92 protein-coding genes, 3 pseudogenes and 1 riboswitch are annotated in these 115343 nt (G+C 37.0%); of the genes and pseudogenes, 17 read left to right on the forward strand and 78 right to left on the reverse strand.

What is annotated here, in order from left to right:
* Window positions 1-179 precede the first annotated feature (179 nt).
* Window positions 180-1124, forward strand: coding sequence for a bile acid:sodium symporter family protein (locus MHB53_RS14930; RefSeq protein WP_340919738.1), 945 nt, complete (start codon window positions 180-182; stop codon window positions 1122-1124).
* Window positions 1125-1416: 292 nt separating this feature from the next.
* Window positions 1417-2700: a uracil permease gene (gene uraA / locus MHB53_RS14935; RefSeq protein ID WP_340919740.1), complete on the forward strand. Its 1284-nt coding sequence runs from the start codon at window positions 1417-1419 to the stop codon at window positions 2698-2700.
* A gap of 61 nt (window positions 2701-2761) precedes the next feature.
* On the opposite strand, the gene MHB53_RS14940 is transcribed toward uraA, so the two are convergent.
* Window positions 2762-3385 carry a TetR/AcrR family transcriptional regulator gene (locus tag MHB53_RS14940; RefSeq protein WP_340919742.1) on the reverse strand — a complete coding sequence of 208 codons (624 nt, stop codon included), beginning with the start codon at window positions 3383-3385 and terminating at the stop codon, window positions 2762-2764.
* Between the two features lie 119 nt (window positions 3386-3504).
* Between MHB53_RS14940 and MHB53_RS14945 the strand changes: the two genes are divergently transcribed.
* Window positions 3505-5721 carry an MMPL family transporter gene (locus tag MHB53_RS14945; RefSeq protein WP_340919745.1) on the forward strand — a complete coding sequence of 739 codons (2217 nt, stop codon included), beginning with the start codon at window positions 3505-3507 and terminating at the stop codon, window positions 5719-5721.
* 103 nt (window positions 5722-5824) lie between these two features.
* Here the strand turns inward: MHB53_RS14945 and MHB53_RS14950 are convergent, their stop codons facing one another.
* Genes MHB53_RS14950 through MHB53_RS14960 form a run of 3 tightly spaced genes read right to left on the reverse strand, consistent with a single transcriptional unit; the run spans window position 5825 to window position 9407 of the window.
* Entirely contained in the window at window positions 5825-7297 is a 1473-nt protein-coding gene (locus MHB53_RS14950; protein ID WP_340919747.1) for a gluconokinase, read from the reverse strand.
* 46 nt (window positions 7298-7343) lie between these two features.
* Window positions 7344-8114: an SDR family oxidoreductase gene (locus tag MHB53_RS14955; RefSeq protein ID WP_340919749.1), complete on the reverse strand. Its 771-nt coding sequence runs from the start codon at window positions 8112-8114 to the stop codon at window positions 7344-7346.
* Between the two features lie 24 nt (window positions 8115-8138).
* On the reverse strand, window positions 8139-9407 hold the full coding sequence (locus MHB53_RS14960; protein ID WP_340919752.1) for a lactate racemase domain-containing protein: 1269 nt from the start codon (window positions 9405-9407) through the stop codon (window positions 8139-8141).
* A gap of 256 nt (window positions 9408-9663) precedes the next feature.
* On the opposite strand from MHB53_RS14960, the gene MHB53_RS14965 reads away from it, so the two are divergent.
* Window positions 9664-10863: an ROK family protein gene (locus MHB53_RS14965; protein ID WP_340919754.1), complete on the forward strand. Its 1200-nt coding sequence runs from the start codon at window positions 9664-9666 to the stop codon at window positions 10861-10863.
* A gap of 113 nt (window positions 10864-10976) precedes the next feature.
* Here the strand turns inward: MHB53_RS14965 and MHB53_RS14970 are convergent, their stop codons facing one another.
* The 15 genes from MHB53_RS14970 to MHB53_RS15040 all read right to left on the reverse strand — a co-directional run bounded on the left by MHB53_RS14970 (window position 10977) and on the right by MHB53_RS15040 (window position 25957).
* Window positions 10977-12557, reverse strand: a complete 1581-nt coding sequence (locus MHB53_RS14970; protein WP_340919756.1) for an IS1182 family transposase — start codon at window positions 12555-12557, stop codon at window positions 10977-10979.
* 254 nt (window positions 12558-12811) lie between these two features.
* Window positions 12812-14224, reverse strand: coding sequence for an NADP-dependent phosphogluconate dehydrogenase (gene gndA, locus MHB53_RS14975; protein ID WP_340919758.1), 1413 nt, complete (start codon window positions 14222-14224; stop codon window positions 12812-12814).
* Between the two features lie 255 nt (window positions 14225-14479).
* Window positions 14480-15703, reverse strand: a complete 1224-nt coding sequence (locus tag MHB53_RS14980; protein ID WP_340919760.1) for a dicarboxylate/amino acid:cation symporter — start codon at window positions 15701-15703, stop codon at window positions 14480-14482.
* Window positions 15704-15777: 74 nt separating this feature from the next.
* A complete protein-coding gene (locus MHB53_RS14985) occupies window positions 15778-17010 on the reverse strand; it encodes a threonine synthase (RefSeq protein WP_340919762.1) in 1233 nt (410 codons plus the stop codon).
* 331 nt (window positions 17011-17341) lie between these two features.
* A complete protein-coding gene (gene katA / locus MHB53_RS14990; RefSeq protein ID WP_340919765.1) occupies window positions 17342-18808 on the reverse strand; it encodes a catalase KatA in 1467 nt (488 codons plus the stop codon).
* 152 nt (window positions 18809-18960) lie between these two features.
* Window positions 18961-19941, reverse strand: a complete 981-nt coding sequence (locus MHB53_RS14995) for a GNAT family N-acetyltransferase (RefSeq protein ID WP_340919767.1) — start codon at window positions 19939-19941, stop codon at window positions 18961-18963.
* 109 nt (window positions 19942-20050) lie between these two features.
* Window positions 20051-20830: a sulfite exporter TauE/SafE family protein gene (locus MHB53_RS15000; protein ID WP_340919769.1), complete on the reverse strand. Its 780-nt coding sequence runs from the start codon at window positions 20828-20830 to the stop codon at window positions 20051-20053.
* A 272-nt stretch (window positions 20831-21102) separates the two neighbouring features.
* Window positions 21103-22233, reverse strand: a complete 1131-nt coding sequence (locus MHB53_RS15005; RefSeq protein ID WP_340919771.1) for an MBL fold metallo-hydrolase — start codon at window positions 22231-22233, stop codon at window positions 21103-21105.
* Window positions 22234-22797 carry a sulfurtransferase TusA family protein gene (locus MHB53_RS15010; RefSeq protein WP_340919773.1) on the reverse strand — a complete coding sequence of 188 codons (564 nt, stop codon included), beginning with the start codon at window positions 22795-22797 and terminating at the stop codon, window positions 22234-22236. It abuts the gene before it with no gap.
* 49 nt (window positions 22798-22846) lie between these two features.
* A complete protein-coding gene (locus MHB53_RS15015) occupies window positions 22847-23143 on the reverse strand; it encodes a rhodanese-like domain-containing protein (RefSeq protein WP_340924741.1) in 297 nt (98 codons plus the stop codon).
* Window positions 23144-23151: 8 nt separating this feature from the next.
* Window positions 23152-23511 carry a rhodanese-like domain-containing protein gene (locus tag MHB53_RS15020; RefSeq protein WP_340919775.1) on the reverse strand — a complete coding sequence of 120 codons (360 nt, stop codon included), beginning with the start codon at window positions 23509-23511 and terminating at the stop codon, window positions 23152-23154.
* A gap of 41 nt (window positions 23512-23552) precedes the next feature.
* Entirely contained in the window at window positions 23553-24032 is a 480-nt protein-coding gene (locus tag MHB53_RS15025; RefSeq protein ID WP_340919777.1) for a DsrE/DsrF/DrsH-like family protein, read from the reverse strand.
* Window positions 24033-24090: 58 nt separating this feature from the next.
* On the reverse strand, window positions 24091-24321 hold the full coding sequence (locus MHB53_RS15030) for a sulfurtransferase TusA family protein (protein ID WP_340919779.1): 231 nt from the start codon (window positions 24319-24321) through the stop codon (window positions 24091-24093).
* 86 nt (window positions 24322-24407) lie between these two features.
* The gene (locus MHB53_RS15035; RefSeq protein ID WP_340919781.1) at window positions 24408-24671 is read right to left on the reverse strand and encodes a metal-sensitive transcriptional regulator; all 264 of its coding nucleotides are present in this window, start codon (window positions 24669-24671) and stop codon (window positions 24408-24410) included.
* A gap of 101 nt (window positions 24672-24772) precedes the next feature.
* Window positions 24773-25957, reverse strand: a complete 1185-nt coding sequence (locus MHB53_RS15040) for a chromate transporter (protein ID WP_340919783.1) — start codon at window positions 25955-25957, stop codon at window positions 24773-24775.
* Between the two features lie 347 nt (window positions 25958-26304).
* Here MHB53_RS15040 and MHB53_RS15045 point away from each other — a divergent pair, with 347 nt between their 5' ends.
* A complete protein-coding gene (locus tag MHB53_RS15045) occupies window positions 26305-27273 on the forward strand; it encodes a LacI family DNA-binding transcriptional regulator (protein WP_340919784.1) in 969 nt (322 codons plus the stop codon).
* A gap of 160 nt (window positions 27274-27433) precedes the next feature.
* On the opposite strand, the gene MHB53_RS15050 is transcribed toward MHB53_RS15045, so the two are convergent.
* From MHB53_RS15050 to MHB53_RS15130, 17 genes and pseudogenes are all read right to left on the reverse strand, one after another.
* Window positions 27434-28273, reverse strand: coding sequence for a sugar phosphate isomerase/epimerase family protein (locus MHB53_RS15050; protein WP_340919786.1), 840 nt, complete (start codon window positions 28271-28273; stop codon window positions 27434-27436).
* A gap of 21 nt (window positions 28274-28294) precedes the next feature.
* Window positions 28295-29350, reverse strand: a complete 1056-nt coding sequence (locus tag MHB53_RS15055) for an oxidoreductase (protein ID WP_340919788.1) — start codon at window positions 29348-29350, stop codon at window positions 28295-28297.
* Complete coding sequence (locus MHB53_RS15060) at window positions 29351-30097, reverse strand: sugar phosphate isomerase/epimerase family protein (protein WP_340919790.1); 747 nt, start codon at window positions 30095-30097, stop codon at window positions 29351-29353.
* A 492-nt stretch (window positions 30098-30589) separates the two neighbouring features.
* Entirely contained in the window at window positions 30590-30883 is a 294-nt protein-coding gene (locus MHB53_RS15065; protein WP_340919792.1) for an HNH endonuclease, read from the reverse strand.
* A 126-nt stretch (window positions 30884-31009) separates the two neighbouring features.
* Window positions 31010-31222: an RRXRR domain-containing protein gene (locus tag MHB53_RS15070; RefSeq protein WP_340924743.1), complete on the reverse strand. Its 213-nt coding sequence runs from the start codon at window positions 31220-31222 to the stop codon at window positions 31010-31012.
* A gap of 55 nt (window positions 31223-31277) precedes the next feature.
* Window positions 31278-31493, reverse strand: a pseudogene (locus tag MHB53_RS15075) (RRXRR domain-containing protein); the annotation flags it as partial.
* A gap of 223 nt (window positions 31494-31716) precedes the next feature.
* Complete coding sequence (locus tag MHB53_RS15080; RefSeq protein WP_340919794.1) at window positions 31717-32862, reverse strand: Gfo/Idh/MocA family protein; 1146 nt, start codon at window positions 32860-32862, stop codon at window positions 31717-31719.
* A 279-nt stretch (window positions 32863-33141) separates the two neighbouring features.
* Window positions 33142-33516, reverse strand: a complete 375-nt coding sequence (locus MHB53_RS15085) for a cytochrome-c oxidase (protein ID WP_340919797.1) — start codon at window positions 33514-33516, stop codon at window positions 33142-33144.
* 61 nt (window positions 33517-33577) lie between these two features.
* Entirely contained in the window at window positions 33578-34156 is a 579-nt protein-coding gene (locus MHB53_RS15090) for a hypothetical protein (RefSeq protein ID WP_340919798.1), read from the reverse strand.
* 73 nt (window positions 34157-34229) lie between these two features.
* Complete coding sequence (locus tag MHB53_RS15095; protein WP_340919800.1) at window positions 34230-34643, reverse strand: hypothetical protein; 414 nt, start codon at window positions 34641-34643, stop codon at window positions 34230-34232.
* A pseudogene (locus MHB53_RS15100) lies at window positions 34627-34716 on the reverse strand (hypothetical protein); the annotation flags it as partial. The gene MHB53_RS15095 and the pseudogene MHB53_RS15100, both read right to left, overlap by 17 nt.
* Window positions 34717-35034: 318 nt before the next feature.
* Complete coding sequence (locus tag MHB53_RS15105) at window positions 35035-36150, reverse strand: NAD(P)/FAD-dependent oxidoreductase (protein ID WP_340919802.1); 1116 nt, start codon at window positions 36148-36150, stop codon at window positions 35035-35037.
* 151 nt (window positions 36151-36301) lie between these two features.
* Window positions 36302-37270 (reverse strand): sugar phosphate isomerase/epimerase family protein, encoded by a 969-nt coding sequence (locus MHB53_RS15110; protein WP_340919804.1) that lies wholly within the window; start codon window positions 37268-37270, stop codon window positions 36302-36304.
* A gap of 141 nt (window positions 37271-37411) precedes the next feature.
* Window positions 37412-38437 carry a Gfo/Idh/MocA family protein gene (locus MHB53_RS15115; protein WP_340919807.1) on the reverse strand — a complete coding sequence of 342 codons (1026 nt, stop codon included), beginning with the start codon at window positions 38435-38437 and terminating at the stop codon, window positions 37412-37414.
* Between the two features lie 73 nt (window positions 38438-38510).
* Entirely contained in the window at window positions 38511-39227 is a 717-nt protein-coding gene (locus tag MHB53_RS15120) for a ThuA domain-containing protein (protein ID WP_340919810.1), read from the reverse strand.
* Between the two features lie 17 nt (window positions 39228-39244).
* On the reverse strand, window positions 39245-39937 hold the full coding sequence (locus MHB53_RS15125; protein WP_340919813.1) for a carboxylesterase family protein: 693 nt from the start codon (window positions 39935-39937) through the stop codon (window positions 39245-39247).
* A gap of 381 nt (window positions 39938-40318) precedes the next feature.
* Window positions 40319-40789 (reverse strand): hypothetical protein, encoded by a 471-nt coding sequence (locus MHB53_RS15130; RefSeq protein WP_340919815.1) that lies wholly within the window; start codon window positions 40787-40789, stop codon window positions 40319-40321.
* Between the two features lie 138 nt (window positions 40790-40927).
* Here MHB53_RS15130 and ytxJ point away from each other — a divergent pair, with 138 nt between their 5' ends.
* Both ytxJ and zupT read left to right on the forward strand, forming a co-directional pair.
* Window positions 40928-41269, forward strand: a complete 342-nt coding sequence (ytxJ, locus tag MHB53_RS15135; RefSeq protein WP_340919817.1) for a bacillithiol system redox-active protein YtxJ — start codon at window positions 40928-40930, stop codon at window positions 41267-41269.
* Between the two features lie 252 nt (window positions 41270-41521).
* On the forward strand, window positions 41522-42325 hold the full coding sequence (gene zupT, locus MHB53_RS15140) for a zinc transporter ZupT (protein ID WP_340919821.1): 804 nt from the start codon (window positions 41522-41524) through the stop codon (window positions 42323-42325).
* A gap of 68 nt (window positions 42326-42393) precedes the next feature.
* Here zupT and MHB53_RS15145 read toward each other — a convergent pair whose 3' ends face one another.
* Entirely contained in the window at window positions 42394-43059 is a 666-nt protein-coding gene (locus MHB53_RS15145; RefSeq protein ID WP_340919823.1) for a TVP38/TMEM64 family protein, read from the reverse strand.
* 158 nt (window positions 43060-43217) lie between these two features.
* Between MHB53_RS15145 and MHB53_RS15150 the strand changes: the two genes are divergently transcribed.
* Entirely contained in the window at window positions 43218-44483 is a 1266-nt protein-coding gene (locus MHB53_RS15150; protein WP_340919825.1) for a hypothetical protein, read from the forward strand.
* Window positions 44484-44515: 32 nt separating this feature from the next.
* On the opposite strand, the gene MHB53_RS15155 is transcribed toward MHB53_RS15150, so the two are convergent.
* From MHB53_RS15155 to MHB53_RS15165, 3 genes are all read right to left on the reverse strand, one after another.
* On the reverse strand, window positions 44516-45382 hold the full coding sequence (locus tag MHB53_RS15155) for an SMP-30/gluconolactonase/LRE family protein (protein ID WP_340919827.1): 867 nt from the start codon (window positions 45380-45382) through the stop codon (window positions 44516-44518).
* Between the two features lie 25 nt (window positions 45383-45407).
* Complete coding sequence (locus MHB53_RS15160; protein WP_340919828.1) at window positions 45408-46040, reverse strand: SGNH/GDSL hydrolase family protein; 633 nt, start codon at window positions 46038-46040, stop codon at window positions 45408-45410.
* Window positions 46041-46267: 227 nt separating this feature from the next.
* On the reverse strand, window positions 46268-47890 hold the full coding sequence (locus MHB53_RS15165) for a Na/Pi cotransporter family protein (RefSeq protein ID WP_340924746.1): 1623 nt from the start codon (window positions 47888-47890) through the stop codon (window positions 46268-46270).
* Window positions 47891-48155: 265 nt separating this feature from the next.
* On the opposite strand from MHB53_RS15165, the gene MHB53_RS15170 reads away from it, so the two are divergent.
* Window positions 48156-48680 (forward strand): type 1 glutamine amidotransferase domain-containing protein, encoded by a 525-nt coding sequence (locus tag MHB53_RS15170; protein WP_340919830.1) that lies wholly within the window; start codon window positions 48156-48158, stop codon window positions 48678-48680.
* A 50-nt stretch (window positions 48681-48730) separates the two neighbouring features.
* On the opposite strand, the gene MHB53_RS15175 is transcribed toward MHB53_RS15170, so the two are convergent.
* The 3 genes from MHB53_RS15175 to MHB53_RS15185 all read right to left on the reverse strand — a co-directional run bounded on the left by MHB53_RS15175 (window position 48731) and on the right by MHB53_RS15185 (window position 51522).
* Window positions 48731-49324 carry a hypothetical protein gene (locus MHB53_RS15175; protein WP_340919832.1) on the reverse strand — a complete coding sequence of 198 codons (594 nt, stop codon included), beginning with the start codon at window positions 49322-49324 and terminating at the stop codon, window positions 48731-48733.
* 12 nt (window positions 49325-49336) lie between these two features.
* On the reverse strand, window positions 49337-50521 hold the full coding sequence (locus MHB53_RS15180) for a ParM/StbA family protein (protein WP_340919834.1): 1185 nt from the start codon (window positions 50519-50521) through the stop codon (window positions 49337-49339).
* Between the two features lie 287 nt (window positions 50522-50808).
* A complete protein-coding gene (locus tag MHB53_RS15185) occupies window positions 50809-51522 on the reverse strand; it encodes a pseudouridine synthase (RefSeq protein ID WP_340919836.1) in 714 nt (237 codons plus the stop codon).
* A gap of 223 nt (window positions 51523-51745) precedes the next feature.
* Between MHB53_RS15185 and MHB53_RS15190 the strand changes: the two genes are divergently transcribed.
* Window positions 51746-52762: an LLM class flavin-dependent oxidoreductase gene (locus MHB53_RS15190; protein ID WP_340919838.1), complete on the forward strand. Its 1017-nt coding sequence runs from the start codon at window positions 51746-51748 to the stop codon at window positions 52760-52762.
* A 245-nt stretch (window positions 52763-53007) separates the two neighbouring features.
* Here the strand turns inward: MHB53_RS15190 and MHB53_RS15195 are convergent, their stop codons facing one another.
* From MHB53_RS15195 to MHB53_RS15210, 4 genes are all read right to left on the reverse strand, one after another.
* Complete coding sequence (locus tag MHB53_RS15195; protein ID WP_340919840.1) at window positions 53008-53616, reverse strand: YesL family protein; 609 nt, start codon at window positions 53614-53616, stop codon at window positions 53008-53010.
* 65 nt (window positions 53617-53681) lie between these two features.
* Complete coding sequence (locus tag MHB53_RS15200) at window positions 53682-55292, reverse strand: extracellular solute-binding protein (protein ID WP_445661439.1); 1611 nt, start codon at window positions 55290-55292, stop codon at window positions 53682-53684.
* Window positions 55293-55389: 97 nt separating this feature from the next.
* Window positions 55390-56271, reverse strand: a complete 882-nt coding sequence (locus MHB53_RS15205; protein ID WP_340919842.1) for a carbohydrate ABC transporter permease — start codon at window positions 56269-56271, stop codon at window positions 55390-55392.
* A 19-nt stretch (window positions 56272-56290) separates the two neighbouring features.
* Window positions 56291-57220, reverse strand: a complete 930-nt coding sequence (locus MHB53_RS15210) for an ABC transporter permease (RefSeq protein ID WP_340924754.1) — start codon at window positions 57218-57220, stop codon at window positions 56291-56293.
* Between the two features lie 312 nt (window positions 57221-57532).
* Between MHB53_RS15210 and MHB53_RS15215 the strand changes: the two genes are divergently transcribed.
* Window positions 57533-57658 carry a small acid-soluble spore protein P gene (locus MHB53_RS15215; RefSeq protein ID WP_340919844.1) on the forward strand — a complete coding sequence of 42 codons (126 nt, stop codon included), beginning with the start codon at window positions 57533-57535 and terminating at the stop codon, window positions 57656-57658.
* Between the two features lie 120 nt (window positions 57659-57778).
* Here MHB53_RS15215 and MHB53_RS15220 read toward each other — a convergent pair whose 3' ends face one another.
* From MHB53_RS15220 to MHB53_RS15240, 5 genes are all read right to left on the reverse strand, one after another.
* Window positions 57779-58375, reverse strand: coding sequence for a class D sortase (locus tag MHB53_RS15220; RefSeq protein WP_340919846.1), 597 nt, complete (start codon window positions 58373-58375; stop codon window positions 57779-57781).
* Between the two features lie 21 nt (window positions 58376-58396).
* A complete protein-coding gene (locus MHB53_RS15225; RefSeq protein ID WP_340919848.1) occupies window positions 58397-67276 on the reverse strand; it encodes a Cna B-type domain-containing protein in 8880 nt (2959 codons plus the stop codon).
* A 292-nt stretch (window positions 67277-67568) separates the two neighbouring features.
* A complete protein-coding gene (locus tag MHB53_RS15230) occupies window positions 67569-68684 on the reverse strand; it encodes a response regulator (RefSeq protein ID WP_340919850.1) in 1116 nt (371 codons plus the stop codon).
* Window positions 68665-71745 (reverse strand): ATP-binding protein, encoded by a 3081-nt coding sequence (locus tag MHB53_RS15235; protein ID WP_340919851.1) that lies wholly within the window; start codon window positions 71743-71745, stop codon window positions 68665-68667. Before MHB53_RS15235 ends, MHB53_RS15230 begins: the two co-directional genes overlap by 20 nt.
* A gap of 36 nt (window positions 71746-71781) precedes the next feature.
* Window positions 71782-72138 carry an NUMOD3 domain-containing DNA-binding protein gene (locus tag MHB53_RS15240; RefSeq protein ID WP_340919853.1) on the reverse strand — a complete coding sequence of 119 codons (357 nt, stop codon included), beginning with the start codon at window positions 72136-72138 and terminating at the stop codon, window positions 71782-71784.
* Between the two features lie 842 nt (window positions 72139-72980).
* Here MHB53_RS15240 and MHB53_RS15245 point away from each other — a divergent pair.
* Window positions 72981-74474, forward strand: a complete 1494-nt coding sequence (locus MHB53_RS15245) for a peptide MFS transporter (protein ID WP_340919855.1) — start codon at window positions 72981-72983, stop codon at window positions 74472-74474.
* Window positions 74475-74533: 59 nt separating this feature from the next.
* On the opposite strand, the gene MHB53_RS15250 is transcribed toward MHB53_RS15245, so the two are convergent.
* The 10 genes from MHB53_RS15250 to MHB53_RS15295 all read right to left on the reverse strand — a co-directional run bounded on the left by MHB53_RS15250 (window position 74534) and on the right by MHB53_RS15295 (window position 88207).
* The gene (locus tag MHB53_RS15250) at window positions 74534-75814 is read right to left on the reverse strand and encodes an MFS transporter (protein ID WP_340919858.1); all 1281 of its coding nucleotides are present in this window, start codon (window positions 75812-75814) and stop codon (window positions 74534-74536) included.
* A 74-nt stretch (window positions 75815-75888) separates the two neighbouring features.
* Window positions 75889-77187, reverse strand: a complete 1299-nt coding sequence (locus MHB53_RS15255; protein WP_340919860.1) for an alkaline phosphatase family protein — start codon at window positions 77185-77187, stop codon at window positions 75889-75891.
* Window positions 77188-77245: 58 nt separating this feature from the next.
* Window positions 77246-78883 carry a hypothetical protein gene (locus MHB53_RS15260; RefSeq protein ID WP_340919863.1) on the reverse strand — a complete coding sequence of 546 codons (1638 nt, stop codon included), beginning with the start codon at window positions 78881-78883 and terminating at the stop codon, window positions 77246-77248.
* On the reverse strand, window positions 78876-79676 hold the full coding sequence (locus MHB53_RS15265; RefSeq protein ID WP_340919865.1) for an ABC transporter ATP-binding protein: 801 nt from the start codon (window positions 79674-79676) through the stop codon (window positions 78876-78878). Before MHB53_RS15265 ends, MHB53_RS15260 begins: the two co-directional genes overlap by 8 nt.
* A 307-nt stretch (window positions 79677-79983) precedes the next feature.
* Complete coding sequence (locus MHB53_RS15270) at window positions 79984-80730, reverse strand: ABC transporter ATP-binding protein (RefSeq protein ID WP_340919867.1); 747 nt, start codon at window positions 80728-80730, stop codon at window positions 79984-79986.
* 23 nt (window positions 80731-80753) lie between these two features.
* Window positions 80754-81536: an aliphatic sulfonate ABC transporter permease SsuC gene (gene ssuC / locus MHB53_RS15275; protein ID WP_340919870.1), complete on the reverse strand. Its 783-nt coding sequence runs from the start codon at window positions 81534-81536 to the stop codon at window positions 80754-80756.
* 9 nt (window positions 81537-81545) lie between these two features.
* Window positions 81546-82553, reverse strand: coding sequence for an aliphatic sulfonate ABC transporter substrate-binding protein (locus tag MHB53_RS15280; RefSeq protein WP_340919872.1), 1008 nt, complete (start codon window positions 82551-82553; stop codon window positions 81546-81548).
* A gap of 272 nt (window positions 82554-82825) precedes the next feature.
* Window positions 82826-84664: an ABC transporter ATP-binding protein gene (locus MHB53_RS15285; protein WP_340919874.1), complete on the reverse strand. Its 1839-nt coding sequence runs from the start codon at window positions 84662-84664 to the stop codon at window positions 82826-82828.
* Entirely contained in the window at window positions 84657-86387 is a 1731-nt protein-coding gene (locus MHB53_RS15290) for an ABC transporter ATP-binding protein (protein WP_340919876.1), read from the reverse strand. Before MHB53_RS15290 ends, MHB53_RS15285 begins: the two co-directional genes overlap by 8 nt.
* A 107-nt stretch (window positions 86388-86494) precedes the next feature.
* The gene (locus tag MHB53_RS15295) at window positions 86495-88207 is read right to left on the reverse strand and encodes a DUF4091 domain-containing protein (RefSeq protein ID WP_340919879.1); all 1713 of its coding nucleotides are present in this window, start codon (window positions 88205-88207) and stop codon (window positions 86495-86497) included.
* Window positions 88208-88397: 190 nt separating this feature from the next.
* Window positions 88398-88497, forward strand: a riboswitch (SAM riboswitch).
* Between the two features lie 94 nt (window positions 88498-88591).
* Here MHB53_RS15295 and MHB53_RS15300 point away from each other — a divergent pair.
* Entirely contained in the window at window positions 88592-89704 is a 1113-nt protein-coding gene (locus MHB53_RS15300; protein WP_340919881.1) for a 5-methyltetrahydropteroyltriglutamate--homocysteine S-methyltransferase, read from the forward strand.
* Window positions 89705-89820: 116 nt separating this feature from the next.
* On the opposite strand, the gene MHB53_RS15305 is transcribed toward MHB53_RS15300, so the two are convergent.
* From MHB53_RS15305 to MHB53_RS15335, 7 genes are all read right to left on the reverse strand, one after another.
* Window positions 89821-92250 carry a glycosylhydrolase-like jelly roll fold domain-containing protein gene (locus MHB53_RS15305; RefSeq protein WP_340919883.1) on the reverse strand — a complete coding sequence of 810 codons (2430 nt, stop codon included), beginning with the start codon at window positions 92248-92250 and terminating at the stop codon, window positions 89821-89823.
* Window positions 92251-92400: 150 nt separating this feature from the next.
* The gene (locus tag MHB53_RS15310; RefSeq protein ID WP_340919885.1) at window positions 92401-93717 is read right to left on the reverse strand and encodes a Gfo/Idh/MocA family oxidoreductase; all 1317 of its coding nucleotides are present in this window, start codon (window positions 93715-93717) and stop codon (window positions 92401-92403) included.
* Window positions 93718-93882: 165 nt separating this feature from the next.
* Window positions 93883-96231 carry a helix-turn-helix transcriptional regulator gene (locus tag MHB53_RS15315; protein WP_340919887.1) on the reverse strand — a complete coding sequence of 783 codons (2349 nt, stop codon included), beginning with the start codon at window positions 96229-96231 and terminating at the stop codon, window positions 93883-93885.
* Window positions 96232-96439: 208 nt separating this feature from the next.
* Entirely contained in the window at window positions 96440-97954 is a 1515-nt protein-coding gene (locus tag MHB53_RS15320) for an extracellular solute-binding protein (protein WP_340919890.1), read from the reverse strand.
* 43 nt (window positions 97955-97997) lie between these two features.
* Window positions 97998-98870, reverse strand: a complete 873-nt coding sequence (locus MHB53_RS15325; protein ID WP_340919892.1) for a carbohydrate ABC transporter permease — start codon at window positions 98868-98870, stop codon at window positions 97998-98000.
* 13 nt (window positions 98871-98883) lie between these two features.
* The gene (locus MHB53_RS15330; protein WP_340924756.1) at window positions 98884-99789 is read right to left on the reverse strand and encodes an ABC transporter permease; all 906 of its coding nucleotides are present in this window, start codon (window positions 99787-99789) and stop codon (window positions 98884-98886) included.
* A 704-nt stretch (window positions 99790-100493) separates the two neighbouring features.
* Window positions 100494-101558 carry an NAD(P)/FAD-dependent oxidoreductase gene (locus MHB53_RS15335; protein ID WP_340919894.1) on the reverse strand — a complete coding sequence of 355 codons (1065 nt, stop codon included), beginning with the start codon at window positions 101556-101558 and terminating at the stop codon, window positions 100494-100496.
* Between the two features lie 159 nt (window positions 101559-101717).
* Here MHB53_RS15335 and MHB53_RS15340 point away from each other — a divergent pair.
* The 4 genes and pseudogenes from MHB53_RS15340 (at window position 101718) to MHB53_RS15355 (ending at window position 105471) form a co-directional block, all read left to right on the forward strand.
* A pseudogene (locus MHB53_RS15340) lies at window positions 101718-102529 on the forward strand (ABC transporter ATP-binding protein).
* Window positions 102480-103403, forward strand: coding sequence for an iron-hydroxamate ABC transporter substrate-binding protein (locus tag MHB53_RS15345; RefSeq protein ID WP_340919895.1), 924 nt, complete (start codon window positions 102480-102482; stop codon window positions 103401-103403). Before MHB53_RS15340 ends, MHB53_RS15345 begins: the two are co-directional and overlap by 50 nt.
* A gap of 53 nt (window positions 103404-103456) precedes the next feature.
* Window positions 103457-104467: a FecCD family ABC transporter permease gene (locus MHB53_RS15350; RefSeq protein WP_340919897.1), complete on the forward strand. Its 1011-nt coding sequence runs from the start codon at window positions 103457-103459 to the stop codon at window positions 104465-104467.
* Entirely contained in the window at window positions 104464-105471 is a 1008-nt protein-coding gene (locus tag MHB53_RS15355; protein WP_340919899.1) for a FecCD family ABC transporter permease, read from the forward strand. The genes MHB53_RS15350 and MHB53_RS15355 overlap by 4 nt, the downstream gene beginning before the upstream one ends.
* A gap of 208 nt (window positions 105472-105679) precedes the next feature.
* On the opposite strand, the gene MHB53_RS15360 is transcribed toward MHB53_RS15355, so the two are convergent.
* The 9 genes from MHB53_RS15360 to MHB53_RS15400 form a co-directional block, all read right to left on the reverse strand.
* Window positions 105680-106474, reverse strand: coding sequence for a response regulator transcription factor (locus MHB53_RS15360; protein WP_340919901.1), 795 nt, complete (start codon window positions 106472-106474; stop codon window positions 105680-105682).
* Entirely contained in the window at window positions 106467-108179 is a 1713-nt protein-coding gene (locus MHB53_RS15365) for a sensor histidine kinase (protein WP_340919903.1), read from the reverse strand. Before MHB53_RS15365 ends, MHB53_RS15360 begins: the two co-directional genes overlap by 8 nt.
* Before the next feature lie 83 nt (window positions 108180-108262).
* The gene (locus tag MHB53_RS15370; protein WP_340919906.1) at window positions 108263-109921 is read right to left on the reverse strand and encodes an ABC transporter permease; all 1659 of its coding nucleotides are present in this window, start codon (window positions 109919-109921) and stop codon (window positions 108263-108265) included.
* Complete coding sequence (locus MHB53_RS15375; protein WP_340919908.1) at window positions 109911-111020, reverse strand: ABC transporter ATP-binding protein; 1110 nt, start codon at window positions 111018-111020, stop codon at window positions 109911-109913. The genes MHB53_RS15370 and MHB53_RS15375 overlap by 11 nt, the downstream gene beginning before the upstream one ends.
* Before the next feature lie 23 nt (window positions 111021-111043).
* Window positions 111044-112057, reverse strand: coding sequence for an ABC transporter substrate-binding protein (locus MHB53_RS15380; RefSeq protein ID WP_340919910.1), 1014 nt, complete (start codon window positions 112055-112057; stop codon window positions 111044-111046).
* 240 nt (window positions 112058-112297) lie between these two features.
* The gene (locus MHB53_RS15385; protein WP_340919912.1) at window positions 112298-112756 is read right to left on the reverse strand and encodes a nitroreductase family protein; all 459 of its coding nucleotides are present in this window, start codon (window positions 112754-112756) and stop codon (window positions 112298-112300) included.
* A 520-nt stretch (window positions 112757-113276) separates the two neighbouring features.
* On the reverse strand, window positions 113277-113798 hold the full coding sequence (locus MHB53_RS15390; protein ID WP_340919915.1) for a hypothetical protein: 522 nt from the start codon (window positions 113796-113798) through the stop codon (window positions 113277-113279).
* Window positions 113786-114151, reverse strand: coding sequence for a hypothetical protein (locus MHB53_RS15395; protein WP_340919917.1), 366 nt, complete (start codon window positions 114149-114151; stop codon window positions 113786-113788). Before MHB53_RS15395 ends, MHB53_RS15390 begins: the two co-directional genes overlap by 13 nt.
* Window positions 114148-115203 (reverse strand): Gfo/Idh/MocA family protein, encoded by a 1056-nt coding sequence (locus MHB53_RS15400; RefSeq protein ID WP_340919919.1) that lies wholly within the window; start codon window positions 115201-115203, stop codon window positions 114148-114150. Before MHB53_RS15400 ends, MHB53_RS15395 begins: the two co-directional genes overlap by 4 nt.
* Window positions 115204-115343 lie beyond the last annotated feature (140 nt).

Raw genomic sequence — 115343 nt, forward strand, 5'->3', positions numbered from 1 at the left:
TATTTACTAATATCCATCAATACAAAGTCGTTAATCATATCAAGCAGACCTAAGTTTTTTAGGTTTGCTTATTTATTATTGCAAAATTTAACATACGCACTGTCTCTCCAAATATTATTGCAAAATTCAACATTTACAGTATAATTATTCTTACAACTTAGAAGAAGGAGTGAATACACGTGAGAACATTAGAAAGAATTAGTCAGTTTGCAGGTAATACATTTGCTGTATGGGTATTGTTGTTTGCTGCTCTGGCCTTTTTTATTCCAGGAGGCTTTACATGGATTTCTCCTTACATTTCGATATTGCTTGGAATTATTATGTTCGGAATGGGGATGACTCTCTCTTTAGATGATTTTAAGGAAGTATTTAAACACCCTAAAAAAGTGGCCATTGGTGTTGTTGCACAATTTACGATTATGCCGCTTATCGCTTTTGGACTCGCTATAGCATTTAAGCTGCCGCCTGAAGTCGCTGCAGGTGTAATCTTAGTTGGTTGCTGCCCTGGCGGTACTTCATCAAACGTCATGACTTTTTTGGCGAAAGGAAATATTGCTTTATCCGTGGCCATCACCTCCGTTACTACTTTATTGGCACCATTTGTAACGCCTGCATTAATCCTATTGCTAGCTAGTAAATGGCTTCCAGTTTCGGCAGGAGACATGTTTATATCAATCGTAAAAATTGTACTCATTCCTATTATTCTTGGTCTTTTTATCAAAATGCTTTTCCGTAAACAAGTAGAACAAAGCGTAAAAGCCTTGCCTCTAGTATCTGTTGTGGCGATTGTTGCCATCGTAGCGGCGGTTGTTAGTGGGAATCAGCAAAAAATTGCGGAAACAGGATTACTGATCTTACTTGTCGTTATTTTGCATAATTCACTTGGCTACTTGCTAGGTTATTTCTTTGCTCGCTTATTAAAGCTAGATTATGCTGACCAGAAAGCCGTTTCCATTGAGGTTGGCATGCAAAACTCCGGACTTGGTGCATCATTGGCTGCAGCCCACTTTTCACCGCTAGCTGCCGTTCCAAGCGCCATTTTTAGTGTCTGGCACAATATATCCGGATCCCTACTTGCCACTTGGTGGAGTAAAAAGGCTGAAAAGAATGGAAAAAGTCGCTGAAGATTGTTCTCATCTGAATTCCTTCATTCTATCTATGTAAAACAGTAATAAGTATTGACTTTCATATCCGTACCTGCAATAATACATTAGACAAATGAATCAGATTGCCTTTAAACCAGTCCCGTGAGGCTGCCAAGGTTACATGCGTAATTTACTTGCGCGTGATTTTTGCATAACGATGATTATAACATCCGATTATTATGCACCTTGCCAGTTATTGGGCGAGGTGTTTTTTGCTGCCCAATGACTAGATCTGATCTCTTGAATATTAAAATATAAGGAGAGATATCGGATGAAACAAAGAGAAATTAAAGTAGATGAACGCTTACCATTATTACAGAGCCTACCACTTAGCTTTCAACATTTGTTCGCTATGTTCGGCTCGACAGTATTAGTACCACTTATGTTTAATGTGAATCCCGCAACAATACTACTTATGAATGGGATTGGAACGCTACTATATATTTTTATTACAAAAGGGAAGATTCCCGCTTACCTCGGCTCAAGCTTTGCTTTTATTTCACCTGTGTTTGCAGTATTAGGAAACTATACAGGTGGAGATGGTTATAGCTATGTACTAGGTGGGTTTCTAGCAGTTGGAATTGTGCTTGTCATCGTCGGTTTAATAATAAAAGCAGTTGGCACGGCATGGATCGACATTATTTTCCCACCAGCAGCTATGGGTGCGATCGTTGCAGTTATTGGGCTTGAGCTTGTTCCTGTTGCAGCCGGTATGGCTGACTTAGTAAAGCCCTCTGATGCATCGGCAGATTGGGTAGCAGATCCAAAGAATATCATCGTCGCATTATTAACACTCGGAATTACGATCATTTGTTGGGTAACCATGAGAGGTTTCCTAAAAATTATCCCGATTTTACTAGGAATCATCTCCGGGTATATTATTGCTACTTTCTTCGGTTTGGTTAATTACACTGCTGTCAAAGAAGCAGCGTGGATTTCCTTGCCAACGTATTACCAAATGAAATTCAGCATATCTGATATTCTCATCATCTTACCGGCTGCACTCGTCTTAGTACCAGAACATATCGGGCATTTGATTGTAACAGGCAATATCGTAAAAAAAGATCTTATTAAAGACCCAGGACTAGACCGCTCCATGATGGGTAACGGAATTTCAACAATACTCTCTAGTTTTTTCGGAGCAACACCTAATACAACATATGGTGAAAATATCGGTGTTTTGGCCATTTCTCGTGTATATTCTACTTGGATTATCGGCGGAGCAGCAGTCATTGCAATCATTCTCTCTTTCTGCGGCAAATTAGCTGCACTCATTTCTTCCATCCCAACTCCAGTGATGGGTGGTATCTCGCTGCTTTTATTCGGAATCATTGCAGCAAGTGGAATCCGGATGCTTGTAGAGGCCAAAGTGGATTATAACATTTCGCAAAACCTAATATTGACTTGCGTTGTACTTGCAATCGGAATTAGCGGTGCAACCATTCATATCGGCTCTGTTGAATTTAAAGGAATGGGTCTCGCAACAATTGTTGCAATACTGTTAAGCCTATTCTTCAAACTATTAGATGTGTTAAAGCTATCAAATGAAAATTGATCAATCATCCATAGTAATATTGAAAGGTCCCAATTATGGGGCCTTTTTGTTTGCTAATTTTCTACCTTTGCAGACTTTCCCAATAAAAATGAAGGATTTCCCTAGCAGCTTCCTGAGGGTCTTGAAATAATCCACTATCATTAGAAAGATTTTGATTGCCCATTCTTAAAAGCGATATATAAGCATGTGCGGCAAATGTAGTATTTACTTTACGGATTTCCTCTTTTTTAATCGCTTTTTCTAATTCAAGTTCAAGCACTTGAAAAATCTTTTTTTCTGCTTCCTTCATGTTTTGAATTTGTTGGGCATTTAACACTTGATGACTTTCTCTTAAAAAGGTGTTTAAATCAATCGTTGTAGTAGCCTGTAAATGCGCTTCTGCTAGGATCAAAAGTCGTTCATGCAACGGAGTATTCTCTGTCAGTATCTGCACTGTTCGTTCATGTACTCGCTTCATCATTGCTAACATAGCAGCAGTAAAAAGTTCCGCTTTTGTAGAATAGTAGTAATATACAGTCGCTTTCGTTACATTGCATGCTATAGCTACTTCTTCCACTGGTACTTTTTGAAATCCCTTTCGCAAAAACAATCCACCAGCTACAGCTAATATCAATTCATCTGTTGGTTGTTCCAGCCCACTGCTTTTCGGTCTACCAAGCGAGCGACCTATATTTTTATATTCCACATCAATCGAGCTCCTAGTTTAATTTTGAAGTAATTATATCATAAAATAAATAATACAATTGATTAATTAACTATCTAGTATATATAATTAAATTGTACTTAATTTAGGGAGTGAAGCCAGTGAAAAGGGGAATAACAATATTCTTAGGAGGTATAATTGGAAAAAGGGGCAGGTGGATAACCCTTGGCATATGGATTGTTTTAGTACTATTGCTGACGGTCCTTTGGCCAAGTATACAAAGCACAAAAAGTAATACTGTAGAAATGCTTCCAGAGAAAGCGATGTCAGTTCAAGCGGCAGAACTAGTAAAAGAAGAGTTTTCAGATGAAGCCGGCTTGCCGCTCTTGCTTGTATGGCATAGAGAAGAAGGGCTGACGGAGAATGATGCCACACATATTATAACCTTATATAAACAACTTGCTGAAAAGCCGTTAGAGCAGCAAACATTTTTGCCGCCTTTACATCAAGCCCCGACACAAGCACTATTATCAAGCGCTTCAGAGAACGGTTCAACAATCGTAACGCCAATATTTTTAAATGATAAGGCAGAATCTGACCTTATTGAAAAGGATATTGATGCTCTAAAAACAGCGGTTACAAAAATAGCTGGTGAAGATCCCTTTTCAAATAAAATAGGTGACGAAGACTTACTTCTAAGAGTAACCGGTCCGGCTGGTATTTCCACGGATGCAGTAGCCTTGTTCAGTGAAGCTGATGTAAAACTATTAGTCGCAACTGTACTGCTCGTGCTTATTTTATTAATCGTTCTGTATCGTTCACCAATTTTAGCCATTGTTCCTCTCATTGGAGTAGGCTTTGCATATGCGCTAATTTCACCAATTCTTGGTGTGATGGCAGATAAAGGATGGATCGTTGTTGATTCCCAAGCTATATCAATTATGACAGTATTACTTTTTGGTGCCGGTACAGATTATTGTCTGTTTTTAGTTTCCAGATACAGAGATCATCTTCTTATGGAAGATAACCCCCTAAAGGCTTTAAAGGGTTCTCTCACAGATTCTGGCGGTGCCATTATGATTAGTGCCCTGACAACTGCATTTGGCCTATTGACCCTACTTCTTGCCATGTACGGATCCTATCATACATTTGCCGTACCATTTAGCTTGGCTATTTTCATCATGGGCGTGGCTGCACTTACATTACTGCCAGCATTGCTCTCCATCTTTGGTAGGATTTCTTTCTTTCCATTTATACCACGGACAGAATCCATGTCTCTCGAGCTTGAAAAAAGAAAAGGTAGACCTGTGCGCAGACAAAAGAGCCATGGAAAGTTCAACGTCTGGCTTGGTTCATTTGTAACTAAAAAGCCATGGACCATTATTTGTGCGACGTTAATTTTACTCGGTGGATTAGCGGCCTTTTCTCCAAAAATTCATTACACATATGATCTTTTGAGTTCATTTCCGGAAGACATGCCTTCAAGAGAGGGATTTGAATTAATAAACGATAATTTTTCTGCAGGGAATTTAGCCCCTATGCAGATCATTGTAGATACGGAAGGAAAAGCAATAAAGTTGCAAGAAAAACTTTCGGACTTGAAAATCGTCAAATCTATTAGCGAACCTCGAAAAGGATCTAATAATAGTAATTTATTATTGTATGAACTCATCTTAACTGAAAATCCTTATGCAGCCGATACGCTTAATCATATTCCAACGATAAAAGAAGATATAACAGAAAGCCTTACAAAAGCGGGAATTTCTTCGGCAGATAAACATTTCTGGATTGGAGGAGAAACAGCTAGTTTATATGATACAAAATTAACCACCGACAGAGATCGTAATATTGTTGTACCAGCAGTCATAATTATTATCGCTCTATTATTGCTTGTTTATTTACGCTCCATTGTAGCAATGGTTTATTTATTACTGACAGTCTTGCTTTCCTACTTTTCAGCGCTTGGTGCCGGTTGGCTGCTCATCCATTACGGATTGGGTGTAGAGGCAATGCAAGGCCTTATTCCACTTTACACCTTTGTTTTCATCGTAGCACTCGGAGAAGATTATAATATCTTTATGGTGTCGAGTATTTGGAAAAAGCGGCGAAGTAAACCGCTCCAAGTTGCAATTGCAGATGGCGTGACAGAAACAAGTAGCGTTATCACGTCGGCAGGATTAATTTTAGCGGGAACATTCGCTGTGCTAGCAACGCTTCCAATACAAGTACTTGTTCAGTTCGGAATCGTAACGGCTATTGGGATCTTACTTGATACGTTTATTGTGAGACCATTATTAGTTCCAGCAATTACGTCTGTACTTGGTAAATACGCTTTTTGGCCAGGGAAATTAGAAAAACGTAAAGGACATGGTAAATGACAGTTTGTTAGCCCAGTAGTCGCGTGCAATATTATTCCAAAGACCCACCTTTAGAAGATGTCAAAAAGGCCCTTTTACTAGCAAGAGGGCCTTTTTGCATCCATTAAAAATGAACGGATATATCTTCAACTAATCTTGTATACTTCTTATATATTTCTTGGTAAACATGATGATTTTCTTCATTTGGAGTAATTGCATTACCCAGGTTCACACTATGCTTTATCTCTTCAAATGAATTTACCTTACCAATCGCAACTAAGGCCGTCCACGCGGCTCCCCATGCAGAGCTATGATGAGTTTCTGCCACATATACCTCTTTGCCAAAAATATCCGCTAGCATTTGTAACCATATTGGCGACCTTGCAAGACCACCATTCACGTAAATAGTCTCTGATTTTCCCGCTAATCTTTCAAGTGCTTGCTCAATTTGGTACAAGTTGAACGTAATTCCCTCCAACACTGCACGTATGAAATGTTCCTGTTTATGTGTAATTGATACACCAGAAAAATTTCCAGTAGCCTGCTGATTCCAAATTGGCGCTCTTTCTCCGTTAATATACGGTAAGAAAATCATTCCTTCCGCACCAGGAGCTACCTCTTCAGCTTCAACAAGAAATTCTTCATAACTGCCCGGATAGTTTACTAATTCTTTTAACCATTGTAGCGCAATACCACCATTATTTGTCGCACCACCGATAATAGAATAGTCCTCTGAAAAGGCATAGCAAAATGTCTCCCGTTTATCATTTATGCGGAATCCATTTGCAAACTGTCTCACAGCCCCACTCGTACCGACTGTGATCGCAACTTCACCCGGAGAAATCGCACCAATACCCAAATTAGCAAGCTGACCGTCGGCCGATCCTATAGCCACTGGCGTCTCAGGCAAAATCCCCATTTCCTCTGCAAGATCATTATTCAATCCCGATAAAATTTCTGTTGGTGGAACAATATCTGATAATTGTTTTTTCTTAACATTCACAAGTGCCAATGCTTTTTCGTCCCATTGTAATGTCTCAGCATTCATGAGGCCACTTGCAGCAGCTATCGAATAGTCGGCAACCTTCTTACCAAACCATTTCATGAGGATATACTCTTTCACAGACATGAAATATTGAGCATTACGATACGGCTCATAATTTGTTTCTTTCATCCAAAGTAATTTCACTAATGGGGACATAGGATGAATAGGCACACCCGTCCGTTGGAAAAGCTCTTCCCCCTCTGCCTCTAGGAGTTTTTCAGCTTGTCCACTACTTCTACCGTCAGACCAAATAAGTGCACGCGATAATACTTCCCCCTTACCAGCCACGCAAATTAATGAGTGCATGGCACAAGAAAATCCCATCCCAACAATTTCTTCCTTTGGAACATTAGCTTTATCCATTACCATTCTAATTGCATGAACAGCGGCACGTTCAAGCTCATCTGGATCTTGCTCTGCCCAGCCTTGTTGTGGATGATATGTTTTAATCAGCTGTTCTGCCTCCGCTCTTACCTTGCCATCCATATCAAAAACAACAGCTTTGGCACTGGTAGTCCCAATATCAAGTCCAACTACAAACTTATGCGACATGAAGCTCCCCCTTTCCGGTGCAGGGCACCACCCGAATTTTGTGATTTTATATTGTCATTGAGCCAAATCCACCGTCCACACGTATCAAAGTCCCTGTAACAAAGCTTGACGCAGCATCAGATGCAAGCCAAACCGTCGCTCCTTGTAATTCGTCTGGTTCACCAAAGCGGTTCATTGGCGTATGGTTCATAATCGATTCAATTCGATCTTCGCTTAAAATTTTTCGGTTTTGTTCTGCTGGGAAAAAGCCAGGAATAATAGCATTTACTCTAATTCCATTAGGAGCAAATTCACGCGCCAAGAACTGTGTCACACTATTAACACCTGCTTTTGAAACTGAATATGTAAATACTCTAGACAATGGCGTTGTAGAAGAAACAGATGAGATATTAATAATACTTCCTTTTCTACCTTGCTCAATCATTTTTTTAGCAAATATTTGACATGTAATGACAATTCCTTTTAAGTTTACATCCATAATGTCATCCCATTCATCCATATCTAAATCAAAGAAAGGTGTCGGGCTATTTTTACCCGGTGCATTTAAAATTATATCCCAGCCACCTGACCAGCCTTCAATGTTTTCAGCCAATTGCTCTAGTGATTCTCGCGTACCGACATCTGCCTGAAATGCCATCGCTTCTCCACCCTTGGCTATAATTTCCTTCACTACTTCCTCTGCTTTTTCCAGATTACGTCCAACTATAGCAACCTTTGCACCATGCTCCGCAAGACCTAATGCCATCGATGATCCCAATACGCCATTACCGCCGATTGCTACGGCTGTTTTTCCCGTTAAATCAAATAGTTTACTCATCTCTATCTCCCTTTATCTAAAAAGTTATTTTATATTCTCTTTTTGATCAAATACTAATTCATACAAATCCGATATTTGCTCCATCTCGGAATGTTGTTTTACATGTTCCAATAATGCTTCTGATACTTCTATTTCACTAATTTCCAAAGTGTTTTTTATTCGTACCATTTTCACTTTAGTAAAATCAAGAATATTACATGTTTTAATCGCAGCTTGGAGAGCCATTCGATCATTTGCCAAAGTCGTAGCAATTTTAGTCGGAGCCACAACTGTAGATGTAAGGCCATTCGCATAAGTTGTTTCTAAATCCATTTTGTCAACAAGTCGCTGTGTCGTAAAATCGGCGGTTCCTACACCATTTGCATTTCCTTCTGTCTCTGGAGTAAGATCAAGTACAACCATTTTATTTACTTCAGGACCACCATGGGCATATGGAGTTGGGTAACGCCCTGTGATATTCGGATCCATGCCATCTCCACTAATATTTTTTCCGATTTCATCAATGATAAGCACATCCAACTGCTCAAAAAGAAGCTTCGGCAAGGATTTCTTTGCTTGTTCCTGGAGTTTAGTTTCTTTTTCTTCAACCTCATCGGCCATTAATACTTCGACTTCTACTACTTTATCAAATGCATTTTCAACCGTTGCCACACCAAATAAAAATGGTTTTTTCTCCATAATCATTTTCGCCATCTTCGGGACGTTTTCAGCCATATACTTAAACCCTAATTGATGGCATGCTTCCGCACCTTTTTGTTTGCCAAGTCCAATACTAATCATTTTCATTATTCCACTTTCAACCCTACCACGAAAAGCAGTATGTGGCTTCACTCGATTAATAACAACAATTCCATCAGCTTCAGATGCATACTTATCTAAATAAACCGGAAGACCATTTGGAAGCTCTCCTAGCTTTACAACTTCCATTGAAGAGCGAATTTCACACCCTGCACTTTCTTCAGTCACACCTAAATGTTCAAGAACGGCAATTTGCCCCTTGCCAGTAGCACCGCCATGGCTGCCCATACTTGGTACAATAAAAGGAGTAGCGCCCATTTCTTTTAAAAATTTCACTGTCGTTGCCGTTATTTCTGGCAGGCGGTCTATCCCTCTGCTTCCAACGGCGAGTGCAATTTCCATGCCTGGACGAATTAATGCTTGAATATGAGGGGTATTTAACTTTTCGTTCAGCACCTTATCCAATTGTTCGATTTTCCGATCGTCAAATCGTTGCTTTACCTTTGTCATTTTTGGGATAGGAATATCTTTTAATAATTCTTGAAGAATATTCATGAGTTTCCATCGCTCCTTTTTCATTCTTCTATTTTTATATAGTATTACTTTTTTCCATCTTATAACAAACTATCATAAATGTAACCCTTTTCATGAAAAACACTATAAATTTGTTGACCAAACAAATAATTAAAGATAGAATAACATTACATTGCAATTTCGTCAATCAAAAAGTAGATAATAATATGGTATTATTTAATAAATAGATGTGCTTAACAATTTGAAGGACTATTTATAAACTATGGGGTGGAGCTAGATGATTACCGGTGATGCAGCTTATATAAAAAAGTTAAATCGAGGTTTAATTTTAAGTACGATTATTGAACATAATGGCATTTCTCGCGCAAATTTATCGAAAGTAACAGGATTAAATAAAGCTACTATTTCTGTACAGGTTGCTGATTTACTTGAGGAAGAATTACTGATAGAAGGGCAACAAGAACATACAAATTTAGGAAGACGCCCAATTATTCTTACTTTAAATAAAACAGTTGGATACGCATTAGGAATTGATCTTGATAAGGACCAAATCATTTTTACCCTTTCCGACTTGCTGGGCTATCCTATACAAACTGAAACAGTAGCCCTTCACACTACTGACTACCAGCAAATACTTGATTTGCTGGTAGAGCATATACACATTTTTAAAACTAAATGTAGTGATAGTACCTACGGGATCATTGGGATTGTAATTGGGATTCATGGAATTGTTTCTAATGAAGAGGAAATTTATTTTATCCCTCAGCTAAACTGGCGAGAAAAAAGTTTAAAGGCAGATTTAGAAAAGAGTATAGCCGCTCCAATCTATATTGAAAACAATGCGAATTTATCTGCATTTGCAGAAAGAGTATATAAGTATAACCAGAGCAATCACTTACTCAGCATAACGATGCAAAGTGGGATTGGACTCGGCGTCATGATGAATGGCGAGCTACTCAAGGGGTATCATGGTTATGCTGGAGAAATGGGTCATATGATTGTTGTTCCTGACGGATTAGCATGTAACTGCGGCAATCGTGGTTGTTGGGAACAATATGCCTCAGAATCAAATTTTTTCAGGCAACTCAAAGCAAAGAAAGGTAGAGAAAATTTAACCTATCATGATTTTAAAGCATTAGTAGAATCAGGAGATCCGATTACATGTGAACTAATGGACAATTTCATTAAATATGTCGCAGTTGGTATGAATAATGTCATTAATTTATATAATCCCGAAATCATTATTCTTAACTGTGAGCTATTACATCTATATCCAAATGCAATTAAAAATATTAAAAGCAAACTTACTTCAACGATAAGTCATTACAGTAATTTGCACGTCTCTGTTCTCGGAAAGCAAGCTTGTGTCATGGGAGCATGCGTTTTCGCCATTAAAAGCTTCTTAGAAATATCGAATTTAAGCTTAGAAATCACAGAGGAAACAATGGCGCAATCAGGCGATTATTTGTTTTCTTAAAATACTAGACAGCTATATAAAAAATAGAGGCTGGGACATAACTAGCTTCCAAATAGTGAGAAAGGTGAAATTGAGCGCGCTCAATTTCACCTTTCTCTTTTATCGTTTGTTATTTATGTTCGAACCAATGTGTTGACCGTGAATTTTCGTAAATTCACGGCCATTAACGCTAGGCCCATTTCATTTTCGACCTTCGATTTTCCGCGAACTGAAAATCGAGTGAAACACAAATTAGCCTTCAAGAATCCAAAAACTGGTTCTACATCGATTTTGCGTCGACGGTAAATAGAATTCGTTTTTTCTTCTGAAAGCTTCGCTCTCACATATTCTTTTTGTTGTTCCCATTTCTTGTTCACCATTATCTTTCGATGATTTCCTTCTTTTGCTTTCGTACATAATGAACGGAATGGGCAATCTGAACAGTCTTCACACTCATAGATTTTAAATTCTCGCTCGAAACCTGACTTATCTGTACGAACAGAATGATATTTAAAGACAACGCGCTGTTGATTAGGGCAAGTATAGGTATCTTTCTCTTCATCGTAAAGCCAGTTAACTGAATTGAATTCGTTTTGTTTATATTTTTTATTTTGTTCTTTCAAATACATGTTATACGTAATTAACGCTTCTCGTTTACGATTTGAAAGAATATCATCATAATTTTGTTCACTACCATATCCTGCGTCCGCGACAATGTACTTCGGTAATGGAAGATAATGTTGCTCGATTTCATCTAGGAATGGAATTAATGTACGTGTGTCTGTTGGATTCGAAAATAAACTATAGGCAAGTGTATATTGACCTTCGGTCGAAATTTGTACATTATAACCAGGTTTCAATTGACCATTTTTCATATAATCATCTTTCATACGCATGAACGTCGCATCATGATCTGTTTTCGAATAACTATTACGCGTGCCAAAGATTTCAAAATGTCGTTCATATTTCTGTTTACGAACGATGTAATCCAGTAACTGTTTGCGGACCTGTTTTGGGAACTTCCGTTCACTCCTTAACGTTTTTCTTTCTGTATTGTCTGAAGATGCTTCAATCTTTTTGTCATAGTCGTTAATGACATCGTCTGCTTTTTGAACTATGCGGGCGAGTTCCTCAAGGGTTAATTCTTCTTCGCTTTCACGCTCAATTTCGGGTAAAATCTCTTTCTCAAGTAGCTCATTGTAGAGTTGATTTGATTTTTCAATTAATCCCTGATGATATTTCTCAATTGATTTTTTCCAGACAAATGTAAATTTATTCGCATTCGCTTCAATTTTTGTACCATCAATAAAAATTGCTTCTTGGTCAATAAGCTTTTCTTGGACTAACTGACAGCGAAATTGTACAAAGCATTGACGAATTAATTCTTTAACTTCAGGTTGCACACGAAAGCGATTAATTGTACGATAGCTCGGTTCGTATCCTTGTGCGAGCCACATCATGCGAATACTGTCTTTTAAAAGTGCTTCAATTTTACGACCCGAAAATACAGATTGAGTGTAGCCACATAAGATGATTTTAAGCATCATGCGGGGGTGATAGGCAGGACATCCCTCATTTCGAAGAAATGGTTCAAAGGCTTCCTGCGGGATGCTTTCAACTAAACAGTGAATGTGGAAGGCAATATCGTTATTTTGCAAATTTACTTCTAAATCTAAAGGTAAAACTAATTGATTCATGTTATAATTTTTAAACATAAGGATCCTACTTTCTGATTGGATTTAGTGTGGTAACTTAATTTTATCAGAAGTAGGCCTTTTTTTATTAAAAAAATAATTAAAGCCGGAGAAATTTTACTCATCGTAAAATTTCTCCGGCTTTTTCGTTTCAGAGGTAGGTTTTGTCCCAGCCTCTATTCCTACTTTGGTATGAAGGTATAAGTTTTTGCATTTCAGCTGAAAGTTTCAATAAGTTTAATCTATGTCTAGCTACAGGCGCCTTCCGCTAGTCTTTATTCCATCCACTCTGTATGGAATGTTCCTTCTTTATCAATGCGGTTATATGTGTGTGCACCGAAGTAATCACGCTGAGCTTGCAACAGATTCGCTGGTAATGTTTCTGTGCGATAGCTGTCATAATAAGCTGCAGCACTTGCGAAACATGGAACGGCAATTCCTCTTTCCACAGCAATAGAAACTACTTTTCTTAGTGCTTGCTGATAGCTTTCAACGATTTCTTTAAAATATGGATCAAGCAATAGGTTAGCTAGCGCCGGATCTTTGTCGTATGCTTCTTTGATTTTTTGCAAGAATTGCGCACGGATAATACATCCTCCGCGGAAAATCATGGCGATATCGCCATACTGTAAATCCCAGTTATATTCTTCTGATGCTGCACGCATTTGCGCAAATCCTTGAGCATATGAACAAATTTTGCTCATGTATAATGCTTTGCGAATTGCTTCGATTAACTCGTCTTTATCCCCATCATAAGCTGTCACTTCAGGACCTCTTAATAATTTACTTGCTGCAACACGCTCATCTTTCATTGCTGAAATGAAGCGAGCAAAAACGGATTCAGTAACCAATGGAAGTGGCACACCTAGATCAAGCGCATTTTGACTTGTCCATTTACCTGTCCCTTTTTGACCAGCTGTGTCTAGAATGACATCAACTAAAGGTTTACCAGTTTCTTCATCGGTTTTTGTAAAAATATCAGCAGTGATCTCGATTAAATAGCTATCAAGCTCGCCTTTATTCCATTCCGCAAATACTTTATGCAACTCTTCAGCATTAAGGCCTAGAATATTTTTCATCATAAAATAAGCTTCACAAATCAATTGCATATCGCCATATTCAATACCATTATGCACCATTTTCACATAATGACCGGCTCCATCTGGACCAATATATGTAGTACATGCTTCTCCGTCTACTTTTGCAGCGATTGCTTCAAAAATAGGAGCAACAAGTTCGTACGCTTCCTTTTGTCCACCAGGCATGATTGAAGGACCAGTTAGAGCACCTTCCTCTCCACCTGACACACCAGTTCCAATAAAATGAAGACCTGCTTCACTTAATTCTTTGTTACGACGAATTGTATCAGGGAAGAATGTATTTCCACCATCAATGAGAATATCGCCCTTTTCTAAATACGGTTTTAGTGATTCAATTGTTGCATCCGTTGGCGCACCGGCTTGTACCATAAGTAAAATTTTACGTGGCTTTTCTAACGAGTTAACAAATTCCTCAATTGAATACGAAGCAACTACATTTTTACCTTTTGCTTCATTTTGCATCATATCCTCTGTTCTATGAGAAGAGCGGTTATAAACTGATACAGAATAACCTCTACTTTCAATATTCATAGCCAGGTTTTTACCCATTACTGCTAATCCGACAACACCAATTTGCTGTTTCGACACTATTAGTTCCTCCTCATGGCTTTAATAAGCTTTTATTATAAATAGTTTTAACTACGGGCAATGTTTCATCCCGTCTAATTTATCATATAATTATTTTATCATACATTCTCTTTACTACGTTAACAAGTTGAGCGAAATAACTCTATATAGTTTGTATAGAAAACAAACTATTAATACTTTTAGTATATCAGCTTTTATTATTTTCGTCGACAAATGATTATAGGCCAAGTTGTATTGTCAACTTAGCCCAGCTTTTTACATTATTGTTGTAGGATTATTATTCATTATCGATTGACTTTTACCCTGTTTATTCTCAACTACTACACAAGCAGAAGCGTCACCTATTATGTTTACAGATGTTCTAAGCATATCTAGCACTCGATCAATACCAGCGATTAATGCAATCCCTTCAAGCGGAAGATTCACTGCGGTTAATACCATTGTCAGCATAATCAAACCCGCTCCTGGTACCCCCGCCGCACCGATCGAGGCGAGCGTTCCCATTATTGCAACGATCATAATTTGAGCAAAGCTTAATGATTCACCAAAGTATTGAGCGATAAACATAACCGCAATCCCCATGTAGATAGCTGTACCATCCATATTTATCGTAGCACCAAGGGGTAAAACAAAGCTACTTGTTTCTTTTGAAACCTTGAGATTTTCTTGCACATTTTTCATTGTAACTGGTAATGTTCCCGAACTACTACATGTTGCAAATGCCACAGCGGCCGCTGGAAATATTCCTTTTAAAAATATAGTAGGGCTCATTTTTCCAAGTGTTTTAACAGCTAAAGTATATACCACAGCCACGTGAATAATGACCGCTACAAGCATCGCTATAATAACTTTAATTAACGGGAGTAAAACAGATATTCCATATATGCCAACAATAGGAGCCAATAGGCCAAAAATGCCTAGCGGAACAAGTTTCATAATCATCCCTGTTATTTTATACATCACTTCCGCAAGACCTTCAAAAAAGTACTGCACTGGCTTACCTTTTTCACCAACAAGTGTAATTCCAATTCCAATAAAGATCGCAAAGAAGATTATCTGCAAGATCGCTCCAGTCGTTAAAGCTTCAATCGGATTGGTTGGAATTATATTTAATAATGTATCAATGACACCAACAGACTCGACAACTTCTGCAGATCCCGCTTCTAATACAATATCTGTCCCCGTACCCGGTGAAAAAACAAATCCAGCTAGTAACCCAATGATGATCGCTGCTAAACTCGTAGCAAGAAAATACAATACTGTTTTCCCACCAATACTACCTAGTTTTTTTATACTTCCAGCACCTGTCACACCTACGATGATGGTAGATAAAATTAATGGAACAATGATGAATTTAATTAGACGTAAAAATAAATCTCCCAGTGGCTGAACAACAGTCGCTTTTTCACCAAAAATTGCTCCAGTAATAACCGCAAGAATAAAGGCAATGAGAATTTGAAGCATAAAGTTCTTCTTCATAAAAAATCCTCCCTTTCCTGTATGTTAGTACCTCACCCTCTCTATTAACGCCTCACATATGTTGTTGTTTCACGTTAACAATGATCATGCGAAGTTGATTTAATAGATTCGCCAATATTTAACGTGGGTACATCAAATTCTACAGTGTCTGGATATATTAGTCCTGATCCTGTGTTTAATACTACAACCTTATCATTCTCTTTTATCCAGCCTGATTTACGAAGCCTACGCGCTGCTAAAAACGCTGCCGCACCTTCCGGACAAATAAATGTACCTTCTTTTTGAGCAATATTCCTTTGTTCACTGATAATTTCTTGATCATTTACTGAGATTGCACAGCCATTTGTTTCATAAAGCGCTTCAAGAACGAGAAAATCACCTGAAGCTTTTGGTACATTAATACCGAATGCAATTGTTTCAGAGTCAGGCCAAAACTCTGATTCAGATTTACCTTCTTCCCAAGCTTTTACGATGGGTGCACAACCATCAGCTTGCACCGCAACAAGCCGCGGCATTTGCTCCTTAGCTAACCAACCAAGCTCATGAAGTTCTTTCAGTGCTTTGTAAATACCTATTAACCCTACTCCGCCACCAGTTGGATATAGAATTACTTCAGGTAATTCCCAGTTAAATTGTTCAGCAAGCTCCAGTCCCATTGTCTTTTTACCTTCAATTCGATAAGGCTCTCTCAATGTAGAAGCATCAAATAAACCAAATTTATTTACAGCTTCTGCCACAATTTCACCTGCATCACTAATTAAACCATTAACTAAATACACATTCGCTCCTGATACTGCACATTCATTGCGCGTAATGATCGGAGCATTAACTGGCATAACAATTGTTGTAGTAATCCCCGCTCTCGTCGCATACAGTGACCACGCTGCACCTGCATTACCATTTGTTGGCATAGCCAGTTCTTTTACACCAAGTTCCTTCGCCTTAGAAATCCCGACTGCCGCACCTCGCGCTTTAAAAGTTCCAGTTGGCATTATCCCTTCATCTTTCATATACAAATGTTCCAGTCCCATATCAACAGCCATTTTATTCATCGGGATGATGGGCGTCATTCCTTCTCCCATAGAAACGATATTTTCCTTCCTTTGAATAGGTAAAAGTTCATGATAGCGCCAAAGGTCATTCTGTCTTCCCTTTATTTTTTGAGAATCTAGCTCCATCGCTAATGTCGTTAAATCATATTTTACAAGTAATGGAGCACCACAAGTACAAACTTGTTGTATTACAATTATTTCGTACGTCAATGAACATTTCGGACAATATAAATGAGTAGCATAACTGTATTTCATATTTAATTGTCCTCCTTTGTCATACTATATGACAAGCGCCTATCACCTTATCACAATTTCCAGTTATTCAGACAATTAATATTTAAGAAGACACGAATAAGCTCACCGCATATTGTGAAGCGCAACTAGAAAGACTAGCCCGATTGGGTAACCAGTCTAGCGGTACGTAAAATCGCTTGGATGATAGAATGCTACCAAATTGAACTGTCGGGACGGGATAAGTTTTTTAAAGTATATCTGTAAAATTTATACTTTCTACACCTTTCAACAAAAAAATGCACTGCATCAAGTATTTTCATACTCAATCCAGTGCCCCCTTATTTCTAGTTATTTATGATACTACTTCTTCTGAAGGAACTTCTAAACCAAGCCCTTGAGCAATTCGCGTTCCATATTCTGGATCTGCTTTATAGAAGTGACTGATTTGACGAAGTTTAATTTCCTCTATTTCAACAGACTTCATTGCGTTCACAATATTATCGACTAAACGTGTACGCTCTTCCTTAGATAGTAATCGATACAAATCCCCAGCTTGTGTATAATGATCGTCTTGATCATATGCTACACTTCCCGTAACCCCAGAAACAACTAGTTCATGTTGCTTGTTCTCAGGGGTTTCTGTAGGTCCTCCAAAGCTGTTTGGTTCATAATAGACAGATGATCCACCATTATTATCAAACCGCATTGCTCCATCACGTTGATAGTTATTTACTTCATTTTTCGCGCGATTAATCGGAAGCATTTGATGATTCGCACCAACACGGTAGCGATGTGCATCATGGTAAGCAAACAAACGACCTTGAAGCATCTTGTCTGGTGATACATCAATCCCCGGCACTAGTGTTCCTGGCGAAAATGTTGCTTGTTCTACTTCTGCAAAATAGTTTTCAGGATTACGATTCAATACCATACGTCCCACTTCAATTAATGGATAATCCTTTTGCGACCATACTTTCGTTACGTCAAATGGATCAAAACGATACGTATCAGCATCTTCAAGTGGCATAATCTGCACACATAGTTTCCATGCTGGAAAATCACCATTTGCAATCGCATTGAATAGATCCTCTGTATGATAATCAGGATTCTCTCCCGCTATTTTAGCAGCTAGATCTACATCAAGGTTTTTAACACCTTGTTCTGTTTTAAAGTGATATTTCACCCATACCCCTTCACCTTCCGCATTCACCCATTTGAATGTATGACTTCCAAAACCATGCATATGTCGTAATGTAGCTGGAATACCACGATCAGACATCAAAGTTGTTACTTGATGTAATGATTCAGGTGACAGTGACCAGAAATCCCATACTGCTGTTGGATTTTTTAAATGTGTTTGGGGATCTCTTTTTTGTGTATGAATAAAGTCAGGAAATTTAATCGCATCGCGAATAAAGAATACAGGTGTATTATTTCCGACCAGATCATAATTTCCTTCCTCCGTATAAAATTTCACAGAAAACCCGCGCGGGTCACGAACAGTATCTGATGAACCTAGTTCACCTGCTACTGTTGAAAAACGAATAAACATCGGTGTACGCTTACCCACTTCAGATAAGAAATTTGCTTTCGTATATTTTGATAAATCGTTTGTTACTTCAAAATATCCGTGCGCACCTGCACCTTTTGCATGAACGACACGCTCAGGAATACGTTCACGGTTAAAATGCGCAAGTTTCTCAAGCAAATGAACATCTTGAATGAGTGTTGGTCCACGAGAACCGGCTGTAACAGAGTTTTGATTGTCGCCAACTGGTGCTCCCCAGCTAGTAGTAAGATTTTTATTGTAATTACTCAAATGAATTCCACCTCTTATGTAATAATTATTATAAATTAGATATTACCAAATAAGATAATTAATTTCAAGTGAAAAAGACTATTTAATTATAATTATTATAATTAAATAGTCTTTTTCTACTCAAATAGCGCTTTTATTATCATTTGTCTCTACTAATTCTCAACACGATTCATTTCAATCTGTATTTCTTTGCTATATGCTTCATATTTTTGCCATGGCTCATAACCAAGTTTTCCATAAAACTCGATATAAACAGTCCAATCAATCACAATAGAATGAATCCCTCTATTTCTCAAAAAGTGGACACCAGCTTCCACAATGGCCAAGCCATATCCTTTTCCACGAATACTTGAATCAACTCCTAGTGGCCCTAGTCCACCTAATGGCGTATTAAATAATGGGGACCAGTAAACGTTCTGGGCGATAAACGGAGAGTGTATATCATTGACCCTACAAAAACCAAGGATTTCACCTTTGCTTTTTAGAACTACAAACTCCCTACCTGTGCCACCTTTTTTAAAATACTGAATTGCTTCATATTCCCAACGTCCTGGAAAAGTACGATGCATAAAGTCAATGAACGCTTCCTTTTCGTCCATCTTCAACATCATAAATTCTATATCCTCCTTGTCAGGCATTGAACTTTCGACCTCATCCTCATAGTGGGAAATTAAATCATAGACTTGAATATTATGTTTATAACCACGCTTTTCAAACCATCTGATTGTTTTATCAAATCCACTCGGTAACCCGGGGAAATAGTGCCAGGGATCACTTCCTAATGTAATTTTAACAGCTCCATCCGCTTTTAATGCAGTCTCTGCCTTTTTAAGTAAAGCTGATCCAATACCTTTTCCCCTATATTCAGAGTCGACTAGAAGTACTTGAATCCAACCCGTTTCTGTATTCATCTCCACTTCCAAATCTTCCTGCCAGCGTTTACTAATAACGAATCCAATTACTTCATCACTTTCATTTAACGCAATACCAGAGCCAGATGCATGCACATTATTATCATCCAGGCTATTTTGCTTAAACAATTCCTCTCTCATTGGAAATTGCTTACCAATCTCTTTGTTCCAAAGATTCACTAAATCTATTATTCTTCCTTGATCAAGCGGTGAAATGTTCATAATACTCTCCCCTAACTCTTCTTTTAACTTTCAACATGTATTGAAGAAAAAGAAACCTTTAAAAGCGCTTACATGTATATTATACATATATTGCTTACATTAGGGGAATTTATGGTAGGATATCTAGCCAAATTTTCACTGCTGTAGCTAAAATTAGACCTGCTAACATCATTTTTAGCAATTTTGTATTCATCTTTTTTCCAATTTTAGCTCCGATGGGCGCTGCTATGATACTAGCAATAACCATTACGAGTGCTGGATAGTAATCCACTTGACCCGTGAGTAATTTCCCTGCGGTAGAACCTATCGACGAAATGAATGTAATTGCGAGTGATGATGCAATAGTCATTCTTGTTGGGATTTTCAAAACGACTAGCATAATCGGTACCAGCAAAAACGCACCCGCAGCACCAACAATGCCTGCTCCAACTCCTACAATCAAAGCCATTACTGCAGCAGTCCATTTATTAAAAACAACTTGATCGAGCGGAATATCGTCAATTCCTTTATTAGGAATGAACATCATAATGGCCGCTAGCAATGCCAAAATACCATATATAAGATTGATACCATTCTCAGACATTACATTTGATCCGAATCCCCCGATCAAGCTCCCAATTAAGATAGCTGTCCCCATATAAATGATTAATGCTTTATTTAAATAAGCACCCTTTCTATATGCCCAAACTCCACCAATCGTAGCAAACAATACTTGGATAGCACTGATTCCAGCCACTTCATGGGCACTGAATGCTGCTAATCCGAATAAAGGAGGAATAAATAACAACAGTGGATATTTAATAATCGATCCCCCTATACCAAGCATCCCCGAAATTAAAGATCCGACAAAGCCAATTAAAAAAATAACAATAATAAAGGTCATGTCCATACAGCAAATTCCTTTCAATATAGGTATACCTGCATAATACAGGTTACACAGGCTGATAAGGACCGCAGGCCTAGTCCGGGTTCACGCAACTCTTCCCAGCCAATGTTTCTTTGTTTCTTTCACTGAATGTATTTCCATATTTCCAAATCCGCGCAAGGCGACTATGATTTCTTCTTATCTCTAACTTTGACACACAGGATCTACTAGTCACAGGACGCGACGTATAAGATACGGCCTTCTGCTAGTGGACATCTATAGAGCTTCCGCTAACTTTAACTTACTGCGCAACGGTTTGGTCCGATTTCCATTTCCCGTTGTTCTTCATTATCAGGATTAATTTTCCCCATATTTGTTTTGCGAATTTCTTGATAAGCATTCGGTTGTGGAGGTAAGTTTTCTGTTACTAGCTTTCTAAATGCTTGCTCATCCTCGATGTTTAATCCATGATTGTTCGTAAATAGTTCACCTAGTTTTTTTGAAACACTCCCATTTTTATTTAATTCTTCGATTTGCGTGAAATGTGCTGGAAGGACAAGCAGTTCGTCCGATAAATTTTTATAGCGTATATAAAGAGATTCACGCAAATCGCTAACCCAGTCTTCCGCTTTTCCAGCTAAGTCAGGACGTCCAATAGAATCAATAAATAATATATCTCCAGTCATGAGATATGTGTCATCTATTATGAAGGAGGTGGAACCAATCGTATGTCCCGGTGAATAAAGCGCGTTTATATTAATTGAAGAATTTCCAACCGTTACATTTAACCCATTATTTAAAGGCATATAGTCAAACGTGACATCTTCTGCATCTTTCGATGGAAGCCAGTATGTTCCCTCTGTTTTTTCCACGATTTTTCTTCCTCCTGAAATATGATCTGCATGAAGATGCGTGTCAAACGCATGAGTGATTCTCACGTCCATTTGTTCCGCAAAATCTAAATACGTATCAATCATCCGTGAAGCATCAATGACCGCAGCTTCTCCGTTTGAAACGACCATATAGGAAAGACACCCTTTGCCGATGCGCACAAATTGATACAACGATCCACCGTTTTTTAGATCTCCAATTTTTACAGACTCTAAATGTTCACTCCATGCTTTCATGCCACCTTCAAGATAAAAAACATTTATTAATCCTTTATCAACAAGCATATCTGCTACCATTATAGAGGAACCCTCTTTTGCACAAATGACAAGAATATCATGGTCAGACGGAATTTGATTTAATATCACTTCTACTCCATCCAATAAATCAAAATATGGTACATTCAAATATTTAAAGTTTTTCCCTTCAACTTTCCAATCTCGGAATGCATCTTCATTTCGAACATCCAAAATAAATAACTTCTCCTCATTAAAAACCTTTTTCGTTAAAACCTTCGCATTCATTGCTTGCACAGCCATTTATTTCTCCTCCTGTTCAGACCAAGCACCCATGCCTGGAACAACGTTTTTTACATTAACAAACCCATTCTCCACTAATTTTTGCGCAGCCATATCGCTGCGATTGCCCGTTCGACAAATGACATAAATCTCATCTTCTTTATTTAAATCATGAAGGCGATTTTCTAACTCTCCTAATGGAATGGAAAGCGCACCTTCTAGATGGTTAAATGCATATTCTGCCTCTTCCCTGACATCAACTATGACTGCACTTCCATCGTTCATCATGTTTTTAAGTTCTTCATTACTAACAATATGTGGGTATGTCTTTTCAACAGCTTCTTCACTTGTTGATTTTCTAACATAATGTTTAAGAACTACGCCTTCTTCCCTTGTCCCTAAATAATGGTGCCCTAAACGCTCAGACCATGCTTTTAAGTCAGCAGTCGAGCCTTTATCTGTTGCTAAAATTGCCAGTATTTGACCTGCTTCCATTTCACTTATCACTTTTTTGGTCTTTACAATTGGCATTGGACAAGCAAGCCCTTTGGCGTCTAAAATTTTGTCTGTCTTAATTGAATTCATTGATCTTCCTCCAATTTACCCATAGGGGTATTATTTCGTTTAAAAAAAATTACTCTATTTCTCCTTGCCATTCAAGCATTCCACCGACCATATTTACCACTTGATAACCACGGCTTTCTAATAATTGAACAGCGCTACCGCTTCTACCTCCTGATCGACATACAACAATGTATTCCTTGCTTTTATTCAAATCTTGCAGACGGAATTCCAACAACCCAAGAGGAATATGAATGACACCTGGAATTTTCCCCTTCGCTACTTCTTCCGCCTCACGTACATCAAGTATATTTATTAGTTTTTTACTTTCCAACATTACTTTCACTTCATCAACGGTATATTGTTTCATATTATCTTCTACCTCCATGCACTTACTCCGCCTTTTACATTCAATATTTTACTAAATCCTTGTTTTTTTAATATTTTACCCGCCTTGAGACTCCTCATGCCGCTTTGACAAATGACGATCACATACTCATCTTTAGATAATTGACTTACTTGCCGCGAAAGTTCGTGTAAAGGAATGTTTTTAAAATGCGGAATATGATATTGATTAAACTCTCCTAAAGTACGAACATCGATAAATTGGTTGTTATTATCTTTTAATTTAATTTTCAAATCCTGTATCGTAATATTTCTAACACCCTTAACAGGCAGAAATCTTTTTATTAATAAAAACAAGATCACTGCGAAAAGCACATCGGTTATAAAAACCAAAGATAATCTCCTCCATTGATAAGTAACATCACATACATTTATTAAATAAACAGATTCACATTGCCCTCTTCCGCATCAGCTAAATATGCCCCTACTCCCGCATATTCGATCTCTTCCAGTAATTCTTCTTTTTGTAGTCCAAGTAAATCCATTGTCATCGTACAGGCAACCAGTTTTATATCTTGATCTTGTGCCATTTCAATCAACTGGGGTAATGGCATAACATTATGTTTTTTCATTACATCTTTAATTATTTTTGGACCAAATCCAGCAAATTGCATGTTCGATAAGCCCATTCTATCCGCACCACGCGGCATTATTTTCCCAAACATTTTTTCCATAAAGTTTTTCTTTACAGGTACATGCTCATCTTTTCGTAATGCGTTTAACCCCCAAAATGTGTGAAAAATCGTTACTTCATGATCGTATGCTGCTGCCCCATTAGCAATAATATAAGCAGCCATCGCTTTATCATAATCACCACTAAATAAAATAATCGTTGTTCTTTTTTTCACCGTCATTGTATCTCTCCTTAATTATTACCCATACGGGATGGGGTATTATAAAATGTTAAAAAAATTACTTTTTCTTAATTAAAAATGTTAGGATCCCATTATTATCTTCCTTTGTTTTTAAAAGCTCATGATCCTTTGAGGCTGTCCAAGCTGTTAAATCAGCTTTTGCACCTTTATCTGTCGCGATTACTTCTAATATTTGACCAGATTTCATTTCGTCCATTGCCTTTTTTGTTCTTACAATTGGAAGTGGGCACGCTAAACCTTTTGCATCTAATACTTTATCTATCTTCATGATTACATTCCTCCAAATATTTTATACCATTACCCCTATGGGTATAATAATAAACAAAATAAAAGAGAGTGTCAACTCCTTTATTTTTATCTGCTTTTAACGAGCAAATCGACTGCTTCTTTAACAAGGTCAGCTGTATTATGTTCTCCATTTTCCTTAGACTGGTTTACACACTCCACAAGATTCGAACTAACCACAACTCCAATTGTTCGATCAATTGCGGTTCTAGCAGCAGATAGCTGTGTAATTACGTCCCTACAATTCTTTTCTTCTTCCATCATTTTTAAAATCCCACGAAGCTGCCCCTCAATACGCTTTACCCGATTTTTCATTTGATTATCGTACTCCATCGTGACACCTCCTCTTTATTGTTATTATCCATATAATATACCCCTATAGGTATGTTGTCAACTATCTTTTTTGATTTATTTCCAGGTCTAATCATTAATCCTCAAATTAATACAAGAAAAGAACCCATTAGAGCGCCAATTAATACAACAAGCCAAGGTGCAAGCTTCCAATACGTTAGCAAGCCAAATAATGCCAATGCCGCAGAAAAGTCTACTGTAGTTTTTATCGTACTCGTCCAAATTGGATCGTACAATGCTGCAAGCAAAATACCTACAACAGCAGCATTGATTGCTGTCAAAGCTGCTTGAAACCGCGGGCGCCTACGAATCACATTTAAGAATGGCAGTGAACCGATTACAAGTAAAAATGCTGGCAAAAAGATGGCGATTGTTGTGAGTATGGCCACACTTATACCACCAATCATCGTACCTAAATAGCTCGCAAATGTAAACAACGGCCCTGGAACTGCCTGCGCGACACCATAACCAGCTAAAAATTCACTAGCATCAAGCCATCCCGTCGGTACGAGTTCCCGTTCCAATAATGGCAAGACAACATGTCCACCTCCAAATACTAGAGATCCCGAACGATAAAACGCATCGAATAAGGTAATAAAATGGTTATCAACGAACTGTCTTAATAAAGGGAGACCGAGCAATAATATAAAAAAGATTGTAAAAGCCGCCACACCTGTTTTTTTACTAATAGATACATTCATTTCTCGAACATCCGGAAACGATTGTTTCTTGTAGAGAAACACACCAATGATTCCCGCAACCATAATGATTGCAATTTGCACGAATGCCGAAGGCCATAACAACGTGGCCATTGCTGCCAAAATTGCAAGGGTCACCCTTGGCTTATCAGGTGCTAATTTTTGCCCCATACCAAACACAGCCTGTGCAACCACTGCAACAGCTACAAGTTTCAACCCATGAATCCAACCAGCATCAGCCAAATCAACATGTTGAAACAGTAACGCAAATAAAATAAGCACAAGTATGGACGGAAGGGTGAATCCTATAAAAGAAAGGATTCCACCTAACATTCCTCCCCTTAAAACACCAATCGCGATGCCTACTTGACTACTCGCTGGTCCAGGCAAGAATTGACATAACGCAATGATATCAGCGTATGTTTTATCATCAAGCCATTTCCTTTTATCTATGTATTCACTTTTAAAGTAACCTAGGTGTGCGACAGGTCCGCCGAATGATGTTAAGCCCAATTTTGTTGAAACCCGCAAAATTTCTAATAAAGAATGCTTATTTTGTCTCAATCTCATACCCCTCCCCCACTTGAATATTTTTTTCTTAATTTCTATATTATCTGATTTCCTCCCTTATTGAAATTTTTTACTCTAATACCCACAAACCCTATATATAATTTGAAATAGAAACGTTTCCATTTCTCATTGACTCTTCAATTGAAAGCATTTATAATCCAGATATAAAAGTAAATCGAAACGTTTCGATTCAGTTACAATTAGAGCAATATTTTACACACCTCAGCTCCTCTCAAAGCTATTGAATATAATACAAAATTAAAGTGAATGTACATATAGTTTAAAATTGTTCTTTCAAGCTTAGAATAAATTATAGAAAAGTGAATTGCCAGAATGGAGAGAACACAATGGTAAGCATTAAAGATATTGCAAAAAAAGCAGGTGTATCGATCTCAACTGTCTCATATGCACTGAACGGCAGTCCAAAAGTGACAGAGGAAACGAGCGCAAAAATACTTGCGATTGCAAAAGATCTTAACTATGTACCAAATGCAGCAGCAAGAACACTAAAAAAGCGAAAAACAAAAATTATCGGGGCCTTTTTAGCTGATTACGGCGGTTCTTTCTTTGGTGAATTACTCCATGGTATGCGAAGAACTTTAAACAAACAAGGATATGATTTAATTGTATGTACAGGCCTGGAATCCCAACGTTTTTTACCAGAGGGAATCATTGATGGAGCAATAGTATTGGATTCTAATTTTATTGATGAAGACCTAAACAATTATGCAAATCGAGGCCATAAAATCGTGGTGCTTGATCGAGAAATTGACCATTCGAATATTGAACGCGTACTGCTTGATAACAAGTTGGGAGCGGAAATTGCTGTCAATTTTCTAATAAAAAAAGGTCATGAACATATCATTGTTCTAACGGGCCCCTCGAATTCCTATGACTCTATTCAAAGACTACAAGCTGTACGGCAGGTCTTTAAACAACATCCTTCTATTCATCTCACAATTATCCAAGGGGACTTTGATAAACCTTCAGGAGAGCGAGCTGCACAGCAAATCACTGAGAACTATACAGAACCTGTCGCCGTTTTTAGCTTTAATGATGAAATGGCGATTGGAATGTATAACTTCTTAGAAGACACCGATTATATTATCGGGAAACATATTCACATTATTGGTTTTGATGACGTGGAAGTCTCTCATTATACACGACCACGGCTTTCCACCATTCATTATTCAAAGGAAAAATGGGGTGAAAAGGCTGCCGAGCAATTAATTCATTTAATTAACAAGGAAAAGTCTGAATCCCAGAGGATTACAGTTGAATTGCTGGAAGGGGATTCAGTGAAAGAACGCAAATAGAAGATTGAGGAGGGTATTTCAAAATTTACTAGAGATACCTTCATGTTTTTTTAACATCGATTTCCTTACTAGCTAACCAAAACCAACCAATAAAAGACGGAGAAAATCATTATTGAATACTCCGTCTTTCTTTCCTAGATTTCCATACTCAAAACGAACTTTACAAATGGACAGCGTATGACTCCTTTAAAGCCTGCAAACCATATTTGGAGACTTCTAATGGGCCCTGCCCTTGGTAATCCTCTATAAATAATTCTAAGGACAGATATCCGGAATAATGAATATCATGTAGCATTTGTGCAATCTCATAGGAAGGAGCGATACCTTCGCCTGGAAATACTCGATCGCTGTCATCCAATTCTTCTCTTTCTGGGATTTCCGGATAATCATTGATATGAAAAATCCCGATTTGTTCTCCCCGTAGTGCTTTTAATCCAGAAAAGTCACTGCCGCCGACATACATATGAAAAGGATCAATCAACATTTTAGTATTGGTAATGGAACATACTTCAAGCATGTGATGAGCATCGGCTAATGTTGAAAGCTTCTCTGCCTTCCCCCAAAATTCAAGGATTGGCTCAACCCCAACTTCTCGGCCTATGATAACCAATTGCTCAAAATAACCCGCCATCTCTTCCAACTTCACTATCCCAACATCTCCAAATGGAGGAGCAGCTATCAATTTGCAACCTAATGAAGCAAGTAGCTCCATCTCGTTTTTAGCCTGTTTAAAAGCTTTCTCCCTTATAGACGCATCAGCATCTGCCCATTTAAAAAAAGCGATGGCATTGATAAATTCTATGTTAGATCGACTTAGTTCTGATTTTAAATCCTTTACTGTTCCACCTTCCGCAAGATAGGCGTCGATATCTTTCATCCAAAGCTCTATCCCTTCATACCCGGCTTCTGCCGCAATCCTCACTTGTTGGATAACATCCAATTTGAAAGGAAATAATGTCGATGTGTTAAGTGCTACCTTAAATGGAAACAATTTTATCACCATTCTCTCCAGTAATTATTATCACCGTGTTACTGATAGGATGCGTCCTTCTTTGTGACTTTGCAAAGCCAACTCGATTAGACGAATATTCATCCGCGCTTCTTCAGGCTTAACCTCCAGATCTGATAGCCCATTTATATGGTCAAAAACGTTCTGATAATAATCTTGGTAGGCACCTGGTACCGTTTCTATCGTTCCTGTCATACGCAAATCTCCAATGGAAGTATCAATATTTCCCCACAACTGCTTCGGTTCCTTGCCCCAAGCATGAAATGTTGCTGGAGTCCCACCTTCAATAAGTGCTTGTTCTTGAGGATCAAGACCATACTTAATGAATGAGCCCTTGTCTCCATGTAGGATATAACGAGGGCCATGATTTTGTACAAATCGAGATGACTTTACCGATACTTTCAATTTGCTATCATAACCGAGGGTTACGTCAAAATAATCATGTGAAAGTCCATCTTCCCGTTGAATCTGAATATCAGCAAAAATGGTTTTTGGGATACCAAATAGACAAACAACCTGATCCAATAGATGCACACCGAGGTCGTATAGCACTCCCGTACCTTGACCTTCCTTATCGCGCCAATTGTTAGATACTTTTGGATTAAATCCATGCCAGTGAATTTCACACTCCATTACTTCTCCAATAAGCCCCTTCCTTACAATTTCACGTATCGTTTGGAAGTCCCCATCCCATCGCCTATTGTGAAATACACTTAGGACCAGCCCTTTTTTATTGGCCAGTTCAATTAATTCATCAGCTTCTTCCACTGTAGACGTAAATGGTTTCTCTACAACCACATGCTTACCTGCGGACAGTGCATCATGGACAAATGCGTAATGATCCGTACTTGGCGTAGTAACCACGATTAGGTCGATATTAGGATCATCATATAATTCCTTAGCGCTACGAACTATTTCTACCCATGGATACCTCAGCTTTGACTGTTCACTACTTCGTTCCACCACTTTTTTCAACTTCAAGCCAGATAGAGATGTAATGACAGGCGCGTGAAAAACCCTCCCAGCAAATCCATAACCAATTAGACCTACTTGAAGCTCTGAGTTCAACTAGATCACACCCATTTCCCGTAAATTTGTATAACTCGTTTCAATACAATCAAATACGTCACGGCGGCATAGATCCTGTTCCACAACAAGCCATTCTGTTCCTACATCTTCTGCCACTTGAATGATTTCACGAAAATCCAGTATTCCTTCCCCTACTTCTGCAAAAAATTGTTCCTCATCTGCTTCCATATCTTTCACATGTAACAAAGGGCAGCGATTCTTAAGTTTCCGCAAGTATTCGGCAGGATTTTCTCCGCCTTTTTGCACCCAATATGTATCTAGTTCCAGCTTCACTAGATCTGGATTTGTTTCGTCTAGTAAAATATCAAGAGCATACTGATCATCAAATTTTGTAAACTCCCAATCATGATTATGATATAGGAATTGTATTCCTTGTGCTTTTGTGTCAGCTCCAATCTGATTGAAAAGCCTCGCTGACTTTAAAACATCTTCCTTTGTATCAAATCTGTGAGATAACACGATGTATTTTCCACCCATTTCCTTCACAAAATCTGTCACTGTAGACAAATCATTCGTTAGTTGTTCCACGCTCGAGTGGCAACTAATAACCTGCAATTCCATTTCAGCGAATCTACTTTTCATTTCTTCCACCGTTATTCCTTTCGGGGGCATGCCAACTTCAACACCTCGATATCCAATGTCGGCTACTCGTTGAAAGGAACCAAAAAAATCCTTATCTAGTTCTTCACGGATTGTATAAGGCTGCAAAGCAATTGGAAATTTCACAGTAAATTCACGTCCTTTTTTATTTTTTTAATAGCTTTAAGAGCTTTCCGAAAGAAGTCTCCCTCTTCAATCGTGTGAAGGGCATAGCCCAATGATAAGGGGGTGATGAATTTCGGTTAGGCTTTAGCCTAAAGGCTATGAACAAATTGCCAATTGTTGTTAGGAGAAATGAGTTCACACTCTCGTAGATTCACTTGTTTGTAGACTTTATTAAGCTTTTTGATGTATACATCATCTATTGTTTTGACGTAAGCCATACTTGTGCCTGTAAAACCCGTGATAAAGCCCACTTTTCATGCACTCGCACATGGTCATTAAGATAAAATCCTTTGAGTTGCTTGACGTTCTTTCCATTTCGCTTGCTTGTCACATTCTTGTTCTTACGATCTTTTCTTGCAGTCGCTTCATGCAAGGATCGTTTCTTTTTTCGAAATTGCTTGATTTTGAAACTACTTTTCTCATCGTTCTCAATAGATGGAATACAACTGATCGCTATGGATCATTCGCATGACTTTTCTCTAATCCAAGTTCTATCCGTCTTGGTGTCGTGATGGAACCATAGGTGATATTCGCTTCTGGATATTTCGTGGACACTCGCTTTCGGAACACATTCATGAATGTCCCTTCTTTGTAGCGTGGAAGCTTCTTTCCTTCTGTCATCCATTTCCAAAGAATTTTTCCTTTTTGGTGATTCTCATGCGTATGACAATCGGTACAAACCGTAATCAAGTTATCCGTTCGGTCTGTTCCACCATGTGAACGATAGACAATGTGGTGGGTGTTCAAAAGGCCACCATTTTTCTTACACACTTGGCAAGTATAGGTGTCTCTTGCAAACACGAAATACCGCACATCAAGATAACAATTATGTTTGTCCTTTTTGATAATCTACGCCCTGAATGTCTGGGTTGATCATTTTATGTGGACGAATTTCCCTACTTCAATGATTAGATTTGGTGTTGATACAAATGAACAAAACCTGTCTATCCAAAAAAACGTGTTATCTACTCGACTGCAAATACTTGGCGGTAGCCAGCCTTCTTCTCGTTTGCGGTTGGAAAACCTTGCTTGACGATACCGTGTCTTTCGATTTCTCCTTGAACGTCTGTATATACGTCTCAGTATCTAGTAAGCTCTTTATATCTTGGCGTAATTCGATCTCACCTTTGGCAAGCACGTTTTCATGTGATGTGATTGCTATACCAACATGTTTGGCACCTAAATCAACACCAACGTTGACCACTTGTTGATATCCACTTCTGCCATAAAATAATTTGATTGTAAACGGTTTGTAAGAAACAACCATTGCTTTCTTTTGTTTTAGCAATATTCTTGCTTTTCTTGGTTTGCATGGCATAAGTGCATCACCATGTTGATTTTGTACGAACACTAACATCAAGTGTTCCTCCTTTCTAGGAGTTGTTACCCTTCGCCAATGTTGATAAGACTTTGCGGTTTATACCGCCAAAATCAGGTTGACCGCTCCTCCCCATTCAAAGCTATTACAGAGCCTGCACAGAGCAACGAACTAGGGTATCATCCGAGGGTGTGATAACCAAACCAACGTAGTTTGTGAAAAACTTAGGCTAGACAGCTAAAGGCTTTTTCAAGCCCCCACTTCAATCAGACCGAAAGGCCGATAAGTGGCGGGTAGTTGACTGATCTAGCTGATTATACTTTAATCCAAGTGGTAGCGGGGTTGGTTGCTTACAAGGTGCTGTTACTAGGACGTGTCGATCCGTTTTTGATGATTCAAGTATGGCGTGCGAAATATCAAGCACATGCCTTGCTAATTCTCCGCTAGCCCTATGTGGTCTCACAGTTACAATCGCAGTCGCCATATCAGCAATTCCAAGTCCTCTGCTATCTTCTAAATAACCGTGTGAGTATGGAAATTCTTTTTCTTCACCATTCGATAAACTTACCTTGACCGTTCCACCGAAGAAATTCGGATCTTGGATAGAAAGAATACCTTCTGTCCCATATACTTCCATTTTGGGGGCGTATCCAAAACTTTCCTTAGCCGCGAGAAGGTGAGCTGTTGGGCCACTTTCAAAGTCAATAATTGCAGTCACATTCATTGGTGCTGTAACCGGAATCGTTTGACCATAATGAGGAGATTTCATATTTTTAACATGAAGTTCTTTATGAACTTGTCCAATAGACCCAGAAACCCTTCGCGCAGGTCCAAGTAAATGAACCATAGCCGTTAGCCAGTAGGGGGCCATGTCGAATAAAGGATCCCAACCGAAATCCATAAATGAATGTATATTTGGATGCATGTCATTCCACGCTGGGCCCATTAAAATCGATCCACTTGCTGCATAGACTGTTCCAATCCATCCGTCATCAATAATTTTGCGGGATGTTTGCAGCTGGCCGCCAAGAAATGTATCCGGCGCACTCCCTACCATCAATCCTTTTTCCTTTGCGAGTGCCAGTACTCGATCAGCATCTTCAAGCGACAAAGCGAAAGGTTTTTCTGTGTATACATGCTTCCCCGCTTCTAATATTTTCATATTCACTTCTGTATGTGCCTGTGGAGAGGTTAAATTGACAACAATTTCAACTTCTGGATCCGCTAATAATTCATCTACTGTGAATACATTTGCAATACCAAACTGTTCCGCTCTTTTTCTGGCCATTTCAGGAAAAACATCAGCAACTGCTACTACTTCTAAGATGTCAAACGTTTCCGTACAATTCTTTAAATAAATCTCACTAATATGTCCACAACCTATAAAGCCAACTTTTACTTTTCTCATAAAATCACCCTTATTTACTAGATTGATAAACTAACTGTTTGTTTTTAGTAATCCCATCACTTCTGTTAATCTCATCAGCTGTAAGGAAAAGGTGGGGTAGAAAAACTTATACTACATCGAATCGTTTCGATTTACATTATATCAATATGGGAATCCGCTTTCAATCACTTTATAGAAAATTTTGTATTTTTACATAAATCGTGAAATTTCACTTTATTTATATAAAAATAGAAGTGACATCTCATTTTTTATCTTACATGGGAGGTCACTTCTATTTTACTATGCACGCGAATTTAAATTTCGCAAAACATTATATCCAAAACAGTAAATGCCAATAACTGTGATAACACCACCAATCGTTGCTATTGGGAAAAACACTGGACTCACATCTAAAATGGCTAAGGCAATACCTATCATCATAATCGGTAAGCCCAGATTGTGTAGCCAGAAATGAGCCTTTGCAGCTGAGGTCTTAGCAAGTTTAGGGAATAATATATATAAAATACCTGCAATTGCAAGTGACATCCAACCAAGTAAATTAACATGTACATGCACAGTAGCTAAGCTAAATACATGAAAAATAGACATATACAGCCCAAAAGAGATTCCGATCAAAAAATACACCACGGAAATTTTTATTAATTTTCGGCCCATACTATCCCCCCTTATATTCTTCACGTTCTAATATATGATGGTGGAATAGTTTGTATGTTTATTAAGGAAAAGATTCTTCTATCGGTGGAGTTATTGGGAAAAATGCGTATGTCTGTATATGATCAATCCATACTTTCGCATTTCTCCCATTCGGATCGGATATCCATAAATCCCCTTCATCCTCGGTAATGACATTTTTTCTTAACCAAGTTACTTTATTTATGGATGGTAAAAACATCGGCTGATAATCTCCTTTGCCTTCAGGAGGTGAGGTTATTTTCATTTGCATTTTCCCGCTTAATTTCACATCGTATAAAGCCGGTTTAGGGCGTTTCTTGAAATCATTATTCCATTCACCTTCCTTTACCCTTGAAACAATAAGAGAAGTATCATTCACCCATGTAAAGCCTATTTCTGCATAATTTGCGGGTGTAAGATTTAATGTATGATACGCAGGGAGTTCCGTTACTTTCAGATCCTTATTTTTAAAGCCAAAAACAATCCTACCCCCACCAGCAATATAACCCAATATATTTTTATCATATGCCCATTTTGGATTTTCTAAATGTAAAATCACTTCATCTATTACTTCAAAATCTTTTCCGTCTACAGTAATCACACAGAGCAAATCGCTATCCATTGACCAAGACGCAGTTGGAGAGACAATAAAGGATATCCAATTTACGGTAGGTGAAAAGGCAAATGAGCTTGCGTTAATGGATAATATGTTTACTTTTTACTTTCCCGTTGCTAATTTCTTTAGGTATGACAAATAACCTTTCTACATTCTTGGTTAAGTCCGTACTATTTTGATACCCTCCCTCTATTGAAACGGTGTATAGGATTGGATTTGTCCAACCATCGGGACGAAGTATTGCACTGGAAGAAACAATAAAACTTTTCCCATTCGGATGCCATTCATAACTATCTACCCCAGATGCAATATTATAAAATGTTTGTAAATCAGATATATTTAATATTCCACCTTGCTCGAACGCGATGATATTTTCGATTGGAGACCATTTTGGATTGCGTCCATCATAGAAAATTTTATGATGCTGTTTTGTTTCCAGATCATAGACCCACAATTCGTTTTGAGTTTCTAGATTGGAGATCTTCTGGCGCAAACATGACAACATTCATATTCCCAACATACTGACTTAATTTTTGTTGCTCAATATGATTAAATCTTGCCTTTTTTTTTGCATCCGGTGCTGGTACTTCTTTTTGATACAGAAACATTTTTCCGTCATGGGACCATTGTGGAGGATTAGGATAAGTGGCTTTCTGCTCTATCAGTTTTACTTCTGTATCATCTATTCTCGTCCATAAATATCCATCCCTAATAAAGGCAACTTTTACATTAGAAGCCTTTGACTCAGCACGGATAATCATCGAAGGAGAAAACAGAAAATAAATAATAAGGATACAAAACAACTTATTCAACATTAAATCATCTCTTAAATAGTATCTTCCTTAACGGAAAAAATATTTGAGAGGGAATGGTTATCTGACGCGCTATTGAAGCGCACCACCAACATCATATTGATTTAGATCTATATCTAGTTTTTCTCCCAATGCGATTTTTGCAAGTTCACAGCCAAGATAAGGGCCCATAGTAAGACCAGAGGCGCCTAACCCATTGGCAACCAAAATATTTTGATAGTTAGGAAGTGGACCGATAACAGGCAGGAATCCAGGCGTAAATGGTCGAAATCCTACTCTCGTTTCAATGTAAGTACTATCTGATAAACCCGGAGCAAACTGCAATGCTTTTTGAAAAACTTCCTGCATCCCACCCATTGTCGTACGTAAGTCGAATCCAGTATTATCTTCATGTGTTGCACCCGCAACAATTTTCCCATCATTAAATGGCACGATATATTGGTTACCCGGTGGCATGACGACCGGCCATTCTTTTGTATCTAAATCAGATAATTGTAAATGAACAATCTGGGCCTTTTGAAAGTTGACTTGAAAAGTGATACCCATTGGTTGTAGAAGTTGTTGTGCCCATGCACCACTTGTTACGATTACAGTATTGGCTGAATAGCTTTCCTCTGAGGTTTTTACCCCTATAACCTTATTTCCACTGAATAATAAACTTGCATCGCCCCTTACGATTGAAGCGCCATGTCGTTTTGCTGATCTTAGTAAGCTATCTCGAAGGGCCCTCCCGTCCACACGTGCAGCACCACTTATATGAACGGATCCATATCCATCATCAAGTGGAGGGAATAACGCGCTTGTCTCTGATGGCGTGAGTACCTGAATCTGCCCCATTTCCGGAGCATCTTCCATTCGTAACAGTGCGCGCTTCTCCATCTCAAGAAGTTTTTTGCCATCCGTATGGATACTGATCGCGCCTACACGTGCATATCCCGTGTTCGTTTCGCCTTCTTTTTCAAGACCCCTAATAAGTCCCGGATAAAAACGGGCACCATTTTTAGCAAGTGTATACCAGGCTTGATTACGCCTTTGCGATACCCAAGGACACACAATACCTGCAGCTGCATCTGTAGCTTGACCTTGGTCCTTTCGGTCGATGACAGTAACATCCGCGCCTGCTTTTGCCAAATGATAGGCTGTTGATGCACCAAGTATTCCAGTACCGATTACGATTATTTTTTCCATTATTAACACCCTTTTCTTTTCGCACCTCAAATATTACCGATTTCTCCATTTCAAGTCTAGTTATCTTATCCTATATTTACCGTTAAACATACAAAAAGACAGCTGACAAAATGTATGTCAGCTGCCCTGAATATATCTATTAAAAAATTACTTACACCCACCACATTTCAGCAGGTTGTTCTTTAATTAACACTGATTGTAGATTGCTTACTGCACGTTGAAAGCCTTCCTCTACAGACATTAATGGGTCTTCGTGCTCAATGCTGACAACATAATCGTATCCATATGTGCGTAGCGCACTCATCATATCAGACCATTCTTTCACGTCATGTCCGCAGCCAACTGAACGAAACATCCAAGCTCGAGTTTTCAACTCGCCATATGGCTGCATGTCTGTTAGACCGTACATATTGACATTGTCTTGATCAATATACGTATCTTTCGCGTGAAAATGGTGAATGGCATTTTCTTTACCAAGGATTTTAATTGCGGCAACTGGATCAATCCCTTGCCACCACATATGACTTGGATCTAAGTTCGCTCCAATAGCCTCGCATGTTAGGTCTCGTAGCTTTAACATTGTATGTGGTGTATGTACAAGGAATCCACCATGTAATTCAAGGCCAACTTTTACATTTCTATCTTGGGCAAATTGTCCCCACTCTTTCCAATATGGAACAAGTTTTTCTTCCCATTGCCAGTTTAGAATATCGCCATATTCATTCGGCCATGGTGTAACAGGCCAGTTTGGATGCTTTGCTCCTTCATGGTCCCCAGGTGTTCCTGAAAAAGTATTTACAACAGGTACATTCATCATTTCAGCTAACTTTACAGTTTTGACAAATGTTTCATGACACGTTTTCGCAAACGCCTTATCAGGAGTTAAAGCATTTCCGTGACAGCTGAATGCACTAATCGTTAATCCTCTTGATTCTATTTGTTTCATATATTCCTTACGTTTTGTTTCACTTTCCAACAGTCCATCTAAATCACAATGAGCGTTTCCAGGATAATTACCAGTGCCAATCTCTACTGAGTTCAACCCTGCTGCTTGGACATGGTCAAGCATTTCTTCAAAAGACTTTTCTGCAAATAATACCGTAAAAACTCCTAGTTTCATTTGTTCATCACCGATCCTTTTTATTTTATATTCTAGTTTCTATATCTCAAAGCTGACCAACCTCAAAACAACGTTCCTTTCTGAACTAGTTCACACTAAATCCTAAGGATTGTTAGGGTATTTACATTTCCCAAGTTAAAATTATTGTATTGGAACAATTCGTTTTGTTTTACTTGATTCAAGTGCGGCTAGCACAACATTTAATGACTTCATACCTTCTTCACCATTAACTGGAGTGTCTGTGTCATTCAAAATACTTTCCACGAATAAATCAATTACATGAGAACTATTTTGTCCGCCTTCATCGTTGGATTGAATTTTACCAAGATCCAACTTCTCTACTTCTCCATCGCTATACTGAATGATTAAAGAATAGTCTGGATCGTCTTCAAGTCTTAATACAGCTTTTTCACCATAAATAATCGTAGAGTTGTCCTCTTTTACAAACGCCCAGCTTGCTGCAAGCGTTCCAATAATGCCGCTCTCAGATTTCAATACGCAAATCGCATTGTCATCCACTGTGCTATCTTCTTTTGCACCGGACTCAACAAAGGCACCAACTTCAACAAACTCTTCACCAAGTATATAACGCATTAAATCTGTCTTGTGTACACCAAGGTCCCCCATTGCGCCAATAAAAGCCTCTTCTTTTCTAAAAAACCAACTTTCTTTACCGTCTATACTCCATCCTTCTGGACCAGGATGTCCAAATGCAGTTCGGAAGCCAAAGATTTTACCAATTTCACCTTTTGCAATAAGTTCTTTAGCTTTACTATGTGAAGGAACGAAACGTTGGTTATGTCCAATCATGAGTTTCTTGTCATTTTTCTTCGCCGCTTCAATCATTGATAATGCTTCTTCTTTAGATGTAGCCATTGGCTTTTCACAAAGAACATGTTTACCAGCATTTAATGCAGCTACACTCATTTGGGCATGCAAGTAATTTGGTGTACAAACGGAAACAACATCAATATCCGCTTCGGAAAGCATTTTTTCATAATCTGTATAAGCTTTTGCACCTAATTTTTTAGCAGTTGCCTCTACACGTTCTTCAAGAATGTCACAAACAGCAATAATTTCTACGTTTTCATTTGCTACATATTCAGGAAAATGACGATATTTCGAAATACTTCCACAACCAATAATACCTACCTTTAATTTTTTCACAAAAGTTTCCTCCATATCAACTAACTTTTCAAAGCTTACCTTCCTTTTAGGTATATATCGCCTCTTAATTTTATTACTTTATCTCCTCAAGTGGCTTAGCATTTCCATATACAGGTCGTTTACGATCAACCGGCTTTGCCCACTGTACAGCATTCGTAATAACGCGCTGAATATCCTTATTGTAATAGGTAGGATACGTTTCATGACCAGGACGGAAGTAGAAAATCTTCCCGTTTCCACGACGATATGTGCATCCGCTTCGGAATACTTCTCCACCTTCAAACCAGCTTACAAATAATAGTTCATTAGGAGCAGGAATATCAAAATGCTCTCCGTACATTTCTTCCTTTTCAAGTTCTATGTACTCGCCGATTCCTTCAGCAATTGGATGGCTCGGATCAAGGACCCAAATACGTTCCTTCTCATCCGCTTCTCTCCATTTTAAATCGCATGAAGTACCCATAAGTTTTTTGAAAATCTTTGAAAAGTGGCCTGAGTGAAGAACGATCAATCCCATTCCATCTAATACTCTTTGCTGTACTTTATTTACTATCTCATCGGCTACTTCATGATGAGCCATATGGCCCCACCATATAAGTACATCGGTTTCATTCAATACTTCCTCCGTCAAGCCATGTTCTGGCTCGTCCAGTGTTGCCGTTTTTACATCGACTCCAGCTTCTTGCAGAAATGTAGCAATCGCTTGGTGGATACCTTTTGGATACACTTCCTGCACTAGTGGATTCGTTTGTTCATGTCGATTTTCATTCCAAACCGTTACTTTCGTCATTAATAATTCCTCCCCATTTATCTTTTTTGACTCAAAAGCCAAGAATAGAATTCCGGATTATTATAGGTTTCTGTCCAAGAATCATGATTAACCTCAGGATATACGGTAAATTTCACATTACCTCCAACCATTCGAAGCGCTTCCACCATTGCTTCACTTTCTTCAATCGGTACAACTTCATCCTTATCCCCATGAAAAGCCCAAACTGGAACATTTTTTAGTTGTTCTAACTGCTCCGTGGAACCGCCACCACAAATTGGCGCTATAGCTGCAAATTTCTCAGGGTATCTTCTAGCAATCTCCCAAGTACCGTACCCTCCCATACTTAAACCGGTTACATATATCCTCTCTATATCCACTCGATATTTATTAATCAAATCATCAAGTAATGCGATGATGGATTCTAAATGTAATATCCAATTCGAGTATCTTGCAATGCCAAGCGGACATTGCGGAGAAACAAGAATAAATGGGAAATTCTGTTCTTCGGCAAGCTTTGGCAGCCCATGTACTTTCACTGCATTTAAATCGGAACCACGCTCCCCCATTCCATGCAAAAATAGAACAAGTGGATAGTTGCTATCAGGCTTCTGATTATAATCAACTGGCATAGATAATAAATATTTCAGATTCATTGCTTTTTTAACTTCGACATCTTTTTGAAAAGAACAGGACTGTTGCGTTATATGAATGCCCTCCTTTTTGTTCAATACTTTCTATGCAAACGTATAGCACAAGTATAAAAAAAACAATCGAAACGTTTCTATTTAGAATATAACATCTTTCTATTCAATTGAAAACCATTCTTCCAAACTTTCATTTATTTATTTTTTCCTATACTTTTAAGAGGATGTTCAAAAAGTCACCAAATGATAAACTGCGAATTTCTTCGTTACTCGTTTTTTCCAGTTCTCACGTATTAAAAGCATACGCTTTTATCCTCAAAACCTTCGCGCCTCCCTCGAACTTCTTGTTTCTAATTTGGCACCTTTTTGAACACGCATTTTAACAAATTATTAATTGGTATGTAGGTATCTTATTTAATGAGCGGGCGTGAAGCAATGTTCCCGCCCTTCCTATAAAAGTTACTTTTAAACTGGCTTAAATCCTTCTTCTCTTAAATAACTTTCTGCCTGTTTCAGTGATTCAAAACTTTCTTCCAAGTTAAGCCCCATATAAATATTCCAAAGCATATCTTCATGCATGAGTATTAGTGTCTGCCCATCGCTATTGCCCCACTTTTGTTCAGTCACCATTTCTGTCTGCTGAACCTCTATCTCTTTCCCTTCAGCAAGGTACTTAATGGAGTCAGTAATGATCGTTCTCAACTCTTCTTCTGATACCTCTCTAATATTAACAAGACCTCTGGAATCTGTATCATATTTCTCAAGATCACCAACATACACAAACCCATTTCCATTTGGATGAAGATAATGTACTACAATTGTTTTATCAAATAAGCTTTCAGCAAAATGGTAGTTTAACCGTTTCATCGATACCTCTTTACGTATTAACTGTGGGAATGTTTCGATGATCGCTTGTTTTTGTTCGAACGAAAGCATGTAATAACGCCTCTTTTCTAATAATATTCCTTACAATTAGTATAACACGCAACAACTACAACAACACTACGAGACAACGGACGTGAAGGAAACAGATTAGTTTGAGATAATAGACAAAGTATCGGAGGGATGGTTGTAATGACACAATTAAAAAAATTAAACACTTTAAATGAATGGAAAGATGTATTGAGTGATTCTAATGAAAAGCCAGTTCTTGTTTTCAAACACAGCACTACATGCCCAATAAGCGCTTCAGCATATGATGAATATAAATCATATGAAACTGATCTCGATAAATACATTGTAGCAGTAATCGAAAGCAGGCCCGTATCAAATGAGATCGCAAACGACCTAGGAATTACCCATCAATCACCACAAGTTCTCCTCCTTCAAAAGGAACAGCCATTATGGAACGCTTCACATTGGAAGATTACTGGACAGGCATTGGGGAATGCGGTTAAAGAACATATAACTGAATAGAAAGATATGCAGAGAGCTTCTATCGTTTCACAAACGTTAGAGGCCTTTTTTAATGTTTAATTTTCGATTTTTAACACGATACTGCTTCCATATGATAAAATTCACTGTTTATTATCATCGTACTTATTGACTTTTATTTTTCCTTGGGTGTAAAATGTTTCCCAATGGAAACTTTTAATATATCTTGCATATTATCGTAAGAAGCAACTTTTTTTAGATTGAATTCAACGAGCAAGAGGAGTAAATACAAAAATGACTGATAACTTAATTATGGCATTTAGCCTTACTTTGTTGGCCGGACTTGCTACAGGGATCGGCAGTGTTGTTGCGATGTTCACATCCACTACAAATACAAAATTCCTCTCATGGTCACTTGGCTTTTCTGCGGGAGTGATGATCTATGTTTCAATGATTGAAATTTTTGTAAAAGCAAAAGACGCCTTAACAACTGCACTCGGTAATGAAACAGGTAACTGGGCCACAATAGGTGGCTTCTTTGGTGGCATGCTTTTAATCGCCTTCATCGACAAATTTGTTCCAAATCAAGGAAACCCACATGAAATAAAAAAAGTAGAAGAAATGAAAGGAAATAATGTTCACGATGCTGAATTGCTAAAGATGGGAACTTTCACCGCATTAGCGATTGCTATTCACAATTTTCCCGAGGGAATCGCCACGTTCACAGCAGCTTTACAAGATCCTGCTCTTGGAGTAGCAATCGCAATCGCAATTGCCATTCATAATATTCCTGAGGGTATTGCTGTAGCTGTACCCATCTATTTTGCAACTGGGAGTAAGAAAAAGGCATTTAAACTTTCATTTTTATCAGGACTTTCAGAGCCCGTTGGCGCGATTATTGCCTTTCTAATTTTGATGCCTTTTTTAAACGACGTCGTATTTGGAATTATATTTGCATCTGTTGCCGGTATAATGGTTTTCATCTCACTTGATGGACTCTTGCCAGCAGCAAAAAAGTATGATGAAGCACACACATCCATTTATGGATTAATCAGCGGAATGGTGGTTATGGCCATCAGTCTAATACTCGTTATTTAAAAAGAAAAGCCGAAAATGAACTATCCTATATCTAGAAAAGGGATTCCCGATTAGGATGGAATCCCTTTTTATTTGACAGGCAGATTCTTCTTTCTCCTTTTAGACATTTTCCTTTTTTGATAAAAGTATACAAACGGTAACAACGCGACTAATGAAATTGGTAGAGCATATTTTTCAAAATCTGTTGTAATAATACCATTCACAACTAAGCACATCAAAAAAATATATATCGCATTCCCAATTACCGTTGCTCCTAAATAATGAAACATTCTAATCGAACTTGCGCCACCTGCAATATTAATAAAACTAGAAGGGACAAACGGAATCAGCCTCGCATACAGCATAAATAAAAAACCATTACTTTCAATTTTTTCCTTGATACCTTTATTTATTCGCTCACCCAAAATTGACTGAAGCCAATATCGATATAAGATAAACGCAACGACGCTACCTATAATACTTGTCACCAAGCTCCAGAAATAACCATGTATAAAGCCAAATAATAAAATATTAACAGCTACGATCAAAATTAAAGGGACAAGCGTAAATAAATTCTGAACCATCATCAACACGAAAGTAATCAGTACTGTTATATGTTGCTCCTCACCCAAAAACGCTTCGATCTCATCCATATCTGCAGTCTTCAAGATCGAGAACCACTCAGTATTAAATGCCCAGATTACGAGTAAAGCGATAGCTAGAAAAGAAATCACTCTTAATAGTATTTTTATCATTATCCCTCCAAGGAGACAGAACTATTTATTTAATAATAAAAAAAGCAAGCAGGATAGCAATAAACAATATGCAATGGATTGCTTATTGACGATTTTACAAAAGCTTCAATTTCCCTCATGCTATAGTTAAATTATAACAAGAAAAGAGGGATGGATAAATGAATAATACTACCACCATCGATAATATTATTAATGATACGAGAAAAAAATTTGGTTTAAGCAACTATCATCTATATAGAACTCATTTCTTCAAAAAAAGCAATGTTTATAATGAGGTAAGGTATACATATAGTATGGAATGGTTTCCGAATGATGTATCACAAATAGCAGATGAGGATACTAATCCCACTGGAACGGCTTGCATCGAGTATGATTTGCATAATCACTCATATGAATCTGTTATCTTTGTCGGCGGAGTTTCTTATGCAGAGGGAATAATATATAAAAATAATCTCAAAGACGTCACCCATTGGATCGAAGTAGAAACAGGATTGAGAAATGAGCAGGACTTCCATCTACAAAAAATAGACGAGCAGACCTTTTATTTTCAGGGAAGTATAAATGGGATTCCTTTTTCACCATCCAGTACTATCGAGATAAGAGTAGATCAAAATGATAAGCTAACCCTTTTCTCGATTTATGGTGACTTTCCTAATAAAGACCTAGTTATCGAAGATAATTTCACATTGACAATCGATGCTGTCGAGCAGATAGCAAAAACACAGCTAAAATTATTAGAATTTCCCACGGACGAAGACAAACAACTGCTTCCAATTTATGGGGTAGAGGAAATATATATTGCCAACAAAGAAAGCAAAACATTAGATTTTCAGCTTGATGAACGTTCACGACTATTGATAGATAAAACCTTAAACTGGGAGACTCCTCTCGATAAACCTTTTATGAGAAAACAATTGGAATTCGGTTCGGAAGTGACAATGGAACAAGCCTTTTCTAAGGAATTTGATATAGATAGTCACCCTATTACCGAATCAATCCAGGCACAATGCATTATCGTTGTAAGGGACTTTTTACGCCAAGTTTATCCCAGCGAATCAGGGAAATGGACTCTAAAATCACTACATCGTAATAACGGATATATAGATGCTGTCTTAAAATTGCAAGTGCAGAATGATTACAAAATTTTTCAAAGGAAAATAATCGTTATGATTAATGGAGCCACTTTGGATGCTGTAAATTATATAGATAATGAGTCTTTTCTTGAAATATATCAAGACTTTACAGCCATTGAACCAACAGTGGAACATCACATTGCATATGAGGAACTCAAGCCATTCATTACTTTAACACCGGTCTATGTTTATGATCTCCATCAAGAGAAATATATACTTTGCGGAAAATTAGATTGCGAATACGGTGTCCATGCTGCCACGAAAGAAATCATTGCGCTAAGAGACATTTAGGGGGAGAAGCCTTTCGTCCCCCCCAAGCTGTATTATTTAAAGTTAAAAGCCTTCATACCGCGAACTTTCATTTCCACACGAAACAGTCCCCCTGCATGAGGCTGATTTTTTAATTCTTCCTCGTTTAAGCCTTGTCTTGCGGTGGTAATATATAACTCATTCAAATCCTTACCACCAAACGTACAAGAAGTAACATTACTGCAAGGTACGCTAACTTCATCTATCTGCTCACCTGTTAGTGGGTTCCAACAAGATACTTTCCAGCCGCCATAATGAGCAATCCAAAGCATTCCTTCTTCATCGATCGTCATACCATCCGGAGCGCCTTCTCCATTAGGAATAGTGATTACATACTCTCGAAATGTAATCTCACTTGTTTGTATATTAAAATCATATGCAGCAACCTTTTTCGTCGGCGTATCAATGTAATACATGATATCATTTGTAGCATTCCAGGCAATCCCATTAGAAATAGTGACAGGTGCGACTTTTTCCTTTACATGACCATCGGGATAAACACAGTATAAAGCGCCTTCATTTTCACTCCCTTCAACATCCATCGTCCCTGCCCAAAGTCTGCCACTAGCGTCACATTTTCCATCATTAAATCTAATGTCTGGGTTATCATTAGGACTTGCAACCAAAGTCAATTCCTCTGAAATCAAGTTAAATCTATATACCCCGCTATGCATCGCCAATACTACCTTTTCTTTGTTTATTGGCACAACTGTAGTTACATATTCGTTAAATGACCACGTTTGGAGGTGCTCCGTTTTAACATCATAGCTTTGCATAGTTTTCCCGTTAATATCGACCCACATGAAACGTTGATGTTCACTGTCCCATGTTGGACCCTCTCCAAGCATATGCTTCATATCCATCCAAATCTGAGCTTCCATTTCAAACCTCCTGTTTATCGATACTTTATTTTTCAGCTTCCTGTACGGCTTTGATCCAAGTTTGAGCCATTAATAAATCTCCACCAGAAGTCATATGTACACCATCTGTTGTTAATTTAAATCCTGATTTGTGTCGCAAATAAGTTTTAAAAGCTTGATGAGTCGGCACTACTATCGCCTTGTATTCTACGGCTAAGCGATGAACAGCCTCTATATACGGTATAAGCAGGAGGTTCCCTTTAGAATCAAGGTCCTCTTCAATAACCGTAGGCTCCATTAATATGATGCCTGTTTTCATTTCTGCCGATAGTTTAGATAGTAACTCCGAATAAATCTGCTCGTATTTCTCTGGATAAATCTGTTCAAGATGTGGATTATCAAGCTGTCTCCAGACATCGTTAATGCCAATCGAAATAGAAACCCAGTCAGGTTGAAGATCGATTACATCTTCTTGCCATCTAGCTGCCAAATGATCAACTCTATCGCCACCAATTCCTTTATTCAGAAATTGTAGATTTGCTTCTGGTTCTGTAATGGAGTAATAATCACGGATTAGCCGCACATAACCATGCCCCATTTTCTCAGGATCTTCTCTTCTCCCAGCATCTGTAATGCTATCACCAATCAAAACTATTTTATCGTCATTGTTGAAGTTCAATATAATATCCCCCTAAAAATATTCATATAAAAATGTAAACAAATACCCTTTCTTAGCATTTGATTCCCCTGGTATGATACTTACTCATAGTAAACTTTTTCACCACACCCTTTACATTAAGATTTTACATAATAGTATTGTATCGCAATCCACCTGGTATTGTTATACTTTTCTGATTATAACAAACAAAAAAACGACCGAATTATCTTCAGTCGTTACGATTTACCTTATTCTTCATCGAGTAAATCATCTGCTAGATTGACAGCATGATCGCCAATCCGTTCCAGATTGCTAACAATATCTACATAGATAATACCTGCGGTTCCAGAACATTGATTTTCATTCAATCTTTTTATATGCTTTTTGCGGAGATCACGCTCCATTTTATCAATCAACTTCTCATTTTCTAATACTGCTTTCGCTTGTTCAACATCATTTGTCTCAATCGTTTTGATTGATTGTCTAATAGTTGAAGTCGTCAGGTCAAACATTTCATCTAGATCAGCCATTGCTGAGTCAGAAAATTTAACCTTACTATTTATTTGGTGATCCACAAGTTCCATGATATTTTCCATATGATCTCCAATACGCTCAAGATCCATCACTGTATTCATAAGTGTGTGATGTTGCTTAATATCCTGATCTGATAAGGAATGATATGAAATTTGGACCATATATTCAGTAATTTTCTTATCCAGATTATTAAGTGCGTCTTCGATTTGTGGAATTAGTTCACGATGTTTTTTACTTTGTGTTTTATAATAATGGCCAGCTTCCACAATCCCTTGTTCTGCAAGCTCCGCCATTCTTATCACTTCTTTTTTGGCTTGTCCAAGCGCTACAGAAGGTGATTGACGAATAAACTGTTCCCCAAGGTGAACTGGTTTATGTTCAATTGTTCTTTCCTCACCTGGTACTAGCTTCGTTACAATCCAAGCCAATCCAGCAATAAATGGGAATTGAATAATTGTATTGGATATATTAAACGTCCCGTGTGCAAAAGCAAGCGTCATTTTAGGATTTAGCCCTAGAGAAGCTTGAAAATATTCGATTAGAGCAGTGAAAGGTACTAAAAGAATTAAAACTAGAATTGTCCCAATCACGTTAAACATAACATGTGTTAATGCAGCGCGCTTTGCAGCAATTGAAGCACCGATCGAAGCCAATACAGCTGTTATCGTTGTTCCAATATTATCGCCGAATAAAACCGGCAATGCAGCATGTAAGTTGATTGCACCTTGATCGAACAATGTTTGTAGCAATCCTATCGCAGCTGAAGAACTTTGAATGATAACTGTTAAAATAACTCCGATTAATACTCCTAATAATGGATTATCACTCATGCTAACTGTTAAATCAGTAAACATTTTAGCGTCTTGAAGTGGCTCCATTCCATCGCCCATTAATTTGAGACCAAAAAACAAAGCTCCAAAGCCAAAGAAAACTTGCCCAAAATTATTTACTTTATGATTTTTAAAGAAGAAGATTAGGAAAGCTCCTAATGCAATGATTGGTAGCGAGTACTCGGATATATTAATACCGATAATAAACGCGGTTGTTGTTGTACCAATATTTGCGCCCATAATGACGCCTATCGCTTGCCTTAAAGTCATGAAACCTGCCGTTACTAAACCGATGGTCAAAACGGTTGTTCCAGAACTGGTTTGTAGCAAGGTAGTGACAACGATACCAGTTAAAACTCCCATGATCGGTTTTGTCGTGAATCTATCTAATAGATCTCTGAGTCCATCTCCTGCAACTTTTTGAAGCCCATCTCCCATGGATTTAATTCCATACAAGAAGATCCCCAAACCACCAACAAACGTAAATATCACTGTCTGCAAATCCATCTCTTCATTCCTTTTCATCGTATTCGCTTATATTTCCGCAAACTTCATACCCTTATTCATATTAATGAAAGATTAGACAATTGTAAACAATAAGTTACCCTCTGTTAAACTAAGGAAAAAAGGCTATAGTAAAGGAGATACAGGTAAGCGATTACATAAAATTGAATGAATGCGATTTGATATAACGAAGGACCTTCTTCGATGAATTTCGACTCAGATTGATGTATGGTTATTTGTTAGTACCTATATGACAGGAGGAATAAGAATGAGATTACAAAATAAAAAAGTAATTGCGCTTATCGAAGACGAATTCGAGGACTTGGAACTTTGGTATCCTATCTTAAGACTTCAAGAAGAAGGCGCAGAAGTTCATTTAGTAGGAAAAGAAGCCCACAAAAAGTATATAGGTAAATATGGCGTCCCTGCACAATCTGACTATTCTTTCTCAGAAATACGCGCAGAAGATTATGATGCGATACTTGTCCCTGGTGGCTGGGCACCAGATAAATTAAGAAGATATGAAGAAGTGCTAGAATTTGTCCGTGTGATGGATAAAGCAAAAAAGCCAATTGGTCAAATTTGTCATGCAGGTTGGGTGCTTATTTCCGCTAAAATCCTCTCTGGTAAAAAAGTAACGAGCACTCCCGGCATCAAAGATGATATGACAAACGCTGGTGCAATGTGGAGTGATGAAGCAGTTGTTGTCGATGGGCATTTAATCTCTAGCCGTCGCCCACCTGATTTACCTCCATACGTTAAGGCCTTCGCTGATATATTAGCTGAACAATAGCATAGTCAAAAAGCGGCCGAACATATTAATTGTTCAGCCGCACTTTTTATTTACTTATTCATCCGCGATAGAAAGTCATCCAAAAGATCATTAGATGTTTCTTCTACTGAATCATCTTCTATTGATGTAGAATGTTCTTCTCTTGCTTTATTCCAATCAAAGTTCATCATATCATCTTCAAAACCATCTTGAGTGCTCTCAAAATCCTGTTCGTCATGACTTTTATTAGTTATTACCTGATCCTCTTCTGGATATTCATTTTCACTCTCTTGAAGAAATAATGCCTCGTCAATATCCAAGGAGTTGCTGTTTAAAGTTGCTAAAACAGACGTCGCACGCAACGGATCAGCTAATAAGTGGTGGATTATGTTTCCTATCAATGCTTCAGAATGAGTATGTTTAAGCCAATTTCTTTGTTCTTTCGTTAATTGCTTTGGAAGTGGGATCGTAATAGTTTCTCTTTCGCTCGATAGAGAGTTATTCACTCCTTCGACAACAAACTCAGCAATTTTACTAGAAAAGTTTCTTCTCTCTGTCTCTTTTAATCTTTGCAACTTCATTAATATATGATCTGGCATGTCAGAAGGCAGACGAAATGTAATCGCCTGTCCTCTCTGTATCCCGGTCGTCCCCTTTTTCATCATGGAATCATCCTATTAATTTTTCACCGTTTTTCTTTCTGGCTCTTTAACTATCATTTCTTTTTTGTTTTTTCTTGAAAAATCAGAGATTAATTTATAATAAGCATTAGCCATCATCCAAATACTCTCTTTTTCATCTTCGAAAAATTCAATATTGTATCCATCTAAACTATTATTTAATGCCTTAATATAATCTTTTAAAACCATCGATCCGCCACCAACAAAATAGCAGATTTCTGTTTGTGAGTTTTTCTGCCAGATATTACGTAAATGACGATATTCCTTCTTCGCTAGCTCAAGAAGAATTCTGTCCGTTATATCATGAACACTTGTCCGACTTCCTTTTACCATAATATGATTTCTATTATTATTTTTCGTAATAATTTCTACCACATCTCTACGGCTATCTAATTCGACACCATGCTTTGATCTGATTTCTTCTCTGATCGCTTCTAATGATTCTGATACTCCTAAGTTAAATCCTTGCGCTTTATCATCGTCCACATTCCGGTTTTTAATAACCGCAATATCCGTTGATAACCCACCAATGTCTTGAATAAGTATTCTTTTATCAATTAAGTCTTTATTAATAATATTCAAGTCATTATCCATTACAAGATTAATAAAAGCAGCGAATCCTTCAGGGTATACCTTTACTTCATCAAATTTAATATTCACTTTTAAACCTTGATATTGAGGAGTCACTAAAAACTCAACTTGATGAACCGATCCTAAAAGCTGGGAGCGATAGCCAACATCTTTTCCTTCTTTCACCTCACGAAGGGGCAAACCAGTTCCAAGTGTGTAATTTGCATCAATAACATTATTTGTTTTTTGGAATACTTTTGAATTTTTTTCATTAACAGCATCAAGCGCCAACGAAGCAAATAGCATAACCAGCGTTTGATCCTCTTCTGATTTACTGCTCCCCGGATCTAATTCAGTTGAATTATCACTCTTCGTAGCTAAATTACCAACACGATAAATCACATTATTCTCTTTTAAGGCTGGAGAGTGAACCCTAATATGAATCCCATCTAATGGTGATTTTGCATCTAATTCTTCAATTCCTATAACTGGTCTATCTTCTCTATCTCTTGCAATGACATTCGGTATGTATAGCTCAGAATCTAATTTCCCAAAAAGCGCCTTTATCGAATCGTTACCAACATCAATCGCTGCAATTCTTGAATTGCCCATTAAACCACCCTTTTCTATAATTAATTGAAAATCACTATAATATTAACAATAAAGGAAATGTATACATACGTCAATTACGCACATAAAGAAAACAAATACGTACACATGTTTACTTTAGTGTATACACGTATACATATCAGCGTACACCTTGATACCGTTGATTGCGTACAGTTTTGTATACAAGTTTACACTTATGAACACACAATGAAAACATATTGTTTACTTGTACACATAATTGCAAACATCAAAAATAAAAAAAAAAAAAAAAGAAACAACTAATATGGAAATTAATTGTTTCTTGCGTGTTTGAATTTCTGAACCTCATCCTCCGTTAGATTCCTCCATTGACCAAGTTCCAATCCTTTAAGAGTAATATGTGCTACACGAACCCGTTGCAACTTATATACCTGGTAATCAAATTGAGTGCACATTCTGCGAATTTGCCTATTTAAACCTTGAGATAGCGTAATTTTAAAACTACGATTATTTAATTGTAGAACCTTACACTTTTTAGTCGTAGTATATTCATTTTTAACAGGATTGTATATTTCCACTCCATCGGACATGCCTTCAATAAAAGACGGAGTAATCTCTTTATTTACCATTACAATATAATCTTTTTCATGGTTATTTTCTTCTCGTAAAATTTCATTGACAATATTTCCATCACTTGTTAGTAGAATCAACCCTTCCGACTCTTTATCAAGTCTGCCAATCGGAAATATTCGCTGATCGTGATTGATAAAATCAACAATATTTCCATCGATATGTTGTTCTGTAGTGCTAGTTATACCTGGTGGCTTATTTAAGGCAATATACACTTCTTCCTCTTTCTTTTGCACTAATACCTTCCCATCTACTTCAACCACATCTCTATCATCTACCGCTAGTCCTAATGTAGCTACTTCTCCATTGACTACTACCTTCCCTTGTGCAATTAAATCATCTGCCTTTCTACGCGAACAAAGCCCTGTCGAACTAATAAATTTATTTAATCTCATATACATGCTCCTCTGATGATCGCTTTTTCAATGCAAATAATATTGCAATCATTCTTGTGATGGGATAATTATCTTATAGTGTAAAAATAGCAAACATCGCAACATAGAACAAACATTAACCTCCCCTACCCTTTTCCTTAGTAAACGAAAGACAGATTGTTGGACGCGGCATTATAAAAGCCGTATCCTTCTCGTATAGATATACCTTTAAGGAGGAAAAAGGATGAGTTTAACTCAAACAAGGCTTTTCCACGATATTCCATTATCCGTTCTAGATTTAGCCCCTATCATTGAGGGAAGCAATGCAGAACAGTCATTTATAAATAGTGTCGAATTAGCACAATACACCGAGAATTTAGGCTTTAATCGTTACTGGCTTGCCGAACACCATAATATGCCCGGTATAGCGAGCTCTGCAACATCGGTACTCATTGGACATATTGCCGGTGCAACAAAGAGGATTCGTGTTGGAGCAGGTGGAGTCATGCTACCCAACCATGCTACCCTAGTCATCGCAGAGCAGTTTGGGACACTAGAAGCTCTATATCCTGGACGGATTGATCTTGGTCTTGGCCGTGCTCCAGGAAGTGATCAGGCGACCGCACATGCATTACGAAGAACTTTAAGTAGAGGTGCGGAAGAATTTCCACAGCAATTGGAAGAACTTCAAGCATACTTTAAGTACAATCCTTCTGCTCGTGTACGTGCTATCCCCGGAGAAGGACTTGAAATACCGATATGGCTTCTTGGCTCAAGCGGCTTTAGCGCCCAGCTTGCAGCGCAAAAAGGCTTACCATTTTCCTTTGCAAGTCATTTTGCACCGGATTATACATTGCCTGCACTTGAGCTTTATCGCGATAACTTTCAACCATCAGATGCTTTCAAGAAGCCATACGCAATGGTAGGCGTCAATGTAATTGCTGCAGATACAGATGAAAAAGCACGTTGGCTAGCAACCTCACAACAACAACAATTTTTAAGCTTAGTCAGAGGGCAGCCAACGAAACTAAAACCACCTGTTGATCATATCAATGATGTCTCAAGCGAGCTTGAGCGCTCATCTATCGGAAGAACGCTCGATCCACGCTCAACCATTGTCGGTAATCCCGAAACCGTTAGACAGGGACTCAAACGCTTCTTAGATGAAACGAAAGCAGATGAAATCATCATCAACTCGCAAATCTTCCATCAAGAAGACCGTCTAAGATCATATGAAATCATTTCAGAGATGATGGAGTAAACCCAAGCGATGGCTAGCATCACAAAATTTTAATACAAAAACCAAAAGCTCTCACAAAAATCCTGTGGGGGCTTTTGGCTTTTCTGATGCTCACCTTGACAGACAATAGCACACTTAGACTGATTTAATAACCTAGTACCCTTTTTCACTTAAAGTTAAAAATTTCATTGTAGGTTCTGACCCTTGTATAGTTTCCAACTGTAGGCTAATTTCAATTTACCAAATAGTTAAAATAGTTGAAGATACTATAAATAAGATGGCTTAGTTTCAAACGAAATGGAAGCAACCTTCATTAAAATTAAGGCGGAAAAGCTTCCGGAGAAGAAAGGAATTAAACCGGGCACTGACTTAAATAACAATCCAATCACTGCTACCCCTAGAATCATAAGAAAAGTTTGTATGGGTCTTCCGAGGGCAATGATAAAGGAAGATTTTAAATACTCGAGCGTTCTTAGTTGGTAATGAACATATATAGGGAAAATATATATCAAGCAAGCAGCATATATAAAGACAACAAGTAAAACAAAGATACCAGCTATATTTAATAGAGGATTATGAGAAGATATAAAAAATCTTACATCAATAAATAACAAAAGACCGATCAAAAAGAATAGGACTCCAATAATATTTATCTGCTTAAAATCACTCTTAAATTGCTGATGGAATGTTTTCCACAATGGGATTTCCGTCTCACCTATTAGCCATTTTCGAATGATATAAAACATGGCTGAAGTAGCTGGAAAGAGACTGAAAATAAGTAGTCCCAGTACACTGTAGAGAAGCCAAAGTAAATTCACTAATGCTAGTTTCATTGCCCATTCACTCAACTGGTATAATTTCCCAATTTTCATCATTTCTTATCTCCTCTTAATAGAAAAAACAGAAAGCCATTAAAAATAGCTTTCTGGCTCTTTTTCCTTTATTTCATATAGCGTTCATAAGCAGCTTCCTGTATTTTCATGTATTCTTCTAAGCCCATTTTTTCGACGTTTTTAACATATTTGTCCCATTCATTAAATGGTGCATCTCCCACGATAAACTTAGCTTCCATTTCATTGATATAAGCATCCATGTCAGCACCTTGAGATTGCAAATACGATGTTTCTTCATCCGTATAGTTAAACGTATTCCAAATCTCATCAATTACATGTTTTTCTGCCTTTTTCCCAGTTTCAATGGAGTTGGGAAGAGTTTCAGACCCTTTAAACCATTGCTCTTTAACATATCCTGGATAACTTCCTCCAAGCCACGTGAAGTATTTTGCTAAAGCCTGGTCTTGCGAAAGTCCATTTGGATTATCCGTAATTTCCTTAGTGAATTGTAATGATCCATCTGAAGCTTTCTCGTATGTTTTTCCTTCTTCGCCCATGAAATAGAACAAGGCTCCCTCTTCGCTATAGAAGTGATCCATCCATCTCACAGTCGCTTCTGGATTTTTATTTTTATCTGTGATTACAAAAGCTCCAACATGAACCATCGGCACTTTTACATGACTGTATAATTGATCGCCATGAGGTCCTTCCAATGCACCTAGTCCTATGAACCCATCATCATTGAATAACATAGTTGGGTTTGGCAACATGGATGCACCAAGCCTATTATCGATGCCTTTAGCATATTGCTGATTGCTGTCCTGAGTAAAAATCTCCTGATCGATCAATCCTTCTTTATAAAGAGTGTGCACATATTCAAGCACTTCTTTATACTTATCATTCGTTCGGAAGAATCGAAGTTCATTTGTATCTGGATTAATATCAACAAATCTATGGCCCAATCCTCTTGTTCCTAATCCCCAAGCGCCTTTAAGTTGGTCAATCAATGCACCGGTTCCTACACCACTATATGGTATTTCATCTGCTTTGCCATTACCATTTAAATCCGTGTCCTTTACAGCTTTTAAAAACTGGTAAAACTCTTCTGTCGTTTCAGGTTCTTTCATATCTAAATGATCTAGCCATTCCTGTTTTAGCCATATTGGCGTTCCTATCAACATTGGTAAAAATGATGGATCATAGAAAGATGGAAATGAGTAGATGTTTCCGTCAGGCATCGTCAATCCTTTTCTCATATCAGGATTTTCATCCAATAATTTTTTAAAATTTGGTGCATATTTATTAATCAGGTCATTTAACGGGATAAAAACTCCTTGTTTCCCATACTTTGAAAGGTCTGCTGCAGTTACCCTTGCGGAGTAAAATGCATCCGGATAATCATTGCTCGCAAGGACAAGATTTCTTTTTTCCGTAAGACTTTCAAATGGAACTAACTCAAAGTTTACATTGACTCCTGTTTTCTTTGCATACTTATTCCAAACAAGCGTTTCTTCAAATTTATCAGTATTAATCGTTGATTTTCCCGTAAAGAATGTCAGATCAATTGGTTCTTTAACTATCGGGAGACCCGTTTCATTGAAATTATCTTTTGCTACTGTCTTCGCTTCCGTACTCTGTTTTGCATCATCCTTTATAGAACCACAAGCACTCAAAACTAGGAGCATCAATGCAATTATAGCAACTAGAATTCGTTTCATTTACATAACCCCTCTCCCTTTTATATTAACTATGTAATGACAAAAATCTTTTATAGATTCAAAGGCATCCCTCCTCATAATAACGCTGTTAAATTCATCAACCTTTTAAAGCACCAATCATCACGCCTTTTACAAAATACCTTTGTAAAAATGGATAAAGAATCAACATAGGCAAGCTTGCTACCACTACTACCGCATATTTCAACCCCTCTATTTGCATTAGATAACGAGAGACTATTTCATCACTCATTTGTGCCATATTAGACATATCATCCTTAATAAGCATGTCTCTCAAAAATAATTGCAATGGGAATTTGTTCTGATCTGTTAAGTAAATTAATGCGTCAAAAAATGCATTCCAATGTCCGACTCCATAAAATAACACCATAACAGCGATAATCGGCTTTGATAATGGAAGCAATATTCTGAACAAATATTGCATATTTGAACAACCGTCCATTTCAGCAGACTCTCGAAGTTCGTCAGGAATACCTTGAAAAAATGTCCTAATAATAATAACGTTATAAACGGAAACTGCACCAGGTATTAACACAGACCAAATTGTATTTAACATACCTAAATTTTTAACTAATAAGTATGTAGGGATCATTCCACCGCTAAAAAACATCGTAAATACTATTATCATCGTAATGAAATTTTTCCCCTTAAAGTCTTTTCGGGATAATGGAAAAGCAATCATGATAGAAAGCACCAAATTGATCACTACACCAAGTAATGTATATATAACCGTATTCCGATAACCTATTAGAATTTGACTATTTTGAAATACCTTCTTATAGGAGTCGAACGTTATATCTTTCGGTAATAACCAAACCTCCCCTTTTAATATGGCAGTGGGGTCACTAATCGAAGCGCTAAAAACGTAAACAAGCGGATAGATCATTAATATAGATAAGATAGCTAATACTACGTAAATTACGGATCCAAATAATCTGTCCCCTATACTCTCCTTAATCATTTCATCTCTCCTATCTTTATTACCAAAGACTTGTTGAGCTTGTTCTTTTAGCAAAGTAGTTGACCATCAATAGCACTATAAAATTAGTTAAAGATTCAAATAACCCGATCGCAGCAGAATAATCATATTGTGCTCCTAATATTCCAGATCGATATACGTGGGTGGCAATGACGTCGGAAGCTTCCATATTCAACTGGTTCTGCATTAAAAATACTTTTTCAAAACCTACGCTTAAAATATCACCGGATTGCAAAATGAGCAGAATAATGATCGTCGGTAGGATTGTTGGCAAATTTACATACCATATTCTTTGTAATCTACTTGCCCCATCTATTTTTGCCGCATCATGAAGTTGAGGATCAACAGCAGAAAGTGCAGCTAAATAAATAATAGAACTCCATCCCATCTGTTGCCATACACCAGAAAATACGTAGATAGATTTAAACCATTTCGATTCTGTCATAAAATGAACAGGTTCTCCGCCAAACAAAATAATTACTTGATTAACAATTCCATTAGTTGGTGATAAAAATAAAAACAGCATACCCACTAATACAATGACAGAGAGAAAATGCGGAGCATATGTAACGGTTTGAATAAAGCTTTTGTGTGATTTATTACGTATCTCATTAATTAGTAGCGCTAGTATGATGGGAATTGGAAAACCGACAACTAGCTGATAAATGCCGATACCTAGCGTATTTTGAATCAATCTCCAAAAATAATGGCTATTGAAAAAGCGGATAAAGTGCTCTGTTCCCACCCAAGGGCTACCACCTATCCCTTTTGTTGCAATAAACTCCTTAAAGGCAATCTGCAAACCATACATTGGGATGTACTTAAAGACTAAAAAATAAACTAGTACAGGAATGACTAATAAATAGAGGACTAAATTCTTTCTGATTGATTTACGGAATTTACTGATCTTATCATTAGAATTACTTTCTATCTTTAAAGATCTATCGACATATACACTTGCTTTTTCCAATCTATCATTCACCTGCTTTCTTTCTGTACCTCATAAATAATATAACAACCAATAGTAAAGCTTTTATTAACGCTTTGTTTAAGTTATGTAAATTTTCATATTCATTAAAATAGTAAAAAGAAATGCCCCTGAGTTAAGTTTCACTCAGGACATTTCTTTCCTATTCAATACATATCTTTGTCTTTCCCCTAATATTATTGCAATTTTTGAGTAAAATAACATGGGCAACGAAATTTACTTTGTTGCAAATCATCTTCTGGAGGGTGCTACCACATGGACAAAAAGCCAACGAAAGCAAAGAACAAGCAATCAAGCCAACCTGAACCTTTAAGTGGCTCTCATAAGGTAAAAAATCAAAATCACTCTAGACAAAAGAAGAACAGCAGCCACGATATGTAGATTGGTCTGCTGAAAGTCAATATTCTTCTGGTATATAGCTCCCAATCAAAAGTAAACAGAAAGTCCGAGAGCAGATGGATATTTGCTCTCGGACCATAAAGAAAGTGTCAACTTGTTATGCTATTTATCAATGGTTTCAATCAATTCACCTTTTACAGCAATTCGATCTGATCCCGATACCGTGCATGTAATCATAGTGATTTCATTTTTGTCTTGATGGTCATCTAGAATTTCTACTTTAGAAGGATCTATTTCTTTAGAACTCGTGACTTCGTATACAAATAATTGATTACCAGCATGTAAATATACCTTTTCACCAACATTTACTTTGGGTAAACGGCTAAAAAGTCTTTTATCTCGATATCCTCTGTGTCCTGCAATTGTAAAATTTCCACTTCCAGGAACTTGATACTTTTTTATCTGTGTTAACGCGATATTTAAGTTTTTTTCTGTCGTCTCGCCTAAAATTTTTTGCTTTAATTCTATAGATGGAATCTCAAGCTCTAGTACTCCCTTTACCTGCTCTTCAGTAAAAGAAAGATTGTCTATCTCCGAAAGAAAGACCTGTTCTTCTTCAGATTCAGAAATTAGAGAGAGGGCATTCTCTAAAGCCCTCAACTCTTTTCCTTGTTGCCATTCGTGATAAAGAGGAATCGAGATTAGGGTCAATCCCGCAAGCGAAAACACAATACCAATCATTAACTTTGCATTTTTCATAGAATCTTCCCATCCCTCACTTTATTCCACGTTCTTTTTTCGACGGAAGATTAATATTCCACCCGCAGATAGCAACAAGAATCCTGCAATCATCATATACATAAACTGCTCTTCCCCAGTTTGTGGAAGTTTGTCTCCAGAATTATCTTGTTTATTTCCTTTATCAGGTTTAACTTCGCCACCTGGCTTAACAACTTCTTCACTAGGTTCTGTTGGTTCTGTTGGTTCTGTTGGCTCTGTTGGCTTAGCTGGGTCTAAGATATTGGTAATATTATAGCCTTCTATAATAGATGTATAACCAGCTACAGGTTGTTCTCTGACTGTGTACGAGTAAGCTACACCGTTCTCATCAAACTCCGCTAAATCCTCAAAGCTGTAAGTCCAATCTGTTTTAGCCGTCACTTCAACTGTCTTGATTACATTATCATTTTGTAAAAGGTCGACTTTGATCATTTCCGGACGATAGTTTGAGTTATCGTCTTTCCATGTTTTTGTTCCTTCTACTGATGTTATACCAACACGGACGTTGGTAAGGTTAAATCCATCAACTTTTGTTTCATAACCTGATACTTTTTCTTCTTCAATAGTGTATTTATATGCTATACCGGCTTCGTCATATTTGGATAAATCTCCAAAGCTATATGACCATTTATCTTCTTTTGTAATTTCTTGCGTGGCTACTATATCACCATTTTGTAATAGGTTTACCTTAATCATTTCGGGACGGTCACTTGCGCTACCGTCTTTCCATGTTTTAGTGCCTTCTATTGATGTCGTACCAACACGAACGTTGGTAATATTGAAGCCTTCAACAGTTGCGGCATATCCCTCTATAGCCTGTTCTTTCACTTCATAGTTGTATGCGACGCCTTCGTCGTCATACTTTGGCAAATCTGAGAAGAAATATTCCCAGTCTGCTTTGGCGTTAACTTCTTTAGTGTTAACACCCTCACCATCGCGTAAAAGGTCGACTTTAATCATTTCCGGACGGTCATTTGCGTTATCATCTTTCCATGTTTTAGTGCCTTCTACTGATGTCGTACCAACACGAACGTTGGTAATATTGAAGCCTTCAACAGTTGCGGCATATCCCTCTATAGCCTGTTCTTTCACTTCATAGTTGTATGCAACGCCTTCACCATCATACTTAGGCAAGTCCGAGAAAACATACCTCCAGTCTGCTTTGGCGTAAACTTCTTTAGTGTCAACAACTTCACCATCGCGCAAAAGGTCGACTTTAATCATTTCCGGGCGATCTTTTGAGTTATTGTCTTTCCATGTTTTCTTTCCTTCTACTGATGTTTTGTCAACACGGACGTTGGTAAGGTCGAAGCCCTCAATTTTTGTGATGTAACCTTCTACTTTGTCTTCTTCGACAGTGTATTTATATGCAACACCATCACTATCATAAGCTTCTAAATCTTTAAACTCATATATCCAATCGTTTTCTGCTTTAACTTCTACGTCCTTGAATGTTTCCCCATTTCTTAGAAGTTGAACATCAATTGATGTTGGACGATCTTTAGCATTATCATCTTTCCAACCTTTTGTTACTATAACTGATATTTTTGCGGATTTAGTATTTGTAATATTAAACCCATTAACTTCTGATTTATATCCTGGAACTCCTTGCTCTTTCACAGTGTATTTGTACGCTATACCATCTTCGTCATACTTGGCTAAGTCTTTGAAGATATACGACCATTTTCCTGCTGATGTAGCTTCCTTCGTACCTGCTACAACACCATTTTGTAATAGGTTTACCTTAATTATTTCGGGACGATCACTTGCATCATCATCTTTCCATGCTTTTGTTCCTTCTACTAATGTTGTACCAACACGGACATTGGTAAGGTTAAAGCCATCAACTTTTGTATCATAACCTGATACTTTTTCTTCCTCTATAGTATATTTATACACTACACCGTCATCATCATATTTGGCTAAATTTTTAAAGCTATATGACCATTTATCTTCCTTTGTAACTTTTTTCGTTGTTTCTACAACACCATTTTGTAAAAGCTTTACCTTAATTATTTCGGGACGGTCACCAGCGTTATCATCTTTCCACGTTTTAGTGCCTTCTACTGATGTCGTACCAACACGGACATTGGTAAGATTAAAGCCTTCAACTTTTGTATCATAACCTGATACTTTTTCTTCTTCGATAGTGTATTTATATGCTACACCATCTTCGTCATATTTAAATAGATCTTTAAAGCTATATGACCATTTATCTTCTTTTGTAACATTGTTCGTAGCTACTATGACACCGTTTTGTAAAAGGTTTACCTTAATCATTTCCGGACGGTCACTTGCGCTACCATCTTTCCATGTTTTAACTCCTTCTACTAAAGTTGTACCAATACGAACATTGGTAATATTGAAGCCTTCGACAGTTGTTTCATATCCCTCGACAGCCTGTTCTTTCACTTCATAATTGTATGGTACACCTTCATCGTCATACTTTGGCAAGTCTGAGAAAAAATACTTCCAGTCTGCTTTGGCTTTAACATCTTTAGTATCAACAATTTCACCATTGCGTAAAAGGTCAACTTTGATCATTTCCGGACGATCATTTGAGTTATCGTCTTTCCATGTTTTTGTTCCTTCTACTGATGTTGTACCAACACGGACGTTGATAAGGTTGAAGCCTTCAATTTTTGTGTCATAACCTGATACTTTTTCTTCTTCAATAGTGTATTTATACGCTACACCGTCTTCGTCATACTCGGCTAAATCTTTAAAGCTATATGACCATTTATCTTCTTTTGTAACTTCTTTCGTTGCTGCTATAATACCATTTTGTAATAGGATTACCTTAATCACTTCAGGACGGTCAATTGCGTTACCATCTTTCCATGTTTTTGTTCCTTCTACTGATGTTGTACCAACGCGAACGTTGGTAATATTAAAGTCATTAACTTTTGTTTCATAACCTACTACTTTTTCTTCTTCGACAGTGTATTTATATACTACACCATTTTCGTCGTAAGCTTCTAAGTCTGTAAATTCGTGTTTCCAATCATTTTCAGCTATTACCTTTGCTTCTTTAAATGATTCACCATTTCTTAAAAGGTTCACTTGGATGGAATCTGGACGATTTGTTGCATTATCGTCTTTCCAACCTTTTGTTACTATCAATGATATTTGATCAGATTTGATATTGGTAATATCAAAACCATCAACTTTTGACTTATACCCTGGGACACCTTGCTCTTTTACCGTGTATTCGTATGCTACGCCGTTTTCGTCATATTTATACAAGTCTGTAAAACTATATGACCAATTATCTTCCTTAACTTCTACTGTTCTATCTACAACGCCATTTTTTAGTAGATTCACTTTGATCATTTCCGGACGATCTGTTGCATTATCGTCTTTCCATGTTTTCGTGCCTTCTACTGTTGTTGTACCAACACGAACGTTCGTAATGTTGAAACCATTAACAGTTGAATTATATCCATCAATCGCCTGTTCTTTCACAGCGTAATTGTAGGCGACACCTTCGACATCATACTTCTGCAAATCTGTAAACAGGTACTTCCATTCCATTTCAGCTGTAACTTCTTCCGTGTCAACTATGCTACCATTTTGCAATAGGTCTATTTTAATCATTTCTGGACGATCTTTTGCATTATCGTCTTTCCATGTTTTCGAGCCTTCTACTGATGTTGTTCCAACACGAACGTTGGTAATATTAAAGCCTTTTACCGTTGACTCATATCCCTCGACAACATGTTCTTTCACTTCATAATTATAAGCGAGACCTTCCTCATCATACTTCTGCAAATCTGCGAACACGTACTTCCAGTCCGTTTCCGCAGTGACATCTCTAGTATCAACTACCTTGCCATTCTGCAATAGGTCTACTTTGATCTTTTCTGGACGATCTGTTGCATTTTCGTCCTTCCATTTTTTCGTGCCCTCCACTGATGTCGTACCAGTACGAACATTGGTAATATCGAAATCGTCTACAGTTGAATTATATCCATCAACTGCATGTTCTTTCACTGCGTAATTGTAGGCCACACCTTCATCATCATACTTCTGCCAGTCTGTGAATAGGTACTTCCACTCTGTTTCCTTTGTAACTTCTCTAGTGTCAACTACTTTACCATTTTGTAATAGGTCCACTTTGATCATTTCTGGACGATCTGTTGCATTTTCGTCCTTCCATTTTTTCGTGCCTTCTACTGATGTTTTGCCAACTCGTAGATTGGTAATATCGAAACCATCAATTTTTGTTTCATAACCTGCTACTTCTACTTCTTCGATTGTGTATTCATACGTTACACCTTCGTCATCGTAAGCTTCTAAGTCTGTAAACTTATATGTCCACTCATTCTCAGCTGTTACTTTTGCTTCTTTGAATGGATCACCATTTCTTAAAAGGTTTACTTGAATGGAATCTGGGCGATCTGTTGCATTATCATCTTTCCAGCCTTTTGTTACGATAACTGATATTTGCTCAGATTTGATATTGGTAATATTGAACCCATCAACTTCTGATTTATACCCTGGAACACCTTGCTCTTTCACCGTGTATTCGTACGCTACGCCGTCTTCGTCATATTTAGCTAAATCTTGAAAGCTATATGACCAATTATCTGCTTCGGTAACTTCTTGCGTTGCTGCTACGACACCATTTTTAAGTAGGTTCACCTCAATCATTTCCGGACGATTTTTTGCATTATCGTCTTTCCATGTTTTAGTTCCTGCTACTGATGTTATACCTGCACGAACGTTGGTAATATTAAAACCGTCGACAGATGAGTCATACCCTTCCACTTCTTTTTCTTTTACAGTATAGATATACTCTTTACTTTCATCGTCGTATTCATCTAATGCTACAAAACTATACGTCCATTCATTTGCAGCTGTAACCTCTACTTCTTTTATTTTTTTACCATTTTGAAGTAGTTCTACAACGATTGACTGTGGACGTTCTGAAGAATCCTCATCTTTCCACTCTTTCTTACCTTCTATTATCATCTTTGTTTTCGTGTTCTTTTTAGTGACCGTTATTTTCTCCGTTTGTTTTTCTTTAATAGTGAAAGGAATTGGTGTTTTATCTAGTTCATAACCAAGCCTGGATTTTGTTTCAACAAATTGATAGTCACCTGGTTTCAATTCATCTTTGTAAATGATTCCTTTATCGTTGGTAGATAGTGTTTCTATATTTACCCAATTATCGTCAACTTTTTGTTGTAGCTTGAACTCTACACCTTCTAGCTTTTTGTCTGGGTTTTCGCTATTTATTTTCTCTAGCTCGACAGCATGGATTATTTTCTTATTTTCGATTATTACTGAGTTACCATCTTTGCTACCCTCGGTAAGCTCCTTATCAATTGTTATTTTCTTTTCATCTGCTATACCGCCAACATAGCCATCTGGCGCTCTTGTTTCTTTCAAAATATAGTCACCGAATATAAGGTTTTTAAATGTTACTGTACCATCTGCTTCTGTTGTCAGCGTCTTGACTGCAATCTTACCTGAACTATCAAACAGTGTGAATTCAGCTCCCGCAAGTGTTACATCTGAGTCCGCCGCATCGACTTTCGTTACTTGAAGTTGACCTACGCGACCATCAATACCACCACCTGCACCTGTTAATTTCACTTGGTGTTTATGCTCTGTCCCTGTCTCTTCATTGGTAATTTGTTCGCCTGTAAGTGAAGCGTTGTTATTAACGAATTGATTATTTCCCGCCATAATAAACGTGTCATATTCTAAAATATATGGGCGATCAATATCGTTTTCAAATGCCAATTCAAAATATTCGTTGCCATCTTCGTCTTCTTTAAATTCTAATGTGTAATCTTTACCCTCGACTAATTTGTCCTCAGCATTTTTCACAATACTTCCATTTGTTTCAACAGTCGTTCCGTACAGCTCAAATGACTCTAATAATATAAGCTGATTTGAACTTGGTTTGTCTGTTACTACGACATTGGATATTGTCGATTGCGTCGGATTAATAAACACTTTCCAATTGAGTACTCTTGGATTATCTTCATTTTGCTTTGCTTCTTTACCTGTATATTTTCCACCGTTATCCCCAACAGAAACAGTTGTCTTTAAATCTGTTAGATGGGTTTCTCCATCTTTTAACGTTGCTGTATTGTTATAAGATTTAGTAATCAATTGATCTTTAAGATCTGTTTTATAAACAATGACATAGGGTTCGCTTATTTTTCCAAGTGTTACTTTAAATCCTGGTTCATTAGTTGGTCCTACAATTGAGTCCACCTCATAATCGTCGTCAATCTTTAATGCTTCGTCTTCCTTTTTCCAATTACCATTTGAATCTATCGTCATTTTATATACTTCGATTGAGCTTAAATCGAAGTTTTGCTTGCCTAAGATGATATCTTCAACAATCGCATTTCCAATTTCTTTGGAAGTATAGTTTACACCAATCTCCCAAGTGATTTCTTTTGTAACAGCGTTGTATGAACCGCCTTTGGAACCATTGTGTTGTGTGTAATTATTTGGTGTAAATGTAGCTTCTTTTTCCATTTCTTTTAATTCAGTTCCATTTTCCGGAATCCATGTAAGTTTGGCACCATTTGTAAAAGATGTCTTGCCATCTTCTATTTCATTAAAATCAAATGATGTCGTGTATTCGATGTAAATCCTTTTAGTAACTGGTTCTAATTTATTTGTAAAATCAAACTTAATCTCACCAGTAGTCTCGTCATAACTATAAACATATTTATCTTCTGGTAGGGAGTCCCCACCATGTGTGATCGTATAACTATCAAGTGTCAATCCTTTTGGTAATGTATCCGTTAAAACAACATTTTTCATGACTTTATTATCGCCATTAATTGAAATGCCCCATTTAGTTGTTTTAGCGCCATAATCAGTTTGGTCGTTATAATGATATTTATGGAAAGCTTCTTGCCCTATCCATTTACCAGATTCTTTGCTATGCTCATTACCGTCTGTAACTTCGTTTGTAAAATCTGTATCCTTAATGATTCGATCTATAACCTTAGTTTGATACGTTATTTTATATGCTTTATTTATACCTCCATTAAACTGAAGCTTAAATCCATTTGTTTCATCTGTGACTTTGAAGTCAGTAAAATTAGTACCCTCACCAACTTCTTGACCTGTGTTAGGATCAATCTCTATTTCTTTAATTTTAACACTGCCATCAACGAACTCATGACCTTCACCAAATGTATCAATTAAATAAGCACCATTCTTTGCGATTGCTTTTTCATTATAATTATATTTTACTTCCCACGTAATCATTTGTGTCTCTGGGTTATACTCACCGGAGCTTTTCTCTAAAGGCTCTCCTCGACTGAATGAAACTTCAGCTTTTGCAGGTAGATCTACGATGTTATCTCCTGTAAGCGTTGCTGTGTTTTCATATCCCGTGCCATCTTCATCCGTAATCTTCGTTTCAAAAACGACACGATAAGCAGAATCAAGAGTGCCGAAATTCAACGGGAACGCTGTACCAAAGGAATGATCTGTTAACTCATTTCCAGCTACAACAGTACCATCTAGCTGCACATCGAGTGGATAGATTTTAATCGAACCAGCGACAAACTCTTGATTGTCTCCAAGTGGATCAAGAAGTTGCGCATTTTCAATACTTGTTAAATTCTTATTAAAGTCAACTTCCCACGTAATTGTTTCCGCGTTGTACTTTTTATTCGGCGTGCCTCTTTTATCAATTGGGGATCCAACTTTCGGTTCAAAACTTACATCAAAATCAATTGTTAGACCTTCATCAATTGGAAATTTAATCGTTTGATTTGTACTACCACCTAAGTCTTCCTTGATTTCCGTCCAAAAACTCAAATACCCTTGAACATCAGAATTATTCTCAATTTCCTCATTGAAGGTCATTGTAACAGTTCCATCTGGTAATAATTCAAATGACCCAAATTTTGTCCCGAGTGAGTTGACAAGATCCCCACCGGCCTTATTATGAACTTTAAATACGTCAGGAAGTTTAAAAGTAAAAGTTGATCCTGCTGTATATCCATGATTATCTGGAAGTGCAAATTCATATTTTATTTCAAGATCCAAAGCTGGTTCAACACTTGGAGATGGCATTGGATTAGGGAGATCTCCACCACCTGGTAGAGTTAGCTCTACATTCGTAAGTATATTCTCCTTAATTTCAACCCCATCTGTGCTTGCTAGGCCGACACTTGACCCAGCTTTCAGATCTTTACTATCTTGTTCCTGACTTAGTTCTTCACTCTCTATTTCTTCTGTTTTCTCGCCTTCTTCTACTACTGTATCCTGTTCAACATCTTCTGTTTCCTCAGTGTTTTCCACTACTGTCTCTTCTTCAACATCCCCTGACTCCTCAGGTTCTTCTACTGATGTTCCTTCTTCAGCTTCTACTTCAAAAATAACATCGATAACTCGTGCTGCTCCATTATTGGTAAATGTAAGAGCTGCTGTTTTACTATCCTTAATTACTTCCTTATCGAAAGTAACTGGAATAATTAAGGATCCGTTTGCATCCACAAGGCTTTCTGTTTCTTCATTTACAATCGCTGTAACAATGCCATCCCCAGCAACTTCGTATGACCCTATTTCTAAGTCATTCAGTGCTGTTAATACACCACTTTCCTCCTTAGAAACTTTCAATTCCGATGGAAGTTTAAAAGAGTGTATATCTCCTTCTCCCACATTTTCAGCTGTAAGTGCCCAGTCTAACTTTATATGTATGATTGATTCTGGACTAATCTGCTTTGCAAAATCGATTAGTTTACTTGCTTCATCCGTTAAGGACACATTAGTAAAAATGCTTTTTTCTGGATTGCTTACTGCCTGTACTTGTGCTGGTAGTCCAATACTAGTAAAAATAGTATTGGATATTAGTACAAAAATAAAGGCAATGATACTGATCTTTTTCCCCATTAATATTTTCCTCCTTTTTAGCTTTGACTCTTTCAACGTGTTAAGTAATAATGTAGTTTCCTATCTATGAAATAGCCCTGATAAGTTGATTTGTTTGATGTAAATCATCTTATATACAATAGCAAAATAGCTCTGAACAAAATCTGAACATCTGCATTGATTAAACAATAATCATTTGTATAGAGACTTAGTGGGATAAATAAGACAAATTTTGTATGCAATCTTAGAAAATTGAAAAAAGACTACTAGACACCTCATTTAATAGGCGTCTAATAGTCTTTTTTAGAAGGTTTTATTCATTTAAGTATCTATGATAAAGTTCTGTCATTTCTCTAGGTACATCAAGCCCTAAATCATCTAACCATTGCTTCTTGAATACATGAAAAAGAGCGATCATTTTTTGGACACTTTTTGTCTTTCCATAATGATCCATAAGTAAGTAAATATACTTTTCTTCATAAGATTCCATCTCAATCATTTTTTCTAAACAGATTTCAACAAAATAGGATTGTTCTATATCATCTTTGGCACTTAATACATAATCCTCCAAGTACTTCGAAAATGATCTTTTAATATTTTGTTGTTCATGTAAAGCCCAACTGTAACCCTCGGCTTCCAAAAAGTCACCTACATATAAATGAAGAATCTTTTCGATATTTGTCCCTGTTTTTTCGGAAAGCTTCATTATGTTTTCCAATTCTAATAGATCGCTCTCCACAGTGATATTCAAAACATATTGTTCATTCATGAAGGAAATAGGATTCAAAATACCAATTTCTTTCAGGATCTTTCGCAATTGATAAACCGTTGTATGAATTAATGTATTTGAATTACCTGCAGGCACGTCTGACCATAATTCTTCCATTAATCGATGTTTATGAACGCCCTCTTCTTTAGAGTGCCATAGATAAACGAATAATTCTTTTACTTTCTTTGTGCGCCATTTTACTATATTCTTTTCAGTATCATATAACTGAAAGCCTCCCATTGTCTTAGCGAATAAACATTTTTCTTTAGCGACTTCCAACACTTTATTTTTTTGATATAGCTGAACTTTTTCTTGCAGCTTTGCAATTGACTTTTCTAACCTTTCCATCCTTACTGGTTTCAACAAATAATCAATCGCGTTTACTTCAAATGCTTCTAGTGCAAATTGTGGATGTGCAGTAACAAAGATAACTTCCAAATCATTAAATTTCGTCATCAATCTCTCTGCAAATTCAAGCCCATGGATTGATCCCATCTCCATATCTAGAAATACAACATCGATATTAAGTCTTTCTATTTCTTCAAACGCCCTATATGGATCAGTATACTTATCAATTATTTCCACATCTTTTATTTTCTTTAATTGTATTTCCAGTACTTCTAATGCCAATTGCTCGTCATCAATTAATATAACCCTCATTATGTTTCACCTCCGGCAAGATGATCGTTACTTTCGTCCCTTTCCCTTCATCACTCTCTAATGAAAACTTTGCTTTTTTCATTAATTTTAATTTTTTAAAGGTATTCGTAAAACCAATTCCGTCGTTTTTCTCATTAAGCAGCTCCACTTTTTTATCTTTCGGTATACCAATACCATCATCTTTAACCACAATTTTAACGCCTACGGTATCCTTTTGAATGGATATCCATAAGGATCCACCTGACCTTCTCTTTGCAATCCCATGTTGAACAGCATTCTCTACAAGTGGCTGAATCGTCATTGACGGTAGCATTGCATATGCACTTTCATCAATATCGTAATAAACCGTTAGCCTGTCCCGATACCGCATTTGTTCAATTGATAAATAGGACTTCACTAATTCCATTTCTTTCTTTATTGAAATAAGAGAATTATGATTATAGAAATCCAATTTGGCCCTAAAATAGATAGAAAGATGCTCTAATGCTTCACGTGCTTTATCTACATCTCCATAACTTAATCCAATAATTGTATTAAGTGTATTGTATAAAAAATGTGGAGTAATTTGCGCATAGAAATAGCTCAATTCATCATGAACAGCATCTTGTGCAGACTTTTTGATGGCTAATAAGGACTCTACCCTTGTTTTTAATTGTTCCGTTTGGATAGGCTTGTGTAAAAAGTCATTCGCTCCTACGTCAAAATATAGCGATAAGTCTGTTAATTTCCCTGCCGCAGTTAAGATAATAATCGGTAATTCAACTGAGTGATAATCTTTTCGCACAATTTTACATACCTCGTAACCCGATATTTTAGACATCGCCAAATCTATAATCATCATATCTATCGTTTCATTGTTTAAAACTTTTATCGCTTCTTCTCCATTATCCACTGCGATGACTGTGTAATTTAGGGAAGTAACTAAATCCATCTGTTCTTTTAGGCTCACATGTTCATCATTAACAACTAAAATAGTATATTTATAGTCCCCTACAACCTTCATAGGTAAATTCATATTAAGGATATCACCAAAAAAAATGTTTTCTTTTTCTTCTACTAGTACGTCGTGCATCTGACTCTCATTCGCTAATGGTATTGCAAGAGTAAAACAAGAACCTTTTCCAAACTCAGAGGTTACCCAAATCCTACCACCTAATGCTTCAACTAATTGTTTAGCAATTGAAAGACCTAATCCAAGACCTTTTGACTCTCCTTTAAAATTGCCCTCCACCTGATAAAATGATGTGAAAATGAGAGCTAAATGCTCTTCGTCCATACCAACTCCAGTATCAGAAATGGAAATATGCAATTCTTCATCATCAACTTCCGCCGAGATAATAATTTCACCTTGTTTTGTGAATTTAATCGCATTATACATTAAATTGAATACGATTTGTTTCAGCTGTTGCTCATCAACATAGACAAGTGGCAGGTCGTTTGAGACTGTGTTGATCACCTTCACAGCTTCTGATGGTGGTATTAAATAATTCACTTCCGCCAAAACCTCTTCAATTACTTTTATATTTAAAATTTTTGGATAAATATTCATTTGTCCTTGCTTAATTTTTGAGGCATGCAGCAAATCTTCGGCAATAGTGACTAAACGTTTCCCTAGATTATGAATAAAGACAACATTTTCTTGTTGCTTTAATCGTAACGGACCGTTATTTCCTTCCATTAACGACTTAGAAAGATTTAAAATACCATGTAAAGGCGTCCGAAGTTCATGAGCTGTTTTTAATAAAAACTCATCTTTCAGGTGGTCATATGTAAGTAAATCTTTTGAGAGCTGATCTACTTGTTTATATGCGAATTGAAATCGGTAGCCCATTAATAAAGAAAGGTTCATTATCATCACTAAAAACAAAAATACAGGCATTTTTCCAAATGCAATTTCAAATAGAAAATCAAGACCTAATAGTAATCCGTAGCAACAAAATGTTGTAACGATAATTAATATATATTCAGACCCTTCTGTTCTATTAATAAATGCTTTTATTAATAGAATGAGGACATAGATTAACACGACACTTAATATTAAAACGATCATCGTTAGCTTGAATGACATTGATACATCACTAAGTAAAGTTTCACTCATATTAGGAATTCCATATAACGACACTTGTATCGCTAATAAGCTACTTAATAGGCGAATAACCTTTTTATTTGCATATGCTTCAAACAGTTTATATATAAACATTAAAAAGAAAAATACGGAAGAATGAATAAGGAACATTTGTAGGTCCGTCATAGCTATTATTCCGATGTTCGGGAAAACCAAACTGAATATCCGTTCATTCAAAGTCGATAAATATACCGACTGAAGTAAACAGAATAAACTAAAATACAATTGGTATACATCACTTTTTCGCTGAAAAAAGGTCAGAAAATAATAAATTCCAAACAGTAAATAACCAGAAATGAGCAAGGTATCTAACGCTCTATTCCAATCTCTTTGCCACATGATTTGATCAAATGTTCCAAATTCAAGTGAATGAATAATTCCACCAGTAGGATAGTAATAATTCGCAACGTGAACGACTATTTCAATTTCACTCTCAGCACTCCCGCCCATCCCGATATACTTTTCATCACTAGAGCGAAAATCCGTCAAATTTTTCGAAGGCACCCCACTTGCTCCGACCTCTTCACTATTTATAAATAAACGACTTGCATGGCGAATTGTATTTTTTTCGATTCCATATGTATCTTGTTGTGGTACTTGGATTACTAAACGGTACGTCCCGATCCCATAAACAGTATCATCATCTGAAAGATAACTGTCCCATGAGCCAGGGACGTCAACAACTTTTCGTTTCTGACTATATTTAGTAAACACATTTTTATTTTTCTGTGGGAAAATCAACTCACCAGAGTAGAATTCCCACTCCCCATTTAATTTTAAAATACCCTTTTTTTCGAAATCCCAAGCATACAGATCTAATTTTCCTTTTTCCGCATTTGGTGCACCCTTTTCCGATCCAACCATCAAATGGAATGAACTAAAAAGAGTAATTAAAAAAATTCCTATTGATAGAATGATTGCAATAATTCTTCTCATAGGCACCCCTTAATACATTTCTTTACTAAAAATATATCATTTCCAAAGCTTGTAAGTAACTACACTATGAATCGTATGCCTACTAACATTATACTCCAATGCAAGTTGACGTATCGATACCGCCTCTTCATTACTATATCGGTCTCGAATCTTTTTTACATCTGCTGCTGTTAAATGAGTACGACTCATATTTGTTTTAGGAATTACAGGATGATCTTTTTTTAAGTTATTAATTGTATCTCCTAATAGCGTTTGTTTGATTTTTGCTCTAGTCTCATCCGTTCGTTTCACACCAGTTTTAGCTTCAGATAACTTGAGCTTATGCTCATCTGAAAGTGTTCTCCCTTTCATAGCTAGACTTATTTTTTCGTTTTTAGTAGGTTTCTTTTCCATCTAGTAACTTTCCTTTCTATAATAAAAAAGAATTATCATTGTTTATCTGAAGACGAAATAACTCTAGATTCGGAAGAAATTGATGAAGTAGTTGCCGGTACCATAATTAGGTTATATTTAATGAATTTAAACTCCGAATGATATAGTAATTATGTCATAGGTACATACTACCATTATCTACTTATTATTAAAACTTGTTTTTTCATTTGAAAATTCCTCTAACAACTAACTTTGGTCATTCCCTTGCGATCTAAAATGCTTTTTGATTGTTATTCGTTTTAGCTAAATCCTACTCCACGGCACTATATACATTTTGCCGTTCTTAAGGCATTGAAAATTCAGATAATTAAAGAGTCATAACGGTATTCTAGAATGTGATCCTTTAAAATTTTTATCGACAAATATTCCCTCTTCTAAATGATTTAAGTAAATATATTATACTTCGCCTAGTATATCCTAACTATCTGAACGTATTCTGAACAAAAGTGCATACCCGTTCTTTCCATTTTTCGGTAAGAAAGTAGTCCGCTTGTTTTATATAAGCATCTTTAAAAACATGGTATTCTTGGCAATGATACTAATATATAGCATAATTTACCTATTGTTTCACTTCGCTATTCCCAAGGTAATTGCTTTATTTATGGCATTTGAGCCCTATTACTAATTATAAATGAACCAATTGACATTTTTTTTGCAATTTATTTACTATTCTAAAGAAATTTATTTTACGCATTTATTTAGCATACAGCGTTTAAAAGGTTATAATGTAAATGATCATTTTTTATTAATTAATAAAAAATAGACTAATTGCTATATCAGAATAATTAAAGGAGATTTTTTTCATGTCTGAAGTAAATAAACAGAAAATTGTAGAAAGTGTTCCTCAAAAGGGCTTTTTTGGACATCCAAAGGGATTGTTTACACTTTTCTTCACTGAGTTTTGGGAGAGATTTTCGTATTACGGAATGAGAGCTATCCTTGTTTTCTATATGTATTATGAAGTATCAAAAGGCGGTCTAGGACTTGAAGAGCATACTGCTCTTGCCATTATGTCTATTTATGGATCACTAGTGTATATGTCCGGTATTATTGGTGGCTGGTTAGCTGACAGGATATTTGGAACTTCTCATGCAGTATTTTACGGTGGAATTTTGATCATGCTTGGTCATATTGCGTTAGCAATACCCGGAAGCGTATCTCTGTTCTTTGTTTCTATGGTACTAATTGTTCTTGGTACAGGCCTACTGAAACCTAATGTTTCTAGTATGGTTGGAGATATATACAGTGAATCAGATAATCGCCGTGATGCTGGATTCAGTATTTTCTATATGGGTATTAACCTCGGTGGATTTCTTTCGCCTTTAATTGTCGGAGAAGTCGGAATGAAATATGATTTCCATTTAGGCTTTGGTATTGCTGCAGTCGGAATGTTTTTCGGTCTATTAGTTTTTCTTTTTACGAAGAAAAAGAATCTTGGTCTTGCAGGAACATATATAGCAAATCCGCTATCACCAACTGAAAAGAAAAAAGTATTCACTATTATAGGTCTTGCTTTCGCTCTAATCGCTATTATAATTGCCGTTAGCATTCCATTAGGTCTACTTACAATCAAATCTTTTATTACAATAGTAGGAATTCTTGGTTTCCTTATTCCGACGATCTATTTCGTTGTTATGTATCGCAGTCCAAAAACAAACGATGTGGAACGTTCGCGAATTATCGCTTTTATTCCATTATTTCTGGCTTCCGTTATGTTTTGGTCGATCCAAGAACAAGGATCAACCATTCTTGCCAGTTATGCGGATAAACGTACGCAATTAGAATTTTTAGGCTTTCATATTTCACCAGCTTGGTTCCAATCTTTAAATCCTTTATTTATCATCACTTTAGCACCAGTCTTTGCTTGGTTATGGGTAAAATTAGGTAAACGCCAGCCTTCTATACCTCAAAAGTTTTCGTTGGGGTTATTATTCGCCGGCATATCATTTTTAGTTATTCTATTACCAGCATACTTCGGTGGCGAAAATTCATTGGTAAACCCGTTATGGCTCGTGCTTAGTTACTTTATTGTCGTTATAGGCGAATTATGCCTTTCACCAGTAGGATTATCTGCAACTACAAAATTGGCACCCGCTGCTTTCTCGGCCCAAACAATGAGTTTGTGGTTCTTATCTAATGCAGCTGCCCAAGGATTAAATGCTCAACTTGTTAAATTTTACACACCTGAAACCGAAATGCTTTATTTTGGAATTATTGGTGGAACAGCAATTATACTTAGTGTTCTGCTTTTCTTAGTGACTCCTATCATACAACGTTATATGAAGGGCGTACGCTAATCTAGGCATGATTAAAGACGGGAGATATACATTCTCTCGTCTTTTCGCTTTTATAACGACTATACCATGTTTGTTGTATTTTTCACCGCGATATCAACCTTAGGTTCTGGTACAAAAGCAAGAATAATAATGCCAATAATAAACAGAATAATTAAACTGAACACACCATAAGAAGAGTGGCCAGTCATTTGCGCAGTTACACCAACTAATAATGGCCCCATGATGGAAGCAAACTTTCCAAAAATATTATAGAAGCCAAAAAACTCATTAGACTTTTCCTTAGGAACAAGTTTAGCAAAATAAGATCGACTTAGCGCTTGAATGCCACCCTGAGATGTCCCTACAAGCATAGCTAATATCCAAAAGTCCAATGTTGTCTTTAAGAAGAATGCATAAATACATACAATAATATAAACAAAGATTCCAACATACAACATTTTTTTCCCTGTATACTTTTCCGCCAATTTCCCATATATAATTGCACACGGAGCGGCGACCACCTGTGTTGCAAATAAGATGATCAAAAGGTTTGTGGAAGTAATGCCTAAATCAGATCCATACGCAGTAGACATCGAAATAATTGTTCCAACGCCATCAATATAAAAGAAATAAGCGAGTAAGAATAAAAAGAGTGCCCGGTACTTTCGAATATCTTTAAATGTTTGACCTAGACGCTTAAAGCTATTTATAATCGGTTTAGGTTCACGCTCAATATAATAGATCTGATGAACATTTTTAAATAGCGGAATCGTGAACAATCCCCACCATATAGCGGTAATAAGAAAGGCAATCTGACTTGCTCTTGTAACAGAGACGGGAATCGACTCACTTTGCGCCAAGATGATAATCGCAATACTGATAATGAACGGGATCGTACTACCAATATAGCCCAAACCATAGCCTCGTGCCGAAACTCGATTCATTCGTTCCTCTGACGTCACATCAACGATAAACGCATCGTAAAATACGTTAGCTCCCCAAAATCCTACTGCCGACAATGTGTAACATATTAATAAAAGCAACCACTTATCACTAGGTACAAATGCCAGAATCGCGGTGGCGAGAATACCAACCGTAAAAAAGACAATAAAAAATTTCTTTTTTAATCCTCGATAATCAGCTATTGTCCCTAATATCGGCCCAATCATCGCTAAAATAAATGTCGCAATAGCAATCGTATAGCCTAAATACGCAGTAGAGTTTGCTCCACTAATTCCCGCATTCGTAGCAGCTGCTTTATAAAAGAGTGGAAACACTGCTGTTGTAATAATGATTGAATAAGCGGAGTTAGCCCAATCATATAGCATCCAGCTATTTTCTGTTTTCGTATAACGCTTCATCTTTAGCCCCCCAATACACTATATTTATTAATTGTACAGGAAAACTAGTCTCAATAATTCAAAAAGTCTAAACTTTACATCGTTAATATTTCTTTTACAATTCTTCCATCTGTGACACCAAGGTCTAAACCGAGTAACATAGCAAATGTCGGTCCTTCATCGATAAGATGCATGGCAGGAAGGATTGTATTTTCACGTATTCCTTTTCCAGTTGCCATCAAAATTGTGGTATAGTTTTCTTTTTCAGGAGAATAGCCGTGGCAGGCATGCGTATATCGCTTCGCTTGCACATCTTCCTCCGTAATCCTATCAATAAATGCCCCTTCCAGCCCTTCTGTAAAATAATAGCCTCGTTGAGCTTCGATCATAAAAGCCGAGCTACCATCTGCACCCTTTACGCCTGCTTCTTCACCAGTCAATACCTTTTCAATGCCATTTTTTTTATCCTCGAAAAGGTCTCTTAAAGTTTCTGCAACGATCTTCTTTGTCTTGTCATCTTTTACATAAATATATGCGGACCCATCGCAGCTATTGCAATATGCCTTCCAATCGATTACTTTCCCTCTTTTATTAACATTAATTAGACCTTGCTCACGAAATAGGACATTCAGCTTGACCGCCTTCGATTCATTGAGTGCACTATGATCTCCTATCGCAATAATAGTTGCATTTTCGTAGATACCACCCTCTTTTAACGCTTCGATAATTCGCCCAAGCCGAATATCATGTCGGTGAATTGCCGCATGAGCTTCTGTCGAGGAAAAACCATGTAAATGGCGTTGCGTATCAAGATCAGTAAAATGAACAAGCATTAAGTTCGGTTTCTTCGTTTGAATCGTATGAACAGTAGATTCCAAGACAAATTCATCTAGTTCTGGCTGGTTGAGCCTTTTTCGAATATGTCCGAAACGACGATTCATGTCTAACTGATAAAGGACACTTCCATTCAGTAATGAGACAGGAATTTGATGTTGCCAAGGACGGTTGGCAAAAATTTCGGGCATATGGTAATCAATTTTCCCCTTTGCTGTCACAGGCCATAATAAAGCAGCTGTTGTCATTCCTGCCTTTTTCGCTTCATCATATAATGTGGTACCCTTTATATAACGGCGATGCCAATACCAATCGGGAGACTGTTCTCCTGGTTGTAGAAAAGTGTTATTGATTACGCCATGCCGATTTGGATAATTACCCGTCACGATGGTAGCGTGACAGGGATATGTAACAGATGGATAAATCGTCTCCACATTGTTACAAAAAGATGCTTTTTGCAAAAACTCCTGAAAATGCGGAAGCTCCTTTAACATGGAGAAATCCAATGAAGAGAGGCAATCAAATGAGATAACAATTAAATGATCTGTAAGTCGAGTCATCACAACCTCCGATATTTGTATTATGAAGTTTTCTACAAAACGGATAGACATCCTTTATTTACTTTTCAAGTAAGACTCTTTTAGATTGTCTTGGAAATGTAAAACGCCAGCCTATTATCGTCGTTATTAGTAAAATAACTACATATACATATATTCCATAATTGATTATTGTAGCTAATACATGAATTCCAGCAAACAGGCCAGTTATTAACATGAGAATAATCATAATAGCTGTATTTGAATCCTGAGCAAATTCAAAGGATCGAGAAAAAGGATATGTCTCAATATTGATTAATCGATAGGTAAGAAGTACCTGCACTACCCCTGCCAATAGGACAGCGAGAAGATCCGGAAGAATTCCCATCGAAAAAATCCAAATAAATAAAATACTAAGTAGAAGATAAATAGGTAAATACATTTTTACGAGAAATGCTTTCATTGTGCCACTGTAGACAGAGGATGTCTCTTCAATCGGAGCAGCCCGATAGATCCAACTCCCTTTGTAATTTCCAGAAAACTTTAGCATATGCACAATTGCTGGAATCATCAAATTACAAAAGTAAATAACGAAGAACATTTTACTGCCAGCAAGTCCTGAGAACGAATTCGTTCTCCATTCATTAAATAAAAAGATAAAAGGAAATATAATCGCAAAGCCTAGTGTCGGATAAACCTTCAACTTAAACTCTCTTTCTCGTTTCATCATGAGTGATGCAAACTGAAAAAATACTCTTTCTTCTTTGTTCCTGCATACTATTTTTGCACATAAAGCATCAAGGCCATTTATGCTCCTTTTTTTGCTCGTATCACTTAATAATTTTTGCAAATTGCGCTCAAAAGACGGCATCAATCGGGAATAAATCATAATAGATATAATCGGAATACATAATGCTAGGATCGATAAACCAATAATATAGTTAGAGACATTATGATTCATTAACAATTCGAATGGTGCGCCATACCAAAAAGCTGGTATGAATACATTCCACCAACTAAAAGAATATGTGAAGTCTAGATCGACGAACTCAAAAGATCTTGCAAGGACCTGATAACCAATCAAGATACTAATAGATAATATAATCTGCACATAATTTATAATATCCTTTAGACGTTCACCATTAAAAAAGCGCAAGATAAATAAGTAGATTAATGCGGTCAGCACAACAGTAAACAGGGAAATCAAAACCAGCTCAAATAAAAACAAAAGAGAAAATAAAATCCCTTTACTAAAAAGGCTGACTACTAATGGTATAGCTGCGAACGCACCCGTTAATAGGGACATATATATGACGATGTGAAAAAACTTTGCGGCCCCGATTGTTCTCCGGCTAATTGGCTTCGAATTCAAAATATTTTTATCCCGTACATCCAACAGCACTGAAGAGAAGTCAGATATCATCGATGTCATGAGAATAAACATGACCATTCCAAATACGAGGCTCATTTGAAATATGTAGTTGTTTCCCATAAGAATAAATGGAATTAAAATAAGACCATAAAACGCATATAAACCTAACGACTTTAGAAAATGATTTCCTTCCTTTTTCTTTGACCCATTAAAAATGGTTGGTACCCTTCTCTGATCCATCGTCAACTTTGTTTGCAAAATTTTTCTCATCACAGCATAATCTATTCCAAACCTTATAAATAAACCTTTAAAAGTATCCAACACTTTCAGTGATTGCAAATCATTCATTGGCACATCCCTCTCTGACAGTGGCAACAATGTTTTCAGCAATACTTTTATGCTCATCAAAACCTGTCAACTGATTAAATATCTCCTCAAGTGTCCCTTCTTTACTTCGTTCTTTTAACTCCTCAAAGCTTCCATCCGCAACTATCCTTCCCTCTACAAGTAAGATAATTCGGCTACTGATTTTTTCCACTACATCCATGATGTGCGACGAGTAAAAAATTGTTTTTCCTTGTGCAGCGAGCTGTGCCAGAAGTTCTTTAATAATCATCACACTATTTGCATCTAATCCACTTAATGGTTCATCTAGAAATAATAAATCTGGATCATGCAGTAAACTCGAGATAATTAAAACCTTTTGTTTCATTCCTTTCGAAAAAGAGGATAGTCTGGCATGGAAAACGTCAGCTAATCCAAATTCCTGCATTAGTTTAATTGCCTTTTGCTCCGCTTTCTCTTGTGACAGTCCAAATAACTCACCAATAAATGTTAAATACTCACTAGCAGTAAGATTATCATAAGCTTCCGCATTCTCAGGAACATAGCCAATTTTACTTTTATATGTATGATCCCCACTTGCAATATCCCAGCCGAAGATTTCAACCTTTCCTTGATAACCTTCAACTAATCCAAGCATGACTTTCACTGTTGTGCTCTTTCCCGCACCATTTGGGCCGATATAACCGATAATTTGCCCTTTAAAAACTTCCAAATCGATCCCATTTAACACTTGTTTCCCACCATAACTCATCGTTAAATTGGTCAGCGATAACACTTTTTCCCTTGTCGCATTCATTACGGTCACCTCTATAAGTAATATTGCTATTATTCTAACATTATATTTTACTGTGTGGGGTTCATTCCTTAACATATATTGGATATTTAGTAATTATCCATAAAAAAAGCGCCCTATAAAGTAGTCTTATAAAGGATCTACTCCATAGGGCAATTTTTTAACTAACGATAGCTATTTTACATGTAATTTGTGAATTACAAAAGGCTCGGCAATGAATACGGAGCCACTCGCATGTTGCTGAGTGGCTCGTTAATAAACACTCATTGTTACAGCTCACAGATAATCTCTTAGACTATCGTAATAATACTTATACGTCCATTACGCGGTTGATGACCATTTTTTCTAATTCGGTAACCTCATGATTATCTCTTTCTCTTGGTCTCTGAATGGTGATATTCAAATCCATTGCAATGTTGCCTTCTTCCAATAAAAGGACTCGGTCAGCAAGGGCTATTGCTTCTGCCACATCATGCGTCACTAGGAAAGCCGTAAACTGTTGTTCTTCCCATAGGCTTGAAATCAATTGATGCATTTCTAGTCTTGTAAAAGCATCAAGTGCCCCTAAAGGTTCATCCAATAATAATAGTTTTGGTTTACTAATTAATGCTCTCGCCAAGGAAACCCTTTGTTTCTGCCCCCCTGATAAAACATGCGGCCATTCATTCTCTCTACCTTTTAACCCGACTTGTTCTAGCATGTCAGCTGCCAGTCTTTTCATTTCCGCTTTACCTTTCACCCCATCGACCTTAGCCAATCCCAGTTGAACATTTTCGATAACAGTTAGCCATGGTAAAAGCCTTGAATCCTGAAACATTACGCGTACTTCGGGATTTATTCCTTGGGTGACTTGCCGATCCAACTTAATTTCACCTGTAGTAGGTTTGTCTAAACCGGCTAATAAGCGTAGGAATGTGCTTTTTCCGCAGCCACTTCTACCAACAATCGATAAAAACTCCCCTTTTTGCACAGATAAATCAAGTTGCTTGAGCACATTTACTTCCCCAAATGACTTTGAAATTCCTGTTACATGGAGACCATCCTTTTGTGCTTCCATGTGTTTCACCTCATCGTTTAGCTTTATTTCTGTTTAGCATAACTTGGATGCCATTTAAGTGTTTTTTCCTCAATTAATTTTGCTAAAACATCGGCTAATTTCCCTAATAATGCGTAAATAATAATACTTAAAATAATCACATCTGTTTTCATAAATTCACGGGCATTCATAGCCATATAGCCGATACCGGAATCAGATGCAATCGTTTCCGCTACGATTAGCGTTAACCACATCAACCCTAAGGAATATCGCAAACCAACGAAAATAGACGGGAGCGCCCCTGGTAAAATGATTTTATTGAAGAGTTCTAATGGACTAAGTCCATACACTCTCCCCATTTCTATCAATCCTCGGTCCACTGTGCGGATTCCGTGATACGTATTTACGTATATAGGAAAAAAAACACCTAAGGAAACAAGAAAGATCTTCGCTGTTTCACCAATACCAAACCAAATAATCACTAGTGGTATCAAAGCTAAGTGAGGCACATTTCGGATCATCTGAATCGTCGAATCAAAAAACCTTCCCGCAAATGGAAATAATCCATTCATTAGCCCTAAAATAAACCCAATTCCTCCACCAATCAATAAACCAATCAGCGCCCGGTATGTACTTATACCCATATGATAATAAAGGTCACCAGATTTAAATAATTCTATTGCTGTCAATATAATCGCTGTTGGTGGTGGAAATAACCTTGATGAAATAACTTCATTAGAAGAGCATACTTGCCAAATAAGTAAAAGCACTACTGGAACAACCCACGGTATGATTCCTTCTAACTTAAAAATCTTATTATTCTTCATTTCATTCACCTATTCTAGATTATCTGGAAACCAAGCAGGATCTTCAGTAACCATGTCAGATACTGAAATCTCAGCTTCTATTAATTTTTCTTGTAAAAATATATCGGCTATGTCTTGTTGTTCGGCTACAACTGATTCAGTGATTTTTTGCACGCCATATGTTCTGCGCTCTACTGTTCTTTCAATTGCTTCCAATGGAATACCTAATGAGTCCGCAAGCATTTTAGCTAGTTCTGGTTTATTTTCATTTGCCCATTGGTCTGCTTTCTCCAATTCTTCAAGAATTGTCTTTATTACGTCGCTATTTTTTGTTGAATACTCATCCGAAGCAAAGTAATATGTTCGGTTATTTGTAAATCCTTCGCCATCAAATAGAATCCTCGGACTAATATCATTTTCTAATACAGCAAGGAATGGATCCCAAAAGCCCAACGCATCGACTCGTTCAGATTCAAATGCTGCTCTTCCTTCTGATGCATCTTTTACATAAGCAAAATTAACATCATCTGAAGTGAGGCCTTCCTTTTGCAAGGCTTTCATTAATAGATAGTGAGAATTCCAGCCCTTTCCGATGGAAACCTTTTTCCCTTTCAAATCAGCTGCTGTTTTTATATCGGAATCCCCATGGACGATAATCGCAAGACCCTCAGGATTAGGATGCTCCGATGCAATATAAACTAACGGCATACCTGCCGCTTGAGCGAAAACTGCGTTCGCATCTGCTGCATGACCAAAATCAATATTATTTGTATTTAACGCTTCAAGTAATGCTCCACCTGTAGCGAGTTCCACCCATTCGATTGAAATGTTTTCTTCTTTTAACTTTTCATCTAAATAGCCTAAACTTTTAAGAATATGTAATGTATTCCCTTTTTGAAAACCTATTTTCACCTTTTCTGTAGAATCTGTTGAGGCAGAGTTGGCCTCTGATGAAGTTCCTTTTGGATCATTATTACATCCAGCAAGGACAAAGATGATCGATATCCCTATAAAAATGGACAACCAAGCCTTTTTCATTATTATTTCCCCCTTGAAACAATTAATAAAATCATAATACCATAATTCCAATCCTAATACTATGTTTTATTTTTTACTACATTAAGGATTCTTTCACTTGATTGAATACTTCAAAATACTGGGTCAAATAGGAACCCCACCTTTACTATGTCTATGTATCTTATTAACAATGGGATTTTTTCAAATATCATTACCATTCTAAAATAAACCCCCTCGCTAAAATATAGCGAAGGGATTTATTTCTTTCATATGCCATGATCTCTTTCAACAATCTATATCGCTTGCTGCGCGTTTACAACATTCATTTGTAACTCGTAATAAAATCCTTTTTTCTCCATTAAAATATCATGATTGCCGCGCTCGTAAATCTCTCCGTCTTTAATAACAAGAATTACGTCCGCCTCCCGAATTGTACTGAGTCTGTGAGCGATGACAAAGCTAGTGCGCCCAGCCATTAATGTTTTCATTGCTTCTTGAATTTGACTCTCTGTTCTTGTATCAATGCTACTTGTCGCTTCATCCAGAATTAGTATATCAGGATCTGCTAATATTGCTCGAGCAATCGTTATAAGCTGGCGCTGACCATGACTTAGATTCCCCCCATCTGCTGATAACTCTGATGTGTATCCATTCGGGAGCTTGCGAATAAAGCCATCGGCATTCGCCATTTTCGCTGCTGCAATTACTTCGATATCTGTTGCATCTAGCCTTCCATAACGAATATTTTCCATGACGGAGTCGCTAAATAAAAAAGCATCCTGCAATACAATCCCAATACGCCTCCTCAAGCTGTTACGATCCCACACTTTTATATCTTTACCATCTATCTTAATACTGCCTTCTTCAATATCGTAAAAACGAGTTAATAAATTAACAATTGTCGTTTTACCTGCACCTGTTGGTCCTACAAGCGCGATATGTTGTCCTTTGTCAGCTGTAAAGGAGACATTTTTCAAAACAGGCCCATCTTCTTTTGTATAAGAGAAGGTAACATTTTCAAATTGAATACTACTTTGAATATATGGATGTGACGGACGCTCTTCATCATCATCTTCCTCCACTTCATCCATCACTTCAAATATTCGTTCCGCGCCAGCAATGGCTGATTGTAATAAATTAAATTGGCTCGCTAGCTCGTTAATTGGTCGGCTGAATTGGCGCGAGTAATTAAGAAACGCAACAACAATTCCAATTGTGACAACCTCGCGTAAAGCCATCCAACCACCAATCCCCGCTATAAGAGCAAAGCTTAAATTGTTTATAAAGTTCATGGAAGGACCCATAATACCAGCAAAAATTTGCGCTTTTTTCGTCACATCGCGAAGCGCCCAATTTTTTTCTTGGAATTGCTCAAGTGTCTTCGCTTCTCTACGATATACCTTGATGACTTTCTGACCCGTGACCGTTTCTTCTATAAAACCATTTAAAGAACCAAGCTCTTTTTGTTGATTACTGAAAAATTTCCGCGTATATGATGCCACTTTTTTCGTAGTTAAAATAACAAGCGGGATGATCACCATACTAACGAGCGTTAACCATACATCCATGACGAGCATGAAAATAATGACTCCAACTAATGTCAAGACACTATTAATAAATTGCGCCATACTTTGATTTAGTGTATTCGAGACTGTTTCCATGTCATTCGTGGTTCGACTCATAAGCTCACCATGAGGTGTTTTATCAAAATAGGGAATTGGCAGTCTCTGAATTTTATCAAATAATTCCTTACGCATATCACGTACCGTATGTTGCGATACCGAAGCCATGACATGCATTTGCAGCCAAGAAAAAACAGAACTTGCAATATAAACACCAAGTAACACAAGACATACTGTAACAAGACCATCATAATCACGAGGAACAATGTAACGATCAATGGACATCCCAATTAAATATGGTCCCGTTAACATAAGCACTGCACTAATAGCTGTGAAAATAGTAACTGCAATTAATCCCGTTTTTTGCTTACGTAAATAATTCCAAAGTCTGTACAATGTCTCTTTTGTATTTTTCGCTTTCACAACAGGGCCTGTCGGTATATGGCGTCCTGGACGAATGCTAGGGGTAGGAGCGTTACCATGATTTTGTTTTTCTGCCTTATTAACCATGTAATACCTCCTCCCTCTTCTGCTGTGAAGCGTAAATGTCTTGATATATCTTACTTTCAGCAAGTAATTCTGGATGATTTCCTTCCGCAGCAATTTTTCCATTTTCCATCACAATAATATGATCCGCGTCCACAACAGATGAAATCCGTTGCGCAATAAAAATACATGTTGAGTTGCTCCATTCTGTTTTTAAAGCTTTCTGAATGGCCGTTTCTGTTTTTACATCGACAGCACTTGTACTATCATCTAGTATTAACACGGCAGGCCTAAGTAATAACGCACGTGCAATTGCAATTCTTTGTTTTTGACCACCAGATAAATTAACGCCACGTTGGCCAAGATTTGTCTCATATCCATTCTGCATATTACTAATGAATTCATGTGCATTGGCCGCCTTTGCTGCCGCTTCCACCTCTTCACGAGTAGCAGCTGATTTTCCAAAACTAATATTCTCATAGATTGTGCCACTAAATAAAATAGTTTCTTGTAATACGTAGCCAATTTGTTTTCGCAATTCATCAAACGGGATATCTAATACGTTTTTCCCGTCGATCGACACGGTTCCCCCTGTCGCTTCATAAAGCCCAGGAATTAGTTGAATAAGCGTTGATTTTCCCGCTCCAGCTGCTCCTAAAATCGCCAGTGTTTGCCCCGGCTTTGCTTCAAAGCTAATCGCATCCAGTATCAATGCTTGATCCTTATCATACGTAAAAGAAACATGATTAAATTCAATATGGCCTTGCACATTTTTTAATGGTTCAGCTGATAATATTTGCTTTTCTGCCTCTATCGTAAGTAGTTCATTGACACGATTTGCTGAAGCTTTCGCACGCGAAACAGCCATCATCAGCATGCCTGCCATTAAAAGGGAAAATAATACTTGGGTTACATAATTAATAAAAGCAACAAGCTCGCCAACTGGTAAATTCCCCGCCCATGTTTGCCCCGCACCAAACCAAAGAACAGCAACAATTGTCACATTCATAATGAGCATCATCACTGGCATATTCAACGCCATAATTCGAAATGCTTTGACTGCGAACTCCGTATAATTCGTATTTTGCTCTCGAAACTTCTTTCGTTCAAAATCACCGCGGACAAATGCCTTCACAAGGCGCATCCCGCGTAAATTCTCCTGTAACACGTTATTTACACCATCTAGTTTTTCTTGCACCTTTGAAAATAAAGGAAATGCAAAACGGATGAGTAAAAATAAAACAACGAATAGAAGGGGAATAGATGCAGCTAAAATAAGCGCCAATTTCGGACTGATCATAATCGCCATAATAAGACTTCCAACCGTCAGTAAAGGAGCACGAACAAAAATCTTCAATACCATTTCTACGAAAAGCTGAAGTTGCGTAACATCATTCGTTAACCTTGTAACGAGCTGACCACCAGAAAAGCGATCAAGCTGTTTAAAAGCAAAGCTTTGCACACGGCTATATAAATCTTCACGTAAATCTGCCGCGAAATAAACAGATGCATAACTTGCAAAAATCGTACAACCAACACCCCCAAGTAAACCAATAAATGCGACGAGTAGCATCCAGGCACCTGTTGACTGAACGAGTGATAGGTCCCTTTTCATGACGCCTTCATCTATAATACTCGCCATTAATCGTGGCTGTAATAAATCCATACAAACCTCCAACACCATAAAGAGTGGGGCAAGCAGGACAAAAAGCCAATGTGGTTTTAGATAGCGGATGAGCTTACTCAACCATATCCCCCCTATACCGAGCGTAAGTAATTTCTCTATAAATAGATCAACCTATATCCAATTAAAACTCTTTGTGTCACATCGTGGCTGACTCAACATCCCATTTTCTAATTCTGAGCTATATACCTTCTTGTAGCCTTGTCTAAAACAACCTTTAATCTATTTACCTCTTGTGAAATGTTTACAATTCCGGGATCTTTTACCCCATTATAGGGATCAGTTGCATAGCCAACTGCATTCATCTTCCATATTTCTGTTTCTATTGCATCTCCTAAATGACTATCATTCCGAGAAATATATCTGACCTTTACAGCATCTCTAATCCCTTCCTTCATTCTTTCAAAACGCACGGAACTTCTTGCACCTGGGTATATTAGGAAGGCATCTCCAGACTCCCAAGTTTTAAAATCTGTTGTTTCAAATGGATTCTTTACAAAAGAGTCGAAGGCCCACCTTAAATAGCCATCTGCTTTGTGTCGCATCGTGTCCCATATTACCCATACGCCCTCCACCGGGATGGACCTGATAAAGCTATTTGGGTAATGTCCCACACAATTATAAATCGTTGTCAATAGCCCGAGCTCTCTTCTTCGTTTAGATACATTGATTAATTCCTTACTATCATGTTGTATATGGTATAGTCCTACTGAAATATGATGGATTCTATCTAGTTGTGGATCATTTAGACTGTTGTAGTTCATAGCAGCTGAAATCTTTAGCCTACCATTAGACACTTCTTCAATTAAATCAACTGCCTTTCCCAAATCAGCTAATGGTCTTTCATCATTTGCCATATAAGTTTTATCCAACCAACCCTTTTCATCAAGATGAGGTACAAACGCTTCTAAAAAGGCACGCCACATTTCAGCCCATTTCGGATGATTTACATCAATCTTTTCTATTACATCATTCTTTTTAGCTTCATCATAATATGTAATTTTACTTGCCCAAGAAACCATGCTGTATGCATCAATCTGCTTGTCAATACCTATATCCATCATAAACTTTACCCACATGTCGAAAATTGAAAAATCAAAGTCAAATGTGCCATCAACTTTCCGCACCCACTTCACCATACTGTGATACGGATCATACGTTTGCGAATCCCATGGGTCAGTGGTCACTGTAGTAGTGATTGACTTTTGGCCAGCTGCAGCTAGCATTTCATAATGTGGCCTCATTACATCGAAATGCTTTTGTGACCATAGCTGATCCTCAGGAATATGATTGATTCTTGCAACTGCAAATGGATTCTGCCATAAATCAAGGAAATACGTCCAATCCTTTACTTCAGGTAAAGTAATATCCAGTACTTCTAATTGTATAGTAAAAATCACTTCATCACCCGAAGCTGTATTCACGCTCATTTCCCCAGTGTAGTGACCTGCAACAGCATCTCGCGGAATATCGATGGATACCCAAATAGGCTGCACACTGGTCTCATCCATGTTTATCGGATAGCTGGAAAAAAGAATATCCGGTATAATTTCCTGTGGATTTCCTTGAGAGGGATTCCCTCTTCCCGCTCTGGTTGTTTGAATAAAATTTGCTTTTATACTGGAAGCTTTTATTTTATGATTATAGCTATCTACTAAATCCCCTACGGAAAGGGAAACGCCCTCTTTACCTTCATCGTTCGTCCATAATACAAACTGGGCGCTTGCACGATCACCTTTCCACGCATTCCCTTCCCATGTCACCGCTTTCATTTCTATAACTTCATTAAAATCTACACGCTTATAGTCTTCCTTGTAGGTGTTTTCTTTTACATAATGTGTATCAGTTGTTCCGACAGCGCCTTTTAGAGACGTATTCTTCATTTATTCTTCCTCCTTCATTTCATTAAAATCGCTCCATCGTAATTGGCTAATCCAATATTAACAGCATTCTATGCTAAAAAACAATCCTCTTCCATTTTATCATCAATTCTATTAATTTTATTTTTTCACACTTGACAGAAATAATAAAGAGCTGTAGAGTAATAGCTAATTCAAAACTACATATAATTATTTCTTATCCAGAGAGGTGTAGGGACTGGCCCATTGATACCTCAGCAACAGACTTTTATGTACTGTGCTAATTCCAGAAGCGTAATGCTTGAAGATAAGAAGAGCCGATAGCATAATGCCAAAACCTCTTCTTTTTTCCAAGAAGAGGTTTTTTATTATATCAAAAAAATTAAAATGGAGAGAAGGAATGTAACAATGACAACTACAACTTTAACGAAAGCACCATTCAGAGCGGATCACGTCGGAAGTTTATTACGTCCAGATAATTTGCACAAAGCAAGAAAAGACTTTAAAGAAGGTGCAATTACCGCCGAACAATTACGTGAAGTGGAAACGCAAGAAATTAAACGGATCGTTGATAAGCAAATTGAAGTTGGCTTAGAACTTGTAACAGATGGTGAGTTTAGACGCCGATTTTGGCATACTGACTTTCTCGAGCACTTAAATGGAATAGAAGGTTATATTCCCGAATTAGGATATGTTTTTAACGGAAATGAAGAAACAGAAAGATATAATGTCCGAAACGTTGGAAAGATTTCATTCAATCCTGATCACCCACATGTTAAGGATTTTATTGAATTCAATGAAATTGTTGCTGGTCGTGCCGTTGCCAAACAAACCATTCCAAGCCCTAACCAATTATTTAATGTGGGTATAAGGGATGAAAACATCTATCCCGACATTGAAGAATATGCAGACGATGTTATTCAAGCTTATCGTGATGCGATTAAAGCTTTCTACAATGCAGGCGTCCGTTATTTACAACTAGATGATGTTTATATTGCAGGGCTTTCCTCTCCAGATATTCCTTTTAATGATGGCAAATATACAAGAGAATACTTAATTGATTTAGCTCTCAAAGTAGCAAACAGTGTATTGGAAGGAAAACCAGAAGATTTAGTGGTCACAACCCATCTATGCCGTGGAAACTATCGCTCCAACTGGGCATTTCAAGGTAGCTATGGACTGATCGCCCCTACTTTATTTGCAAAAGAAAAAGTAAATGGCTTTTTCCTAGAATATGATGATGAGCGCTCAGGTGACTTTAAACCATTGGACCATATTCCAAATGGTGGGGCACAAGTTGTTTTAGGCGTAGTCACCTCTAAATATGGAAAATTAGAAGACAAAGAAGTAATTAAAGCACGCATTAAAGAAGCGGCACAATATGTACCATTAGAGCAATTATGCTTAAGCCCACAATGCGGATTCGCTTCCACACATCATGGTAATAAACTAACGGAAGATCAGCAATGGGAAAAGCTGAGGTTTATTGTTGAAATTGCTGAGGATGTCTGGGGAAAATAATCCATCTATTTTATAAAGTTTGTTCAAAAGAGGTTAGGAGTGAAAGATTCCCAACCTCTTTTTTCCTTTTCCTCATATAGCAACACAAAGATTGGTGCCCATTTATACTCAAGAATTTATCCCATTGTTAATGTTACTGGTCCAATTAAGCCTGATGGTAAACTCACTTCGTCCTTACAATTGGCCTTAGAATTTGTCACCACTATTTTTATCGAGTTATTACCTTTTCTTAATAAATTTGCGAATTCAAAAGTATAAGGAGCCCACATTTTCACACCAATTTCTTGATCATTTATCCAAACCTGGGCTATTTCATGGACTTCTCCTAAGTCTAGGATCGCACTAGTAGTATAGGTTTCCGGGCATGTAAAGGTTTGTTCATACATTAGCGCACCTGAGAAGTGTTCCATCCCATCCCAGTGAGTCCATGATTCAAGAGTGACTTTATCCAATGTCGAACCTTCCAAACTGATTTTCCAGTCATCTCTTACAATAATAGATTGCTTATTTCTTATTGGTAAAGAATCTTGATGTAATGGCTCTTCGTTTGGATTGAAATGGATAATAATACTTTCCCGACGCTGCAGTTGCAAAGATACAATCGTATTAATTTCTTGGCTCTGTATTGGAACATCTTCTATAGTGCCTTTCCATGGGTCCCATTTCTGAACAGACCCTACACCTTTCATTTGTAGCTTCCCGCCAAAGTTTGTTTCTCCCTCATTAATTAGTAAATAAAAAGTTTTATTCTCCTTTTCGACTTTGCTAATTCGAATGTTTTTACAAGCAGGAACCAGCATCGTCTCTCTGCCAATTTCATCCTCCAAATTTTCACATATACTATGCATTGATGTAAGTTTAGCACCTGCTATTTCATTTTCCGAAAGAACAAAAACCGATACACCTTTTTCAATGAAATTTTCTAAAAGCAGCATTGTTTTACTATTAAACCTTGAAATATCCTCTATTAAAATCGCATGGTACACTTGTTTCTCTATACACAGTTTTCCTTCATCAATAACAATAGTATGCAAAAGGGACTCTTCTAAGTAATTAAATTCTATCTGATTTTCGTATAAAGGCTTGACTATTTTCCATGGTAAAAAGTCTTCCTCACATAAAACAGCTATCTGTGCTTGATTCACACTATCAGTCATTAACCAACTTAAGCGCTTAATATATGTAGAAAACTGTTTATAATAAGGCCACCAAATATTATTCGCACCCACATCTGGAGGACGCTCGTGACTCCTTGATCTTCCTTCAATTGAATAATAGAAAGCATGTGGTGAAATTAAGTTGACACCTCGAACAAATAGCCAGTCAAAATACCATTTCATATCACCACCAGATAAATTCCAACCATTTCCTTGCCCACAAACACCAAGAACCTCATTTAAATTACGTCGTCTACCTCGGTGTCTCGCCGCATCTGCCGAGCATTTTCCAGCTGTAGAATGATGACCTACCAATCCTTTTTCATCCTCTGGTGCAACCCAACGCCAAACGACATCCTGTCCTGGTATTTGAAAATAATCTAGTAACCCAATGTCATCACTTGCAGCTGGATGCCCGGTTAATGAAATATGATGCTCCTCACACCATATACTTAAAGGTCTATAATAGGCCTCCGCCAAGCGTTTATTCACAGCCTTTTGATAATTTTTTCGAATGACTGCCGTTTCGTTGCCAATATCAAACCATAAAGCCAGTAGGTCCGTTTCACGATTTCCTTGCTTAAGATAATAGGACAGAAATCCATTTGTCCATGGTTTTAGACTTCTAGATGCACCACGTCCAAGCATGTCAGGTTCATCGGTAAAAAACGCCTGAATGGTTGATCCAAAATAACTCGCCAATATCGCATAATAGCGCTCATGCGTCAGTTGAATAAACCTTTGGACTGCTAATGGATTAAGTAGATCCGCAGAGGCTGGAGCATGCTCTTCTCTATCATCTTCTCCATAATGGAGCCCTCTGATTGTTCCTTTCGTATACGTCTCAACCAAACAGATAATCGACCAGTTGCCTTCCAATGGCGATGAATACTGAATTTTACCATCAATCAAATGTAACCGCTTTATACTTTCTTTAACAAGTTGACTATCCGATCGTTTTTCAACTGCTTGAACGGATATAAGCTTTTCTCCATCATCCAATGGAATAGAAATACTTGTTATACCATGACAAGGGTACTCGACCATTTTTAGTCCACGGCTGGCGTACTCAGGATGATCTTTTACAACCATTCCTTTCGCAGATCCTGAAGGATACATGGCCTCATCATATAAAATAACTGTCATACCAAGCTTTTTTGCCTCTTTAACAGCGGTTAATACAAATTCCATATACGTATCAGATAAATATTCAATATCCTTTGGAACCCCTAATCTTGGATGTAACACAAATCCATTGACACCTTTTTCATAGAAATCGTGAATTTGTCTCTTAATTTCCTCGTGAGTAAACCTATCATTCCAAAACCAAAAAGGAATAGGCGAAAATTCATCCGATGGTTTTAAAAACTCCTCCGCTACTTTGCTCATCATGTCATCCTTTCACATAATCCATTTACCACATTTTCTGATGTTAGCTTTTTAATAAATGAAGTGTTTACGAGCATGTCATTAACGAGGGAAATTACTAAATATGTTTCCCCTTTAAATTGGTTTCCTCTTTCAGTTTCAAAGTTTCTATCAATCTCTTTTATTTAAATTTATTAATCCTTCTACTTGAACTGCCTGTCCTGTCTGTAATGAAATATTTCCAGCCACCCCAGTTAGAATGGACATTGCCCCATCTATATGTGAAGCTGCTCTGTGAAATTTATCCTCTTGCGGTTTATCAAACAAATCACGTAATAACAGCGGATCTCCTCCACCATGTCCGCCTTCCCCTTCAATTACTCCTACTTCGTACGGGCTTCCGAACATCGGCAAAACAGTAATTGACCTATCTTGAATTGCTCCTTCATCTGCCTTATCTCCACCGGAGTTAATATATGATTGCTCCCTAATGCGAACTTCAATCCTTCCTTTACTTCCATTAAAGGCAACGATATATCCTTCCCATGGTAAATATGCATTTAAGGAATAGGTTAGCACTGCTTTATTTTGATAAGTGACATTTACCGCGAGAGTATCCTCAATACTGATTCCATCGCCAAATACACTTTGATCCCGCTGATAGCCGTCATCTTTTTCCGCATCTAAGTACATTGCCTTTAAGTGGGCATTATCCTCTAAATGAATTGCAAATGGATCTGACTTTGCCATTTCACTTCCATGTGCACGTTGGTAAAAGTCAGTTATCCCTCTAGATTCCGCATTCTCCCTACCATAAAAGCGTAATCCACCTGCAGCATAAACGGTTTTAGGAGTTGTTCCTAACCAAAAATTTACTAGATCAAAATGGTGCGTCGATTTATGGACAAGTAGCCCCCCACTATTTACCTTATTACGGTGCCATCTCCGAAAATAATCTGCCCCATGCTGGGTATCAAGTGCCCATTCAAAATGAACTGAGTACACTTCACCAATCGTATCTGTCATAATTAATTCACGAATTTTCGTATTATGTGGAGCATAGCGATAATTGAAAGCGACACGAACATTTTTACCTGTCTTATTTACGGTATCAATAATTTCCTGACATTTTTCCGCATCAGTTGTCATTGGTTTTTCCGTAATCACATCACATCCTAACTCCAATGCACGAATAATATAATGGTGATGCGTTCTATCAACCGTCGTAACAATGACCACATCTGGCTTCTCCGTTGCAATCATTTCCTCAAAACGGTCAGATTGATATAATGCAACAGAATTGTACCCATACTTACTTTGTAATAACTCATTTGCATATTGTAATCGTGTCTCATTGATATCACAAAAGGCAACTAGCTCACTCGTTTCTTGAAAATCTGTAACAAGATTTCCGTAAAAAAATTCTGCTCTTCCACCCGTTCCAACTAGTACATACCTCTTTTTTGATTGATCCTTTTCATGTTTCATTAAAGCACACTCCTTTCTATAATAAAGCATACTCCTTTCATTCCTTTCCAACAATGAAACATTTTTAGAAAAGCTATAATTACTTTAAAACACTTTTAGCAATATCTTGCTAAAATAATACTTTTTTGTTTTTAGAGTAATAAAGTCCTTTGATTATATGCAATTTCAAACAATTTTCTTCCTCATTATTTCTCTAAACTGGCTTGGGGTAACGCCTTCACTTTTCTTAAAAATACGATTAAAATAACTATGTTTATAACCTATGCTCTCCGCTATATAATTAATTTTCATATCTGTATCAATTAATAAGTCTTTTGCTTTCTCTAGACGGATACTCGTTAAATAATCAATAAAGTTCCAGCCTGTTATCTCTTTAAACACCTTACTTAGTATTGAAGGGCTCATTTTGATATGATCTGCACAGTAATCTAATGAGATATCTTTCATATATTCCTCACGCATGATAATAACCACCTTTTCAACGAGAAGCCTCGCTCTCTGATCCTGTTTCAGAGACAACTCCCTTATAATAGGAATAATGATTTTAGATTGGAACCATTGACTAATCCTTTCGGTGTCCCTTATTTGGTAAAGTTGCCCATATAGATTCGCCCCATCCTTAACAAACTCCTCCATTAATCCAGATTGTAATACAATATGTAAAATACTGCCCAGTAGTTGAAGGCTCCCTTGCTTCAACATTGCCTCACTTAGGTTCTTTTGCGATAAAGAGAAAACAAAATCCTCTACTAATTTTACCGCAAGTGCTTCATTTCTAAGCCGAATGGCATGTGTAATTTCCTTTTCTAAATCAAACGGATAATCCAATGTATCATGATTACTCATTAAGTAATCCATTTTTTCAATATCTATTATTTGATTTTTTTCTTGTAGATTGCGAAAACCTAATGAATTTTTTGTTTCCTCAAATAATGCATGTACGCGTTTAATCGAATCCGTTATTCTACTGATACTTATCGATACATCCATAATCCCAATACTATTAATAAACTTAATAATTTCCTCACTAAACTCAGTTACAAGTTTGTCAATGTTTTCGCGTGTTTCAAAATTCGAATAAGTGACTAAAAGTCCGAGGGAAAGATCATGAAAGTTTATAAGCTCCGCCTCTAAGTTGGACCTTTGAACTAATTCCTCAATGATATTAGCTGCTAAAAAGGTAGCCAACCCCTCATCACCATCCGAAAACTTTCCTTCTTTTTTATTAAGACCGAACAATTGAATAAAGAGCACTTGGTATTTTTTATTTTCTACATTCCAGCCATAATGCAACATTCGCGCTTGTAAATCCTTATCTTGATAGGAATATAAATAACCTTGAAGCAGTTGTAAAAGAAAACCTTCTCTTAAATGCGGTAACTGCTGTTTCAAATGTTTTTGTAACGTTTCACTATTATTTGAGAGGGTATTCCATTTGGATTCAATTAATTCGAACTCGTTTTCGACTTTAATCATTGTATTTCCATTTACCTTCTTGATCAGTTTATCAATTGGGGAATAAAGCTGACGTGAAGCAATAAAGGATAGAATAATAGCACTAATAAAAATAACAAAACTTAAGATAATAAATAGTTTAGAAATAAAAACAACGGGTGCAGTAATAGCCGTCAAGGGTGCAGCAGATACATAATACCATTTCTCATTTAGTCGATTAAATTCTGCGTAAGTTACAGTATAACTTTGATTCTCCCATTCAAATTGGAAAGGTGCTGCTGGATCATTTGTCTGTTTATCAATCTCAGAAAAAATGGCTTTTTGCATCGCAGTTGGTCCTACTTGTTCCTTATCTCCAAACAACCAATGGTTTTCATTCCTAAAAAGAAATACAGATCCCCCTTCGTATGGGGACGTAATTAGATCAGCAAGTTTAGCTTTGTTCAAATAGACAATTAAAGAACCATATGCTTGATTAGAACCTCCGGGTAACATATGAGTTAAATATAAAGATGAATCTCTGCTTTCATTGCGATTTTCTATACTTGAGAGCGACTGCTTCCAAGAGATGTTCCTTTCATTTAACAAAAGCTGATTGTAACTGCCGCTGGGGTCATTTTCTTCTAAAAAAGTATAGCCAGTTTTTGAAAACACCACCTCATTAGGTTTTTGCAAAAATAATTGAATTCGTTCAATTAACGGATTTGATCCTTCCATAATTAGTAGATTTCTATAAATGTTATGTACTTCTTTATAATGATAAACTACATCTATATCTTCATAGCTTGAATTAAAATTTGAATCAAATGCCCAATGAGATAATAAGCGTTCGAGATATGAAAACTGATCCTCAATCGTTTTGATTTTGTTAAAAACGTAATTATTATGTACACTCTGAAGCTCAGTCTCCATCTGCATCTTACTTATGAAAAATAAAATAAATCCAAATACGATTCCTGGGAGACTAGTTATAATGAGGAAGGTAAGCAAATTTTTACGATAGTGACCCGATTGAAAGATAAGAATACGAGAGATCGGCTTGAATAGCTCCCCTTTCAACAGCAACACACCCCTTTTGAGAAAACGATTACAAATAGTGTATCACATTTTTTCACTATTCTGTAAAATATAAAAAGGTGCAAGCTCATGCTTATAATGTATGTGCTGATCTAGAGAAACAAAAAAAGGCATAACGATCGATCTTTTTATATTCAGATCCCAGCAGTCCTTGAAAAAGACTGTTGGGATCTTTGTACTTACAATTGCTTTACCTGTTTGTGAACGATTCATTGATTTCTTCTGTCAATGCTTTCATTTGTGAGTCCTTTTCTAATTTTTCTACAAACCGATCCCATGATTCAATAGGTTCTCTACCAAGAATAATTTTTGTTTTTATATCTTGAAGACTTTTTCTTAATTCAGGTAAATATATCACACCTGTATCAGAGTAAAGTCCTAAACTAAAGTTAGCAACACTTGTTTTTTCACGCTCATCTTGGATTTCCTTATACGATTCTTTAACCTCTTCTGGGAACGTTTCCTTTACAGAGCTCGCATATGGGTCAGAAACATATACAATTTGATTATAGTCTCCCACTGCATCAGAAAGCATTTTATCGGTATTGATAACAATTTCACCATTTTCTACCTGGTGATGAACCCCTTCAATACCATGACGATGCAATTCAAATGTATCCTTTTCCATCCAACGATCCATCATTGCTAATATTTTTTTCATCTTCTCTTCAGGTACACTTTTAGAAATAGCATTTGCTCCTGCAAAACCTGAACCTTTCGGGTTGAAACCATTTATATTTGTTAATGGCAATAGATTCATAAAGTCGAAGTCTGGATCTATTTGTGCAATCTGATCATAATATTCTTGCATACCACCAGCCTTTTCATTTAGGATTCCTCCTTTTCCAGATTTAAACATATCCTTTACCTGACTTACCTGTAAGGAAGCAAAATCTTCTGGAATTAACCCATCAGTATAAGCTCTAGCTAAAAATTCAAGTGCATCACGTATTTCCGGAAGAAAAGCAACGTGCACTAATTTACCATTCTCATCTTTCCACTCACCATTAACGCCCGTAAACATGGATTCAAAGAGACCCATCCCACCCATATCCTCGGGATTTACATAACCGAGAAAACCGTAAGTATCATCTTTACCGTTCTTATCTGGATCTTGAGTAGTGAATGCCTCCATCACCATATATAGTTCATCGGATGTAGTTGGTACTTCTAATCCAACATTATCTAACCAATCTTTACGCAAAATAAAAAACGTTTCTCCTTCAGTAGGCCTTGGGCGTGGAATCCCATAATTAGCACCATCGATTTTAGTTAATTCCCAGGCAATATCTGCAATTCCTTCTTTTAAGTTTGGATAGTCATCAATATAAGGGCTAACATCCCAAAAAGCACCTTGTTCTGCTGCCTTTTTAAATACAGGATTAAACGGATCAGGAACTAACATAAGATCTGGAAGGCTGCCAGAAGCTAGCATTACATTAAATCGATCAGGGTAGTTATTAGCTGAAACCCATTCAATATTCAGCTTCGTATTCGTTGCCTTTTCAATTTCTTGTTGTACTTGATTATTTGTAGAAGGTGGCGTTGGACTAAAAAAGTGACTCATGACTCGAACCTCAGTTGGGCTTCCATCATCTGACTTATTAACTGTGCCCTTAGTATATGTACTTCCTCCATTACCACTACATCCTGATAAAACTAATATAAATAGTAAAGCAACCACTAAAGATTTTTTCTTATTCATCATGTTCCCTCCCAATAAGTTTTGATAAAAATCTAATAAAGGATTACTCTTTGATCGATCCAATCATCACTCCTTTAGCAAAGTGTTTTTGTAAGAAAGGATAAACCATAATAATCGGTACAATCGCGATAATAACAGCAGCCATTTTTAGCGTTTCACTTGGCGGTGGTTGGATAAGTGGATCAACATCACCAAGACTACTACTCGAAGAATCTATTAATATGTTTTGTAGTAAGACCTGAATCGGCCATTTACTTGAATCATTTAAATAGAGTAATGCATTAAAATACTGATTCCAATAAGCTACTGCAAAAAATAATCCAAATGCCGCGATTGATGGTAAGGATAAAGGAAGAATAATTCGAATCCAGGCAGTGATTTCATTACAACCATCTATGGTAGCTGCTTCAACTAAGGTCTCTGGAATACTATCATAAAAACCTTTCATCAATATAACAAACCAGCCATTGGATAAAGACACGAGAATCACAGACCAGAGACTATTAATAAGCCCTAATTCTTTTACAAGTAAATAATTCGGAATGATCCCTGGACTAAATAATATCGTAAAAAGAACTAACATTAATATGAACTTCCTACCTTTAAATTTTCTTCTAGACAAGGCATATGCCAATGAGGAGGTAATAACCAAACTACATAACGTACCTATAATTGCTAAAAAGGCACTAACTCCTAAAGATTGTATAAATGCATCCGTCGAAAGTAAATATCGATATGATGCGAGCGACCAGTTTTCCGGGAACAAAATAATTGATTTTTGTAGGTACTCCGTCGGATCTGTAAATGACACAACAAAAACATAATAAATCGGGAACAGCGCTATAAGTGCTACTACACCTAAAAAGACAATATTCGAAACATCAAAAATGCGCGATCCTATATTAGTTTTCAACATGATCCCTCCTTTCCTAATAAATGCCCTCTTCTCCAAACTTCTTTGCCATTCGATTGGCAATTACAACTAAAACTAGCCCAACTATCGATTTGAATAGACCTATTGCAGTACTATAACTAAATTGTCCCTGTTGAATACCAACGCGGTAGACATAAGTATCAAACACTTCAGCAACATTTGAGACGGCACCATTATACATAAGGAAAACCTGTTCAAATCCAACTTCCATAATATCGCCCATACGCAAAATCAAAAGGATAATAATTACGTTCCGTATGGCAGGTAATGTAACATGCCACATTTGTTTAAACCGATTAGCTCCATCGATTTTTGCTGCTTCATATAGTTCTGAATTAACCCCTGCAATCGCAGCCAAAAAGATAATTGTTCCCCAACCGGCATCTTTCCAAATAGATTGAGAGGTCAATAGTAACCAAAAAACATTTGGATTCGTTAAAAAATCAAATTTTGCAAAACCAAAAAATTCAAGTAATTGATTAATAATTCCCTCTGAGCGTGAAAACATCAAAAACGTTAAACTAGCAATGATCACCCACGACAAAAAGTGAGGTAAATAAATAATTGATTGAATAGTCCTCTTATACACTATATGACGCAGTTCATTTAATAAAATTGCAAATATTATTGGTAAAGGAAATGATAATACTAAGCTTAAAAGACTAATCGCTAACGTATTGCGGAATATAATCCAAAAATCGGGGTTCGAAAAAAGCCGTTTAAAATGCTCCAGTCCAACCCAAGGACTATCACTTAATCCTAAAAAAGGAGAATAATCCTGAAAAGAAATAACAATTCCCCACATTGGTAGATATTTAAATATTAAAAAATAGATCAAACCAGGAAGTGCTAATATATATAGATATTTGTCCTTTTTTATTTGATTTAGTATCTTTAACATTCTACCTTTAATGCCGATGTATGCGTTGTCATTAAATAGATCCGTAGCTCTAATCATCTTTTTCATTATGACAAATTCACCTTCTTTTCAATAGATTAATGACATTCACAGAAATGAAAGCCGTCTGTATTCACCTCCCGATTCAAATTGTATTACTTTATGATTTTAAACTTATAGAAATTAAAAGTTGCCTGCAATTGTACTATTTTAATTTCAAGAAAAATTCTATAGTACTTTTTTAATTCTCTTCTCTTTTTTTAATCTAAAGTTACCAAGATCCTTATATAGCAAGTGTTTGAATTAATCCTAAGTACAATTAAATTTTTTGCTGGAATCCAAGAGAATAGTATTTGCTTCATATGATTTCATAAAATTATTCACTACTAGCCGATCCATAAAAAATATACTTGGTATCCGACTATGTGAAAAAGTTCAGCTAGATTTTCTCATCATCAAGATAGCTTATTAACTCAAGAGATTCATACAGTTAAGAAAGGGAAATAATAAAGATAGGGACTTTACTGGAGGTTCCAAATTAACGTAGACAGCGGTATTCCAGAATGCTGGAATACCGCTGTCTTTAACTTTAAATTATGAAATAAGTTATAGAGAAAATATTGACATTGCCTAACTTTTGGAAAATGCTTCCCAATCATTATTAAAAAATCAGCTTCAAAACACGGAGAAACCCGTGGTTTCTCTCATTACATAATAATAGATTCATTCAGTAGTTGTTTAACCAATTCTTTATTCCGCTGTTTAAAGAGGTCATTATGTGAGGAAACCATTCCTACTCGTTGCGCGTCCGGTTGGATAAATTGTTTTGCTTTGTTTACAGCGTTGGCTGCATCTTGGAAAGCGCCAGCTATTAAATGTAATTTTCCTTCGTGATTAAGAATATCTCCCGCAGCGTAAAGTCCATCTATGGAAGATTCGCTCGAAGCGTTGCCAGCAATATAATAATTATTTGCTTTTGCAATGTTTAACCCGCTATTTTCAAGTAATGTTGTATCACGCTCGTAGCCATGATTTATAATTACTTCATCAATTGGTAGATATGATACCTCATCTGTTTCACGATTTGTCAGTTCCACTCTTTCAATTACTTCATGATTAGCACTAGCGATTAGTTTTGTAATCGACGTATTCAAGAAACACGCAGCAGAACTATTCATTAATTGCGTTACTTGCGCTTCATGCCCTGCTAAAACATCTTTTCTATATGTTAAATATACACTTTTCGCGATCGGTTTTAGTTCATTTGCCCAATCGATCGCAGAATTCCCGCCACCCGAAATGATTACAGTTTTATCTTTAAAATGTTTTAACGACTTCACTGTGTAATGTAAATTAGAAACTTCAAATCTCTCCGCACCTTCTATCTCTAGCTTTTGCGGATTTAAAATCCCACCACCAACAGCAACAATAACTGTTTTTGAAAAATGGTGTTGACCAGAGGTTGCCCTTAACACAAAAATACCTTCTTCATTACGTGTGATTGATTCTATCTTTTCATTCAAAACTACTTCAGGATTAAAAGTTAATCCTTGCTCGACTAGCTGTTCAATTAATTTGGCACCTGTAATAGGTGTCTGCCCTCCAATATCCCAAATCATTTTCTCTGGGTATACATGAATTTTCCCTCCTAATTGTGGTTGATACTCAATAAGCTTTGTTTTCATTTCTCGCAGCCCACTATAAAAACTGGAGTAAAGACCTGCTGGTCCGCCTCCAATCACAGTCATATCATATAATTCTTGCTGGTCCATTTCTGTCACCCCTCGGTAATTTATCGAAATTAAATGATCATTCTCAGTATGAATAACTATTGACAACAGATAAATACGCTATTATAGTAATCATTATACCGAAAATGATAATCATTCTCAATTATTTTATCAATCTTTTTTTTTAATGGAGGTGCAACTATGGTTCGCCTATACACAGATAACCTAAATATCAGCTATGGAGAACGCTTAATTGTGAAAGATCTCAGCGTGCAAATTCCAGATAAAAAGATCACAACAATTGTCGGATCGAATGGTTGTGGAAAATCAACACTGTTGAAGGCGATCACTCGTATTATTTCTCATCAATCTGGAACGGTCGTGTTAGATGGGGAAAACATCTCAAAGGAAAACACAAAAATTCCACAAGCTCCGGAAAGCGCAAGTGGGTTAACAGTCGGAGAGTTAGTATCCTATGGTCGTTTTCCATATCAAAATGGCTTTGGGCGCTTGACGAAAAAAGATTATGAAGTTATAGGCTGGGCCCTTGAAGTGACAGGAACAACAGAATTTAAATTTCGTCCTGTAGACGCACTATCAGGTGGTCAACGTGTGTGGATTGCGATGGCACTTGCACAAGAAACTGAAATTATCTTCCTTGATGAACCAACAACCTATTTAGATATGGCACATCAATTAGAGGTTTTAGAACTGTTGCAAAAGTTAAATGTGGAACAGGAACGGACAATTATCATGGTCCTCCATGACTTAAATCAAGCTGCTCGTTTTGCTGACTATATCATCGCTTTAAAAGATGGGGAAATTGTGAAATTCGGAAATTGTGAAGAAGTAGTAAATCATGCTGTGCTGAAAAAAGTATTTCAGATTGATGCGGAAATCGAGATCCCCGAATAAATAAACCAATGTGTATCACATACAATTTAATAAAAGGAGAACAAAAAAGTGAAGAAATTATTGATCCCATTCCTCTTGCTGCTAGTGCTAGTTATTAGTGGATGTGCTAGCAAGAAAACTGAAAATGAGAACAGTTCCAAACTAGATGAAAATAAATCAGATACCGTCACATACGAATCTGAAAATGGGCCGATCGAAGTTCCTGCTGACCCACAACGCGTTGTCGTCCTTTCTACATTTGCAGGTAATATCATGGCTTTAGATGTAAATCTTGTAGGTGTAGATGCTTGGTCTAAAATGAATCCGCGTTTTGAGGCTGAATTAACAAATGTGGAAGAGGTAACAGATGAAAGTTTAGAGAAAATTATTGAGTTGGAGCCAGATTTAATCATTGGTTTATCCACTATAAACAATGTAGATAAATTAAACGAAATCGCTCCTACTGTAACATTTACATATGGAAAAGTAGATTATTTAACACAACACTTAGAAATAGGAAAGCTTTTAAATAAAGAAAAAGAAGCTCAAGCTTGGATTGATAACTTCAAACAACGAGCACAAGTAGCCGGTGAAGATATTAAAGCTAAAATTGGTGCGGACACAACTGTTTCCGTCATCGAAAACTTTGACAAACAGCTTTATGTATTCGGTGATAATTGGGGACGTGGTACGGAAATTCTTTACCAAGAAATGAAGTTAGCAATGCCTGAAAAAGTAAAAGAAATGGCTTTAAAAGATGGCTACTATGCCTTATCAGTAGAAGTTCTTCCTGAGTATGCTGGTGATTATGTCATATTTAGTAAAAATCCAGATACTGATAATTCATTTCAAGAAACAGATACGTACAAAAACATTTCAGCTGTAAAAAACAATCAGGTCTTTGAAGTAAATGCGAAAGAGTTCTATTTTAATGATCCAATCACGTTAGATTTCCAATTAGAATTTTTTACTGAAAGCTTTCTAGGTAAATAATCTACAAGAAGGTGTTCTTCTTTTATACTAAAAAAAGAAAAGTTGAGAAGCTAATGACGAAAGAAAACAAACGTTTTATGCCATTTATCTACAAACTAATTGCAGGTATTCTTACTTTGGTAAGTATGTTTTTTATTGCTATGGTACTTGGGGCAGCAGATACTTCCTTTAAAGAAGTATGGTTATCTTTTACCTCTCATACTTCAGGAGATAAAATTTCTATGATCCGTGAAATTCGCTTACCCCGTGAATTGGCGGGTGCCTTCGTTGGAGCTGCTCTAGCGGTTTCCGGTGCCATTATGCAAGGTATGACAAGAAACCCACTTGCCGATCCAGGTTTGCTCGGGTTAACTGCTGGTGCAAATGCAGCACTTGCTATTACTATTGCATTTATCCCAACCACGAATTATTTCGGTATCATGATTGCTTGTTTTATCGGAGCAGCCATCGGAGCAATGATGGTATTCGGTATTGGCGCAATGAAAAAAGGCGGTTTTTCACCGCTTCGACTAATACTAGCTGGTGCTGCCGTTTCAGCATTCCTTTTCGCCATCGCAGAAGGAATTGGTATTTACTTTAAAATATCAAAAGATGTATCGATGTGGACCGCTGGAGGATTGATTGGAACTTCTTGGAGCCAGCTTCAAGTCATCGTTCCATTTATTACGATAGGGATATTTATTTCTATTTTTCTCTCCAAGCAACTTACCATTCTAAGTTTAAGTGAAGAGGTTGGTGTTGGATTAGGTCAAAAGACAACCCAATTAAAAGTTATTCTGTTCATTGTCACTACTCTACTTGCCGGTGCGTCTGTTGCACTTGTTGGTAATATGGCATTTATCGGATTAATGATTCCCCATGTTGTTCGGGCTATCGTTGGTACTGATTATCGTTTTATCATACCAATGTCAGGAATATTGGGAGCCATATTTATGCTTTTAGCCGATACAATCGGCCGTATAATCAACTCTCCATATGAAACACCTGTAGCAGCCATTGTTGCGATGATGGGATTACCTTTCTTCCTGTTAATCGTTCGTAAAGGAGGCAAAGCGTTCTCATGATTCAAGCGAATTTAATAAAGAAACAGCGATTGATTTTATGCATTTTATTCTTACTTATTATCGTTACAATCATTATAGGCATGGGAATTGGATACTCCTCTATAGCTTATGATAGGCTGTTTCCAACACTTTTCGGTCAAGGGACATTTAAAGAGGAATTCGTTTTCTTTTCTGTTCGATTACCACGAATAATCATAACATTATTAGCCGGAATGGCACTTGCTTTATCTGGTGCCATTTTACAAGGGATAACGAGAAATGACCTAGCAGATCCCGGAATAATAGGGATCAACTCTGGGGCAGGTGTGGCGATTGCTATTTTCTTTTTATTTTTCCCAATCAAAGCTGGGGCATTTGTTTATTTGCTCCCCCTTGTTGCTTTTATAGGTGCTTTTATCACTGCATGCCTCATATATTTATTTTCATATAACAGAAATGTAGGTCTCCAACCGGTAAGACTAGTGCTAGTTGGGATCGGATTTTCAATGGCTCTTTCTGGGGCAATGATTATCCTTATTTCATCCGCTGAACGTGCTAAAGTAGATTTTATCGCCAAATGGTTAGCCGGGAATATATGGGGTTCTGATTGGCCGTTTATTTGGGCGGTACTTCCATGGCTGATGATACTTATCCCATTTACTTTATACAAAGCGAATCGATTAAACCTGCTTGGACTTAGTGAACCTGTGGCGATCGGCGTTGGTGTATCGATTGAAAAGGAACGGATCGTATTGCTTATAACAGCTGTAGCACTAGCAGCTTCCGCCGTTTCTGTCACAGGAGGAATTGCATTTATCGGGCTAATGTCTCCTCATATTGCAAAAGCATTAGTAGGTCCTAGAAATCAATTATTTATCCCCGTAGCCATATTAATTGGAGGTTGGTTATTATTACTAGCCGATACAATTGGGCGTAATTTAATTGACCCTGATGGCATTCCAGCAGGGATAATGGTTGCTTTAATTGGTGCACCGTATTTCATGTATTTACTATTGAAAAAATAATAGATTTGTATGCATAAAAAAACAAGAACCATTTGGGGTTCTTCACCCCCACTAAATTTATAGAATCTGTCATCTCTTATGCTTAGATGTGAGCCCCCTCTTCCATCTAGGCATAAGAGATGACATGATTCTGAGAGTTACCAATAAAAATATATGCATACTATTCCTTCTTTCACATCCCTCTATGAGTATGGCTCTTACTCTTTTTCTATTCTTTTTGATTTCTAAAATAGTGTAGAAAGTCGCTCGGAAGGGATTTCGTGTATCTTTTGAACACTTTAATAAAATATCTATAGTTGCTAAAACCAACATCTAGAGCAACCGTTGATATCTTATCATCTCCCACACTGATAATCTCGATTGCCTTTTGAATACGATAACGATTTAAAAGTTCGTTGAATGTATAGGTTGTACTTTCTTTAATCTTATTATTTATGTACGTTGCACTCATTTCGAGTCTATCTACCAAATCATCCATACTAATTTTTTGGGGGTAGTTTTCCTGGATATATTCGATTATTTGTTTTACATGTATAGATTTATGATTTGTCGCATTCAAGACATCTAAATTTAGTACGTTTAACTTATCAAGTGTAGCAACTTTATTTTGTATTAGTTGATATTGTTTTATTAAAGTAACCGATTCTTTTGCACTTTCTACCGCTTCAAATAGTTCAGCATGGTTGACAGGTTTTAATAAATACTCGGTCACTTTAAACTCTATCGCTCTTTTAGCATAAGCAAAGTCTTCGTAACCAGACAGGATAATCGTGCTAAAAATATGTTTTCCGTTATTATCCTCCAACAACTCTATGCCAGTTTTTAACGGCATGTTTATATCGAGTAATACGATGTCTGGTGAAAGCTCCGCTATTTTTTCAAGACCTTCTACCCCGTTGCCCGCTTCACCTACTACAACACAATCCAAACTGAGCCAGTCCACCATATATTTCAAACCATCACGGATCATATCTTCATCTTCTACAATTAAGACTTTATACATCCACATCGGCTCCTCTGTTATATGGTATTTTTATATCCACCCTAGTTTCTTTGCCATTTACGCTGTCAATCGATAATCCATAACCTTCACCATATTGAAGAGCAATTCTTCGATGGGTATTATATAGGCCTATTCCATCATCCCCATTAATCCTTTCTGCGACAAGAAGTTGTATTCTAATTTCATGGATTTTTTCTGCGTCGATCCCGCCTCCATTATCAATCACTGTAAATATGATTTCATCTTCTATTATCTTACCTCTGATCGTAATATGAAGATCCATTCGCTTGCTATATCCATACTTGATAGCATTTTCAATTAATGGCTGCAATAGTAATTTCGGGACGAGTATTTTCTTTATCTCAGCATCCACATTAATATTATATTCGAGGCGACCATTAAATCTATATTTATGTAATTTCAGGTAATCAATAATATAATCTAAATCTTTTTCAAATGGAACATTTTTCACGTCATTATTAATGCTATAACGTAATAAACGAGATAATGAGAAGATAATCTCTTGGGCTTTTTCTATATTGACATACATCGTATATCTCAATGTTTCTAATACATTAAATATAAAGTGTGGATTAAATTGGCTTTGAAGCAGTTTTATTTCATTGATTCTTCTAATATTAGATAACTCTTTATTTTTTGAAATTAATTCATTTAAATGATCCAACATCGAATTATATTGGTTTGCAAGAACTTCAAATTCATCTCCAGTATTAATTTTCACATAGGATTTCATATCACCCTTTTCCAAACGTGAAACCGCAGTAACTAACTTTTCAATGGATTGAACATTTTTCGTTGACATTTTCTCCGCTAAATTTCGCAGTAAAAAATACAACATACCACTAGTTACTAAAATGAATATAATATATAGAACAATAATTAGACTTCCATTTTTAACATTTTTCAATGTATAGATAGTAAATAATTCATTTGATGTTTGAATTCTTTTCATAAAATAAATCTCATCTATTATTTTGAAACGTGAATTTGCAATTCTTTCGGGACTGAATTTGTTCATTAGCCCTTTCACGATGCTGTTTGTCGAAATAATAATATGATCATATTTATCTGTAATAACAACAATATCCGCTTTTTCTCCAAAGATAAGACGCTGTAAATCCTCTTCATAAAGCTGATAAATCAAATATCCAATAATATGACCGTCTTCTTTTACAGCTTTTCCAAAATTGAAAACTGTTGTTTTCCCGTGAGTATATTGCATTTGTTTAGCCTCTAATAAGAGATTATCAGGACTTTTTTTTATGCTTGGAATGATCTCGTGTAAAATCTCATTATCTAATTCACTCTTTGAGACTGAAGAAGATGCCAAAAGAACATTTCGGTTATCCACCAAGTGAAAGACACTTTTAATATCTTGACGATTATTAAAGTTATAAAATTCCTCATAAACAAGATGATTATTACGTTTTGTATTTATATTATCAATAACGGTCGGTAACGCTGACATGCGTTCGATCTCTTTTTCGTATATCTTATATATTTTCATCATTTCATTTTCAACATTATTTGCTGATTTATTTGCATCATGAACGACCTTTATTTTAAAAATAAATACCGTAAACAAACAAAATAAAATCATAATCACCAAAATAGGGATGACCGTATACTTTAAAAAAAGAGATTTTGTCGATTCTTTAAAATTTCCTTTTTTAGTTTCCAGCATACAATCACCCCTTTTTTACTCATAGTATTTTTTATTGAGTATCTTAATTATACTATGGAAAGAGAGAGTATTTAACTTTAAAATTAGATAGCAACTTCCTTCTTCCCTGTCAGTTTAAAGAAAAGCAGCAATGAAATTATGGTAATTACCATTAGTATCGTTGATAATGCAGCCGCTATTCCATAGTTACCTCTGATAACCTCCGTGTAAACAGCGATTGTCATTGTTTTCGTTCTTGCTGTGTATAATATAATAGATGTACTTAACTCACTAATAATTGTAACCCAGCTTAGGATCGCCCCTGAAATAACCCCTGGTAACATCATTGGTAAGGTGATTTTGAAAAATGTTTTTATGTTCGATGCTCCCAAGCTTGCGGCTGCTTCTTCCACACTAGGACTGATTTGATGAACGATTGCAGCACTAGAACGTATCGTATAAGGTAGCCTTCGAATCACAAATGAGATTATTATTATTGCTGCAGTTCCACTTAACAAGAATGGTTTACTATTAAATGCGAGTAACAAAGCAATACCCATTACAGAACCTGGGACAATATATGGGATCATTGAAATAATATCCAACCCGTTTGTGGCAGCATTTCTTCTTCTAACAGTGACATACCCTATGAGAATCGCAATTAATACAACGAAAAATAGGGCAATTAAACCAAGTATAAATGTATTATAAATTGCGTCACCTACACGACTAAATGCCATTCTAAAACTATCTAATGAATATCCTTTTACAAAAATACGTCCTGATGTTTTTAAAAAGGCAGTATACACAACATAAAGCTGCGGTAAAAATGCAAATGCCAGGAATCCATAAACATATATGTGTGCAAAAATATTTTTTAATCCTTTTTCCTGTTTCTCTTTAATTGGGCGTAACGCACTCATTGAAAATGATTGTTTATTAGAGATATATTTTTGTAAAAGGAAAATAGTTAACGCAATAATGATGACAATGACACTAATTGCCGCAGCAAATCCATCATTACCGCCCATTTCGCTAATAAATTCATTGAAAATAAGAACAGGTAACGTCTGGAATCCTTCACCGATTAACATAGGCGTTCCAAAGTCTGCCAAAGCTCTCATAAACACCATTAATGCACCAGCTAGCAATGTTGGAATAATCAGTGGCATAACAACCTTCATCATCTTTTTGATACCCGTGTATCCCATGCTCTCGGCAGCTTCTAGTAGTGAGCTATCAATACTTTTAAAGGCCCCCATTAAGAACATATAAACCAATGGAGTCAATTGTAATGTAAGTACGACTAAAATTCCTGTAAATCCATAAATATCTGGTGTGTTAATCCGGAAAATATCACTCATAAAATTCGTTACAACACCATTTCTTCCTAATAATAAAATCCAAGAGTATGCGCCAATAAACGGCGGGGCCATGGAAGAAATAAGAATAATGATTTGTATATATATTTTTCCCTTCATTTTGAATGTAGTCATAATATACGCAAGTGGGGTCGCAATAAATACGGCTGCAATGGTTACGGCTATTGTCACTTTAAAACTATTAAAAAGTGCACCATAATAATACTTTTTACCAAAGAATTGGAAAAAATATTCTAGCGATAATTTGCCTTCTTCTCCACCTGTAAAGCTCTCCTTCAGCAATGCAATCAAGGGGAAAACAAGTACGAGGGCATATAGCACAATTATTCCTAAAGTAATATACGACCATATATCTCTTCTTTTATTCCAATTAGACGCCATTGGTAACACCCTCTATAAGGTTAATTTCACTCTCATAATCAAATATATTAATTTTTTCTCTTTGCACTCGAAGCCTTACTTTCGTTCCGGGTTCAATCGCTTCCCCAATCGTTGACTCCTGGATTACTTCTACTTTTTCTCCATTATTCAACTCAACAAAATAATGATTGTTTAAACCTAAAAACACATTATCTAAAACTTTCGCTTCAATGCCTTCTTCATGATCTTTATCTAGCATAAATTCTTCTGGACGTACGGAAAGCTTCACAGGCACACTACCTTTATCTTTCGGTATCACTATATTCGTAACATCTACAGAATAGTTTTCATCAAACACTAACGTATACTTTCCATTTTTAATATCGATATTTCTTTCCATAATATTTGTACGACCAATAAAACTTGCGACGAATGTATTTACTGGTCGTTGATAAATTGTTTGTGGCGTACCAAGCTGTTGAATAGTACCTAAATTCATTACTGCAATCCGATCAGAAACAGCCATTGCTTCTTCCTGATCATGTGTAACATAAACAGTTGTTATCCCAACTTTCCTCTGAATATCCTTAATTGCATTACGCATATCTACTCGTAATTTCGCATCTAGGTTAGAAAGGGGCTCATCCATTAATAATACGCTTGGTTGGATTACAATCGCACGGGCCAATGCTACCCTTTGCTGTTGACCACCAGATAAGTTTTCTGGTAAACGATCTGCAAATTGTTTTATTTGAACGATATCCAACATCTCTGAAACTCTTTTTTCAATAACCTCTTTAGCTAATTTTCTATTTCCAAGACCAAAAGCTACATTTTTCTTAACAGTTAAATGTGGAAATATCGCATAATTTTGAAAAACCATCCCGATATTTCGATGTTGTGGAGGGATATGATTGATAACTTTATCACCAAAAGATATTTCCCCTCCTTCAATACTATTGAATCCAGCAACCATCCTTAATAAAGTAGTTTTACCACAACCCGAAGGTCCAAGCAGGGTGAAAAATTCACCCTGCTTGATATCAAAAGATAGTCCTGGAATAACTGTGACGTCGTTGTATTTTTTTACAACATTTTTAAAATTGATTGAAATACTCACGGCTACCCCTCTTTCCTTTGTTCTTATTGTGCACTTGTAAAAACATCAATGTATTGTTCAACAAGTTGATCTCTGTTGTCTTTTACATAATCCTCATCTTCTAAGATAATATTAATATCTTCAAGCGGAGTCATATGTTCGCCAAGTTTTACATCTTTTCTTAAAGGTCTATTTGTAAGCTTCGTTCCGAAAGCATCTTGTGCATCCTTAGAGATAATAAAGTCAACAAACTTTTTTGCATTATCCAGATTTTTAGCACCTTTGACAATTTCTACTCCCGCATCTAAAAATACAGAACCCTCTTTTGGATAGACAATTTTAACTGGAGCTCCATCTCTCACATAGCTTGCTGACGGATCTTCATACGTTAAACCAACAACATATTCACCATCTGCCACACCTTTATGAACAGCACCTGAACCACTTGTAACTTTACCATCTAAATTTTTTATAAGTGCTGTTACATAATCCCAGCCTTTATCGGCTGTATAGTCGCCACCCATTGCCAATAGCATATTCGTTAATTGTGCAAAAGCGGAGCTAGAGCTTGCTGGATCCGCAGAAGCAATTTTACCTTTAAGTTCTGGATTTAATAAATCCTCATATCCTTCAACTTTTATATCTCCAATTAAATCTGTGTTTACCAAAATCACACTGCCATCCGCAATATATGGTGTTAAAAATCCTTCGGTATTTTTGTGATCGTCTAGCATATCATCATTGTTTTTTGATACATACCTTTCAAATAATTCCGGATAACCTAAAGCCTGTGCTTTACTACCACCAAACATGACATCTGCATATGGATTTTCCGTCTCTGAGGAGATTCGTTTAATCAATTCCCCTGTACCTGCAGAAATAAGTTCTACTTTGATTCCTGTTTCTTTCTCAAACATTGGAATAATCGTATTTACGATATCCTCACTGTTAGGAGAATAAATAACTAACTTGTCTTCACTAGCACTTTCTTTACCTCCACAAGCTACTAAGAATAAGGTTAGACCTAATATCATTACTAAACTAAATACTTTTCTCATTGTAAATCCCCCCATTTTTATAATTGAATGCCTATATGTCAATTATATTCTGACGGAAAACGTTTACAATAGTACTTTTAAACACAATTGTCTACTTTTGAAAACTAACGATGAAAGGGTATGTGGTCAAGTCGGAGATAATCGTGGAGAATAAAAAATGGCGATGATAAAACATGTAACACCCGCCCCCTAATTATAAATCAAAAATAATATGGGGGACAGGCATTAGAAGTCTATATATTAACCCTCTGCAGAAAATGACTCGTAAAACACTGTATCTTTTCTATTTAGCATTTTTTTCTCTTTAGGATTCTCTGCAGGAAAACCTAGACCTAATATAGCAACAATTCGTCTGTCTGGCGGAATGTTAAGTGCTTCCCGTGCATATGTCTCACGAATGCATGATTCTTTCTCATCTTCTGAATGATATATGGCACCAAATCCAAGACCAACACCCAGATCTGTTGCAGCCAGCCAAATAAAGCCTGAAGCAATAGATGCATCTTGAAGCCAGTATTTACTAATATCTGGCCGACCAGTAATAACTATTGCCGCTTGTGCGGTGGACATCCATTTCATAAATGGCGTCGTTTTTCCCAAATGATTTAGCATTTCACTGTTTTCGACAATAATAAATTCTCGAGAAAGTAAATTATTCCCGGAAGGTGCGTTGTATGCAGCATCAACAATTTCTTCCAAAACCTCTTTAGAATATCCGCTTCTCTTGAAAACTAGTAATCTCACGTCTCAATTGAATAGCTTCATAAACAGACAAATGAATCCCTCCTTTGGTACACTTTAATTATACCCGAATACTAGGAATTAAATGAGGATTTTACATCATATTTCTGATTGTCAGTATATTCGAGGCTTTTTAGTGATGCATATTATTGTAGAAGGAATAGATTAAATAGGCGTTTATCATAGGATGAAACTTAACTCTTTGGTAGGAGATACAATTGCCTATTCATCGCCCTAATATGAATAGCTGTCATATTAGGGCTTTTAAGTAATTGACAACTTTCTTGTCTAGATATGTTCTGTGACGGCTATTGTGTAACAAAGGTACCTTAGCCGTAATGGATTTTTCTTTTTTTCTTATTGTCTAGCTCTAGGCACTAGGACGGTGCCTGGAGCTAGATGGCTTACTGTGTTTCCTTTTATCATATCAGAATACTTCTAGTTTGTACGTCGGCCAAACAGACGCCCTACGCTTATCTTATTTCATTACCGAATCAATTGTGATCCATACATCACGTTTCTTTAATGCCTTTTTTCCCGCCTCGATTAGTGCCATAATCTCCAAGGTTTCATCTTTCGGTACAGGAGATTCCCCTGTTTCAAAGAAATGTAGGATTACATCTATTAATCTTGGAAACATATCAGAACATGCCGGTATCCATATTCCTTCTCCATTGTTTAATTGTAAGTTCATTTGAAATGGCATGTGCTGCATCTGAGAAAACGATGCTTGACGGCCATCCTCATATTCAATCATCAATAATCTACTATGATTTGCTGACAAACTTTTCATTCGTTTCGCCCCGATACCCATCTGAGAAGTAATCAATTCATATTGATGAACCGAATAATTCTCATACGTACCAGGCCCTGTTGTTGAAACATATTCTAGCGCCTCATGACTAACCTCATTATTCGGATAGTCTGACAGTTCTTTTGCAAAACGTAACGCAGAACTCGAAAATAACGGGGTGTCATGCTTATCGGCTAGCTCGAACATCCGTATTCCGAAGCCAAATCCGGAGAGAAAGTCTTATCTATATAGACCGGTTTTCCCGACATAAGCGGGAGACGCGCAAGTCGCTCATGGTGTTCAGGATGATCGGGGGAGAGGACCATAATACAGTCTGATTTCTCTACAAGCTGTTCGATTGAAGAAAGAGCCTGAACCTGGTTTTGACTACACCAACTTGCTGTATCTAAGCTATTTGGATTTGGTTGATCAACCTCTGCCCATGCATAGACCACATCATAATTTCGCTGAGCCGCCTTGGCGTTCTCCTTGATCCATGCAGGATAATTATTCGCATGCCATTCATCGAGGTAATAATCAATGAACCCTATTCTCTTCATAACTCGACTTCTTTACCTCTTTCAGCAGATGTATAAATAGCTTCCATCACTTCGGAAGTGACTATCACATTGTCGATATTCGATCTGCCTTTTTTCTGCTTCGTCAACGATTGAATAAATCCATTCACTTCCTCATAGAACATATCTGCTGTCGAGTAAGATGGCGTTGTTTCATATAGAGTTCCATTTTTTGCAGAATACACTTTGAAGTTACCTCCATATTGAAGCTTAACCCCAGCCTTATCTCCAATAAATTCTATAAACATAGCCGATTCTCCAATATTTTGTGCCCACGCCCCGTTTAGACTAATCGTTGGTCCTGTCGTCCGTACCAGACCCGTAACGAAGTCCTCTACATCATAGGTTCCATCATAGTCAGGTGGACCGGCCCACATGTCAGTGTATGTATAATCTTTCATATCCTTTGCCAATTCACTATGAACGGCACCAGACACTGTCAAAACTTCCGGTTGATTTAAACTGTAAAAAATCAAATCAAGAAAGTGGACACCCCAGTCAATCAATACCCCGCCACCTGCTTTTTCCTTGGTTGTAAACGGTCCTCCAAGTCCAGGGATCGAGCGGTGTGAACGGAAAGAACAATATACATGATAAACCTTGCCAAGCTCGCCATCATCAATCATTTGTTTGATCTTATTGACCGCTGTATTATATCGGTTGACAACGCCAATATTGAGAATCCTGTCGTTTCGATCTGCAGCCGCTTTCATTTCATTAACTTCCTTCATATTCATCGCAGCCGGCTTCTCACAGAGCACATGTTTCCCAGCATTCAAGCACTCAATCGCGATTGGAGCATGTGTATCATTTGGTGTACAAATGGATACCGCCACAATTTCCTCGTCTTGCAGTACCTTTCTGAAATCTGCCTCTGTATAAGGGACACCATACGTTTCCGCTTTCTCGATTGCACGTTCTTGCTTTATATCCACAAGATACTTAATTTCTGTTAAAGGATTGTCCACGTAAGATTTAATATGACTACTAGAAATTGTTCCACAACCAATAACTGCTACTTTTACTTTTGTCATTTTAAATTTACCTCCAATATGTTGTTTGGTATTTATCCTTAAAATATAGATAATTCTAAAAGCAAAACACGCAAAACTTTATGTACATTTTAAATATATTATTCTCTATATTATATGTACTTCCTCTTTTTGTAAAGACG

This window comes from Bacillus sp. FSL K6-3431, assembly GCF_038002605.1.
GTDB lineage: Bacteria > Bacillota > Bacilli > Bacillales > Bacillaceae_C > Lederbergia.

What these genes read in the sequence shown, in the direction of transcription:
- uraA (WP_340919740.1), top strand. Translation starts at nt 1,417, where the DNA reads ATGAAACAAAGAGAAATTAAAGTAGATGAACGCTTACCATTATTACAG.
- MHB53_RS14950 (WP_340919747.1), bottom strand. Translation starts at nt 7,297, where the DNA reads ATGTCGCATAAGTTTGTAGTTGGACTTGATATTGGGACTACCAGTGCC.
- MHB53_RS14955 (WP_340919749.1), bottom strand. Translation starts at nt 8,114, where the DNA reads ATGAGTAAACTATTTGATTTAACGGGAAAAACAGCCGTAGCAATCGGC.
- MHB53_RS14960 (WP_340919752.1), bottom strand. Translation starts at nt 9,407, where the DNA reads ATGAATATTCTTCAAGAATTATTAAAAGATATTCCTATCCCAAAAATG.
- MHB53_RS14965 (WP_340919754.1), top strand. Translation starts at nt 9,664, where the DNA reads ATGATTACCGGTGATGCAGCTTATATAAAAAAGTTAAATCGAGGTTTA.
- MHB53_RS14970 (WP_340919756.1), bottom strand. Translation starts at nt 12,557, where the DNA reads ATGTTTAAAAATTATAACATGAATCAATTAGTTTTACCTTTAGATTTA.
- MHB53_RS14980 (WP_340919760.1), bottom strand. Translation starts at nt 15,703, where the DNA reads ATGAAGAAGAACTTTATGCTTCAAATTCTCATTGCCTTTATTCTTGCG.
- MHB53_RS14985 (WP_340919762.1), bottom strand. Translation starts at nt 17,010, where the DNA reads ATGAAATACAGTTATGCTACTCATTTATATTGTCCGAAATGTTCATTG.
- MHB53_RS14995 (WP_340919767.1), bottom strand. Translation starts at nt 19,941, where the DNA reads ATGAACATTTCACCGCTTGATCAAGGAAGAATAATAGATTTAGTGAAT.
- MHB53_RS15000 (WP_340919769.1), bottom strand. Translation starts at nt 20,830, where the DNA reads ATGGACATGACCTTTATTATTGTTATTTTTTTAATTGGCTTTGTCGGA.
- MHB53_RS15005 (WP_340919771.1), bottom strand. Translation starts at nt 22,233, where the DNA reads ATGGCTGTGCAAGCAATGAATGCGAAGGTTTTAACGAAAAAGGTTTTT.
- MHB53_RS15010 (WP_340919773.1), bottom strand. Translation starts at nt 22,797, where the DNA reads ATGAATTCAATTAAGACAGACAAAATTTTAGACGCCAAAGGGCTTGCT.
- MHB53_RS15015 (WP_340924741.1), bottom strand. Translation starts at nt 23,143, where the DNA reads ATGAAACAATATACCGTTGATGAAGTGAAAGTAATGTTGGAAAGTAAA.
- MHB53_RS15025 (WP_340919777.1), bottom strand. Translation starts at nt 24,032, where the DNA reads ATGACGGTGAAAAAAAGAACAACGATTATTTTATTTAGTGGTGATTAT.
- MHB53_RS15030 (WP_340919779.1), bottom strand. Translation starts at nt 24,321, where the DNA reads ATGAAGATAGATAAAGTATTAGATGCAAAAGGTTTAGCGTGCCCACTT.
- MHB53_RS15035 (WP_340919781.1), bottom strand. Translation starts at nt 24,671, where the DNA reads ATGGAGTACGATAATCAAATGAAAAATCGGGTAAAGCGTATTGAGGGG.
- MHB53_RS15040 (WP_340919783.1), bottom strand. Translation starts at nt 25,957, where the DNA reads ATGAGATTGAGACAAAATAAGCATTCTTTATTAGAAATTTTGCGGGTT.
- MHB53_RS15045 (WP_340919784.1), top strand. Translation starts at nt 26,305, where the DNA reads ATGGTAAGCATTAAAGATATTGCAAAAAAAGCAGGTGTATCGATCTCA.
- MHB53_RS15080 (WP_340919794.1), bottom strand. Translation starts at nt 32,862, where the DNA reads ATGAGAAAAGTAAAAGTTGGCTTTATAGGTTGTGGACATATTAGTGAG.
- MHB53_RS15085 (WP_340919797.1), bottom strand. Translation starts at nt 33,516, where the DNA reads ATGGGCCGAAAATTAATAAAAATTTCCGTGGTGTATTTTTTGATCGGA.
- MHB53_RS15090 (WP_340919798.1), bottom strand. Translation starts at nt 34,156, where the DNA reads ATGGATAGCGATTTGCTCTGTGTGATTACTGTAGACGGAAAAGATTTT.
- MHB53_RS15105 (WP_340919802.1), bottom strand. Translation starts at nt 36,150, where the DNA reads ATGGAAAAAATAATCGTAATCGGTACTGGAATACTTGGTGCATCAACA.
- MHB53_RS15110 (WP_340919804.1), bottom strand. Translation starts at nt 37,270, where the DNA reads ATGAAACTAGGAGTTTTTACGGTATTATTTGCAGAAAAGTCTTTTGAA.
- MHB53_RS15120 (WP_340919810.1), bottom strand. Translation starts at nt 39,227, where the DNA reads ATGACGAAAGTAACGGTTTGGAATGAAAATCGACATGAACAAACGAAT.
- MHB53_RS15130 (WP_340919815.1), bottom strand. Translation starts at nt 40,789, where the DNA reads ATGCTTTCGTTCGAACAAAAACAAGCGATCATCGAAACATTCCCACAG.
- ytxJ (WP_340919817.1), top strand. Translation starts at nt 40,928, where the DNA reads ATGACACAATTAAAAAAATTAAACACTTTAAATGAATGGAAAGATGTA.
- zupT (WP_340919821.1), top strand. Translation starts at nt 41,522, where the DNA reads ATGACTGATAACTTAATTATGGCATTTAGCCTTACTTTGTTGGCCGGA.
- MHB53_RS15145 (WP_340919823.1), bottom strand. Translation starts at nt 43,059, where the DNA reads ATGATAAAAATACTATTAAGAGTGATTTCTTTTCTAGCTATCGCTTTA.
- MHB53_RS15150 (WP_340919825.1), top strand. Translation starts at nt 43,218, where the DNA reads ATGAATAATACTACCACCATCGATAATATTATTAATGATACGAGAAAA.
- MHB53_RS15155 (WP_340919827.1), bottom strand. Translation starts at nt 45,382, where the DNA reads ATGGAAGCTCAGATTTGGATGGATATGAAGCATATGCTTGGAGAGGGT.
- MHB53_RS15165 (WP_340924746.1), bottom strand. Translation starts at nt 47,890, where the DNA reads ATGGATTTGCAGACAGTGATATTTACGTTTGTTGGTGGTTTGGGGATC.
- MHB53_RS15170 (WP_340919830.1), top strand. Translation starts at nt 48,156, where the DNA reads ATGAGATTACAAAATAAAAAAGTAATTGCGCTTATCGAAGACGAATTC.
- MHB53_RS15175 (WP_340919832.1), bottom strand. Translation starts at nt 49,324, where the DNA reads ATGATGAAAAAGGGGACGACCGGGATACAGAGAGGACAGGCGATTACA.
- MHB53_RS15180 (WP_340919834.1), bottom strand. Translation starts at nt 50,521, where the DNA reads ATGGGCAATTCAAGAATTGCAGCGATTGATGTTGGTAACGATTCGATA.
- MHB53_RS15185 (WP_340919836.1), bottom strand. Translation starts at nt 51,522, where the DNA reads ATGAGATTAAATAAATTTATTAGTTCGACAGGGCTTTGTTCGCGTAGA.
- MHB53_RS15190 (WP_340919838.1), top strand. Translation starts at nt 51,746, where the DNA reads ATGAGTTTAACTCAAACAAGGCTTTTCCACGATATTCCATTATCCGTT.
- MHB53_RS15195 (WP_340919840.1), bottom strand. Translation starts at nt 53,616, where the DNA reads ATGATGAAAATTGGGAAATTATACCAGTTGAGTGAATGGGCAATGAAA.
- MHB53_RS15200 (WP_445661439.1), bottom strand. Translation starts at nt 55,292, where the DNA reads ATGAAACGAATTCTAGTTGCTATAATTGCATTGATGCTCCTAGTTTTG.
- MHB53_RS15205 (WP_340919842.1), bottom strand. Translation starts at nt 56,271, where the DNA reads ATGATTAAGGAGAGTATAGGGGACAGATTATTTGGATCCGTAATTTAC.
- MHB53_RS15215 (WP_340919844.1), top strand. Translation starts at nt 57,533, where the DNA reads ATGGACAAAAAGCCAACGAAAGCAAAGAACAAGCAATCAAGCCAACCT.
- MHB53_RS15220 (WP_340919846.1), bottom strand. Translation starts at nt 58,375, where the DNA reads ATGAAAAATGCAAAGTTAATGATTGGTATTGTGTTTTCGCTTGCGGGA.
- MHB53_RS15225 (WP_340919848.1), bottom strand. Translation starts at nt 67,276, where the DNA reads ATGGGGAAAAAGATCAGTATCATTGCCTTTATTTTTGTACTAATATCC.
- MHB53_RS15230 (WP_340919850.1), bottom strand. Translation starts at nt 68,684, where the DNA reads ATGAGGGTTATATTAATTGATGACGAGCAATTGGCATTAGAAGTACTG.
- MHB53_RS15235 (WP_340919851.1), bottom strand. Translation starts at nt 71,745, where the DNA reads ATGAGAAGAATTATTGCAATCATTCTATCAATAGGAATTTTTTTAATT.
- MHB53_RS15240 (WP_340919853.1), bottom strand. Translation starts at nt 72,138, where the DNA reads ATGGAAAAGAAACCTACTAAAAACGAAAAAATAAGTCTAGCTATGAAA.
- MHB53_RS15245 (WP_340919855.1), top strand. Translation starts at nt 72,981, where the DNA reads ATGTCTGAAGTAAATAAACAGAAAATTGTAGAAAGTGTTCCTCAAAAG.
- MHB53_RS15250 (WP_340919858.1), bottom strand. Translation starts at nt 75,814, where the DNA reads ATGAAGCGTTATACGAAAACAGAAAATAGCTGGATGCTATATGATTGG.
- MHB53_RS15255 (WP_340919860.1), bottom strand. Translation starts at nt 77,187, where the DNA reads ATGACTCGACTTACAGATCATTTAATTGTTATCTCATTTGATTGCCTC.
- MHB53_RS15260 (WP_340919863.1), bottom strand. Translation starts at nt 78,883, where the DNA reads ATGAATGATTTGCAATCACTGAAAGTGTTGGATACTTTTAAAGGTTTA.
- MHB53_RS15265 (WP_340919865.1), bottom strand. Translation starts at nt 79,676, where the DNA reads ATGAATGCGACAAGGGAAAAAGTGTTATCGCTGACCAATTTAACGATG.
- MHB53_RS15270 (WP_340919867.1), bottom strand. Translation starts at nt 80,730, where the DNA reads ATGGAAGCACAAAAGGATGGTCTCCATGTAACAGGAATTTCAAAGTCA.
- ssuC (WP_340919870.1), bottom strand. Translation starts at nt 81,536, where the DNA reads ATGAAGAATAATAAGATTTTTAAGTTAGAAGGAATCATACCGTGGGTT.
- MHB53_RS15280 (WP_340919872.1), bottom strand. Translation starts at nt 82,553, where the DNA reads ATGAAAAAGGCTTGGTTGTCCATTTTTATAGGGATATCGATCATCTTT.
- MHB53_RS15285 (WP_340919874.1), bottom strand. Translation starts at nt 84,664, where the DNA reads ATGGTTAATAAGGCAGAAAAACAAAATCATGGTAACGCTCCTACCCCT.
- MHB53_RS15295 (WP_340919879.1), bottom strand. Translation starts at nt 88,207, where the DNA reads ATGAAGAATACGTCTCTAAAAGGCGCTGTCGGAACAACTGATACACAT.
- MHB53_RS15300 (WP_340919881.1), top strand. Translation starts at nt 88,592, where the DNA reads ATGACAACTACAACTTTAACGAAAGCACCATTCAGAGCGGATCACGTC.
- MHB53_RS15305 (WP_340919883.1), bottom strand. Translation starts at nt 92,250, where the DNA reads ATGAGCAAAGTAGCGGAGGAGTTTTTAAAACCATCGGATGAATTTTCG.
- MHB53_RS15310 (WP_340919885.1), bottom strand. Translation starts at nt 93,717, where the DNA reads ATGAAACATGAAAAGGATCAATCAAAAAAGAGGTATGTACTAGTTGGA.
- MHB53_RS15320 (WP_340919890.1), bottom strand. Translation starts at nt 97,954, where the DNA reads ATGAATAAGAAAAAATCTTTAGTGGTTGCTTTACTATTTATATTAGTT.
- MHB53_RS15325 (WP_340919892.1), bottom strand. Translation starts at nt 98,870, where the DNA reads ATGTTGAAAACTAATATAGGATCGCGCATTTTTGATGTTTCGAATATT.
- MHB53_RS15330 (WP_340924756.1), bottom strand. Translation starts at nt 99,789, where the DNA reads ATGTTAAAGATACTAAATCAAATAAAAAAGGACAAATATCTATATATA.
- MHB53_RS15335 (WP_340919894.1), bottom strand. Translation starts at nt 101,558, where the DNA reads ATGGACCAGCAAGAATTATATGATATGACTGTGATTGGAGGCGGACCA.
- MHB53_RS15350 (WP_340919897.1), top strand. Translation starts at nt 103,457, where the DNA reads ATGACGAAAGAAAACAAACGTTTTATGCCATTTATCTACAAACTAATT.
- MHB53_RS15355 (WP_340919899.1), top strand. Translation starts at nt 104,464, where the DNA reads ATGATTCAAGCGAATTTAATAAAGAAACAGCGATTGATTTTATGCATT.
- MHB53_RS15360 (WP_340919901.1), bottom strand. Translation starts at nt 106,474, where the DNA reads ATGTATAAAGTCTTAATTGTAGAAGATGAAGATATGATCCGTGATGGT.
- MHB53_RS15365 (WP_340919903.1), bottom strand. Translation starts at nt 108,179, where the DNA reads ATGCTGGAAACTAAAAAAGGAAATTTTAAAGAATCGACAAAATCTCTT.
- MHB53_RS15370 (WP_340919906.1), bottom strand. Translation starts at nt 109,921, where the DNA reads ATGGCGTCTAATTGGAATAAAAGAAGAGATATATGGTCGTATATTACT.
- MHB53_RS15380 (WP_340919910.1), bottom strand. Translation starts at nt 112,057, where the DNA reads ATGAGAAAAGTATTTAGTTTAGTAATGATATTAGGTCTAACCTTATTC.
- MHB53_RS15390 (WP_340919915.1), bottom strand. Translation starts at nt 113,798, where the DNA reads ATGTTCGAGCTAGCCGATAAGCATGACACCCCGTTATTTTCGAGTTCT.
- MHB53_RS15395 (WP_340919917.1), bottom strand. Translation starts at nt 114,151, where the DNA reads ATGAAGAGAATAGGGTTCATTGATTATTACCTCGATGAATGGCATGCG.
- MHB53_RS15400 (WP_340919919.1), bottom strand. Translation starts at nt 115,203, where the DNA reads ATGACAAAAGTAAAAGTAGCAGTTATTGGTTGTGGAACAATTTCTAGT.